The organism is Streptomyces sp. CRCS-T-1, from assembly GCF_024442335.1.
Classification (GTDB): Bacteria; Actinomycetota; Actinomycetes; order Streptomycetales; family Streptomycetaceae; genus Streptomyces; species Streptomyces koelreuteriae.
This window is the reverse complement of the sequence record NZ_CP101651.1, coordinates 7,096,459-7,211,801: the sequence shown is the minus strand read 5'-3', so window position 1 is coordinate 7,211,801 and position 115,343 is coordinate 7,096,459. Positions and strand designations below refer to the sequence as shown.

General features: G+C 70.7%; 91 protein-coding genes, 3 rRNA genes and 2 riboswitches (2 of these 96 only partly in view). Of the genes, 39 read left to right on the top strand and 55 right to left on the bottom strand.

The genetic code is table 11. The features are described 5' to 3' along the window. Together NNW99_RS32670 and NNW99_RS32665 are read right to left on the bottom strand one after the other, a co-directional pair. A protein-coding gene (locus tag NNW99_RS32670) for a carbohydrate ABC transporter permease (RefSeq protein ID WP_215122738.1) crosses the window boundary here: on the bottom strand, positions 1–863 show its 5' portion. The gene continues 136 nt to the left of window position 1, outside the view; the window shows 863 of its 999 coding nt (coding positions 1–863); it begins with the start codon at positions 861–863; its stop codon lies beyond the left edge, outside the window. Positions 864–869: 6 nt separating this feature from the next. Continuing rightward, positions 870–2,162 carry an extracellular solute-binding protein gene (locus tag NNW99_RS32665; protein ID WP_215124535.1) on the bottom strand — a complete coding sequence of 431 codons (1,293 nt, stop codon included), beginning with the start codon at positions 2,160–2,162 and terminating at the stop codon, positions 870–872. A gap of 446 nt (positions 2,163–2,608) precedes the next feature. Here NNW99_RS32665 and NNW99_RS32660 point away from each other — a divergent pair, with 446 nt between their 5' ends. Together NNW99_RS32660 and NNW99_RS32655 are read left to right on the top strand one after the other, a co-directional pair. Further along, positions 2,609–4,588, top strand: a complete 1,980-nt coding sequence (locus tag NNW99_RS32660) for an amino acid transporter (protein WP_215122737.1) — start codon at positions 2,609–2,611, stop codon at positions 4,586–4,588. Positions 4,589–4,699: 111 nt separating this feature from the next. Continuing rightward, positions 4,700–5,119 carry a molybdopterin-binding protein gene (locus NNW99_RS32655; RefSeq protein WP_215122736.1) on the top strand — a complete coding sequence of 140 codons (420 nt, stop codon included), beginning with the start codon at positions 4,700–4,702 and terminating at the stop codon, positions 5,117–5,119. A 67-nt stretch (positions 5,120–5,186) separates the two neighbouring features. Here the strand turns inward: NNW99_RS32655 and gcvP are convergent, their stop codons facing one another. Then, on the bottom strand, positions 5,187–8,072 hold the full coding sequence (gcvP, locus tag NNW99_RS32650) for an aminomethyl-transferring glycine dehydrogenase (protein ID WP_215122735.1): 2,886 nt from the start codon (positions 8,070–8,072) through the stop codon (positions 5,187–5,189). A gap of 176 nt (positions 8,073–8,248) precedes the next feature. Beyond that, a riboswitch (glycine riboswitch) is annotated at positions 8,249–8,344 on the bottom strand. A gap of 113 nt (positions 8,345–8,457) precedes the next feature. Here gcvP and NNW99_RS32645 point away from each other — a divergent pair. Then, positions 8,458–8,832: a PRC-barrel domain-containing protein gene (locus NNW99_RS32645; RefSeq protein WP_215122734.1), complete on the top strand. Its 375-nt coding sequence runs from the start codon at positions 8,458–8,460 to the stop codon at positions 8,830–8,832. Between the two features lie 16 nt (positions 8,833–8,848). Here the strand turns inward: NNW99_RS32645 and NNW99_RS32640 are convergent, their stop codons facing one another. The 13 genes from NNW99_RS32640 to NNW99_RS32580 all read right to left on the bottom strand — a co-directional run bounded on the left by NNW99_RS32640 (position 8,849) and on the right by NNW99_RS32580 (position 24,567). Further along, complete coding sequence (locus NNW99_RS32640) at positions 8,849–10,258, bottom strand: DNA polymerase IV (RefSeq protein WP_215122733.1); 1,410 nt, start codon at positions 10,256–10,258, stop codon at positions 8,849–8,851. Between the two features lie 138 nt (positions 10,259–10,396). Beyond that, positions 10,397–11,080: a MerR family transcriptional regulator gene (locus NNW99_RS32635; protein ID WP_370869175.1), complete on the bottom strand. Its 684-nt coding sequence runs from the start codon at positions 11,078–11,080 to the stop codon at positions 10,397–10,399. Between the two features lie 314 nt (positions 11,081–11,394). Then, entirely contained in the window at positions 11,395–11,868 is a 474-nt protein-coding gene (locus tag NNW99_RS32630; RefSeq protein ID WP_003988851.1) for a bifunctional nuclease family protein, read from the bottom strand. Between the two features lie 85 nt (positions 11,869–11,953). Beyond that, on the bottom strand, positions 11,954–12,694 hold the full coding sequence (locus NNW99_RS32625) for a MerR family transcriptional regulator (protein ID WP_215122732.1): 741 nt from the start codon (positions 12,692–12,694) through the stop codon (positions 11,954–11,956). Positions 12,695–12,748: 54 nt separating this feature from the next. Then, entirely contained in the window at positions 12,749–13,696 is a 948-nt protein-coding gene (locus NNW99_RS32620) for an FHA domain-containing protein (RefSeq protein ID WP_215122731.1), read from the bottom strand. 61 nt (positions 13,697–13,757) lie between these two features. Continuing rightward, the gene (locus NNW99_RS32615) at positions 13,758–14,726 is read right to left on the bottom strand and encodes a DUF881 domain-containing protein (protein WP_215122730.1); all 969 of its coding nucleotides are present in this window, start codon (positions 14,724–14,726) and stop codon (positions 13,758–13,760) included. 5 nt (positions 14,727–14,731) lie between these two features. Next, positions 14,732–15,064, bottom strand: coding sequence for a small basic family protein (locus NNW99_RS32610; protein WP_003988855.1), 333 nt, complete (start codon positions 15,062–15,064; stop codon positions 14,732–14,734). Next, positions 15,061–15,972 (bottom strand): DUF881 domain-containing protein, encoded by a 912-nt coding sequence (locus tag NNW99_RS32605; protein ID WP_215122729.1) that lies wholly within the window; start codon positions 15,970–15,972, stop codon positions 15,061–15,063. The genes NNW99_RS32610 and NNW99_RS32605 overlap by 4 nt, the downstream gene beginning before the upstream one ends. A gap of 98 nt (positions 15,973–16,070) precedes the next feature. Further along, positions 16,071–18,566 carry a mannose-1-phosphate guanyltransferase gene (locus tag NNW99_RS32600; protein WP_215122728.1) on the bottom strand — a complete coding sequence of 832 codons (2,496 nt, stop codon included), beginning with the start codon at positions 18,564–18,566 and terminating at the stop codon, positions 16,071–16,073. 115 nt (positions 18,567–18,681) lie between these two features. Next, positions 18,682–19,290 (bottom strand): CDP-alcohol phosphatidyltransferase family protein, encoded by a 609-nt coding sequence (locus tag NNW99_RS32595; RefSeq protein ID WP_184599460.1) that lies wholly within the window; start codon positions 19,288–19,290, stop codon positions 18,682–18,684. 109 nt (positions 19,291–19,399) lie between these two features. Next, positions 19,400–19,516 (bottom strand): 5S ribosomal RNA (gene rrf / locus NNW99_RS32590). Between the two features lie 92 nt (positions 19,517–19,608). Then, positions 19,609–22,729 (bottom strand): 23S ribosomal RNA (locus NNW99_RS32585). 313 nt (positions 22,730–23,042) lie between these two features. Next, a 16S ribosomal RNA gene (locus tag NNW99_RS32580) occupies positions 23,043–24,567 on the bottom strand. The 16S, 23S and 5S rRNA genes sit together here, the layout of an rRNA operon. 552 nt (positions 24,568–25,119) lie before the next feature. Here NNW99_RS32580 and NNW99_RS32575 point away from each other — a divergent pair. Together NNW99_RS32575 and ptsP are read left to right on the top strand one after the other, a co-directional pair. Further along, complete coding sequence (locus NNW99_RS32575; RefSeq protein ID WP_215122727.1) at positions 25,120–25,569, top strand: PTS glucose transporter subunit IIA; 450 nt, start codon at positions 25,120–25,122, stop codon at positions 25,567–25,569. A 78-nt stretch (positions 25,570–25,647) separates the two neighbouring features. Then, positions 25,648–27,318: a phosphoenolpyruvate--protein phosphotransferase gene (gene ptsP / locus NNW99_RS32570; protein WP_215122726.1), complete on the top strand. Its 1,671-nt coding sequence runs from the start codon at positions 25,648–25,650 to the stop codon at positions 27,316–27,318. 70 nt (positions 27,319–27,388) lie between these two features. Here the strand turns inward: ptsP and NNW99_RS32565 are convergent, their stop codons facing one another. Together NNW99_RS32565 and NNW99_RS32560 are read right to left on the bottom strand one after the other, a co-directional pair. Continuing rightward, positions 27,389–28,279: a hypothetical protein gene (locus tag NNW99_RS32565; RefSeq protein ID WP_215122725.1), complete on the bottom strand. Its 891-nt coding sequence runs from the start codon at positions 28,277–28,279 to the stop codon at positions 27,389–27,391. A gap of 180 nt (positions 28,280–28,459) precedes the next feature. Beyond that, positions 28,460–30,427: an acetoacetate--CoA ligase gene (locus NNW99_RS32560; RefSeq protein WP_215122724.1), complete on the bottom strand. Its 1,968-nt coding sequence runs from the start codon at positions 30,425–30,427 to the stop codon at positions 28,460–28,462. A gap of 211 nt (positions 30,428–30,638) precedes the next feature. On the opposite strand from NNW99_RS32560, the gene NNW99_RS32555 reads away from it, so the two are divergent. Further along, positions 30,639–33,005 (top strand): TIM-barrel domain-containing protein, encoded by a 2,367-nt coding sequence (locus NNW99_RS32555; protein ID WP_215122723.1) that lies wholly within the window; start codon positions 30,639–30,641, stop codon positions 33,003–33,005. Positions 33,006–33,007: 2 nt separating this feature from the next. Here NNW99_RS32555 and NNW99_RS32550 read toward each other — a convergent pair whose 3' ends face one another. Both NNW99_RS32550 and NNW99_RS32545 read right to left on the bottom strand, forming a co-directional pair. Then, positions 33,008–33,544 carry an NUDIX domain-containing protein gene (locus NNW99_RS32550; RefSeq protein WP_215122722.1) on the bottom strand — a complete coding sequence of 179 codons (537 nt, stop codon included), beginning with the start codon at positions 33,542–33,544 and terminating at the stop codon, positions 33,008–33,010. 47 nt (positions 33,545–33,591) lie between these two features. Continuing rightward, positions 33,592–34,401: a M15 family metallopeptidase gene (locus tag NNW99_RS32545; RefSeq protein WP_215122721.1), complete on the bottom strand. Its 810-nt coding sequence runs from the start codon at positions 34,399–34,401 to the stop codon at positions 33,592–33,594. A gap of 129 nt (positions 34,402–34,530) precedes the next feature. On the opposite strand from NNW99_RS32545, the gene NNW99_RS32540 reads away from it, so the two are divergent. The 5 genes from NNW99_RS32540 to glpK all read left to right on the top strand — a co-directional run bounded on the left by NNW99_RS32540 (position 34,531) and on the right by glpK (position 40,930). After that, a complete protein-coding gene (locus NNW99_RS32540) occupies positions 34,531–34,956 on the top strand; it encodes a Zn-ribbon domain-containing OB-fold protein (RefSeq protein WP_215124534.1) in 426 nt (141 codons plus the stop codon). After that, entirely contained in the window at positions 34,953–36,143 is a 1,191-nt protein-coding gene (locus NNW99_RS32535; protein ID WP_215122720.1) for a lipid-transfer protein, read from the top strand. The genes NNW99_RS32540 and NNW99_RS32535 overlap by 4 nt, the downstream gene beginning before the upstream one ends. A 180-nt stretch (positions 36,144–36,323) precedes the next feature. Continuing rightward, positions 36,324–37,994, top strand: a complete 1,671-nt coding sequence (locus NNW99_RS32530) for a bifunctional diguanylate cyclase/phosphodiesterase (protein WP_215122719.1) — start codon at positions 36,324–36,326, stop codon at positions 37,992–37,994. A 601-nt stretch (positions 37,995–38,595) separates the two neighbouring features. Then, the gene (locus tag NNW99_RS32525) at positions 38,596–39,390 is read left to right on the top strand and encodes an MIP/aquaporin family protein (protein ID WP_215122718.1); all 795 of its coding nucleotides are present in this window, start codon (positions 38,596–38,598) and stop codon (positions 39,388–39,390) included. Between the two features lie 19 nt (positions 39,391–39,409). Further along, complete coding sequence (gene glpK, locus NNW99_RS32520) at positions 39,410–40,930, top strand: glycerol kinase GlpK (protein WP_215122717.1); 1,521 nt, start codon at positions 39,410–39,412, stop codon at positions 40,928–40,930. Between the two features lie 87 nt (positions 40,931–41,017). On the opposite strand, the gene NNW99_RS32515 is transcribed toward glpK, so the two are convergent. The 5 genes from NNW99_RS32515 to NNW99_RS32495 are packed head-to-tail and all read right to left on the bottom strand — an operon-like array spanning position 41,018 to position 49,189. Further along, positions 41,018–41,623 carry an ATP/GTP-binding protein gene (locus tag NNW99_RS32515; RefSeq protein WP_215122716.1) on the bottom strand — a complete coding sequence of 202 codons (606 nt, stop codon included), beginning with the start codon at positions 41,621–41,623 and terminating at the stop codon, positions 41,018–41,020. After that, entirely contained in the window at positions 41,604–45,254 is a 3,651-nt protein-coding gene (locus NNW99_RS32510; protein WP_215122715.1) for a hydantoinase B/oxoprolinase family protein, read from the bottom strand. The genes NNW99_RS32515 and NNW99_RS32510 overlap by 20 nt, the downstream gene beginning before the upstream one ends. A 24-nt stretch (positions 45,255–45,278) precedes the next feature. Next, the gene (locus NNW99_RS32505) at positions 45,279–45,674 is read right to left on the bottom strand and encodes a DUF742 domain-containing protein (protein ID WP_215122714.1); all 396 of its coding nucleotides are present in this window, start codon (positions 45,672–45,674) and stop codon (positions 45,279–45,281) included. A 9-nt stretch (positions 45,675–45,683) separates the two neighbouring features. Then, positions 45,684–46,118, bottom strand: coding sequence for a roadblock/LC7 domain-containing protein (locus NNW99_RS32500; RefSeq protein WP_030247150.1), 435 nt, complete (start codon positions 46,116–46,118; stop codon positions 45,684–45,686). Next, positions 46,115–49,189, bottom strand: a complete 3,075-nt coding sequence (locus tag NNW99_RS32495) for a nitrate- and nitrite sensing domain-containing protein (protein WP_215122713.1) — start codon at positions 49,187–49,189, stop codon at positions 46,115–46,117. The genes NNW99_RS32500 and NNW99_RS32495 overlap by 4 nt, the downstream gene beginning before the upstream one ends. Positions 49,190–49,609: 420 nt before the next feature. On the opposite strand from NNW99_RS32495, the gene NNW99_RS32490 reads away from it, so the two are divergent. Beyond that, on the top strand, positions 49,610–50,173 hold the full coding sequence (locus tag NNW99_RS32490; RefSeq protein WP_251057988.1) for a hypothetical protein: 564 nt from the start codon (positions 49,610–49,612) through the stop codon (positions 50,171–50,173). A 103-nt stretch (positions 50,174–50,276) separates the two neighbouring features. Here NNW99_RS32490 and NNW99_RS32485 read toward each other — a convergent pair whose 3' ends face one another. Together NNW99_RS32485 and NNW99_RS32480 are read right to left on the bottom strand one after the other, a co-directional pair. After that, complete coding sequence (locus NNW99_RS32485) at positions 50,277–51,467, bottom strand: NAD(P)/FAD-dependent oxidoreductase (RefSeq protein WP_215122711.1); 1,191 nt, start codon at positions 51,465–51,467, stop codon at positions 50,277–50,279. A 199-nt stretch (positions 51,468–51,666) separates the two neighbouring features. After that, on the bottom strand, positions 51,667–51,990 hold the full coding sequence (locus NNW99_RS32480) for a bifunctional 3-phenylpropionate/cinnamic acid dioxygenase ferredoxin subunit (RefSeq protein ID WP_215122710.1): 324 nt from the start codon (positions 51,988–51,990) through the stop codon (positions 51,667–51,669). A 316-nt stretch (positions 51,991–52,306) separates the two neighbouring features. On the opposite strand from NNW99_RS32480, the gene NNW99_RS32475 reads away from it, so the two are divergent. From NNW99_RS32475 to NNW99_RS32445, 7 genes are all read left to right on the top strand, one after another. Beyond that, a complete protein-coding gene (locus NNW99_RS32475; RefSeq protein WP_215122709.1) occupies positions 52,307–53,161 on the top strand; it encodes an IclR family transcriptional regulator in 855 nt (284 codons plus the stop codon). A 216-nt stretch (positions 53,162–53,377) separates the two neighbouring features. After that, positions 53,378–54,463 (top strand): S-(hydroxymethyl)mycothiol dehydrogenase, encoded by a 1,086-nt coding sequence (locus NNW99_RS32470; protein WP_215122708.1) that lies wholly within the window; start codon positions 53,378–53,380, stop codon positions 54,461–54,463. A gap of 99 nt (positions 54,464–54,562) precedes the next feature. Further along, on the top strand, positions 54,563–57,013 hold the full coding sequence (locus tag NNW99_RS32465; RefSeq protein ID WP_215122707.1) for an FAD-dependent oxidoreductase: 2,451 nt from the start codon (positions 54,563–54,565) through the stop codon (positions 57,011–57,013). A gap of 34 nt (positions 57,014–57,047) precedes the next feature. After that, positions 57,048–58,190 (top strand): aromatic ring-hydroxylating dioxygenase subunit alpha, encoded by a 1,143-nt coding sequence (locus NNW99_RS32460; protein ID WP_215122706.1) that lies wholly within the window; start codon positions 57,048–57,050, stop codon positions 58,188–58,190. Further along, positions 58,171–59,637 (top strand): aldehyde dehydrogenase family protein, encoded by a 1,467-nt coding sequence (locus NNW99_RS32455; RefSeq protein WP_215122705.1) that lies wholly within the window; start codon positions 58,171–58,173, stop codon positions 59,635–59,637. Before NNW99_RS32460 ends, NNW99_RS32455 begins: the two co-directional genes overlap by 20 nt. A 39-nt stretch (positions 59,638–59,676) precedes the next feature. Beyond that, the gene (locus tag NNW99_RS32450) at positions 59,677–61,239 is read left to right on the top strand and encodes an APC family permease (protein ID WP_215122704.1); all 1,563 of its coding nucleotides are present in this window, start codon (positions 59,677–59,679) and stop codon (positions 61,237–61,239) included. 10 nt (positions 61,240–61,249) lie between these two features. Continuing rightward, a complete protein-coding gene (locus NNW99_RS32445) occupies positions 61,250–62,800 on the top strand; it encodes a GMC family oxidoreductase (protein ID WP_215122703.1) in 1,551 nt (516 codons plus the stop codon). Positions 62,801–62,871: 71 nt separating this feature from the next. On the opposite strand, the gene NNW99_RS32440 is transcribed toward NNW99_RS32445, so the two are convergent. From NNW99_RS32440 to NNW99_RS32425, 4 genes are all read right to left on the bottom strand, one after another. Then, positions 62,872–67,509 carry a hypothetical protein gene (locus NNW99_RS32440; RefSeq protein ID WP_215122702.1) on the bottom strand — a complete coding sequence of 1,546 codons (4,638 nt, stop codon included), beginning with the start codon at positions 67,507–67,509 and terminating at the stop codon, positions 62,872–62,874. 35 nt (positions 67,510–67,544) lie between these two features. Next, entirely contained in the window at positions 67,545–68,426 is an 882-nt protein-coding gene (locus tag NNW99_RS32435; protein ID WP_215122701.1) for a hypothetical protein, read from the bottom strand. An 82-nt stretch (positions 68,427–68,508) separates the two neighbouring features. Further along, on the bottom strand, positions 68,509–70,035 hold the full coding sequence (locus NNW99_RS32430; protein ID WP_215122700.1) for a hypothetical protein: 1,527 nt from the start codon (positions 70,033–70,035) through the stop codon (positions 68,509–68,511). Between the two features lie 103 nt (positions 70,036–70,138). Next, entirely contained in the window at positions 70,139–70,834 is a 696-nt protein-coding gene (locus tag NNW99_RS32425) for a GntR family transcriptional regulator (protein ID WP_215122699.1), read from the bottom strand. A gap of 124 nt (positions 70,835–70,958) precedes the next feature. Between NNW99_RS32425 and NNW99_RS32420 the strand changes: the two genes are divergently transcribed. From NNW99_RS32420 to NNW99_RS32400, 5 genes are read left to right on the top strand one after another with little or no spacing between them, the layout of a single operon-like run. After that, complete coding sequence (locus NNW99_RS32420) at positions 70,959–72,260, top strand: MFS transporter (protein ID WP_215122698.1); 1,302 nt, start codon at positions 70,959–70,961, stop codon at positions 72,258–72,260. Positions 72,261–72,271: 11 nt separating this feature from the next. Beyond that, positions 72,272–73,093 carry a putative hydro-lyase gene (locus NNW99_RS32415; RefSeq protein ID WP_215124533.1) on the top strand — a complete coding sequence of 274 codons (822 nt, stop codon included), beginning with the start codon at positions 72,272–72,274 and terminating at the stop codon, positions 73,091–73,093. A gap of 15 nt (positions 73,094–73,108) precedes the next feature. Next, the gene (locus NNW99_RS32410) at positions 73,109–73,867 is read left to right on the top strand and encodes a LamB/YcsF family protein (protein WP_215122697.1); all 759 of its coding nucleotides are present in this window, start codon (positions 73,109–73,111) and stop codon (positions 73,865–73,867) included. Then, a complete protein-coding gene (locus tag NNW99_RS32405; RefSeq protein ID WP_215122696.1) occupies positions 73,864–74,481 on the top strand; it encodes an allophanate hydrolase subunit 1 in 618 nt (205 codons plus the stop codon). Before NNW99_RS32410 ends, NNW99_RS32405 begins: the two co-directional genes overlap by 4 nt. After that, positions 74,478–75,347 carry a biotin-dependent carboxyltransferase family protein gene (locus NNW99_RS32400; RefSeq protein WP_215122695.1) on the top strand — a complete coding sequence of 290 codons (870 nt, stop codon included), beginning with the start codon at positions 74,478–74,480 and terminating at the stop codon, positions 75,345–75,347. The genes NNW99_RS32405 and NNW99_RS32400 overlap by 4 nt, the downstream gene beginning before the upstream one ends. A 28-nt stretch (positions 75,348–75,375) precedes the next feature. On the opposite strand, the gene NNW99_RS32395 is transcribed toward NNW99_RS32400, so the two are convergent. The 5 genes from NNW99_RS32395 to NNW99_RS32375 form a co-directional block, all read right to left on the bottom strand. Then, the gene (locus NNW99_RS32395) at positions 75,376–76,242 is read right to left on the bottom strand and encodes an SGNH/GDSL hydrolase family protein (protein WP_215122694.1); all 867 of its coding nucleotides are present in this window, start codon (positions 76,240–76,242) and stop codon (positions 75,376–75,378) included. Beyond that, on the bottom strand, positions 76,239–77,414 hold the full coding sequence (locus NNW99_RS32390) for a glycosyltransferase (RefSeq protein WP_215122693.1): 1,176 nt from the start codon (positions 77,412–77,414) through the stop codon (positions 76,239–76,241). Before NNW99_RS32390 ends, NNW99_RS32395 begins: the two co-directional genes overlap by 4 nt. Continuing rightward, a complete protein-coding gene (locus NNW99_RS32385; RefSeq protein WP_215122692.1) occupies positions 77,411–78,538 on the bottom strand; it encodes a glycosyltransferase family 1 protein in 1,128 nt (375 codons plus the stop codon). The genes NNW99_RS32390 and NNW99_RS32385 overlap by 4 nt, the downstream gene beginning before the upstream one ends. A gap of 186 nt (positions 78,539–78,724) precedes the next feature. Next, entirely contained in the window at positions 78,725–80,143 is a 1,419-nt protein-coding gene (locus NNW99_RS32380) for a HEAT repeat domain-containing protein (RefSeq protein WP_215122691.1), read from the bottom strand. Between the two features lie 301 nt (positions 80,144–80,444). After that, the gene (locus tag NNW99_RS32375; RefSeq protein WP_215122690.1) at positions 80,445–80,837 is read right to left on the bottom strand and encodes an ankyrin repeat domain-containing protein; all 393 of its coding nucleotides are present in this window, start codon (positions 80,835–80,837) and stop codon (positions 80,445–80,447) included. Between the two features lie 297 nt (positions 80,838–81,134). On the opposite strand from NNW99_RS32375, the gene NNW99_RS32370 reads away from it, so the two are divergent. Both NNW99_RS32370 and NNW99_RS32365 read left to right on the top strand, forming a co-directional pair. After that, on the top strand, positions 81,135–81,329 hold the full coding sequence (locus NNW99_RS32370; RefSeq protein WP_030843336.1) for a hypothetical protein: 195 nt from the start codon (positions 81,135–81,137) through the stop codon (positions 81,327–81,329). A 52-nt stretch (positions 81,330–81,381) separates the two neighbouring features. Further along, positions 81,382–83,070, top strand: coding sequence for a hypothetical protein (locus NNW99_RS32365; protein ID WP_215122689.1), 1,689 nt, complete (start codon positions 81,382–81,384; stop codon positions 83,068–83,070). Between the two features lie 85 nt (positions 83,071–83,155). Here NNW99_RS32365 and NNW99_RS32360 read toward each other — a convergent pair whose 3' ends face one another. Next, complete coding sequence (locus NNW99_RS32360) at positions 83,156–84,655, bottom strand: PLP-dependent aminotransferase family protein (RefSeq protein ID WP_215122688.1); 1,500 nt, start codon at positions 84,653–84,655, stop codon at positions 83,156–83,158. Between the two features lie 64 nt (positions 84,656–84,719). Between NNW99_RS32360 and NNW99_RS32355 the strand changes: the two genes are divergently transcribed. The 4 genes from NNW99_RS32355 (at position 84,720) to NNW99_RS32340 (ending at position 88,225) form a co-directional block, all read left to right on the top strand. Beyond that, on the top strand, positions 84,720–85,409 hold the full coding sequence (locus tag NNW99_RS32355) for a YitT family protein (RefSeq protein ID WP_370869174.1): 690 nt from the start codon (positions 84,720–84,722) through the stop codon (positions 85,407–85,409). Beyond that, positions 85,406–86,173 (top strand): glycerophosphodiester phosphodiesterase, encoded by a 768-nt coding sequence (locus NNW99_RS32350; RefSeq protein ID WP_215122686.1) that lies wholly within the window; start codon positions 85,406–85,408, stop codon positions 86,171–86,173. Before NNW99_RS32355 ends, NNW99_RS32350 begins: the two co-directional genes overlap by 4 nt. A 49-nt stretch (positions 86,174–86,222) precedes the next feature. Next, positions 86,223–87,569, top strand: a complete 1,347-nt coding sequence (locus NNW99_RS32345; RefSeq protein WP_215122685.1) for an MFS transporter — start codon at positions 86,223–86,225, stop codon at positions 87,567–87,569. Positions 87,570–87,847: 278 nt separating this feature from the next. After that, a complete protein-coding gene (locus NNW99_RS32340; protein WP_184597099.1) occupies positions 87,848–88,225 on the top strand; it encodes an RNA polymerase-binding protein RbpA in 378 nt (125 codons plus the stop codon). A gap of 165 nt (positions 88,226–88,390) precedes the next feature. Here NNW99_RS32340 and fxsA read toward each other — a convergent pair whose 3' ends face one another. The 4 genes from fxsA to NNW99_RS32320 all read right to left on the bottom strand — a co-directional run bounded on the left by fxsA (position 88,391) and on the right by NNW99_RS32320 (position 92,487). Beyond that, positions 88,391–88,966, bottom strand: a complete 576-nt coding sequence (fxsA, locus tag NNW99_RS32335; RefSeq protein ID WP_215122684.1) for an FxsA family membrane protein — start codon at positions 88,964–88,966, stop codon at positions 88,391–88,393. Positions 88,967–89,042: 76 nt separating this feature from the next. After that, positions 89,043–89,846 carry a polyprenol monophosphomannose synthase gene (locus tag NNW99_RS32330; RefSeq protein WP_215122683.1) on the bottom strand — a complete coding sequence of 268 codons (804 nt, stop codon included), beginning with the start codon at positions 89,844–89,846 and terminating at the stop codon, positions 89,043–89,045. A gap of 532 nt (positions 89,847–90,378) precedes the next feature. Then, a complete protein-coding gene (locus NNW99_RS32325) occupies positions 90,379–91,980 on the bottom strand; it encodes an amidohydrolase (protein WP_215122682.1) in 1,602 nt (533 codons plus the stop codon). Positions 91,981–92,046: 66 nt separating this feature from the next. After that, positions 92,047–92,487, bottom strand: a complete 441-nt coding sequence (locus NNW99_RS32320; protein WP_125508282.1) for an Lrp/AsnC family transcriptional regulator — start codon at positions 92,485–92,487, stop codon at positions 92,047–92,049. Between the two features lie 268 nt (positions 92,488–92,755). Here NNW99_RS32320 and NNW99_RS32315 point away from each other — a divergent pair, with 268 nt between their 5' ends. Together NNW99_RS32315 and NNW99_RS39220 are read left to right on the top strand one after the other, a co-directional pair. Continuing rightward, positions 92,756–93,190 (top strand): hypothetical protein, encoded by a 435-nt coding sequence (locus tag NNW99_RS32315; RefSeq protein ID WP_215122681.1) that lies wholly within the window; start codon positions 92,756–92,758, stop codon positions 93,188–93,190. A 206-nt stretch (positions 93,191–93,396) separates the two neighbouring features. Then, positions 93,397–93,645, top strand: a complete 249-nt coding sequence (locus tag NNW99_RS39220; RefSeq protein WP_370869173.1) for a hypothetical protein — start codon at positions 93,397–93,399, stop codon at positions 93,643–93,645. Here the strand turns inward: NNW99_RS39220 and NNW99_RS32310 are convergent. Further along, on the bottom strand, positions 93,608–94,780 hold the full coding sequence (locus tag NNW99_RS32310; RefSeq protein ID WP_215122680.1) for an acyl-CoA dehydrogenase family protein: 1,173 nt from the start codon (positions 94,778–94,780) through the stop codon (positions 93,608–93,610). The two genes, NNW99_RS39220 and NNW99_RS32310, sit on opposite strands and share 38 nt — an antisense overlap. Positions 94,781–95,111: 331 nt before the next feature. On the opposite strand from NNW99_RS32310, the gene NNW99_RS32305 reads away from it, so the two are divergent. Further along, a complete protein-coding gene (locus tag NNW99_RS32305) occupies positions 95,112–96,365 on the top strand; it encodes a glycoside hydrolase family 18 protein (RefSeq protein WP_215122679.1) in 1,254 nt (417 codons plus the stop codon). A 52-nt stretch (positions 96,366–96,417) separates the two neighbouring features. On the opposite strand, the gene NNW99_RS32300 is transcribed toward NNW99_RS32305, so the two are convergent. The 3 genes from NNW99_RS32300 to NNW99_RS32290 all read right to left on the bottom strand — a co-directional run bounded on the left by NNW99_RS32300 (position 96,418) and on the right by NNW99_RS32290 (position 98,798). After that, positions 96,418–97,077, bottom strand: coding sequence for a TetR/AcrR family transcriptional regulator (locus tag NNW99_RS32300; RefSeq protein WP_215122678.1), 660 nt, complete (start codon positions 97,075–97,077; stop codon positions 96,418–96,420). Between the two features lie 97 nt (positions 97,078–97,174). Beyond that, positions 97,175–97,327 carry an SCO1431 family membrane protein gene (locus NNW99_RS32295; protein WP_215122677.1) on the bottom strand — a complete coding sequence of 51 codons (153 nt, stop codon included), beginning with the start codon at positions 97,325–97,327 and terminating at the stop codon, positions 97,175–97,177. Positions 97,328–97,418: 91 nt separating this feature from the next. Continuing rightward, positions 97,419–98,798 carry a peptidase C39 family protein gene (locus NNW99_RS32290; protein ID WP_215122676.1) on the bottom strand — a complete coding sequence of 460 codons (1,380 nt, stop codon included), beginning with the start codon at positions 98,796–98,798 and terminating at the stop codon, positions 97,419–97,421. A 196-nt stretch (positions 98,799–98,994) separates the two neighbouring features. Here NNW99_RS32290 and NNW99_RS32285 point away from each other — a divergent pair, with 196 nt between their 5' ends. Then, the gene (locus tag NNW99_RS32285) at positions 98,995–99,651 is read left to right on the top strand and encodes a uridine kinase (protein ID WP_215124532.1); all 657 of its coding nucleotides are present in this window, start codon (positions 98,995–98,997) and stop codon (positions 99,649–99,651) included. A gap of 433 nt (positions 99,652–100,084) precedes the next feature. Beyond that, positions 100,085–101,947 carry an AAA family ATPase gene (locus tag NNW99_RS32280; protein WP_215124531.1) on the top strand — a complete coding sequence of 621 codons (1,863 nt, stop codon included), beginning with the start codon at positions 100,085–100,087 and terminating at the stop codon, positions 101,945–101,947. A 22-nt stretch (positions 101,948–101,969) separates the two neighbouring features. Here NNW99_RS32280 and NNW99_RS32275 read toward each other — a convergent pair whose 3' ends face one another. From NNW99_RS32275 to NNW99_RS32235, 9 genes are all read right to left on the bottom strand, one after another. Further along, entirely contained in the window at positions 101,970–103,046 is a 1,077-nt protein-coding gene (locus tag NNW99_RS32275; RefSeq protein WP_215122675.1) for a hemolysin family protein, read from the bottom strand. After that, positions 103,043–104,377, bottom strand: a complete 1,335-nt coding sequence (locus NNW99_RS32270) for a hemolysin family protein (protein ID WP_215122674.1) — start codon at positions 104,375–104,377, stop codon at positions 103,043–103,045. The genes NNW99_RS32275 and NNW99_RS32270 overlap by 4 nt, the downstream gene beginning before the upstream one ends. Before the next feature lie 246 nt (positions 104,378–104,623). Beyond that, positions 104,624–105,076, bottom strand: coding sequence for a PH domain-containing protein (locus NNW99_RS32265; protein WP_215122673.1), 453 nt, complete (start codon positions 105,074–105,076; stop codon positions 104,624–104,626). A 13-nt stretch (positions 105,077–105,089) separates the two neighbouring features. Then, positions 105,090–105,938: an ATP phosphoribosyltransferase gene (gene hisG / locus NNW99_RS32260; RefSeq protein ID WP_215122672.1), complete on the bottom strand. Its 849-nt coding sequence runs from the start codon at positions 105,936–105,938 to the stop codon at positions 105,090–105,092. Positions 105,939–105,994: 56 nt separating this feature from the next. Further along, on the bottom strand, positions 105,995–106,267 hold the full coding sequence (locus NNW99_RS32255; RefSeq protein ID WP_003988914.1) for a phosphoribosyl-ATP diphosphatase: 273 nt from the start codon (positions 106,265–106,267) through the stop codon (positions 105,995–105,997). Positions 106,268–106,301: 34 nt separating this feature from the next. Continuing rightward, entirely contained in the window at positions 106,302–106,787 is a 486-nt protein-coding gene (gene ribH, locus NNW99_RS32250; protein ID WP_215122671.1) for a 6,7-dimethyl-8-ribityllumazine synthase, read from the bottom strand. 32 nt (positions 106,788–106,819) lie between these two features. Beyond that, complete coding sequence (locus NNW99_RS32245) at positions 106,820–108,109, bottom strand: bifunctional 3,4-dihydroxy-2-butanone-4-phosphate synthase/GTP cyclohydrolase II (RefSeq protein WP_215122670.1); 1,290 nt, start codon at positions 108,107–108,109, stop codon at positions 106,820–106,822. After that, positions 108,106–108,747, bottom strand: coding sequence for a nicotinamide mononucleotide transporter family protein (locus tag NNW99_RS32240; RefSeq protein ID WP_215122669.1), 642 nt, complete (start codon positions 108,745–108,747; stop codon positions 108,106–108,108). The genes NNW99_RS32245 and NNW99_RS32240 overlap by 4 nt, the downstream gene beginning before the upstream one ends. Beyond that, positions 108,744–109,361 (bottom strand): riboflavin synthase, encoded by a 618-nt coding sequence (locus NNW99_RS32235; RefSeq protein ID WP_215122668.1) that lies wholly within the window; start codon positions 109,359–109,361, stop codon positions 108,744–108,746. The genes NNW99_RS32240 and NNW99_RS32235 overlap by 4 nt, the downstream gene beginning before the upstream one ends. A gap of 147 nt (positions 109,362–109,508) precedes the next feature. After that, positions 109,509–109,639: riboswitch (FMN riboswitch) on the bottom strand. A 256-nt stretch (positions 109,640–109,895) separates the two neighbouring features. On the opposite strand from NNW99_RS32235, the gene NNW99_RS32230 reads away from it, so the two are divergent. Next, on the top strand, positions 109,896–110,783 hold the full coding sequence (locus NNW99_RS32230) for an RNA polymerase sigma-70 factor (protein ID WP_215122667.1): 888 nt from the start codon (positions 109,896–109,898) through the stop codon (positions 110,781–110,783). Positions 110,784–110,905: 122 nt separating this feature from the next. Beyond that, positions 110,906–111,682 (top strand): SDR family oxidoreductase, encoded by a 777-nt coding sequence (locus tag NNW99_RS32225; RefSeq protein ID WP_215122666.1) that lies wholly within the window; start codon positions 110,906–110,908, stop codon positions 111,680–111,682. 70 nt (positions 111,683–111,752) lie between these two features. Here NNW99_RS32225 and NNW99_RS32220 read toward each other — a convergent pair whose 3' ends face one another. Further along, positions 111,753–113,021, bottom strand: a complete 1,269-nt coding sequence (locus NNW99_RS32220; protein ID WP_215122665.1) for an ROK family transcriptional regulator — start codon at positions 113,019–113,021, stop codon at positions 111,753–111,755. 157 nt (positions 113,022–113,178) lie between these two features. Between NNW99_RS32220 and NNW99_RS32215 the strand changes: the two genes are divergently transcribed. Beyond that, positions 113,179–114,387, top strand: coding sequence for an MFS transporter (locus tag NNW99_RS32215; protein WP_215122664.1), 1,209 nt, complete (start codon positions 113,179–113,181; stop codon positions 114,385–114,387). Positions 114,388–114,506: 119 nt separating this feature from the next. Beyond that, a protein-coding gene (locus NNW99_RS32210) for a uracil-xanthine permease family protein (protein WP_215122663.1) crosses the window boundary here: on the top strand, positions 114,507–115,343 show its 5' portion. Its footprint extends 543 nt past the window's final position; 837 of the gene's 1,380 nt are visible here — the first part of the coding sequence; the start codon lies at positions 114,507–114,509; the stop codon falls past the right edge of the window.

Below are 115,343 nucleotides of genomic sequence, written 5' to 3'. Positions count from 1 at the left end.
TAGCGCTTGAAGCCGTACTGGAACATGGTCACGGCCATGGTCTCGGAGTGGTGGTCGGGACCGCCCGCGGTGGTCACCCACACCAGGTCGAAGAGCTGGATGGACCCGATGACCGACAGGAAGACACTGATGCGCAGGGTGGGCGCGAGCAGCGGCAGCGTCACATTGCGGAAGCGCTGCCAGGGACCGGCCCCGTCGATGAGCGCCGCCTCGGTCAGCTCTCTCGGGACGGCCTGGAGCCCGGCCAGGTACAGCATCATGTGGAAGCCGAAGTACTTCCAGGTCATGACCAGGAACAGGGTCGCCATGACCGTGGACGGGTCGGCGAACCACTCCCCTCCGAGCCCTTCCAGCCCGATTCTGCCGAGGAGTTGGTCGGCGAAGCCGTCGTCCGGGGCGAAGATCATGCCGAACAGGATTCCGGTGATCGCCTCGGACAGGACGTACGGCGCGAAGAACAGCATCCGGTACACCGCCCGCCCGCGCATGCGCTGGTTGAGCAGGACGGCCATGGCGAGCGCGAACGGCAGTTGCAGCACGAGCGACAGCACCACGAGGACCAGACAGCGCCACAGGTCGCCCAGGAAGACCTCGTCCTGGAAGAGCCGGGTGAAGTTCTCGCCGCCGATGTACTCGGAGGGCATGCCGAAGCCGCCCCAGCGGAAGAACGCGGCGTACAGGGCGAACAGCATCGGCAGCAGCACGAGCCCCATGAACAGCACCAGGGCGGGCAGCTGGAAGCCGGTCGCGGTCAGCCAGTTCAGCGCGCGTCGCCGGGCCCGGCTCCGGGCCGGGTCCGCGGCCGGGGGCGGCAGGCCGGCGTCGGGGCCGGTCCGTTTGTCCGGCAGGAACGTGGAGGTCATCGCCGGCTACTGCTCTTCCTTCGCGGTCCTGGTGATCGACTGGGCGACCTGCCCGGGGGACTTGGAACCGGCGATGAGCGCGGCGACGCTGTCGTTGACCTCCTGGCCGACGGCGGGCGCGTAGGCCTGGTCGAGGTAGAGCTGGAAGCCGGTGGCCTTCTTCAGCTGCTCCTGCACGGCCTTGATGTTGGGGTCGGCGATGGCGCTCTCGGCCGCCGGGACCACGGGGAGGACTCCGGTCTTCTTGACCAGTTCCAGGTCGGTGGCCTCGGACGCGAAGAACTTCAGGAAGTCGACGGCCGCCTGCGGGGCGCCCTTGCGCAGAGCGTGCCCGCCGCCTCCGCCGAACACCTCGGTGAGGGCGCCCTTGCCGCCCTCGACCGCGGGGAACGGGAAGAAGCCGAGGTCCTTGCCGAGTCCCTTGCCCGCGTCGGCCTGCACCACGGGGGCCCACTGCCCCATGAGTTCCATGGCGGCCTTGCCGTTGCCGACGGTGGCGGCCTGGCCGGTGGGCGAGGAGTAGGCGGCGCCGAGGTAGCCCTTCTGGAACGGCTGGAGTCCGACGAGTTCGTCGAGGTGCTCGCCCGCCTCGACGAAGGGGGCGCCGGTGAAGTCCTTGGCCTCGTAGGCCTTCTGCAGCGCTTCGGCACCGGCGGTGCGCATCGCGAGGTAGGCCCAGTAGTACATCCCGGGCCACTTCTCCTTGCCGGCCAGGGCGAGCGGCGTGACCTCGGCGGCCTTCAGCTTCCGTACGGCGTCGAGGAAGCCGGTCCATGTGGTCGGGGGCGCGCTGATGCCGGCCTTCTCGAAGAGCGCCTTGTTGTACCAGAAGCCGATCATGCCGATGTCGAACGGGACGCCGTAGACCCGGTCGTCGAGCAGGTACGGCTCCCTCGCGACCGGGAGCAGGGCGTCGCCCCACGGCTTGGTGCTGTCCGTGAGGTCCTCGACGAGTCCGGCGTCGACCTGCTGCTTCAGGACTCCGCCGCCCCAGGTATGGAAGATGTCGGGCAGCTTCCCGGAGGAGGTCAGGGCCGTCATCTTCGACTTGTAGGCGTCGTTCTCCAGCTGGACGATCTTGATCTTGACCTTGGGGTTCTGCGCCTCGAACTTGCGGGCGAGCGCGGCCCAGACACCCTTGGCCGGCTCGGTGGTGGAGATGTTCCACCACTCGATCGTGGTCGTCCCCGACGACCCTCCGTCCGAGTCCCCGCCGCATGCGGTCAGTGCCGTCATCCCCAGACCGGCCGCGGCGGAGGCCGCCAGGAAGCCGCGGCGGGACAGTGCCGGGTCGCCCATCATGCTCCTCGAAAGTTTCGGATGAACTCCAGAAAGCTGCGTCGTTGCCGCACCCTAGAGACAGGCGCCAAAGGGTGACAACCCCTCGTGCACGGTCAATCGCTCAGCGAGGCAAGAGTGCGAGTGCGGGACGAAACATTCGAGCTGCTCAACGAACCTTACGGAGCTTGCTCGACCCACGATCACGCACGGTGTTCAGCCACGGATCGACCGCAGAAGCCTCACTGATGCCCGGGCGGACCGCCCGACGGCCGGCTCACCCGCCCTCAGCTCGCCTTTCACGCTCCCGGCGCCCCGGCCGAAGCCGCCCGGGGCCGAGTCTTAACGGAAGCTTGACGCGCTCCGCCCTCTCATCCACGGGCCACGACATCACGCTCCGCATACGCTGAGCGGGCCGTCCAGTGATGGCCGGAAATACCCTGCGCCGCCTCTCGGGAGCACCTTCGATGGCCACCACTGAGCACCTGCCACCGAGCCGTACGGAGCCCACCCCGCCCAGTCGCCTGCGGGCCTGGATGCTGGAGGGCCTGTCCGACATGGGCAAGGGCGGCGGCCACACCGGACCCCACGCCGAACCGGAGCCCCCGCACAAGGGCCAGCCCTGGTGGCGGGTGATGTGCCTGACCGGCGTCGACTACTTCTCCACGCTCGGCTACCAGCCGGGCATCGCGGCCCTGGCCGCCGGACTGCTCTCCCCGATCGCGACGATCGTGCTGGTCATCGTCACGCTGGCGGGCGCTCTGCCGGTCTACCGCCGGGTGGCCGAGGAGAGCCCGCACGGCGAGGGCTCGATCGCGATGCTGGAGCGGCTGCTCTCCTTCTGGCAGGGCAAGCTGTTCGTCCTCACCCTGCTCGGCTTCGCCGCCACCGACTTCCTGATCACCATCACCCTGTCGGCCGCGGACGCCTCCACCCACCTCGTGGAGAACCCGCATCTGAACAGCGCCCTGCACGACAAGCAGTTGCTGATCACTCTGATCCTGGTCGCGCTGCTCGGCGCGGTGTTCCTCAAGGGCTTCCTGGAGGCCATCGGCGTCGCGGTCGCCCTGGTGGGCGCCTATCTCGCGCTGAACGCGGTCGTGGTGGTCGTCGGCCTCTACCACGTGGTCACCGCCGGTCATGTGGTCACCGACTGGTCCAGCGCCCTCACCACGCAGCACAGCAACATCTTCGTCATGATCGGCGTCGCCCTGCTGGTCTTCCCGAAGCTGGCCCTCGGCCTGTCCGGATTCGAGACCGGCGTCGCCGTGATGCCGCACGTCAAGGGCGACGAGGGCGACACGGAGGAGAACCCGAAGGGCCGTATCCGGGACACGAAGAAGCTGCTCACCACGGCCGCTCTCATCATGAGCGTCTTCCTGATCACCACCAGCTTCATCACCACGCTCCTCATACCCGAGAAGGAGTTCGAGCCGGGCGGCCAGGCCAACGGACGAGCCCTGGCCTTTCTGGCCCACGACTACCTGGGCAACGCCTTCGGCACCGTCTACGACGTCTCGACGATCGCCATCCTGTGGTTCGCCGGCGCCTCCGCGATGGCCGGGCTGCTCAATCTGATGCCGCGCTACCTCCCCCGCTACGGCATGGCCCCGCACTGGGCCCGCGCCGTACGGCCCATGGTCATCGTCTTCACCCTGATCGCCTTCCTGGTCACCTGGATCTTCGACGCCGACGTCGACGCGCAGGGCGGCGCCTACGCCACCGGCGTGCTGGTCCTCATCAGCTCCGCCGCGATCGCGGTGACCATCGCCGCCCGCAAGGCCCGGCAGCGGAACTGGACCATCGGCTTCGCGGTCATCTCCGCGGTGTTCCTCTACACGACCGTGCTCAACGTCATCGAGCGCCCGGACGGCGTGAAGATCGGCGCCTGCTTCATCGCCGGGATCATCGTGGTCTCCCTGCTGTCGCGGCTGGCCCGGGCGTTCGAGCTGCGCGTGACCAGCGTGTCGCTGGACGGCATGGCGGAGCGCTTCGTCCGGGACATGGCCAGCCGCAGGATGCGGTTCATCGCCAACGAGCCCGACCGGCGCGACATCGCGGAGTACCGGGAGAAGATCGAGCAGATCCGGCAGGACAACGACGTGCCCGGGCAGGAGGACTTCGTCTTCGTCGAGGTGACGGTCACCGACCCGTCGGAGTTCGAGGCGAGCCTGACCGTACGCGGCGAGGTGCTCCACGGCCGCTACCGCGTGCTGACCCTGGAGTCCTCCTCCGTCCCCAACGCGCTGGCCGCCCTGCTGCTGCACGCCCGCGACCTGACCGGCTGCACCCCGCACATCTACTTCGAGTGGACCGAGGGCGGGCCCTTCACCAACCTGCTGCGCTTCTTCCTGTTCGGCCAGGGCGAGGTCGCCCCGGTGACCCGCGAGGTCCTGCGCGAGGCCGAACGCGACCGGAAGCGCCGGCCGAGGGTGCACGTCGGCTGACCGGCGACCCGCGGCACCTCCACGCCCCGGGCCGCCGGTCCGGGCGGCGGCCGATGCGACGCATACAAACGCATACCCGATATAAGGGCCTCACCGGGCTACCGTGCACCCATGAGCCTGAGCATCCGCAACCAGCTCCCCGGCACCGTCACCGCCGTCATGCCCGGCGAGGCCATGGCGACGGTCAGGGTCCGCCTCGCCGGCGGCCAGGACCTCACCGCCGCGATCACCCGCGAGGCCGCCGAGGATCTCGGTCTCACCCCGGGCACCGTCGTACGCGCCTTGGTGAAGTCGACGGAGGTCGCGCTGGCCACGGCCCCCGTCGAGGGCCTGTCCATCCGCAACCGCCTCCCCGGCACGATCACGGGCATCACGGCCGGTGACGCGATGGCCTCCGTCCGGATCACCGTCGAGGGCGGCGAACTGACGGCGGCGATCACCAAGGACGCCGCGGACGACCTCCGCCTGTCGCCCGGAACCCCGGTCGTCGCCCTGATCAAGTCGACCGAGGTGTCACTCGCCGTCGCATGACGCAAGAGCCCTGCACGGCGGAGGGGCCCCGCATCAGCGGAGCCCCTCCCTCTGACCGGTCGGTCGATCAGTCCTCGTACGCGTCCAGCGGCGGGCAGGAGCAGACCAGGTTCCGGTCACCGAAGGCCTGGTCGATGCGCCGCACCGGCGGCCAGTACTTGTCGGAGGCCGCGACTCCGGCCGGGAAGACGGCCTCCTCACGGCTGTAGGCGTGCTCCCACTCCCCGGCGAGCGCGCCGGCGGTGTGCGGGGCGCCCCGCAGCGGGTTGTCGTCCGCGGGCCACGCACCGGAGCCGACCTTCTCGATCTCCGCGCGGATGGCGATCATCGCCTCGCAGAACCGGTCCAGCTCGGCCAGGTCCTCCGACTCGGTCGGCTCGATCATCAGCGTCCCGGCCACCGGGAACGACATCGTCGGCGCGTGGAAGCCGTAGTCGATCAGCCGCTTGGCGACGTCGTCGACGCTCACGCCGGTCGCCTTGGTCAGCGGTCGCAGGTCGATGATGCACTCGTGCGCGACGAGCCCGCCGGGGCCGGTGTAGAGCACCGGGTAGTGCGGCTCCAGCCGCTTGGCGATGTAGTTGGCGCTGAGCACGGCCACCTGCGTGGCCCGCTTCAGTCCCTCGCCGCCCATCAGCCGGACGTACGCCCACGAGATCGGCAGGATGCCGGCCGAGCCCCACGGCGCCGCGGAGATGGGGCCGACCCCGGTCTCCGGGCCCGCCTCGGGCTGCAGCGGATGGTTCGGCAGATACGGCGCGAGGTGCTCACGCACCGCCACCGGACCGACGCCGGGCCCGCCGCCGCCGTGCGGGATGCAGAAGGTCTTGTGCAGGTTCAGGTGCGAGACGTCCCCGCCGAAGTGCCCCGGCTTGGCGAGCCCCACGAGCGCGTTGAGGTTGGCCCCGTCGACGTAGACCTGCCCACCCGCCTCGTGCACCTGCGCGCAGATCTCGGAGACATGCTCCTCGAACACGCCGTGCGTGGACGGGTAGGTGATCATCAGCACGGCCAGCTCGTCACGGTGCTGCTCGATCTTCGCCCGCAGATCCTCGACGTCGATCTCGCCGTCCTCGGCGGTCTTGACGACGACGACCTTCATGCCCGCCATCACCGCGCTCGCGGCGTTGGTGCCGTGCGCGGACGACGGGATCAGGCACACGGTGCGCTGCTCGTCCCCGTTGGCCCGGTGGTACCCGCGTACGGCGAGCAGACCGGCCAGCTCGCCCTGCGACCCGGCGTTCGGCTGGAGGGACACCTTGTCGTAGCCGGTGACCTCGGCGAGACGGTCCTCCAGCTCGTGGATGAGCGTGAGGTAGCCCTCGGCCTGCTCGGCGGGCGCGAAGGGGTGCAGCTGCCCGAACTCGGGCCAGGTGACCGGCTCCATCTCCGTGGTCGCGTTGAGCTTCATGGTGCAGGAGCCCAGCGGGATCATGCCGCGGTCGAGCGCGTAGTCACGGTCGGCCAGCCGGCGCAGGTAACGCAGCATGGCGGTCTCGGAACGGTACTGGTGGAAGACGGGGTGGGTCATGTACTCGTCGGACCGCAGCAGGGCGCCGGGCAGCCCGTCCTCGGTGGCGGCGTCCAGCGCCTCGACGACACCCTCGACCCCGAACGCGGCCCATACGGCACGCAGCTGGGCCCGCGTCGTGGTCTCGTCACAGGAGATCGAGACCTGGTCGGCGTCGACGAGACGCAGGTTGACCCCGTTCCGCGCCGCGGCGGCCACGACCTCGGCGGCCCGGCCCTCGACGCGCGCGGTCAGGGTGTCGAAGTAGGCCCCGTGCACGACCTCGACCCCGCCGTGTCCGAGCCCGGCGGCGAGGACCGTGGCGTAGCGGTGGGTGCGCCGCGCGATGCTCTTCAGGCCCTCCGGCCCGTGGTAGACGGCGTACATGCCGGCCATCACGGCGAGCAGCACCTGCGCCGTGCAGATGTTGCTGGTGGCCTTCTCACGGCGGATGTGCTGCTCACGCGTCTGCAGCGCCAGCCGGTAGGCCTTGTTCCCGTCGGCGTCCACGGACACGCCGACGAGCCGCCCGGGCAGGCTGCGCGCCATCTTCTCGCCGACGGCCATGTAACCGGCGTGCGGTCCGCCGAAGCCCATCGGCACGCCGAAGCGCTGCGTCGTCCCGACCGCGATGTCCGCGCCCAGCTCACCGGGCGACTTCAGCAGGGTCAGCGCGAGCAGATCGGCGGCGACGGTGACGAGCGCCCCGAGCCCGTGCGCCTGGTCGATGACCGGCTTGATGTCCCGTACGGCTCCGGAGGCGCCCGGGTACTGGATCAGCACGCCGTTGATCTCGCGCTCGGCGATCCCGGCGGGGATGCCGTCACTGAGATCGGCGACGACGACCTCGACACCGGTCGGCTCGGCCCGGGTCTCGATCACGGCGATGGTCTGCGGCAGCGTGTCCGCGTCGACCAGGAACAGGCCCTTCTTGTTCTTGCCCAGCCGCCGCGACAGCGCCATGGCCTCGGCCGCCGCGGTGCCCTCGTCGAGCAGGGAGGCGCCGGAGGTCGGCAGTCCGGTCAGGTCGGCGACCATGGTCTGGAAGTTGAGCAGCGCCTCGAGCCGGCCCTGCGAGATCTCCGGCTGGTACGGCGTGTAGGCCGTGTACCAGGACGGGTTCTCCATGACGTTGCGCATGATCACCGGCGGCGTGAACGTTCCGTAGTAGCCGAGCCCGATCATGGAGCCGAGGACCTGGTTGCGGTCGGCGAGGGAGCGCAGCTCGGCGATCACCTCGGCCTCGCTGCGGGCGCCCGGCAGGTCCAGCGCCTCGGCGCTCTTGATCACGGCCGGGACGGCGGCGGCCGTCAGCTCGTCCAGCGAGCCGTATCCGACGTGCGCGAGCATCTTGGCGCACGCCTCGTGGTCGGGGCCGATGTGGCGCTGCTCGAAGGGAACTGCCTCTTCGAGCTCGGAGAGCGGAATGCGATGGGCGGTCATATGCGGAGGCCTCCTGGTCTGACACGACCTTCGAGGGGCACCACGGCACGGGTACCCGGACGGCCTCCCCCTCTGTCATGTCAACCTGAGAGCTTCACCGGATCGCCCGAAGGCCTCCGGCTTTCACCGTCGGTGAGGGCGGAAGCCGTGACATCCGCCCTGCTTTCCAGAGTGACCTCGTCCGTGCGGTACGTGGGCCTGAGAGATTCCGGGGAGGATTTGCTCCTTCGGCGCCTCCGATGGTGTCTGGAGGACTCTCCCGCACGGGGTCAGCAGCCGTTGTCAGCCTACCAGCGCGGTCAACGCACGAACCTTCGAGTGGCCGCCTCCTCGATTGTGCCGTTTTGTAGTGTTTACGGATGAGTTGCGACCATGTGGAGGGCCCGTGCGAACCGATATCGATCCGCGCAACTTGATCGGCCGCAAGGCGTTCGACCGCAACGGGACCAGGATCGGCACGATCGACGAGGTCTACCTCGACGACGCCACCGGCGTCCCGGAGTGGGCGGCCATACGGACCGGCCTGTTCAGCAGGGACGCCTTCGTCCCCCTCGAGCCCAGCGAGCTGATCGAGGGCGCCCTCCACGTGCCCTTCGACCGCGCCCTGATCAAGGACGCCCCGGACTTCGGCGTGGGCCGCCACCTCTCCCCCGAGCAGGAACTCCAGCTCTACCACCACTACGGCCTGGACGTCGCCGCCCCTCCCCCGCTCCAGGACCACGAGTTCGGCAAACTGGCGGGGAAGGACGAGCCGGCCTGAACCCCGGGCGAGCCGCCTAAGGGGCGACGGACCGCAGCCCCACACCCCCGGAGTCGTCGTCACCCTCCGGCCCATGGCCCCCTTCAGGGTCTCGTAACACCAGCGGCAACGGATCCGCCGGCTCCAGCTCCGGATCGTCGACCCGGAAGGTCCGCACACGCCCGGGCTCCGAGTCGGGCGTCTCGAACCGCACGGTGACCCGCCCCAGGCCGCTGCCCTGCACCCACCCGTGCCCGAACCCGGTGTGCCGCACATCGTGCCCGGCGGGCCACCGCCGCTCGGCCGGCTCGGGCTGCTCCTCGACCGGAGCCGGGGCGTGCTCCTCCACCGGGCCCTCCGTGACCGCCCGCTCCCCGGCCGCCTGGGCGAACAGGTCCTCCTGCGTGTAGTCGGCGAGCCCGCTGACACCCACTCCGAGCAGCCGCACACCGCCCGTGGTGTCGACCGAGTCCAGCAGTCTGGCCGCCGCCTCACGGATCACCCCGGGATCGTCCGTCGGCCCGCGCAGCGTCTCGGACCGGGTGCGTGTCGAGAAGTCGTACCGCCGCACCTTCAGCACGATGGTCCGCCCGGACAGCCCGGCCCCGCGCAGCCGCCGTACGCAGCGGTCGGCGAGCCGCTGCACCTCCAGCCCGACCCGCAGCCGGTCGTGGATGTCCACGTCGTAGGTGTCCTCGACCGACACCGACTTCGCTTCCCGCTCCGCCACCACGGGCCGGTCGTCCCGTGCCAGCGCCATGGCGTAGAGCCCGTGCCCGTGCGCCTTCCCCAGCAGCCGGACCAGCTCGTCCTCACCCGCCTCGGCGATCTCCTCGACCGTGGTGATCCCGGCCCGCCGCAGATGGTCGCCCGTCGCCGGCCCGACTCCCGGCAGGGTCCGCACCGACATCGGCCCCAGCATGGCCCGCTCCGTCCCCGGCTCGATCATCACCAGCCCGTCGGGCTTGGCCTGCTCCGAGGCGATCTTGGCGAGCATCTTGGACGCGGCCAGCCCCACCGACCCCGTGAGGCCCGTGACGGCCCGGATGTCCGCACGCAGCTTCACCCCGGCCAGCCGCGCCGAACGCTCGTCCCAGGCCGTTCCCCCGGCCTCCAGGTCCACGAACGCCTCGTCCAGGCTCAGCGGCTCCACCAGCGGCGACAGCGCCCGCAGCAGCTCCATCACACGCTCGCTGATCGCCCGGTAGAACCCGAAACGCGGCACGAGATACGCGGCGTTGGGCGCGAGCCGCCGGGCCTGCGCCATGGGCAACGCCGAGTGCACCCCGAAGACCCGCGCCTCGTACGACGCGGTCGCGACCACACCCCGCGGCCCGAGCCCGCCCACGACCACGGCCTTCCCGCGCAGGCTCGGCTTGGACGCCTGCTCCACCGAGGCGAAGAAGGCATCCATGTCGAGATGCAGGATCGTGGGCGCGGTTCTCACAACTCCGATGCTGCCCTACGCCACTGACAACGCCGTGCCGAACCGTCCCGGCCACCCCGGAACACCGCTCGCGGTCCGGCGCGGAAACGTCCCGCCCCCTGCGGCCGCACCCGCACCCGCACCGCGCCGTCCGGCGGGTCAGACGGCCCTGTTCCGCCGCCGCGCCAGCTCGTCCGCCGGATTGGGCCCGACCAGGGTCTCCCCGGTGTCGATCCGCTCCCCGTGCAGCTGCGACAGCGCGCTCTCTACGTCCCGCCACACCACACCCACGGCGATCCCGAAGACTCCCTGCCCCCCTTGGAGCAGGGCATGGACCTCGTCCGGCGAGGTGCACTCGTAGACCGTCGCACCGTCACTCATCAGCGTCATCCGCTCCAGGTCGCGGAAACCGCGTTCTCTGAGGTGCTGGACCGCCGTGCGGATGTTCTGCAGCGAGACCCCGGTGTCGAGGAACCTCTTGACGATCTTCAGGACGACGACGTCCCGAAAGCTGTACAACCGCTGCGTCCCGGACCCGTAGGCGGGGCGCACACTCGGCTCGACGAGACCCGTGCGGGCCCAGTAGTCCAGCTGCCGGTAGGTGATACCGGCGGCCGCGCAGGCCGTGGGGCCGCGATAGCCGATCTGCTCGGACGCCATGGACGTCGTCCCTCCGCTGCTCGGCACCGCCGACGGTCGCTGCGGAGCGAGGTCGGCCGCACCATCGGGCTGGGAACAGCCTCCGCCCGAAAGGAGCCGAGAGCCGGGGGGAGCGTACGGACCGCTCGCCCTGAGACTGCGCTCGGGGCCGCCCCCAGCCGTACCGTCGCCGCTGCTTCTCACGCCGACCTCCGTCCTTGACCTGCCTTCTCGACGGTAGGCAGTCACCCGGGGTGCGTCAACGATCGCCACACTCGCCACGCCGAGTGATAATCACCCTAAGAGTGGTTTCCCGTGCCCCACCGCGGGGAAAGGCTAGCCGAATGCCCTCGGCGCGGGCCGTGTGACGCTCTCATTCGCCACCGGCACATGCGGGCAATTCACCCGTCACACATACGGCGGCGGCCCTGCGACGGACTCATCGTCCGCCGGGCCGCCCACGCGTCTCACGACCGCTTCCACTCCCTGCCGGGCCGGCGTCCACCGGCCTGCGGAGCTCACTGGCTGCTGCTGCCGAAGTCCTCCGGGGAGATCTGATCGAGGAACTCGCGGAACTTCTCCACTTCGTCCTCCTGCTCGTCCGGGATCGCGATACCCGCGTCGTCGAGCACCGTGTCACTGCCGTAGATCGGCGTCCCGGTGCGCAGGGCCAGCGCTATGGCGTCGGACGGGCGAGCGCTCACCTCGACGCCGCTGGCGAAGACCAGCTCCGCGTAGAAGACGCCCTCACGCAGGTCCGTGATACGCACTTCCGTGAGCTCCTGACCGACGGCTTCCAGCACGTCCTTGAACAGGTCGTGGGTCAGCGGCCGCGCGGGAGCCATGCCCTGCTGGGCGAAGGCGATCGCCGTCGCCTCACCCGGCCCGATCCAGATGGGGAGGTAGCGGTCGCCTCCCACTTCACGCAGCAGCACGATCGGTTGGTTGGAGGGCATTTCGACCCGGACACCTACGACATCGAGCTCGTTCACACAGCAACCCTAGGCCGTGCTCGGGACGTTTGGGTAGTCGGGCCGGGATCAGGCGCCTGATCCGGCCCCCACGCGTTCGCCCTCCTCACGGCAGCCGCACCCCGAGCGCCGTCTGCACCAGCGCGGCGTGCAGCTTCACCGTGAGCCCCGCCAGCTCCTTGGTGCGGTCCTCCGCATGAGCCCTGGTCTGCGGGTTCCGATGCCGCTTCAGCGGTGCCACCACCTGGTCCACGAGCCCGGCCTCGCGGTCGGCGGCGGCCTTCATCACCCGCAGATGCCGCGGCTCGATCCCGAACCGCCCCAGCTCGGCGATGAGCGCGGCCACGGTGACCGCCTCCGCCTCGTACGCCCCGTCCTCCAGTGGAGTGACCAGCCCGTACGACTCCCACTCCTTGAGCTCCTCCTCGTCCACCCCGGCGGCGGCGAGCAGCTCCTCACGCCCGACCCTGGCAGCCGGGGGCGGCCCGTCGAAGGGCTCGGGCGCGGAATCGCCGTCCCGCTGACGGCCCACGGTCGGCAGCGGCACGGCCTCTCCGCGCTCCATGGCCTCCAGGTGCTCACGGATCACCTTCAGAGGCAGATAGTGGTCCCGCTGCATCCTCAGGACATGCCCGAGGCGCTCGACGTCACGGGCGCTGAACTTGCGATACCCCGAGGGAGTCCGCTGCGGCTCGATGAGCCCCTCCGACTCCAGGAATCGGATCTTGGAGATGGTGACTTCGGGAAACTCGTCGCGCAGCACGTTCAGCACGGTGCCGATGCTCATCAGCCCACTGTCCGTGGCGGCGGCGCCGTGCCCGGCACCGCCGCTCGGTGTATGAAGCATGGACCTTCCCTGACGGACGGACCTTCGCTGGGGTGTCCCGGAATCAGGTCCGGGTCAGTAGCCCCGCTGGCTGGCGTAGAAGACCAGCCGGTACTTGCCGATCTGCACCTCGTCACCGTTGCTCACGGCGACCTGGTCGATCCGCTCCCGGTTCACATACGTGCCGTTCAGGCTGCCCACGTCGGCCACCGTGAACGAGCCGTCCTGGCCACGACGGAACTCCACATGCCGCCGGGAGACCGTCACGTCGTCCAGGAAGATGTCGCTCTGCGGATGACGGCCGGCCGTGGTCAGATCGCCGTCCAGCAGGAAGCGGCTGCCCGAGTTCGGCCCGCGGCGCACGACCAGGAGCGCGGAACCCAGCGGCAGCGCGTCCACGGCCGCCTGCGCCTCGGGTGACAGCGTCGGCGTGGGCGTCTGGCCGGTGGCCTCGGCGTCGTAGGCCTCGAGACCGGAGATGGAGATCGTGGAGGTCGTCTCGGACGGACGCTCCGGCGTCGCGCCCGGCCGCAGCGGCGCGCCGCAGTTGGAGCAGAAGCGGCTGTTCTCCGCGTTGCGGTTGCCGCACCTCGTACACACCAGGGCCGACATCGGATCCTCCTGCCGCGGCTGCCCACCGGGAGCATTGGACGCATACGGGTCGGAAAACCCTCCACCCGCACTTGAGGGTTGCCCGAAACCTATGCCGCCGGACTGCGCAGGGTCAACCGACGGCGCGCCCTGACCTCCGGAAACGTCGCCGCCCGGACCGCCGACCTGGTCCCGGAACAGCGGCCGCTGGCCCTCCGCGTCAGGCTGTGCGCGATGACGGGCGGTCGCATTGTCGCTGCCCTCTCGCGGGCTCTTGCCGAACAACTTCGCAAACAACTTCACGGGCGATTCCCCTTGACCGAAACAGACCCGCCCGTGGGGCAGGACGAACCCTGACTGAACACTCTGGCCGACCCGGACATCCTGACAACGTCCGTCTGCACCAGACAGTTTCCACCACGCACCACCCATTCGGTGCGCCGACCCCCCGCAACCTCATGCCCTCGCCGGACGCCGCCCATGCCCCGCCGGTTCACTGGGAGGACGACCGAGCGTAGTCAGGCCGCTTCGCTGCTCGCAAGGCGTCCACGACGATCTTGGTCGACCGCTCCACGGTGACGATGGCCTGTTCCTTCTCGAGAGTCTGCACCACACCTCCGGGGATGTTGAGCGCCGGCTCGAGGTCCTGAGACTTGCCGATGACCTTGAAACGATAGGGCGCGTTGATCTTGTTCCCGTCGACGCTCACGCCCTTGCCGGAATCCGTGAGATACGTACCGGCGACGACCCGTACGCCGTTCACCTGGATCGCCTCGGCACCCGCCGCACGCAGTTCCTGGACCGCGTCGAGCAGCATGTCCGACTCGACCGTCCCCTTCGTGTCCTCGATGGTCATGGTGATGCCGGGCCCCTGCGCGGCCACCGTGCCCGCCAGGATGCCGAGTTGCCGCTCCTTCTCCACCGTCTGCTTCCGGGCCTCCTCGGCCTGGTCCGAGCTGTTCTCCAGCTCGTCGCGCTGCTTCTCGAGACCCTGCTTCTCGTCCTCAAGACGCTGAGTACGGTCATCCAGTTCATCGAGGATGCGGACAAGATCTTCCTGGCGCGCGCCGCGCAGGGCGCTGTCACTGTCGCTGTTCGACGCCACCTGCACGGCCAGCCCGAAGCCCAGACCGAACAGCAGCAGCGCGACGATCAGTTGGGCCCTGCTGACCCGAGGCGGCCACAACCCCTGCACCAGCCGCTGCCGACCGGTCAGCCGCGGCTCGGGCGCCGCCTCCGGCTCCGGCGCCGCCTCCGGATCGGGCTCCGGCTCGGGGGCGGGGGCGGGGGCGGGGGCGGGGGCGGGGGCGGGCTCCGGGGTGTTCTGTGCGACGGGCTTCGCCGCGGCCACCTCCTGGGGCAGCTCCTTGCGCAGCCGGTTCGCGGACTCGCCGCTCCCGTCGCGCCGCTTCGCGCCCGTGTCGTCGTTCTCCTCGGCGCGCTTGTCGTCGTGCTCGCTCATCGGCCTCACGCCCGGAAGACGTGCCGGCGGATCGCCGCGGCGTTGGAGAAGATCCGGATACCGAGGACGACCACCACACCGGTGGACAGCTGGGCACCCACGCCCAACTTGTCACCCAGGAACACGATCAACGCGGCCACGACCACGTTCGACAGGAACGACACCACGAAGACCTTGTCGTCGAAGATGCCGTCGAGCATGGCGCGCAGACCGCCGAAGACGGCGTCCAGCGCCGCGACGACAGCGATCGGCAGATAAGGCTCGACCACCGCCGGAACCTCAGGCCGGACCAACAGGCCGGCCACGACTCCCACGACGAGGCCCAGTACGGCGATCACGATGTGCCCTTCTCGCTCTTCTCAGTGCTCGGCTGTGCTGTACGTACGATCACACTCGGTGCGGCAGGCAGCCGGAGGTCGTCCTCCGCGGATATGGCCGTCCTGACGCCGTAGCTCTCCTGGAGCGCGTTCAGATACAACCCGTCCGCGCTGTCCTGGAACCGCGTGCTCAGCTCTTGCCCGTCCCCCACCGCCAGCACCGTGTACGGCGGCACCAGCGGTTTGTTGTCGACCAGTATCGCGTCCCCCGCGGCCCTGATCGCGGACAGCGCCGTCAGCCGCTGCCCATTGATGGAGACGGCCTCGGCACCCGACTCCCACAGCCCGTTGACCACGCGCTGCATGTCCCGGTCACGCACCCGACCGGTGTCCGCGAACCCGGAGGCCTCTCGCGGGTCACCGTCACCACCCGCACCGGTGTCCTTGGCGTCGTTCACCACCAGCTTCACGCCGGGACCGTGCACCGCGGCGGCGCCGGACAGGATGCCCACGAGATCGGACCCGGCGCTGCCACTGTGCTTCAGCGCCTCGCGCTGCCGGGCGCTCACGTCCGCGCGCAGCTCGTCGACGGAGTCCTCCAGCTTGTCCGCCGCCTCGCTCTCCCGGTCGATGCGGTCGACCAGCTCTTCCCGCTCCTTGGCGACGACGGGTGCGGCGACCCGGGCCTGTGCCGCTCCGACGGTCACGATCAGGGCCGCGAGCACCAGGCCCGCCGCGAGCCCCAGCTTCGCCCTGAGGGTCTTCGGCAGGCCGGCGTCGCCCGCGGCCTTCTTCCGCTCGGCGGCCTCGGCGTATCCGTCGTCGAGACTGTGGTCCATGACGTTGGTGAGCAACGACATGGACGCATCAGGGCGCCGGGGCCGCGTCGGTGTGCTCCGAATGGGGGGTTGCTGCGGCATGCCGCACATCGTCGCACGTCGCGGCCACTACCTCCGAACGGCCCCACCGGCGTGCCGGACAGGCCCCGTTGAGGACACTTGTCCGGCACGCACGCGTGCAGCTCGTTCTACCGGCCGGCGCTGTCCACGACCGCCGACCACTCGTCCAGCAGGGCCTGCGCGGACGCGTCGTCCGGCCCCTCGGCCCACAGGTGGGTGACGGCCTCCGCCGGGTCGGGCAGCACCATCACCCAGCGTCCGTCGGTCTCCACCACCCGCACGCCGTCCGTGGTGTCCACGAAGCGATCTCCGGCCTCCTCGACGACCCGCCGCATCACAAGACCCTTGACAGCCCACGGGGTCGCCAGATCCCGCTTCAGGACGTGCGCCCGCGGGATCCGGGCGTCGATCTGGCTGAGCGTGAGCTGCGTCCGCGCCACCAGCCCGATGAGCCGTACGAAGGCCGCCGTGGCGTCGTACACGCTGGAGAACTCGGGAACGATGAACCCGCCCTTGCCGTCACCCCCGAAGATCGTCCCTTCCTCACCCCCGACGCGCGTCAGGTCGTCGGGAGAGGTCGTCGTCCACTCGACCTGGGTCCCGTGGTAGGCCGCCACCTGCTCGGCGATCCGGGTCGTGGTCACCGGAAGCGCGACCCTGCCGCTACGCCGCTCGGCGGCGACGAGGTCCAGCATCACGAGCAGCGCCCGGTCGTCCTCGATGATGCGCCCCTTCTCGTCGACGAGGGACAGCCGCTCACCGACCGGGTCGAACCGCACGCCGAAGGCGGCACCGGAGGACGCCACGATCTCCCCGAGACGCACCATCCCCGACCGCCGCATGTCGGCCGTCTCCGTCGGCCTGGACTCGTCCAGACCCGGGTTGATGGTCAGCGAGTCGACCCCGAGCTTCCCGAGCAGACTCGGCAGCACGAGCCCCGCGCTGCCGTTGGACGCGTCCACGACGACCTTCAGCCCGGACTCGGAGATGCCCGTCGTGTCGACGTTCCTCAGCAACGACCCGGTGTACGAGTCGAAGACACTGGCCGGGAAGTGCAGATCCCCGATCTCACCGGGGAACGCCCGACGGTACTCCTGCCGCGCGAACACCCGGTCCAGCTTCCGCTGGCTGCCCTGCGACAGGTCGGCGCCGTTGCCGTCGAAGAACATGATGTCCACGGAGTCCGGCACACCCGGCGTCGTACGGATCATGATCCCGCCCGCACTGCCCCGCGCGGTCTGCTGCCGCGCCACGGGCAGCGGAACGTTCTCCAGGTCCCGTACGTCGATGGCGCTGGCCTGCAACGCGGAGATCACCGCCCGCTTCAGCGCACGGGCACCACGCGAGTGGTCCCGGGCCGTGGTGACGGTCGAGCCCTTCTTCAGGGTGGTCGCATAGGCACCGGCCAGCCGCACGGCCAGCTCCGGCGTGATCTCGACGTTCAGGATGCCCGACACACCGCGGGCTCCGAAGAGGTGCGCCTGTCCCCTGGACTCCCAGATGACCGACGTGTTGACGAAGGCACCGGCCTCGATGGTCTTGAAGGGATAGACCCGCACATTGCCCTGAACGATCGATTCTTCACCGATCAGGCACTCATCACCGATGACCGCCCCGTCCTCGATCCGCGCCGCGCGCATGATGTCGGTGTTCTTCCCGACCACGCACCCGCGCAGATTGCTGTGCGGCCCCACGTAGACGTTGTCGTGGACGACGGACTTGTGCAGAAAAGCACCGCTCTTGACGACCACGTTGGACCCCACGACGGAGTGCTCACGGAGCTCGGCGCCGGCCTCGACCTTGGCGTAGTCCCCGATGTAAAGGGGCCCGCGGAGCACGGCGTCGGGGTGCACCTCCGCACCCTCGGCAACCCAGACGCCTGCGGAGATCTCGAAGCCGTCGATGTCGACGTCGACCTTGCCCTCCAGGACGTCGGCCTGCGCCTTCACATAGCTCTCGTGGGTGCCGACGTCCTCCCAGTACCCCTCGGCGATATAGCCGTAGACGGGCTTGCCTTCCTTCATCAACTGCGGGAAGACATCGCCGGACCAGTCGACGGGCACATCGGCCTCGACATAGTCGAAGACCTCGGGCTCCATCACATAGATGCCGGTGTTCACGGTATCGGAGAAGACCTGGCCCCAGGTGGGCTTCTCGAGGAAGCGCTCCACCTTGCCTTCCTCGTCGACAATGGTGATGCCGAATTCCAGCGGATTGGGAACACGCGTCAGGCAGACCGTGACCAGCGCACCCTTTTCCTTGTGGAAATTGATGAGCTCGGTGAGGTCGAAATCCGTCAGTGCATCGCCGGAGATGACGAGGAAGGCATCGTCCTTCAATGCCTCTTCGGCGTTCTTGACGCTTCCGGCGGTACCGAGTGGCTTCTCCTCATTCGCATAGGTCAGCTCCATGCCGAGCTCTTCGCCGTCACCGAAGTAGTTCTTGACGAGTGAGGCCAGGAACTGGACAGTAACAACTGTTTCATTGAGCCCATGCCTTTTGAGCAGCCGCAGAACGTGCTCCATGATCGGGCGGTTGGCCACGGGCAGGAGCGGCTTGGGCATGCTTGAGGTCATGGGGCGAAGTCGCGTGCCTTCGCCTCCGGCCATCACTACGGCCTTCATGTCGGAAGCGTCCTCCTCTAAGAGACGACGGTCTAGCCGACTTCCCCCGCCAGGATTGTCCCCCACATTTCGACCACGGGCCATCGGACAGCCACGGTGGGACCAATCCGCAAGTTCAGTCGGCCATGGCGTCCGCACGGACCAGGCGGCGGACTTGTACCACGTAGAGGACTCCTGCCCACCAGTACAGCGTTGTACCCCATCCTGCGAACGCCCATCCGAAAATAGCAGCGAGTGACGAGATCCACCCGCTGCCGTCACTGAGCAGGAGCAGCGGGAAGGCATACATCAGGTTGAAGGTGGCGGCCTTGCCAAGGAAGTTCACCTGGGGCGGCGGATAGCCGTGCCGGCGGAGGATGCCCACCATCACCAGCAGAACCAGCTCTCGCGCCAGAAGTGCAGCGGTCAACCACAGAGGCAGAATCTCACGCCAAGTGAGACCGACCAGAGTCGAGAGAATGTAGAGCCGGTCAGCCGCGGGGTCGAGAAGCCGGCCGAGACTGCTGATCTGGTTCCAGCGCCGTGCGAGCTTGCCGTCCAGGTAGTCACTGATGCCGCTCAGGGCCAGTACCAGCAGGGCCCATCCGTCACTCTTGGGCCCACCGAACTCAGGCCTCAAAATCAGCCACAGGAAGAGGGGTACGCCAACGAGCCGAGCCATGCTGAGGATGTTCGGGATGGTGAGCACACGGTCCGTCTGGACGCGAGTCTCCTGAACCTCCACCCGGGGGCCTCCTGTGGGAAACGTGCCAACGATGCTCACTGACCTTACCTCAACGCAAAAAAGCTCTGGCTCTCGGGCTGTGTGCCCAAGAGCCAGAGCTCTAAAAGGAGTTCGGCGGCGTCCTACTCTCCCACAGGGTCCCCCCTGCAGTACCATCGGCGCTGAAAGGCTTAGCTTCCGGGTTCGAAATGTAACCGGGCGTTTCCCCTACGCTATAACCACCGAAACACTATGAAACTGTAAACTGCCGCACCATACCGTGACCTGGGTATGGGGCTGTTCGTGGTTTCAGAACCAACACAGTGGACGCGAGCAACTGAGGACAAGCCCTCGGCCTATTAGTACCGGTCAACTCCACACGTTACCGTGCTTCCATATCCGGCCTATCAACCCAGTCGTCTACTGGGAGCCTTACCCTCTCAAGGAGGTGGGAATACTCATCTCGAAGCAGGCTTCCCGCTTAGATGCTTTCAGCGGTTATCCCTCCCGAACGTAGCCAACCAGCCATGCCCTTGGCAGAACAACTGGCACACCAGAGGTTCGTCCGTCCCGGTCCTCTCGTACTAGGGACAGCCCTTCTCAATATTCCTACGCGCACAGCGGATAGGGACCGAACTGTCTCACGACGTTCTAAACCCAGCTCGCGTACCGCTTTAATGGGCGAACAGCCCAACCCTTGGGACCGACTCCAGCCCCAGGATGCGACGAGCCGACATCGAGGTGCCAAACCATCCCGTCGATATGGACTCTTGGGGAAGATCAGCCTGTTATCCCCGGGGTACCTTTTATCCGTTGAGCGACGGCGCTTCCACAAGCCACCGCCGGATCACTAGTCCCGACTTTCGTCCCTGCTCGACCCGTCGGTCTCACAGTCAAGCTCCCTTGTGCACTTACACTCAACACCTGATTGCCAACCAGGCTGAGGGAACCTTTGGGCGCCTCCGTTACTCTTTAGGAGGCAACCGCCCCAGTTAAACTACCCATCAGACACTGTCCCTGATCCGGATCACGGACCCAGGTTAGACATCCAGCACGACCAGACTGGTATTTCAACGACGACTCCACCCACACTGGCGTGCGAGTTTCAAAGTCTCCCAGCTATCCTACACAAGCCGAACCGAACACCAATATCAAACTGTAGTAAAGGTCCCGGGGTCTTTCCGTCCTGCTGCGCGAAACGAGCATCTTTACTCGTAGTGCAATTTCACCGGGCCTATGGTTGAGACAGTCGAGAAGTCGTTACGCCATTCGTGCAGGTCGGAACTTACCCGACAAGGAATTTCGCTACCTTAGGATGGTTATAGTTACCACCGCCGTTTACTGGCGCTTAAGTTCTCAGCTTCGCCACCCCGAAGAGTGACTAACCGGTCCCCTTAACGTTCCAGCACCGGGCAGGCGTCAGTCCGTATACATCGCCTTACGGCTTCGCACGGACCTGTGTTTTTAGTAAACAGTCGCTTCTCGCTGGTCTCTGCGGCCACCCCCAGCTCAGAGCGCAAAGCTCATCACCGGATGTGGCCCCCCTTCTCCCGAAGTTACGGGGGCATTTTGCCGAGTTCCTTAACCATAGTTCACCCGAACGCCTCGGTATTCTCTACCTGACCACCTGAGTCGGTTTAGGGTACGGGCCGCCATGAAACTCGCTAGAGGCTTTTCTCGACAGCATAGGATCATCCACTTCACCACAATCGGCTCGGCATCAGGTCTCAGCCACATGTGCGACGGATTTACCTATCGCACGGCCTACACCCTTACCCCGGGACAACCACCGCCCGGGATGGACTACCTTCCTGCGTCACCCCATCACTCACCTACTACCAACTTGGGTCACCGGCTCCACCACTTTCCTTTCCCCGAAGGGTCCGGAACGGCTTCACGGGCTTAGCATCACTGGATTCGATGTTTGACGCTTCACAGCGGGTACCGGAATATCAACCGGTTATCCATCGACTACGCCTGTCGGCCTCGCCTTAGGTCCCGACTTACCCTGGGCAGATCAGCTTGACCCAGGAACCCTTAGTCAATCGGCGCACACGTTTCTCACGTGTGAATCGCTACTCATGCCTGCATTCTCACTCGTCAACCGTCCACAACTCGCTTACGCGGCTGCTTCACCCGGCAGACGACGCTCCCCTACCCATCACAGCACCCGTTGGGGCTTGTTGCTGCAATGACACGACTTCGGCGGTACGCTTGAGCCCCGCTACATTGTCGGCGCGGAATCACTAGACCAGTGAGCTATTACGCACTCTTTCAAGGGTGGCTGCTTCTAAGCCAACCTCCTGGTTGTCTCTGCGACTCCACATCCTTTCCCACTTAGCGTACGCTTAGGGGCCTTAGTCGATGCTCTGGGCTGTTTCCCTCTCGACCATGGAGCTTATCCCCCACAGTCTCACTGCCGCGCTCTCACTTACCGGCATTCGGAGTTTGGCTAAGGTCAGTAACCCGGTAGGGCCCATCGCCTATCCAGTGCTCTACCTCCGGCAAGAAACACACGACGCTGCACCTAAATGCATTTCGGGGAGAACCAGCTATCACGGAGTTTGATTGGCCTTTCACCCCTAACCACAGGTCATCCCCCAGGTTTTCAACCCTGGTGGGTTCGGTCCTCCACGAAGTCTTACCTCCGCTTCAACCTGCCCATGGCTAGATCACTCCGCTTCGGGTCTTGAGCGTGCTACTGAATCGCCCTGTTCGGACTCGCTTTCGCTACGGCTTCCCCACCCGGGTTAACCTCGCAACACACCGCAAACTCGCAGGCTCATTCTTCAAAAGGCACGCAGTCACGAGATGGAAGCAAGCTTCCATCCGACGCTCCCACGGCTTGTAGGCACACGGTTTCAGGTACTATTTCACTCCGCTCCCGCGGTACTTTTCACCATTCCCTCACGGTACTATCCGCTATCGGTCACCAGGGAATATTTAGGCTTAGCGGGTGGTCCCGCCAGATTCACACGGGATTTCTCGGGCCCCGTGCTACTTGGGTGTCTCTCAAACGAGCCGCTGACGTTTCGACTACGGGGGTCTTACCCTCTACGCCGGACCTTTCGCATGTCCTTCGCCTACATCAACGGTTTCTGACTCGTCCTGTCGCCGGCAGACGACAGAAGAGAGATCCCACAACCCCGTATACGCAACCCCTGCCGGGTCTCACACGCATACGGTTTGGCCTCATCCGGTTTCGCTCGCCACTACTCCCGGAATCACGGTTGTTTTCTCTTCCTGCGGGTACTGAGATGTTTCACTTCCCCGCGTTCCCTCCACTTGCCCTATGTGTTCAGGCAAGGGTGACAGCCCATGACGACTGCCGGGTTTCCCCATTCGGAAACCCCCGGATCAAAGCCTGGTTGACGACTCCCCGGGGACTATCGTGGCCTCCCACGTCCTTCATCGGTTCCTGGTGCCAAGGCATCCACCGTGCGCCCTTAAAAACTTGGCCACAGATGCTCGCGTCCACTGTGCAGTTCTCAAACAACGACCAGCCACCCATCACCCCACCCTTACCAGGTGAGTTCACTGGGGCCGGCGACTGAGGAAATTTCGTTCCCTCAGACACCCAACAGCGTGCCCGGCCAGCTCCCGTCCGAAGATCAGCGTTCCACGCCCCCAAAGGGAGCAGTACTAGCAGCCTCCGACCCAAGAATCCGGCCGAATAGTCAACGTTCCACCCATGAGCAACCAGCATCAGACGTTCGCTGATGTACTGGCCTCTGACCTCACCCCGAAGGGGATCGGTAAGAAGTGCTCCTTAGAAAGGAGGTGATCCAGCCGCACCTTCCGGTACGGCTACCTTGTTACGACTTCGTCCCAATCGCCAGTCCCACCTTCGACAGCTCCCTCCCACAAGGGGTTGGGCCACCGGCTTCGGGTGTTACCGACTTTCGTGACGTGACGGGCGGTGTGTACAAGGCCCGGGAACGTATTCACCGCAGCAATGCTGATCTGCGATTACTAGCGACTCCGACTTCATGGGGTCGAGTTGCAGACCCCAATCCGAACTGAGACCGGCTTTTTGAGATTCGCTCCACCTCGCGGTATCGCAGCTCATTGTACCGGCCATTGTAGCACGTGTGCAGCCCAAGACATAAGGGGCATGATGACTTGACGTCGTCCCCACCTTCCTCCGAGTTGACCCCGGCGGTCTCCCGTGAGTCCCCAGCACCACAAGGGCCTGCTGGCAACACGGGACAAGGGTTGCGCTCGTTGCGGGACTTAACCCAACATCTCACGACACGAGCTGACGACAGCCATGCACCACCTGTACACCGACCACAAGGGGGCGCCTGTCTCCAGACGTTTCCGGTGTATGTCAAGCCTTGGTAAGGTTCTTCGCGTTGCGTCGAATTAAGCCACATGCTCCGCCGCTTGTGCGGGCCCCCGTCAATTCCTTTGAGTTTTAGCCTTGCGGCCGTACTCCCCAGGCGGGGCACTTAATGCGTTAGCTGCGGCACGGACAACGTGGAATGTTGCCCACACCTAGTGCCCACCGTTTACGGCGTGGACTACCAGGGTATCTAATCCTGTTCGCTCCCCACGCTTTCGCTCCTCAGCGTCAGTATCGGCCCAGAGATCCGCCTTCGCCACCGGTGTTCCTCCTGATATCTGCGCATTTCACCGCTACACCAGGAATTCCGATCTCCCCTACCGAACTCTAGCCTGCCCGTATCGACTGCAGACCCGGGGTTAAGCCCCGGGCTTTCACAACCGACGTGACAAGCCGCCTACGAGCTCTTTACGCCCAATAATTCCGGACAACGCTCGCGCCCTACGTATTACCGCGGCTGCTGGCACGTAGTTAGCCGGCGCTTCTTCTGCAGGTACCGTCACTTTCGCTTCTTCCCTGCTGAAAGAGGTTTACAACCCGAAGGCCGTCATCCCTCACGCGGCGTCGCTGCATCAGGCTTTCGCCCATTGTGCAATATTCCCCACTGCTGCCTCCCGTAGGAGTCTGGGCCGTGTCTCAGTCCCAGTGTGGCCGGTCGCCCTCTCAGGCCGGCTACCCGTCGTCGCCTTGGTGAGCCATTACCTCACCAACAAGCTGATAGGCCGCGGGCTCATCCTTCACCGCCGGAGCTTTTAACCTCCACTCAGGAGAGTGGAGGTGTTATCCGGTATTAGACCCCGTTTCCAGGGCTTGTCCCAGAGTGAAGGGCAGATTGCCCACGTGTTACTCACCCGTTCGCCACTAATCCACCCCGAAGGGCTTCATCGTTCGACTTGCATGTGTTAAGCACGCCGCCAGCGTTCGTCCTGAGCCAGGATCAAACTCTCCGTGAATGTGTACCGGTAATCCGGTGCAACACACACGAGAGCGGAACAGTCAGGCGGAATAGGCCCGACCGTTCACAGCGTCCTCGCTGTGTTTTTTCAAAGGAACCTCGTCCCAGCGAATGCTGGAGACGGGGTATCAACATATCTGGCGTTGACTTTTGGCACACTGTTGAGTTCTCAAGGAACGGTCGCTTCCTTTGTACTCACCCTCTCGGGCTTTCCTCCGGGCGCTTCCCTTCGGTGTTCCAAACTCTATCAGTGTTTTTCCGGCCCTCTGACCACCGTCCTGCAGACATGCAGAAGATGACCCCGAGATAGGATCTGACAAGTTTGGGTGCTGCCGGACAAGGACACGATGTTGTGTCGCTCAGCCCCAGGCAGGAGTACGACTGTACACGCGGCCGCGGAGGGCGTGCAAATCCGATTGCGGTATGGTCTAGACCACTCTGGAGTGCCCGCGCGGAACCGGCACTTCAGGTGACATACCCTGCTGAACAGTGTGCCGTCCGGTACCGACAGGGACGGCCCATAACGATCTCCACCCCTGGGAGGCTTCCCATGACCACCGTGACGTCCCCGCTTGCAGGACGCACCATCGGACTGGCAGCCGTGCCGGATCCCGTCTTCTCCGGGGCCATGGTCGGCCCGGGCACAGCGATCGACCCCGTACGTGAGCCCTCCGAGGCCGTCTCCCCCGTGGACGGCGTCATCGTCTCCCTGCACCCGCACGCGTTCGTCGTCGTCGACGAGAGCGGACACGGCGTGCTCACACACCTCGGTATCGACACCGTGCAGCTCAACGGCGAGGGTTTCGAGCTGCTCGTGAACAAGGGTGACACCGTCAGGCGCGGTCAGGGCATCGTGCGCTGGAACCCGGCTGCCGTCGAGGCCGCCGGCAAGTCCGCGATCTGCCCGATCGTCGCGCTGGAGGCCACGGCCGAAGCCCTCTCCGATCTTCGTATCGACGGCGATGTGAAGGCCGGCGACAGTCTCTTCCTCTGGAAGTGACGTCAGTGCCGTCGTAGGACGGCGAGTAGAACAACCAACGCGGCGGCGGGAGTCGCCGCACTATCGGAGACGGGTGAGATGGAGACAACGCTGCGAGGCGTCGGCGTGAGCCACGGTGTGGCGATCGGCGAGGTTCGGCATATGGGAACGGCGGTGCTCGAGCCGCCTGCGAAGCAGATCCCGGCGGACGAGGCGGAGCGTGAACAGGGGCGCGCCCGCAAGGCCGTGGAGGCTGTGGCGGCCGACCTGATGGCGCGCGGCAATCTGGCGGGCGGCGAGGCCCAGGCGGTGCTCGAGGCGCAGGCCATGATGGCCCAGGACCCTGAGCTGATGGCCGACGTGGAACGACGGATCGCCGTCGGCAGCACGGCCGAGCGCGGCGTGTACGACGCGTTCGCCGCGTACCGCGAGCTGCTGGCGGGTGCCGGTGAGTACCTCGCCGGCCGCGTGGCCGACCTCGACGACGTGCGGAATCGTATCGTCGCCCGTCTGCTGGGCGTGCCGATGCCGGGAGTCCCGGACAGCGACGAGCCTTACGTCCTTGTCGCGCGTGACCTCGCGCCTGCCGACACCGCGCTGCTGGACCCGACTCTGGTGCTCGGCTTCGTCACCGAGGAGGGCGGTCCGACCAGCCACAGCGCGATTCTGGCGCGGGCGCTCGGAGTGCCGGCCGTGGTGGCGCTGCCAGGTGCCGGTGAGCTCGCCGAAGGCACGATGATCGCCGTCGACGGCAGTACGGGTGAGATCTTCGTGGACCCGAGTGAGGACAAGAAGGCTGAGCTCGAGGCCGCGGCCGCCGCGCGCCGGGCGGCGCTGGCGGCCTCGACCGGACCCGGTGCCACGGCGGACGGTCACAAGGTGCCGCTGCTGGCGAACATCGGTGGCCCTGCGGATGTGGAGGCCGCCGTCGACGCCGGTGCCGAGGGTGTCGGTCTCTTCCGTACCGAGTTCCTGTTCCTGGACGACAGCAAGCAGGCGCCCTCCGAGGAGAAGCAGGTCGCGGCGTACCGGCAGGTGCTGGAGGCGTTCCCCGAGGGGCGTGTCGTGGTGCGGGTGCTGGACGCGGGTGCGGACAAGCCGCTCGACTTCCTGACTCCGGCCGACGAGCCGAACCCGGCGCTCGGCGTGCGGGGCCTGCGGACGCTGCTCGACCACCCGGACGTGCTGCGCACGCAGCTGACCGCGCTCGCGAAGGCCGCGGAGGGGCTGCCGGTCTATCTCGAGGTCATGGCCCCGATGGTGGCGGACCGTACGGATGCCCGGGCTTTCGCGGACGCGTGTCGTGAGGCCGGGTTGCGGGCGAAGTTCGGCGCGATGGTGGAGATCCCGTCGGCCGCGCTGCGGGCCCGTTCGATCCTGCAGGAGGTCGAGTTCCTGTCGCTGGGGACGAACGACCTGGCGCAGTACACCTTCGCCGCCGACCGTCAGGTGGGTGCGGTCTCCCGTCTGCAGGACCCCTGGCAGCCCGCGCTGCTCGACCTGGTGGCGCTGTCCGCCGAGTCGGCGAAGGCCGAGGGCAAGAGCTGTGGTGTCTGTGGTGAGGCCGCGTCCGACCCGCTGCTCGCTTGTGTGCTGGCTGGTCTGGGCGTCACCTCTCTTTCGATGGGCGCGGCGTCGATTCCCTACGTCCGGGCGACGCTGGCGAAGTACACGCTGGCTCAGTGTGAGCGGGCCGCCGCGGCGGCCCGTGCGTCGGACAGTGCCGAGGACGCGCGCAGCGCGGCGCAGGCGGTGTTGTCGGGCGAGTAGGCCGGGATTGGTCGGCCTCTGGGCTGCCCGGGAGGGGCGCTCCACTTTTGTGGGGCGCCCCTCCCGCGTTTCAGTGGTTGTGTCCCTGTGCGGGCTTCTCCTCTCCGAGGTCGGGCGGCTCGCAGTAGTCGACGTTGGATTCCGGGGAGATGAGGTCGCCGGACTCGACGTCGGTGCAGTAGGCGTCGAAGACCTCTCCCGCGGTGAGCGGGTCGAGTCCGTAGGCGCGCAGGCGCCAGCCGTAGACGCGGTCGGGCATGGCTGGGGCGCTGGCGCGGATGACTAGTCCACCGGGGCTTTCGGTGGCCAGCCCGAGGGCCAGGACGGTGGTGAACTCGAGGGCTTCGGTCTCGTCCAGCTTCAGGGTGTCGCCCGTGTCGGTGGCGTGGAGTGCGGCGATGAGGGTTTCGGGCGGTCCTGTGACGCTGCAGACGAGGTGCCGGTCGCCGGGTGGGGCCGTGTCGAGGATGCGGACGAGGAGGTCCGAGGCCCGGGCGAAGGCGGTGCGTCCGAGGTCCTCGCCGCAGGATGTGCAGGCGCCCAGGCGAGCCAGGAGTGTGGTCGCGTACTCCCAGGTGGCCTGCCGCACGCCCTCGTCGACAAGGGCCGCCAGGAGGTCGGCCAGGGGCTGGCCCTCGTACGGGAGGGTGGGGCCTGTCACCGCGAGTTGGGCCGTGAAGCGGGTGCGGCTCGAGGGGTTGTCGGGGTCCAGGCTCTTCTGTGTGCAGAAGTCGGCGTACTCCTCGGGATCGAAGAGGGCCACCGCGGTGTGGCTGCCCTGCAGGGTCCGTGTCCTGAGGAGCGCCTCCACGTGCTTGAGGTAGGTCGCGTGGTCGTCGAAGGCGAAGCTGCGGTAGCAGCGCATGGCTCGGAAGTCGTGCTCGTCGGTCAGCAGGCCGATGGTGCCGGCGATCTCGCGGCGCAGGACGCGTCGCATGGTCCGGCTGTCGGTGTGCGCCATTGTCTTTCCCCCTGTGCACAGTCGATCAATGCTCACTCACAGTAATCGCAGGCACTGACAATGGGGGCTGACGAGGATGGCCGTTCACTGAATTCGCAGGTCAGCTTGGGTCATGCGCACACTCCCCGCCCACGGCCGTGGTGACGGGGAGTGGCGCGACGCGGCTCTGGACGGCCTCGGTCAGGCGCGTTTGCGGGCGATGTCCTCGTAGAAGGTCAGGAGGTCGAGGTTGTCGATGGAGCCCGGGTTGACCGCTTTCTCCAGGGGCGTGCCTTGGAGGAGGCGTTTGACCGGGACCTCGATGCGCTTGCCGGTGAGAGTGTGCGGGACGCCGGGTACCTCGATGATCTCGTCGGGGACGTGGCGCGGCGAGAGTTGTTCGCGGATGGTCCGCTTGATGCGGTTCAGCAGGTCCTCGTCGAGGGTGGCTCCGGGGGTCAGGTGCACGAAGAGGGGCATCCAGTAGCCGCCGTCGGGCTGCTCGATGCCGATGACGAGGGACTCCTTGATTTCGGGGAGGCGCTCCACGGCTTCGTAGATGTCGGCGGATCCCATGCGGACGCCCTGGCGGTTGAGCGTGGAGTCGGAGCGGCCGTGGATGACGACGGATCCGTGGGAGGTGACGGTGATCCAGTCGCCGTGCCGCCATACGCCGGGGTAGGTGTCGAAGTAGCTGTCGTGGTAGCGGCTGCCGTCGGGGTCGTTCCAGAAGTGGATGGGCATCGACGGCATGGGGTTGGTGACCACGAGTTCGCCGACCTCGGCGACGAGGGGTTTGCCGCTCGGGTCCCAGGCCTGCAGGTCGGTGCCGAGGCAGGGGGCCTGGAGTTCGCCGACATGGACGGGGAGGGTCGGTACGGCTCCGGCAAAGCAGGAGCACACGTCCGTGCCGCCGCTGACAGAGGCGATCCACAGGTCGTCGCGGACCTCGTCGTGGAGCCAGCGGAAGCCGTCGGGCGGCAGGGGCGAGCCGGTCGTGGCGACGCACTGGACCGTGGAGAGGTCGAAGTCGCGGGACGGGTGCACGCCGGCCTTGCGGCAGGCCATGACGTAGGCGGCCGAGGTGCCGTAGAGGGTGGCCCGGGTGCGTTCGGCGATGCGCCACTGGGCGCCGGTGTCCGGGTAGCCGGGGCTGCCGTCGTAGAGGACGATCGTGGTGCCGGTGAGCAGGCCGGAGACGAGGAAGTTCCACATCATCCAGCCGGTGGACGTGTACCAGAAGAAGCGGTCCTCGGGGCCCAGGTCGCAGTGCAGGCCGAGTTGCTTGAGGTGCTCGACCAGGATGCCGCCCTGGGACTGGACGATGGCCTTGGGCAGGCCGGTCGTGCCGGAGGAGTAGAGCACCCACAGGGGGTGGTCGAAGGGCACCTGCTCGAAGACGGGGGTCGTGTCGGCGGAGGTGAGGGCCGACCAGTCGAGGGCCCCGTCGGGTGCCTCGGTGCCGAGGAGGGGGATGTGGACGACGGCGCGCAGGGTGGGCAGTTCGCGGCGCAGTTCGGCGACGGTGTCGCGTCGGTCGTGCTCCTTGCCGCCGTAGCGGTAGCCGTCGACCGTGAACAGCACGACGGGTTCGACCTGCTGGAAGCGGTCGAGGACGCTGCGGGCGCCGAAGTCTGGCGCGCAGGAGGTCCACACGCCGCCCACGGCGGCTGTGGCGAGGAGGGCGACCACGGCTTGGGGGACGTTGGGGAGGTAGCCGCTGACGCGGTCCCCGGGGCGTACGCCGAGGGCGCGCAGTTCGGCGGCCAGGGAGCCGACCTGGCGGCGTAGCTCGGCCCAGCTGACGGGGCGTGGTTCGTGCGTCTCGTCGACGTGCAGGAGGGCCGGTTCGTCCGCGCGGGTGTCGGCCGCGCGCAGGGCGTGTTCGGCGTAGTTGAGGGTCGCGCCGGGGAACCACTGGGCGCCCGGCATCGCCCGGTCCCCGAGCACGCGCGCGTACGGGGTCGAGAAGCGGACGTCGAACCACTCGGTGACGGCTTTCCAGAAGGCGTCCAGGTCGTCGACGGACCAGCGCTGGAGAGCCGCGTAGCCGCCCTCGGCGGGGGCGCCGTGGTGCTCGGCGGCCCAGGTCTGGAACCTGGTGATCCGTGCCCGGTCGATGCGCTCGGCGTCTGGCTGCCAGAGCGGCTGGGGACTAGCGGTCGACATGGTCGGCTCCCGGACTGTGCGCGTCGTGTGCGTCCTCCGCGCACGGGCTGGGGTGTGCGCGTGAGCGGCTGGCACGGACAATGCCATGTGATCGACTTCGGCACCAGGGTGCGTCCCACATAGTCCGCCTCGTGAAGATGTGGTCCTGGCACGGGTGAACGGCAGTTGAACGCCACGCCCGCGTGGCGCGGTCAATGGCAGGGTGAGCAGCATGAACGGTCGTGACCTGGTGCGTTCGGTGAAAGCGGTGGCTTCGGTGGGGGCGGCGCAGGGTGTGCGTACCGTACGAGCAGCGTGGCGCAGGCGGCGGGCCGACGCCACCGGGCTGCCGTCGCGAGGGGCGGAGCGTGCGCGGGTGCCGGGGCCCGTGCGGGAGGTGGAGCCGGGGCCGGGGGGCGGTGTAGTCCGGTTCAGCCGGTCGGAGCTGCGGATTCTCGTCGCCGTGAACGGGGCTGTCTTCTGGGGCTGGGACGGGGCGGAGCCCGAGCCGTCGTACGCGTTGGCCGGCCGCTGTCCGGAACCCGATCCCAGGGCGGTGCTGGAGCCGGACAAGGACGGCGGCTGGCGGGTGGTGGCCGAGCGGGTGACGGTCGTCGTCTCGCGGCACGGCGCGGTGGAGGTGCTGACGCCCGGCGGCGTGGCCCTGCGACGAGATCTGCCGCCACGGTGGTGGGAGCCGGTGGATGGCGGCCCGGCGCGCTGGTCGCAGCGGTCGGAGGTGGCTGCCGACGCGCGCTTCTTCGGCCTGGGTGGACGTGCGGCGGGTCCTCGGCTGCCGGACGGTACGTATCGGCTGTGGAACACCGACCCCGGCCACGCCTTCGCGCCGGGTGACGACCCGCTGTACATCACGATGCCGGTGCAGCTGGTGGTGTCCGACGGCGGTACGCATCTGGTGTTCCACGACAGCTCGTGGGACGGCTCGGTGACGCTGCGGGAGGGCGAGGAAGGTGCGGGTTCCGGGCACGACCGCGGCGGGACGAGCGAGCTGCGGATGGACGGCGGTCCGCTGCGCTGCTGGGTGATGGTGGGGACCCCCGCGCGCGTGCTGCTCGCCTGGGCCTCGCTCACCGGGGCGCCCGCGCTGCCGCCCGCGTGGGCGCTCGGCCACCAGCACGCGCGGTGGGGGTTCGGCAGCGAGCAGGAGGTGCGGCGGATCGTCGCGGGCTATGTGGAGCACGGTCTGCCGCTCGATGCCGTGCACCTGGACATCGACCATCTCGACGGGCATCAGGTGTTCACCGTCGATCAGGACCGCTTCCCGAAGCTGCCCGTGCTGGCCGAGGAACTCCGGCGGGACGGCGTCCGTCTGGTGTCGATCGTCGATCCGGCCGTCAAAGCCCTGCCGGGCAATGCCGTGTACGACCGCGGGACGGACGAGGACGCGTTCGTGCGGGACGCGTCGGGGCAGATCGTGCGGGGAGTCGTGTGGCCCGGGGAGGCGGTGTTTCCCGACTTCACGCACGCGCGCGTGCGTGAGTGGTGGGGCGGTCTCTACGAGGAGCGGCTCGCGCAGGGCTTCTCGGGCTTCTGGCACGACATGAACGAGCCCACGTCGTTCACCGCGTTCGGGGAGTCGACGCTGCCTCGTTCGGCGCGGCACTCCCTGGAAGGGCGGGGCGGTGACCATCGTGAGGCCCACAACGTGTACGCGCTCTGTATGGCCAGGGCGGGCTTCGAAGGGCTGCGGAGACTCGCGCCCCAGGAGCGGCCGTTCCTGTTCTCCCGCTCCGGGTGGGCCGGCATGCAGCGCTACGGCGGGGCGTGGTCGGGGGACGTGGCCACCGGCTGGCCGGGGCTGCGGGCGTCCTTGGCGCTGGTGACGGGGCTCGGGTTGTGCGGCGTGCCGTACTCGGGTCCGGACATCGGAGGCTTCGACGGGGATCCTTCGCCCGAGATGTACCTCCGGTGGTTCCAGCTGGGCGCGTATCTGCCGCTGTTCCGTACACACGCGAGTCTGCGGGCGGGGCGCCGGGAGCCATGGGAGTTCGGTCCCGAGGTGCTGGAGCACGCGCGCGTGGCGCTCGTCGAACGCCGTCGGCTGCTGCCGTACTTCATGACGCTGGCGCATCTGGCGCGGCGTACCGGAGCGCCGTACGTGCGGCCCCTGTGGTGGGCCGCGCCGGAGGATCGGATGCTGCGGGACTGCGAGGACGCCTTCCTGCTGGGCGACAGCCTGCTGGTGGCGCCGGTGCTGGCCCCTGGCGCGGACCGGCGTGCGGTGCAGCTGCCGCGGGGGCGCTGGTACGACACGGCGACGGAGCGGGCGTACGAGGGACCGGCGCAGGTGCTCGTCGACGCTCCCCTGTCGCGCATTCCCGTGTTCGCGCGCGCGGGTGCCGTTCTTCCCGTACGTGGGGAGGACGGCAGGCTCACACTGGAGGTGTGGGCGCCCGCCCGCGGACGGACCGGGGGCGGGCTGGTCGTGCCGGACGGGGGCGAGGGGTGGGACGAGCCGGAGATCGAGCGGTACACCGCCCGGTGGATCGACTCGCGGGTGGTCGTCGAGCGGGAGGGTGAGGACGGCAGGAGCGAGCCGTCCTCACCCGTGCGCGTCCGCGGTGCCGGGGGACGCTGACCTCAGATGTACCGGCCCTCGAACCAGGCTCGTACGGCCACGGTGTGCAGAGGGAAGGCGAGTTCGTCCACCCTGCGGAGGAGATGCCAGCCCTCCGTCTCGTCGGTGGCGGTTGAGGGCGGCAGGCTCTCGACCGGGCGTTCCGGCAGCAGACCGAACAGCAGCAGGTGCCCGTCGGGGGAGCTCATCGCGTCGACGAGGCGTACCTCGCGGGCGGCCGCGTCGATGCCGGTCTCCTCCTTGAGTTCGCGTACGACGGCCTGCCGCCAGTCCTCCCGGTCGTCGATGTAGCCGCCGGGCAGGGCCGTGCCCCCGCGCGCGGGAGCGACGGTTCGGGTGATGACGACCAGGGCGGTGCCCTTGGTGTCGTAGACGGGCTGGAGGGCCACCGCGACCGGGAGCGGATTGCGGTAGGCCACGGCGCCGCACACGGGGCAGGGGCGGGGCCAGCCGGAGACGCCCTCTCCGTAGGGCGCGCCGCAGCTCGAACAGTGGGAGTCCGGCGCGGAGTTGGAACTGGAGTGCTGAGTTTCGGACACGCGGCGGACTGTAGCCGATCGCGGAGAGGGCGTCTCGGGCAGGCTGGTCAGTGGGCGCCGGTGAGCGACTTCCTGGACACGGGGAAGTCGAAGTAGGTGTCCGGGTAGGGCTCAGGCTTGTAGGTGTAGTGCCACCACTCTTCCGGCAGGTTCACGAAGCCGAGACCCTCCAGGGTGTTCTTGAGGAGCAGCCGGTTGGCGCGCTGCTGGCCCTGGACGCGTGGGTCGAGGGTGTGCGAGAGGGTGTCGAAGCAGTCGAAGCCGGTCCCCATGTCGATCGAGTTGTCGGGGAAACGCTCGCCCTTGGGCGCGAAGCACGGCACGAGGGGCTCTTCGGGGTCGTACGGCCGGGTGGGCTTCGCCGGCAGCCTCACCAGCGTGATGTCCAGGGTCGATCCGCGGCTGTGGCCGGACTTCTCGGCGATGTAGCCGTCGGCGAACAGCCGGGTCTTGTCGACGTTCGGGTAGAACTCGCCCTTCATCGCCTCGTCGTCGAGGTCCTCGGCCCAGCGGACGAAGTGGTCCACCGCGCGCTGCGGTCGGTAGCAGTCGTACACCTTGAGTGAGTAGCCCTGTCGTAGGAGCTTCCGCTGGGCCTTGTGGAGGGCTTGTGCGGCGGGGCGGGTGAGGATGCAGGTCGGCTGGAGGTAGCCGTCGACGCGCTCGCCGACGAAGTTGTGCGGGGTGACGTAGCGCATCTCCTGGATGATCGTCGGGTCCACGCTTCTCAGCGCCACGAAATCCTTCGGTGCCTTGGGCTCGGTCTTGGCCTGGGCGGTCGCGGTGGAGGCGGTCGCCGCCAGCAGGGCGGCGAACACCGTGATGAGGCCGCGTGTCACGGCGGTCAGTCGTGTCATGGCCCTTGCATCTATCAGGAGATGGCCCCGCCGGGGAAGGGATGCCCAATTCCGGGCTGCCGTGGCAGACTTCTGACGTTCCGTCAGATTTGGCTGTCGGGAGGGACTGTGTCGCGTACACGAACACCTGTGGTGGCGGGGTGGTTCGCCGGAGACGGTGATGCCTTCCGGCTGCTCGGCACGCGCTGCGCCGCGTGCGCCTCGGTCTTCTTTCCGCGTGAGGACCATCACTGCCGCAACCCTTCCTGCGGGGGCGGGGAGTTGGAAGAGATCGCGCTGTCGCGGCGGGGGCGCGTCTGGTCGTACACGGACAGCCGGTATCGACCGCCGTCACCCTATGTGAGCGATCCGGAACTTCCGTGGGAGCCGTGCGCGTTGATCGCTGTGGAGCTGGAGGCCGAGCGGATCGTGGTGCTGGGACAGGCGGCTCCCGAGGTGACCGTCGCGGATCTGACGGTGGGTATGGAGGCGGAGGTCGTGCCGGGAGTGCTCCACGAGGATGCGGAGACGACCTGGACGACGTGGCACTGGCGGCCGACGGGGGTGACGGCATGACGCAAGAGGTGGCGGTGCTCGGCGTGGGCATGCACCCGTGGGGCAAGTGGGGGCGGAGCTTCGTCGAGTACGGCGTCGCGGCGGCTCAGGCGGCGCTCGCGGACGCCGGGCTGGACTGGCGGGACATCGGCTCGATCATCGGGGCGGACACCGTGCGGGGCGGGTATCCGGGGTATGTCGCCGGGGCCACCTTCGCGAAAGCACTGGGCTGGCAGGGGGCCCGGGTCACGAGCGTGTACGCGGCGTGCGCGTCCGGGGCACAGGCCGTCGACACGGCACGGGCGCAGATACTCTCCGGGCTCGCCGACGCGGTGCTCGTGGTGGGGGCCGATGCCGCTCCCAAGGGGTTCTTCCGCCCGGCGGGCGGGGACCGGCCCGACGATCCCGACTGGCTGCGCTTCCGGATCCTCGGGGCGACCAACCCTGTGTACTTCGGGTTGTACGCCCGACGGCGCATGGCTCTGCACGGTGATACGACGGACGACTTCGCGCAGGTGAAGGTGAAGAACGCGGCGATGGGGGCGCTGAATCCGAAGGCCCGCTACCGCAGCCCGGTCACCGCCGAGGAGGTCGCCGCCTCCGCTGTCGTCGCCGATCCGCTGCGGCTGCTCGACATCTGCGCCACCTCCGACGGCGGTGCCGCGGTGGTGCTCTCGAGCATGGAGTTCGCGCGGCGGCACGGGCATGCGGAACCGGTGCGGATCCGGGCTGTGTCCACGGTGACGCCGCGTTACCCGAACGCCGTGCTGGATCTGCCGGACATCGCCACGGACTCCGCGGTGGCGGTGGATCCGCCCGGCGAGACGTTCCGGAGGTCGATCGCCCGGACGGCCTACGAGGAAGCGGGAGTCGGACCGGAGGATCTGTCGCTGGCCGAGGTCTATGACCTGTCCACGGCTCTTGAGTTGCAGTGGTACGAGGACTTGGGGCTGTGCGGCGAGGGCGAGGGGGTGAAGCTGCTGCGGGACGGGGCGACGGCGCTGGGCGGGCGAATACCGGTGAACGTGAGCGGTGGACTGGCCTCCTTCGGCGAGGCCGTGCCGGCGCAGGCGATTGCCCAGGTGTGCGAGCTGGCCTGGCAGTTGAGGGGCGCTGCGGGTGACCGGCAGGTCGCGGGGGCGCGCGTGGGTATCAGTGCGAACCAAGGGCTGTTCGGGCATGGGTCGGCGGTGATCGCGGTGCGGTGATCACCGGGCCGTGAAACGCGGTGCCGTGGACGCGATGCCGCGAGCGCGGTGCCGTCGTAGGGGAGCTGGTCGTGCGGCCGCGACGGGGCTCGGTCCTACGCTGTGTGACCACGCCGGAATCCTGCGTGAACGTCTCATGAACTGCGCTCGGGCGTGCGCCGGTGGAGTCATCATGCTGCCGTGCACTCCTGGACGGATACTCTCCGCTTCGCCTTCCAGCCGGTGGTCAATCTGACGACCGGCGCGGTCGCGGGGCTGGAGATACTCGCCCGCCCGGAGACCGGCGACATCCTGGCCGAGGCCCGCCGGGATCCCGAGCTCGACTGCCGGCTGGCGGTGGCGGCGGTCCGGGCGGCGGTGCGCAAGGAGACCCTGCTTCCGCTGTTCGTCAACGTGTTCGCCGGTACCCTCGCCGACCTCGGCGGTCTCCCTTCGCTGCACGCCGCCGTGCGCGAGGCGGGACGGCTGCCGTGGGAGGTGACGATCGATGTCTGTCCGCCGTACACGCATGTGCCGCAGCAGGCGCTGCTGGAGGCGGTGACCGCGCTGCGCGGTGAGGGCTTCCGGATCTGCGCGGACGGTGTCGGGGACGGCGACGTGCCGCTGCGGCTGCTCTCGGACCTCGCGCCCGGCCTGGTGAAGCTGGACGCGTCGCTGCTGGCGCGGCCGGCCGTGGTGCGGTCGATGCGGACGCTGTGCGACGAACTGGGGGCGCTTCTGGCGGTTGAGGGCGTGGAGACCGAAGGCCAGTGCGCGGCGGCGCTGGCGGCCGGGGCGCAGCTGGCGCAGGGCGAACTGTTCGCGCCGCCCGCGCGGCTGCCCGCGGCGGACGTCTACGTCCCGCCCCGCTCCCCCGCCGCGGTGGCCGTGCCGCGGTCCGGGCCGTCGGTGCGGGAGTTCGTGCGGCCCGCGGCGCTGCTGCCCGCCACGGCTTCGGCGGGTCAGGTGCGAGCACTGCTGACGGGGTCGCCTGATGTGTCAGGAGTCCTGCTCGTGGACGCCGCGGGGGTGCCGGTCCGGTCGGTGCACCGGTCCCGCTTCCTGCTGTCGATGTCGGCGCGCTACGGCCATGCCCTGTACGCAGACCGGCCCGCGGCGAAGCTCGGCGACCCACCGCGGACGGTGGGCGTCGACGCCACCGCCTGGGAGGTCCTGGACGTGGTGGCGGTCGGAGGGCGGGACCGCACGTCGGACGACGTGGCCGTCGTGGACGAGTACGGGCGGTGCGTGGGAGTCGTACGGCTCGCGGACCTGGTGCGCGCGCTGGCCGAGACACGGGTGGAGGAAGCGGCGGGGCTGAATCCGCTGACGCGTCTGCCCGGCTCGGACGCGATCACCGGTGAGGTGGACCGGCGGATCGCGGCCGGGCGGCCGTTCGCGCTGAGCTGGCTGGATGTCGATCACTTCAAGCAGATCAACGACGGGGCCGGCTTCGCGGCCGGGGACGAGCTGATCCGGGCGGTCGGACGGGCGCTGCAACAGGCCGCGACGGACAGCGCGCGGGTGGGGCACATCGGTGGGGACGATTTCCTGGTGCTCGCCGATCCGGAGGGTCTCGATCCGCTGGCCGCCTCCGTGCTGGACTCCCCCTGGTCGGCGGGAGGCCGGCCGGTCACGCTGTCGCTCGCCACGGTGCTGTGCGCGCCGGGCACTGTGACGGACCACCGGCAGGCGGCGGCCTGCCTGGCACCGTTGAAGAAGGCGGCGAAGTCGTTGCGCGGGGCGAGTTGGGTGCTGGGCCGTGCGGGCCTGCCCGGACACGAGACCCGCCGGGGCGCCGAGCCGGCAGCGGCGTCCGCGGGGTGCGGGACGGCGGAGACCGGCGGCAGCTCAGGGGCGTACACCAGGTAAGGGAAGGACCGAGACAGGTACTGGGCTCCGAGGGTCCGTACGGCCCCTCCTGGGGGCTCCGGTCGTGCGGTTGAGAAACCGCCAGGTCAGGTGGATGCTGGTGGCTAGCAAGCGAGGAGTCAGGTGCGGCTGGGCGAGTGCCGACGGCGGAGCTCAGCGGAGGCCGGACACCACCAGCAGAGCCTCGCGCGGCTCCCCAGGCCACGCGTGGCCCCGACCAGATCTGAACAACGACCCGACCGGGCGCCGTCAGGCCGTGCAACCGGCCACCCGGCCCGGCAGGAGCCCGGCCGCCGTCATATGGCCGTCAACCGTTGCGGTCGGCGACCTTGACGCCCCTTGGGTGCCGGTGAACACTTCCGGTGTCAGTCGACATCGCCGTACATACTCGGCGTATTCCGGCACTGCGGCGCGCGGGCGCGCCTGCGCCAAAGCCCTTTCCTTCACGGGCGATTCGGCTGCGACGGCACGCTCGTCACGGATGCCGGGCGGGGCACGGGATCGCGGGATCTCCCTGCCTCCGGCTGAAGTCGCCATGGGAATCGCACCCTGCACGTGAGGACCGGGGCGGAGCGTCCCGGGCCACGGCCTAGGAGCCGCCATGACTAACGGAGACATCTTCGTCGGCGAGATGATCGGCACGGCGATCCTGATCCTGTTCGGCGCCGGCGTGTGTGCCGCCGTCACTCTCAGATTCTCGAAAGCGCGCGCCGCCGGATGGGTGGTGATCGCGTTCGGCTGGGGGTTCGGTGTGCTGGCGGGCGCCTACACCGCCGCTCCCCTCTCCGGAGGGCAGCTCAACCCGGCCGTCACCTTCGGACTCGCCGTCGACACGGGCGTGTGGGACAAGGTCTGGATCTACCTGCTGGGTCAGTTGACCGGCGCCATGATCGGGGCCGTGCTGTGCTACCTCGTGTACTTCGCCCAGTTCCAGGCCAATGTGCGAAAGACGGGGACCACGGAGGGCACGGCGGACGAACCGCTTCCGACGCTGGGCATCTTCTCGACGATCCCCGAGATCCGGAACCCGGTGGCCAACCTGGTCACCGAGATCCTCGCGACCATCGCCCTGGTGCTGCCCCTCCTCGCCATGGTGGGCAACAACAGAAAGGTCGAGGGCATCGGCATCGGACTGATCCCCGGCGGCCAGGGCATCTACGGGTCCGGCATCGTGATCCTTCTGGTCTCCCTCCTGGTCGTCGGCATCGGCCTGTCCCTGGGTGGTCCCACGGGCTATGCCATCAACCCGGCACGTGACCTCGGCCCGCGCATCATCCACTCCGTCCTGCCGATCCCGAACAAGGGAACGTCCGACTGGGGGTACTCGTGGATCCCCGTCGTCGGCCCACTGATCGGCGGACTGCTGGGTGGCGTCATCTACAACGCAGCCTTCTGAACCAGCCCAAGGGGTAGCCATGACGGACAACGCCGAGAAGTACGTCGCAGCGATCGACCAGGGCACCACGTCGAGCCGCTGCATCGTCTTCAACCAGGACGGTGCGATCGTCGCCGTCGACCAGCGCGAGCACCGCCAGATCTTTCCCAAACCCGGCTGGGTGGAGCACGACGCCACCGAGATCTGGTCCAAGGTGCAGGCAGTGGTGGCCGGGGCGATCGCCAAGGCCGGGCTGCGCGCCGACCAGCTGAGCGCGCTCGGGATCACCAACCAGCGCGAGACGACCCTCCTGTGGGACCGGGCGACCGGAAAGCCGGTGCACAACGCCATCGTGTGGCAGGACACGCGGACGGCGGCGCTGTGCAACCAGCTGGGCGGCTCGGACGGGCAGGACCGGTTCCGCGAGCAGACGGGGCTGCCGCTGGCCACCTACTTCTCCGGACCCAAGGCCGCCTGGCTGCTCGACAACGTGCCCGACCTGCGGGGGCGTGCCGAGCGCGGTGAGATCGCCTTCGGCACGATGGACTCCTGGCTGATCTGGAACCTCACGGGCGGCACCGACGGCGGGAAGCACGTCACCGACGTGACCAACGCGGGCCGCACCATGCTGATGAACCTGGAGACCCTCCAGTGGGACTCCTCGATCCTCTCCGCGATGAACATCCCCGAAGCGATGCTGCCCGAGATCCGCTCCTCCGCCGAGACGTACGGCACCGCTGTCGGCCAGCTCGCCGGAGTGCCCGTGGCCTCGGCGCTGGGCGACCAGCAGGCTGCCGTGTTCGGCCAGGCCTGCTACGACGTCGGCACGGCGAAGAACACATACGGCACGGGCAGCTTCCTGCTGCTCAACACCGGCAACCGCCCGGTGCCGTCGAAGAGCGGTCTGCTGACCACGATGGGCTACAAGATCGGCAGTGAGGCGCCGGTCTACTGTCTGGAGGGGTCGATAGCCATAACGGGCGCGCTGGTCCAGTGGTTCCGCGATCAGCTCGGCATCATCCGGACCGCCGACGAGATCGAGCCCTTGGCGGCGAGCGTGGAGGACAACGGCGGCGCGTACATCGTGCCGGCGTTCTCGGGCCTGTTCGCGCCGTACTGGCGCTCCGACGCGCGTGGCGTGGTCACCGGGCTGACCCGGTACGTCACCAAGGCACACCTCGCGCGTGCGGTGCTGGAGGCGACGAGCTGGCAGACGCGCGAGGTCGTGGACGCCATGTACCAGGACTCGGGGGTGCAGATCACCACCCTGAAGGTCGACGGCGGTATGACGAAGAACAATCTGCTCATGCAGCACCAGGCGGACGTGCTCGATGTTCCGGTGGTGCGGCCCAAGGTCTCCGAGACGACCTGTCTGGGCGCCGCGTACGCGGCCGGTCTGGCCACCGGGGTGTGGAACGACCTGGACGAGCTCAAGGCTCACTGGCAGAAGGACGTCGAGTGGACGCCGTCGATGGAGGCGTCGGTGCGGGACCGCGAGTACCACAACTGGCGCAAGGCCGTGGAGAAGAGCTTCGGCTGGGAGGAGGACGGCGAGAGCTGACCACGCGCGCGTGGGGCCTCGTCTCCGGTCCGCGGCCCGTACCCCTGTCGGCGGGGGTGCGGGCCGCGGACATCGGCTGGGTCCGCCTCAGGTGGTCACCGTGTGGCGCTGGCCGGCCGCGTAGGCCATGGCGTGCTGGACGACTCCGATCAGCGCCTCCTTGACCGACTCACGGTCGCGGGCGTCGCACATCAGGAGGGGTACGCCGTCGTCGAGGTCGAGGGCCGCGCGGACGTCCTCGATCGGGTAACGCGGTGCGCCCTCGAAGCAGTTGACGCCGACGAGGAAGGGGATCGAGCGCCGTTCGAAGTAGTCGACGGCGGCGAAGCAGTCCTCCAGGCGGCGGGTGTCGGCGAGCACGACGGCTCCGAGCGCGCCTTCGGAGAGTTCGTCCCACATGAACCAGAACCGCTCCTGACCGGGTGTGCCGAAGAGGTACAGCACCAGGTCTTCGCGGAGTGTGATGCGGCCGAAGTCCATGGCCACGGTCGTGGTGTTCTTGCCTTCCACGCCGCTGGTGTCGTCGACCGGACGGCCTGCCTCGGTGAGCAGTTCCTCGGTGCGCAGCGGCCTGATCTCGCTGACCGCGCCGACGAGCGTGGTCTTGCCCACGCCGAAGCCGCCGGCCACCAGGATCTTGAGCGTGACGGGCTCGACCGGAGGCTTGCCACGCTCAGAACGCCCGAAGATCATCGATCTCTTCTCCTGCTTGATGGGGGTCGGGCGACGGCGAGCCGTAGCCTCCGCCGCCAGGGGTTTCGATGACGAGTACGTCGCCGGTGACGACGTCCGCGGAGTCACTGCCGCCGAGTTCGGTCACGGTGCCGTCGGCGTGTTCGATCCGGTTGGTGCCGAGAGCGCCCGGCCGGCCGCCCGCCATGCCGTACGGCGGGACGCGGCGGTGCTGGGACAGCGTGGAGACGGTCATGGGTTCCAGGAAGCGGAGGCGGCGCACGGCGCCGTCCCCGCCGCGCCACCGGCCGGCTCCGCCGCTGCCGCGCCGGACCGCGAACTCCTCGAGGCGCACGGGCAGCCGCCACTCCAGGACCTCGGGGTCGGTGAGGCGTGAGTTGGTCATGTGGGTCTGGACGACGGGTGCGCCGGGGAAGCCGTCCCCCGCGCCGGAGCCCGAGGCGACGGTCTCGTAGTACTGGTGGCGTTCGTTCCCGAAGGTGACGTTGTTCATGGTCCCGGAGCCCTCCGCCTGGACACCGAGCGCGGCGTAGAGGGCGCCGGTGACGGCCTGGGAGGTCTCCACGTTGCCGGCGACGACGGCGGCCGGCGGCTCGGGGGCGAGCAGGGAGCCGGGCGGTACGACGATGCTCAGGGGGCGCAGGCAGCCGTCGTTCAGGGGGATCTCGTCGGCCACGAGGGTGCGGAAGACGTACAGGACGGCCGCGTTGACGACCGAGAACGGCGCGTTGAAGTTGGTGGGCAGTTGCGCCGACGTACCGGTGAAGTCGATGGTGGCCGCCCTGTTCTCGCGGTCCACGCGCACGCGTACGCGGATGACGGCGCCCGAGTCGGTCTCGTAGGCGTAGTCGCCGTCGTCGAGGGCGTCGATGACGCGGCGTACGGCCCCTTCCGCGTTGTCCTGGACGTGTCTCATGTAGGCCCGGACCACGTCGAGGCCGAAGTCGTCGATCATGCGGCGGACCTCGTCGACGCCCTTCTGGTTGGCGGCGATCTGGGCCCGCAGGTCGGCGAGGTTGGTCTTCGGGTTGCGGGAGGGGTACGTCGCCCCGGTGAGGTGGCGGAGGGTCTCGTTCTCGCGGAAGCGGCCGTCCTCGGCGAGCAGCCAGTTGTCGAAGAGGACGCCCTCCTCCTCGATGGTGCGGCTGCCTGCGGGCATCGAGCCGGGGGCGATGCCGCCGATCTCGGCGTGGTGGCCGCGCGAAGCGATGTAGAAGAGGATCTCCGGGTCACTCTCCGTGACGTCCGACGGTGCGGTGTCGAAGACCGGGGTGATCACGGTGACGTCGGGCAGATGGGTGCCGCCGTGGTACGGGTCGTTGACGGCGTAGGTGTCGCCCGGGCGCATGCGGGAGCCGCGCCGACGGATGACCTCTTTGACGCTCGTGCCCATCGAGCCCAGGTGGACGGGGATGTGCGGGGCGTTGGCCACCAGGTTTCCGTCGGGGTCGAACAGGGCGCAGGAGAAATCCAGGCGCTCCTTGATGTTGACGGACTGGGCGGTGGACTCGAGGCGGGCGCCCATCTGTTCGGCGATGGACATGAAGAGGTTGTTGAAGACCTCCAGCAGAACCGGGTCGACTTTCGTGTCGAGATCGGAACTCTCCGTAATCGCGGCGCGTTCCATGACCAGATGCCCGTCGTCGGTCGCCGCGGCCCGCCAGCCGTCGTCGACGACGGTCGTCGCGCCGGCTTCGGTGATGATCGCCGGGCCGGTGACGGTATTGCCGGGGGGAAGGTCCTCGCGGCGGTGGAGGGGTACGTCGTGCCAGGCGCCGCCCGTGTGGAGGCGGACGGTGCGCGGCGGTGCGGGGCTGCCGTCGGTGGTGGCCTCGTAGGGGGCGAGAGCGGAGAGATCGGGGGGTGCTGTGATGCCGGTGGCTTCGACGGAGAGGGCTTCGACGACGATCGGTCGGTCGAGCGTGAAGGAGTATGTGGCGCGATGACGTTCTTCGAAGGCGTGCCGCATCGTGTCGGGCTCGGTCAGCTCGACGGTGAGGGTGGTGTCCGTGCCGTCGTAGCGGAGCTGCGCGCGGCGGGTGATCTCGATGTGTTCCTCGGGGACGTCCTCGGCGCGGAGTTCGGCGCGTGCCGCGGCTTCCAGGTCTTCGGCGGTCTTGCGGACGCCGGGCATGGAGGCCGGTTCCAGGTGTGCCTCGACGGACTGTTCGCGCATGGCGGTGGTGTCGGCGAGGCCGATGCCGAGTGCGGAGAGGACACCGGCCATGGGCGGCACGAGTACGGTCCGGATGCCGAGGGAGTCGGCGACCATGCAGGCGTGCTGGCCGCCGGCGCCGCCGAACGTGGTGAGCGCGTAGCGGGTGACGTCGTGGCCCTTCTGGACGGAGATCCGCTTCACGGCCGAGGCGATGTTCGCGACGGCGATCCGCAGGTACCCCTCGGCGACCTGTTCGGGGGTGCGGTCGTCGCCGGTCTGCTCGCGGATCTCGCGTGCGAGGGCCGTGAAGCGGTCCCGGACGAGGGCTTCGTCGAGGGGCTCGTCGCCGTTCGCGCCGAACACCTTCGGGAAGTGGGCGGGCTGGATGCGGCCGAGGACGACATTGGCGTCGGTGACGGCGAGCGGGCCGCCGCCCCGGTAGCAGGCGGGCCCCGGGTCCGCGCCCGCCGAGTCCGGCCCTACGCGGTAGCGGGAGCCGTCGAAGTGCAGGACCGAGCCGCCGCCGGCCGCCACGGTGTGGATGTCGAGCATGGGGGCGCGGAGCCGGACGCCGGCGATCTGGCTGGTGAAGACGCGTTCGTACTCGCCCGCGAAGTGGGAGACGTCGGTGGAGGTGCCGCCCATGTCGAAGCCGATGACGCGGTCGAAGCCGGCGAGCTGGGACATGCGGGCCATGCCGACGATGCCACCGGCAGGCCCGGACAGGATGGCGTCCTTGCCGCGGAACTGCCCGGCCTCGGTGAGACCGCCGTTGGACTGCATGAACATCAGCCGTACGCCCTCGAGTTCGTCGGCGACGTGCCGGACGTAGCGGCGCAGTACGGGCGAGAGGTAGGCGTCCACGACGGCGGTGTCCCCGCGGGGGACGAGTTTCATCAGGGGGCTGGCCTCGCTGGAGAGCGAGATCTGCGGGAAGCCGATGCGGGCGGCGAGTTCTCCGACGGCCTGTTCGTGGGCAGGGTGGAGGTGGCTGTGCATGCAGACCACGGCCACGGCCCGGATCCCGTCGTCGTACGCCTCCTGGAGGGGCCCGGCGAGGGCGTCGAGGGCGGGCGCGAGGAGGACGGTGCCGTCGGCGGCGATGCGCTCGTCGACCTCGACGACCCGTTCGTACAGCAGCTCGGGCAGTTCGATGCGGCGGGCGAAGATGCTCGGGCGGTTCTGGTAGGCGATGCGCAGGGCGTCGCGGAAGCCGCGGGTGATGACCAGCAGGGTGCGCTCGCCCTTGCGCTCCAGGAGGGCGTTGGTGGCGACGGTGGTCCCCATGCGCACGGTCTCGACGGGATCGCCCGAGCCGGCCAGCAGGGTGCGGACGGCCTCGACCGCCGCGTCGGCGTAGCGGGCCGGGTTGTCCGACAGGAGCTTGTGCGTGAGCAGCCGGCCGTCCGGGCGTCGCGCGACGACATCGGTGAAGGTGCCGCCTCGGTCGACCCAGAACTGCCAGCCAGTCACGTCAGTACCCCGCTTCCGCGCTGCTCACAGCGCCCGGAGGCCGTTGATCACGTCGCGCAGAATACTCTCGTCCGGCAGTTCGGCCGGGGGTACGGGCCGGTTCACATGGACGAATTCCGAGTCCACGAGATCTCCGACAAGGACCCGTACCACCCCGATCGGCAGGTCGAGTTCCGCTGCGAGTTCGGCGACCGACTGCGGGACGTCACGGCACAGCTCGACGATGTCCACATGCTCCGGGGAGAGCATGTGGTCGCCTTCCGGGTCGTCCGCGTGCGGTTCCGTGACCACGACCGCGATCAGGTCCAGGCGGTGCTGGCCCTGACTGCTGGTGCGGCCGCGTGTCATGGCGTACGGACGGACGACCGGTCCGGCTTCGTCGTCGAACCAGTGGCTTCTTCCCTGACCGTCAGCGCTCATGTCATCCCACTACCCGCCTGCGGGCAGATCGGTGCGCGGAGCGGCACCCAGATGTACACCGACCCGCTTCACGAGGAGCGTCATCTCGTAGGCGACCTGACCGACGTCCGAGTCGGCGTCCGAGAGGACGGCGAGGCAGCTGCCGTCACCGGCGGCGGTCACGAACAGAAAGGCGTCGTCGAGCTCGACGACCGTCTGGCGGACGTTGCCGGCCTCGAAATGGCGTCCCACACCCTTGGCGAGGCTGTGGAACCCGGAGGCGACGGCAGCCAAGTGCTCGCTGTCCTCCCTGGTCAGGTCCCTGGACACGCCCGTCGGCAAACCGTCGCCGGAGAGCACGAGGGCCTTGCGGATGCTCGCGACGCGGTCCACCAGGTCGTCGAGGAGCCAGTTCAGCTCCCCCTTGATGGTCGCGGTGTGGCCGGTCGCCTTCGGTGCGGTCATCGACCGTCCCCCTCTGTCGTTCCTTGTCGTGCTGCGCCGCTGTGGGCGGCATCGCCCGCGGCGTTCTCGTCACGGCCGCGCTGCCAGCCGCGCTGGAGCGAGGCCATGCGGCTGCGTACTTCCTCGGCGTCGCGTTCGACGGGCTCGGCCTTGTCCTCGGTACGCGGCTCGGTCCCCCGCTTCAGCTGCGGAGCCAGGTTGGCCTGTCGAACGCGCCGGGGCAGCGGCGTGGTGCCGGAGCCGGCCCCCCGCAGCGGGGAACCGGGTGCCGTGCCGGTGTCCTGTGGCGCGGCGCCGGAGCCGGCCTGGCCGCGCGTGGGCCGGCCACTGCTCTCCCGCGTGGGCCCCGGGCGGTGGTCGGGTGTGTCCGGGCCACTGGACGCGATCTCCGCTCGGCGGGTGCGTTTGGGCAGAGCGGGCGGTTCCGGCCCCTCGCCGACGGCGCTGCCGGGCGTGGCCGGGGGTTCGGCGTGGTCGGCGCCGCGGCCGACCGCGCCGATGGCCGGGCGAGCGGATTCCGACCCCCGGCGACGGGCCGGCAGGGGCGGCGGTGCGTCGGTCCGTGCCTCGTCCCGCCCGGTGCCGGTCGAGGAGTTCTCGGTGCGGCGCCGGACCGGAAGTGTGTGCTCCGGCCCGGAGCGGCCCGTGGACCGGCCGCTCGCGGACTCCTCGCCCCGGCGACGCGAGGGCAGCGAGGACATGGCCCCCGAGTCCGCTCGGCCGGTGGACGTGGTGGGCTCCTCGTCGGGCTTGCCTCGACGGGGGCGCTGCTCGGTGACCGGGCGCCCGTGCGAGCTGACCAGCTTGGGGGTGTGGCGGCGGGGCGGTACGGCCGGAGCGCCGAGTTCGTCGTCGGTGTCGGTCCGGTCCCGTCCGCCGCGGGCGTCGCTCTGCTGCTGCGGATCGGGGCGGCCGGCTGTCTCGTCCTGGGCGCGGGTGAGGGAGGGGCGGGAGCGGAAGAGGGTGCCGTTCTCGTCGTCGAGGGAGCCGGAGAACCCGCTGATGGCGTCCAGGTCCACCGGGGCCTCCAGCTCGACCGGGCCGTCCAGGAGGGAGGCGGGCAGACCGGGACGCTGTGCGGGCGCCTGGGACAGGGCGGCACGGCGGCTGTCCTGCGGCTCGCTCTCGCCGGCCAGCTGGGGGCGGTCGAGGCGGAATCCGATGCCGTTCGTGTCCGGGATGTCGTCCGTCAGCAGCGCGTCCGGGATGAAGACGACGGCGGTCGTGCCTCCGTACGGGGAGGGCTGCAGGGAGACCCGGACGTTCTGCCGCTGGGCGAGCCGGCTGACCACGAACAGACCGAGCCGGTCGGTGTCGGACAGCTCGAACTCCGGCGTCTCGGCGAGCCGGAGGTTGGCGTCCAGGAGCGCTTCGGCGGCCATGCCGAGGCCGCGGTCGTGGATCTCCAGGGTGAAGCCATTGGCGACGCGCTCGCCCAGGACCTGGACGGCGGTGTGCGGCGGCGAGAAGACGGTGGCGTTCTCCAGGAGTTCGGCCACGAGATGGGTGAGGTCGGCGACGGCCGGGCCGGTGACGGCGATACGGGGGAGGCGACGGACCTCGATGCGCTCGTAGTCCTCGACCTCGGCGACGGCGGCGCGTACGACGTCCATGAGCTGGACGGGCTTGCGCCACTGACGGGAGGGTGCGGCGCCGGAGAGGATCACGAGGCCCTCGGCGTGCCGGCGCATGCGGGTGGTCAGGTGGTCGATGCGGAAGAGGTCGGCGAGTTCCTCGGTGTCCTCGGTCCTGCGTTCCATGGCGTCGAGCAGGGTGAGCTGCCGGTGGAGCAGGACCTGGCTGCGGCGCGCGAGGTTCACGAAGACCTCGGAGACGCCGGCGCGCAGCTCGGCCTGTTTGACGGCGGCTTCGACGGCGGCGCGCTGCAGGGTGTTGAGGGCCTGGCCGACCTCGCCCATCTCGTTCTTGTCGTACTCGAGGTGCGGGACCTCGGTCTCGACGTCGACCTGTTCGCCCGCGGAGAGGCGGCGCATCACGCTGGGCAGCCGGACCCCGGACGCCTCGTGGGCCTCCAGGCGGAGCTGCCGCAGATCGCGGATGAGGGTGCGGCCGACGCGCACGGACAGGAAGAGGGAGACCAGGAGCGCGAGCAGGCCGAGCGCGCCGGCGATGACCGCCTTGGCGATGACGCCCATGGCCACCGGGTCGACGCGGTCCTGGTAGCGGTCGTTGGCCTGGTCGTTGAGGGTGCCGAGTTCGTCGAGCACGTTGCCGGCGGCGCTGTCCCAGCTCTTCGCGGAGACCCCGCGGGGGGCTCCGGACCCGGAGGAGACGGCCGCTTCCTCGGCCACGCGCAGAGGGGCGGAGGAGGCGTTCTTCCAGAAGCTCTCGTAGCGGTCGCGCTCCGCGACGGGCAGCAGCGGCAGGTTGGCGTCGTACATCAGGGTGCGCTGGGCCACGAGGTCGGAGATGTCGCGCTCTTCGGAGTGGGTGATCCTGCCGACGATCAGGGCGGAGCCGAGGAGGGCGTCCTCCCGGGAGAGGAGTTCGCGGGCGCGGGCGAGATTGACCAGTGCGCGGTACTGCTTGTCCAGTTCGACGTTGTCGACCACATGCAGGTTGGCCAACAGGACGTAGCAGGGGTCGACGAGCCGGTTGTAGAGGTCGAGGGCCTGGGAACGGTTGACGGTGCCGTCCTCGACACTGCTGCGAAGTGACTCGATGCCTTCGAAGGCGTCCAGGACCGCGGTCAGCCGCTCGTCGGTGTCCTCGCCCATCGCGTCGCGCACGTCCGGATTCCGGGCGTTCTCACGGATACCGGCGACGGCCTCGTCGGTGGCGGTCCGGCTGCGCCTGAGCGCTGCGAGCCCGTCGGAGGCGCGGGGGTCGGCGAGGTGGACGAGGGTCTGGCGGCGTTCCTCCTGGAGGACGCGGACGGTGTCCTCGATGGGGTAGCCGATCTTCTCCACCACGGACGACACATTGAACAGGTCGGCCGCCTCACGCCCCGTGAGCACCGTGGCGAAGGCCCAGATCGCACTCAGGGACACCAGCGGCACGAGAAGCAGCGCCACGATCTTCCGGCGGATGGACTTCCCGCGAAAGCGCATGGCCTCCCCCAGCTCGGGCCCCCGGCCTACCGGGGGTACACATGTGCGTCAACAAACGGCGCGAGCCTACTACCGACCCACAGGGAACTCGAAGACCGGTCCGGAAGGTGAACTTCCGCGCCAGCCACGAGGCATGGGGAGTTGTCCGGGCATTGCGGGAGTTGTCTCCCCGAATCCGGGGGCGGCCGTGGGGGCCGATCGGCGTGACGCGCCAAGGCGGTTGGCTGAAATTTTTCGCTTCTTGGGAATCTTCGTGGTGGGTTGTTCGTCCTTCTCTACGGGAGATGGGGGCGGAATCGGCCACAGGAGCCGCATCCCGCACCTGGGCGGCGTAATACAGCGCAAGCCGGGCAGCCACTGGGGAGCACGGGTCTTCGGATACGGGCGAGCGGTCTGCTGGCGGTGGGGAGTGACACGTTGATGGGCACGGCGGAGCGGCGCGGGACGTCCAGGGCTGGTGGGGCGCCCGTGCCGGGGCATCGGAGTCGCGAGGCGGTTGATCGCGGCATTCCGGCCGAGGAGACGAGGACCAGAGCTCATGAGAGAGAGGCCCTGACCCACGAGGGGGGCCGCGGCGTACGCGAGCAGCAGTACAACCGGCCCCTGTGGGTCGAGGAACCGGCGCGGCGACGGCGGTTGCCGGACCCGGTGCGGACGGCGGCCGTGCGGGCGGTGCTCCTCATCGCCTTGACGCTGATCCAGGCGATGGTGGCCTTCCTGTGCACGATGGCCGGCTCCTGGCTGGCGTTCCCCATGGTGATCAGCAGCGTGGTCAGCACGATCGCGGCCACCTGGGGAGCCCTCGACGTATGGGTGACGCGTCAGGTCTGGAACCAGCGCCACGGCGTGGTGTCCATGCCGAGCAGCACGGCACGGGCCCTGCGCCGTGAGCGGCGCCGGGCCCGACGGCAGGCACGCGCGGCCGTGCGGGCCCAGGAGCGGATACGCAGGCGGGGCGGGGCCGGGCAGCTGTCCCACTCGTGAGGAGTGGCGGCACGGGGCTTGTGGCGCTGCGTCCGGGCCTCGGAGCAGACCTGCGTCCGAGCCTTGGAGCGGACGCCCGGCCGAGGCCCCATGCCGGTCCTCCTCACCTGGCGGCGGACCGCACCTGCTCCTCCCCCGCGCCCCGGGCGAGTTCGCGTCGCGCCCGCATGAACGGGCGCGGGCGGTCCACGGCGAGCACCGCGGTCGTCCGGCCGTCCCGTTCGTACCGGGCGAGGAAGCCGCCCTCGGCCGGTGCGCCGTCGGAGAGTTCGCCCTCGGTGATGCGGACGGTGTCGCCGTCCGCACGCCGGCCGGTGAACTGGATGCGGGCGCCGTACTGGTCGGACCAGAAATAGGGCACGGCGGTCGCGGTCTCGACGGTTCGCCCGGCGAGCAGGTTGGCCACGGCGGCTCTGGGCTGCTGAGTGGCCGATGTCCAGTGCTCGGCGCGGGTGCCGCCGACGCAGGCGACGTCGCCGACGGCGACCACCTGGGGCAAGGCCGTCGCACAGCCGTCGTCGCACAGGACGCCGTCGTGCAGGGCCAGGGACGAACCGGCCAGCCAGGCGGTGTTGGGGGTGGCGCCGATTCCGACGATGACGATGTCGGCGGGGAGGGTGCGGCCGTCGGTGAGATCCACCCCGGTGACCGCGCTGGTGCCCCGCAGTCCGCTCACGCCGGTGCCGGTGACCAGGTCCACCCCGCCGCGACGGTGCAGTGCGGCGCACACGGCGGCCATCTCGGCGCCGAGTTGGGGCACCAGAGGGAGCGGAGCGGCCTCGACGACGGTGACGCGGTGGCCGAGGGAGGAGCAGGAGGACGCGGTCTCGGCGCCGATGAAGCCGCCGCCGATGACGACGACGCGGCACGGGCCCCGGGTGAGTTCCTCGCGCAGAGCACGGGCGTCGTCCAGGGTGCGCAGCGTGTGTACGCCGGCGAGGGTGTCGCCGGGGAGACGGCGGGCCGAGGCGCCGGTGGCGATGACGACGCCGTCGGTGGACACGGTGCGGCCGTCGTCGAGGAGCACGGTGCGGCCGCGGGCGTCGAGGGCTCGGGCGCGGACGCCGAGGATCCACTCGGCGTCGAGTTCGGTGGTCTCCTCGGTGTCGGTGAGGGCGAGTCGGGTCTCGTCGGCTCGGCCGGTGAGGAAGTCCTTGGAGAGGGGAGGCCGGTCGTAGGGGTGGTGGGGTTCGTCGCCGACGATCACCAGACGCCCGTCGTAGCCCTGGGCGCGCAGTTCCCGGGCCGCGTAGAGGCCGGAGAGGGACGCGCCGACGATGGTCACGGTTCGCATGCGGCATGCCTCCTCGCGGCGTCCCACGCACTGGCTCCACCCGTCACGGCACTGCTCATGACGGCATCAGCCTTGCCGGCTCCGCCCGTTGCGGGCCCACTGCCGGTGTCCGGGGCGCCGGCTCCGCCGGAGGTGGTGTGCGCGCTCCCGGCAACCATGGGGCCAGTCGTGCCGCTCGGGCCGCCCTCGCGTTGCGTGTTCACGCGGCCGTCCCCTCCTCCGCTGCGAGGTGGACGTGGATGAGGCCGTCCACGACGGTGACGCTGTGGGTCCGGACGGCGCGGCGGGCCGGGAGGCAGGTCGGGCGGCCCGTGCGCAGGTCGAACGAGGCGGCGTGCAGCGGGCATTCGACCAGACAGCCCTCCAGCCAGCCCTCGGAGAGGGAGGCGTCCTGGTGGGTGCAGGTGTCGTCGATGGCGTAGAGGTCACCGTCGTCGGTGTGGAACACGGCGACGGGCGGTGTCGTCTCGATACGGACGGATTCGCCCTTGGGGAGGTCTTCGAGGCGGCAGACGGGAATCACGGGCCCCCCTTTCGGTCCGGGACGTGGCCGGACCGTTCGGCCAGACTGTAGGCAGTTCGTGGGAGTGCGACGGACCGGGGCGGGTCCGGGCACGGAGAGGTTTTTGTGGCGCCGGCGTCCGGTCGAGCCGTCGGGACCGAGTCCCCCTGCCGGGAGCTCGTCCCCTTCCGAGATCCGGACGCTTCGGTAACATGATGTTTCACATGGCGCATTGGCAAGCGCTATACGCAACAGAATCCGGGCGGGGCGACCGTCGCGTCAAGGGTTTCCCGAAGATGCGGCCCAAACAGGGCCGACAGGTGGTGAGAGTTCAGCCATGACCCGCACGCAGAAGCAGTCCGACCGCGACGAGAACCCGACCCAGAACGCCGCGGAGAGTACGGGAGACGGCACGGCCAAGCCGGGTGGCAGAGGCGCGGCGAGTGCGGTCCAGTCGGTGGATCGCGCCGTGAGCGTCCTGGAGATCCTCGCCCGGCACGGCGAGGCGGGCGTCACCGAGATCGCCGACGAGCTGGACGTGCACAAGTCCACGGCGTTCCGGCTCCTCGGCGTGCTGGAGAACCGCGGCCTGGTGGCCCAGGCGAAGGACCGCGGCAAGTACTACCTGGGCGCCGGCGTACTGCGCCTCGCGGGGGCGGCGGCAGTGCGGCTGGATGTCTCGCAGGAGGGCGTCCCGGTGTGCCGGGAACTCGCCGACGAGCTGGGCGAGACGGTCAACATCGCGGTCCTGGACGACGACGCGGCGGTCAACATCATGCAGGCCCGGGGCACCGCCTCCGTCACCGCGCAGAACTGGCTCGGCCGCCGTACCCCGCTGCACGCCACGTCCAGCGGCAAGGTGCTGTTCGCCCACATGCCGCCGACCCTGCGCGAAGGCCTGCTGGCGCGCCCGCTGCACCGGTTCACGGAGCGCACGGTCACGGTCGCGTCCATGCTGCGCGGCGAGCTGGACACCGTCGTGCAGCAGGGCTACGCGATCACGGTCGAGGAGCTGGAGATCGGTCTCGCGGCGGCGGCGTCGCCGATCCGCTCGCACGACGGCAAGGTCATCGCGTCGCTCAGTGTCTCGGGGCCGGTGTACCGGCTGAGCCAGGAGCGGCTGCCGGAGCTGGCGAAGCGTACGGAGGCGGCGGCGGCCGAGCTGTCCCGCCGTATGGGATACGGCTTCTGATGTAGCCCGGGCGGATCGGCCGGAGCGCAGGAGACGCAGCGCGGGACCAGGTGAGATCCCTGGTCCCGCGCTGTTGTGTGTCCGGTGTGTTTCGCCCGTCCCGTTCCGTTTTCCAAGGCTTGACACGTACCTCTTGACGGCTCGTTGATGCGATTCCCACTATGTTCCTCATCGCGCAACCCATCGTGCATTGCGCAACAGCAGAGGAGCGTGGTCGTGCCACACGAGGTCCGTGCCGCAGTCGCTGTCAAGAAGGGCGCACCCGTCGAGGTGCAGACGATCCTGGTTCCCGATCCCGGCCCCGGGGAGGTCCTGGTCACCGTGCAGGCGTGCGGGGTGTGCCACACGGATCTGCACTACCGGGAGGGCGCGATCGCGGACGATTTCCCGTTCCTGCTGGGCCATGAGGCGGCCGGCACGATCGAGGCGGTCGGCGAGGGCGTCACCGACCTCAAACCCGGCGACTACGTGGTGCTGGCCTGGCGTGCTCCCTGCGGCCGTTGTCGTTCCTGTCGCCGTGGCCGCCCCTGGTACTGCTTCGACTCCCGCAACGCCGCCCAGCCGATGACCCTGCTGGACGGCACGCCGCTCACCAACGCCCTCGGGATCGGCGCCTTCGCCGAGAAGACGCTGGTCGCGGCGGGTCAGGCGGTGAAGATCGACCCGGCCGCGCGCCCGGAGGCCGCGGGGCTCATCGGCTGCGGGGTGATGGCGGGCTACGGCGCCGCGGTCAACACCGGCCAGGTCGGCCGGGGCGACTCGGTCGCCGTGATCGGCTGCGGCGGCGTCGGCAACGCGGCGATCGCGGGCGCCTGTCTCAACGGCGCCATGAAGGTCATCGCCGTGGACATCGACGACAGGAAGCTCGACCGGGCGGAGAAGTTCGGCGCCACGCACACCGTCAACTCCCGGGGCACCGACCCTGTCGAGGCGGTGCGGGAACTCACGGACGGCTTCGGTGTCGACATCGCGATCGACGCGGTGGGCCGCCCCGAGACCTTCAAGCAGGCCTTCTACATGCGCGACCACGCGGGCCTGCTGGTCCAGGTCGGTGTGCCCTCCCCCGAGATGAAGGTCGAACTGCCGCTGATCGACGTGTTCTCGCGGGGCGGCGCGATCAAGTCGTCCTGGTACGGGGACTGTCTGCCGAGCCGGGACTTCCCGTTCCTCGTCGACCAGTACCTGTACGGGCTGCTGGACCTCAACGCCTTCGTCAGCGAGACCATCGCGCTCGATCAGGTGGAGGAGGCGTTCGCGAGGATGCACCGGGGTGAGGTGCTGCGCTCGGTCGTGGTCCTCTGAGCGCCGCGTAGACCCGACACCCCGCTCCCCCCCACTCCCCCCACTCCCCCAGCGTGTTCATCCACCCCGGCAAGGACAAGGCCAAGGAACAGGAGGGGCATGTCCCGCACACCCGAAATCCCCCGCGTGGTCGTCATCGGCGCCGGCATCGTCGGCTGCTCCCTCGCCGACGAGCTGACGGCCCGCGGCTGGACCGACGTCACCGTCCTCGAACAGGGGCCCCTGCCCGCCCCGGGCGGTTCCACCTCGCACGCGCCCGGCCTCGTCTTCCAGACCAGCCCCTCGAAGACGCTCACCGCCCTCGCCCGGTACACGGTCGAGAAGTTCACCTCGCTCGACGTCGACGGCGTCTCCTGCTTCAACTCGGTCGGCGGCCTGGAACTGGCCACCACTCCCGAGCGTCTCGCCGAGCTGCACCGCAGGGCCGGTTACGCCGCCGCCTGGGGCGTGCGCGGCGAGCTCGTCGGCGCCGCGCGCTGCAAGGAACTGTGGCCGCTGATCGACGAGTCGGTGGTCCTCGGCGGCCTCCACACCCCGGACGACGGCCTGGCGCGCGCCCTGCTCGCCGCCCGCGCCCAGATGACACGGGCCGCCGAGCGGGGCGCCCGCTTCCTGGACCGGCACACGGTCACCGGCATCGAGCGGCGGGACGGCCAGGTCACCGGAGTCGTCACCGACCGGGGCACCTTCCCGGCCGACCACGTCGTCTCGGCGGCCGGCTTCTGGGGCCCGGTCATCGGCCGCATGGCCGGGGTCGACGTCCCGCTGCAGCCGCTGGCCCACCAGTACGCGAGGACCAGGCCGCTCCCCGAGCTGAACGGTGCCACCGCGGAGGCCTCGAAGCCGATCCTCCGCTTCCAGGACCGCGACCTCTACTTCCGTGAGCACACCGACCGCATCGGCATCGGCTCCTACGCCCACCGGCCCCTGCCCGTCGACCCCTTCGCCGTCCTGCCGTACGACGAGGCCCGCGCCCGGCACATGGACATGCCGTCCTCCTATCCCTTCACGGAGGAGGACTGGGCGCCCAGCTGGGCCGACTGCCGCCGCCTGATGCCCGCCCTGCGTGACACCGAGATCGAGTCGGGCTTCAACGGCGTGTTCTCCTTCACCCCGGACGGCATGCCGGTCCTCGGCGAGTCCCGGGCGCTGCGCGGCTTCTGGCTGGCCGAGGCCGTCTGGGTCACGCACTCGGCCGGTGTCGCCAAGGCCGTCGCCGAGTGGATGGTGGACGGGCGGCCGTCGATCGACCTGCACGAGTGTGACCTCACGCGCTTCGAGGAGGCGCAGCGTTCCCCGTCGTACGTCCGTGACCGGGGTTCACAGCAGTTCGTCGAGGTGTACGACGTCATCCATCCGCTCCAGCCGTTGGAGCGGCCCCGGCCCCTGCGGGTCAGCCCCTTCCACGCCCGGCAACAGCAGCTCGGCGCGTACTTCCTGGAGGGCGGCGGCTGGGAGCGGCCGCACTGGTACGAGGCGAACGCCCCGCTGGTTGATGCCCTCGGTCCGCTGCCCGAGCGCGATGTCTGGTCGGCCCGCCACTGGTCGCCCATCGCGGCGGCCGAGGCCAGGGCGACGCGCGAGGGGGTCGCCCTCTACGACATGACGCCCCTGCGCCGCCTCGAGGTCACCGGCCCCGGAGCCCTCGGCTTCCTGGACCGTATGACCAGCAACAACCTCCGCAAGAAGCCCGGCGCGGTCACCTACACCCTCCTCCTCGACGAGACGGGCGGGATCCGCTCCGACCTGACCGTGGCGCGCCTCGCCCCCGACCGCTTCCAGGTCGGCGCCAACTCCCCCGCCGACCTCGACCTGCTGCTGCGCCACGCGCCCGCGGACGTCCACATCCGGGACATCACCTCCGGCACCTGCTGCGTCGGTGTGTGGGGCCCGCTCGCCCGTGACCTCGTCCAGCCGCTCACCGCCGACGACTTCTCGCACGAGGCCTTCGGCTACTTCCGCGCGAAGGAGACGTACATCGGGCATGTCCCGGTGACCGCGATGCGGCTGAGCTACGTCGGCGAGCTCGGCTGGGAGCTGTACACCACCGCCGACCTGGGGCTCCGGCTCTGGGACACGCTGTGGGAGGCCGGCCGGGACCTCGGTGTGGTCGCGGCGGGCCGCTCGGCCTTCAACTCCCTGCGCCTGGAGAAGGGCTATCGGGCCTGGGGCGTCGACATGACCGACGAGCACGATCCGTTCGAGGCGGGTGTCGGCTTCGCGGTCCGGATGGACAAGGAGGACTTCGTCGGCAAGGCGGCGCTTGCCGAGGCCGGCGAGCCCGGCCGCCGTCTCACCCCGCTCCTCCTCGACGACCCCGCCGCCGTCGTCCTCGGCAAGGAGCCCGTGTACGTCGACGGCACCCCCGCCGGCTACGTCACCAGCGCGTCGTACGGCTACACGCTCGGCCGTTGCGTCGCGTACGCCTGGCTGCCCGCCCGTCTCAGCGCGGGCACGGGCGTGCACATCGAGTACTTCGGCGAGAAGGTCCCCGCCACCGTCGCCGACGAGCCGCTGTTCGACCCGAAGATGACGCGCATCCGCCGCTAGCAGGCATGCCTTGGCCTCTCCGAGGAGCACGCACGTGACGACCACCCCGATCACCCCGAGCCTGATCGCCACCCTCCCCGGGCGCTACTACACCGACCCGGACGTCTTCCGGCAGGAGCAGGAGCACATCTTCGAGTCGATGTGGTTCTGTGCCGTCCGCAGCTCCGACCTGGACCGGCCCGGTGCCTTCCGCACCGTCCAGGTCGGTCGCGAGAACGTCATCATCACCCGGACCCGCAAGGGCGAACTGCGGGCCTTCCTCAACGTCTGCCGCCATCGCGGGGCGCGCCTGTGCACGGAGGAGTCGGGCGAGAACCGCCGCACCCTCCAGTGCCCGTACCACGCCTGGACGTACGACCTCGACGGCAAGTTGATCGCCGCACCCAACTTGATCAAGATGCCGGACGTCGACCGCGTCGCGTACGGGTTGATCAATGTCGCTCTGCGTGAGTGGCTCGGCTACGCCTGGGTGTGCCTGGCGGACGCACCGCCCTCCTTCGAGGAGACGGTCGTACAGGCCGCCGTCGAGCGGCTCGGCGACGTCGCGGCCATCGACCACTACGGCACGGAGAACCTCGCGCTCGGAAAACGCATCACCTATGACGTGAAGGCGAACTGGAAGCTGATCGTCGAGAACTTCATGGAGTGCTACCACTGCGCGACGATCCACCCCGAACTGACCGAGGTGCTCCCGGAGTTCGCCGAGGGGTACGCCGCCCAGTACTACGTGGGCCATGGCGCCGAGTTCGGCGACGAGGTCAAGGGCTTCACCGTCGACGGCGGCGAGGGCTTCGGCAGGCTTCCGGCCGTGGGCGCCGACCAGGACCGCCGCTACTACGCCATCACGATCAAGCCGGCGGTCTTCGTGAACCTCGTCCCGGACCACGTCATCCTGCACCGGATGTTCCCGCTCGCGGAGGACCGCACGGTCGTCGAGTGTGACTGGCTGTACGCGCCGGAGGTGGTGGAGTCAGGGGCGGATGTGTCGAGGTCGGTGGAGCTCTTTCATCGGGTGAACCTCCAAGATTTCGAGGCCTGTGAACGAACGCAGCCTGCGATGGCTTCCCGGGCGTACCGAAAAGGGGGTGTACTCGTGCCCAACGAGCACCACATCGGGATCTTCCACGAGTGGCTCGTCGAACGGCTGGGAGGCGCGCATGCCGGACCTGTTCATTGACGGTGAGTGGCGGGGCGCCCTCGACGAGCGCACCCGTGAGATCCGCTGCCCGGCCGACGGTTCCCTGGTCGGGGTCGTGGACGAGGCGGGCGGCAAGGACACGGTGGAGGCGATCGCCGCGGCCCGCCGGGCCTTCGACGAAGGGCCCTGGCCGCGGACGCCCGCGCAGGAACGCGGCGATATGCTGCTGCGCGTCGCGGACCTGCTCGTCCGGGACAAGGCGGCCCTCGCCCGCGCGGAGTCCCTGGACACGGGCAAGCGGCTCGTGGAGAGCGAGTACGACATCGACGACATCGCGAACTGCTTCCGCTACTTCGGGCGGCTGGTGGGGAGCGAGTCCGGCCGGGTCGTCGACACGGGCCGGGCGGACGTCGACAGCCGGGTGGTGCACGAGCCGGTCGGCGTGTGCGGGCTGATCACGCCCTGGAACTATCCGCTTCTGCAGACGGCGTGGAAGGTCGCCCCGGCTCTCGCGGCCGGGAACACCTTCGTGCTCAAGCCGAGCGAGCTGACCCCGCACACCGCGATCCACCTGCTGCGGCTGCTGGCGGAGGCCGGGCTTCCGCCGGGCGTCGGCAATCTGGTCCTCGGGGCGGGCCCGGAGGCGGGTGCCCCGCTCGGCGACCATCCGGACGTGGACCTCGTCTCCTTCACCGGCGGCCTGGAGACCGGCCGCCGGCTGATGGCCGCCGCCGCTCCGACGGTGAAGAAGGTGGCCCTCGAACTCGGTGGCAAGAACCCCAACATCGTCTTCGCCGACGCCGGCTTCGAGGCGGCCGTCGACATGGCGCTGACGGCCGTGTTCCTGCACTCGGGGCAGGTGTGCTCGGCCGGGACGCGGCTGCTCGTCGAGGACTGTCTGCACGACCGCTTCGTCGACGAGGTCGTACGACGGGCGCGGGAGATCCGGCTGGGCGGGCCGTTCGACGAACGGGCCCGGACCGGTCCGCTGATCTCGGCGGCGCATCGTGCCAAGGTCGAGGCCTATGTGGCGAAGGGCCTGGCGGAGGGCGCGGTGCTGCGCTGCGGCGGCTCGCGCCCGGACCGCCACGACCTGGCCGGCGGCTTCTACTACCCGCCCACCGTGCTGGACGAGTGCGCCGCGGGCATGTCCGTGGTCCAGGAGGAGTCCTTCGGGCCGGTCCTGACCGTCGAACGGTTCACGGGCGAGGAGGAGGCCGTACGTCTCGCCAACGACACGATCTACGGTCTCGCGGGCGCCGTGTGGACGAGCGACGAGGCCCGGGCCGCGCGGGTCGCGGACCGGCTGCGCCTCGGAACGGTCTGGATCAACGACTTCCACCCCTACGTTCCGCAGGCGGAATGGGGCGGTTTCAAGCAGTCAGGCTTCGGACGCGAACTCGGGCCCGCGGGGCTCGCCGAGTATCGCGAGACGAAGCACATATGGCGCAACACCCGTCCCACCCCCCAGGGTTGGTTCGACTGATCGAATCCGCCCCGAGGAACACCCATTGAGGAACCGCCCATGAGACCGACCACGCAGTCCAAAGACGCCCCCGGCCAGGACGACGCCGAACTCACCGAGTTCGGCTACAGACCCGAGCTCAAGCGCACTCTCGGCAACTTCCACACCTTCGCCGCCGGGATCAGCTACATATCGATCCTGACCGGAACCTTTCAGCTGTTCTACTTCGGCTACGGCAGCGGCGGACCCGCCTACTGGTGGTCGTGGCCGATGGTCTTCATCGGCCAGTTCATGGTCGCGCTCTGCTTCGCGGAGCTCGCCGCCCGCTATCCCGTCGCGGGCTCCGTCTACAACTGGTCGAAGAAGATAGGCAATCCGCATCTGGGCTGGCTCGCCGGCTGGATGATGCTGATCGCCTCGATCGTGTCCATCGCGGCCGTGGCGCTGGCCTATCAGCTGACGCTGCCGCAGATCTCGTCGTTCTTCCAGTTCGTGGGGGACGGCACCGGTACGTACGACGTGGCGACCAACGCGGTCATCCTGGCCGCGGTGTTGATCCTGTTCACCACCCTGGTGAACGCCTTCGGCGTCAAGTTGATGGCGAGGATCAACACGGCGGGCGTGTTCATCGAGTTGATCGCCACTGTCGTATTGATCGTCATGTTTGCCGTCCACATCACGCGCGGTCCGCAGGTCGTCATGGAGACGCAGGGCACCGGCGCGGGGTACGGAAACGGCTACCTGGGCGCCTTCCTGGTGGCCTCGCTGGCCTCCGCGTACGTCATGTACGGCTTCGACACGGCCGCCTCGCTCGGCGAGGAGTCCCTGGACCCGACCCGGAACGCCCCGCGCGCGATCATCCGGGCGATCGTGGCGTCCTTCGTGCTCGGCGGTCTGATCCTGCTGCTCGCGCTGATGAGCGTGTCCAGCCTCAAGGGCGAGCAGCTCTCCACGGACGGTCTGCAGTACATCGTCCTGAACGTGCTCGGCCCGACGGCCGGCAAGGCGATGCTGTGGTGTGTGCTGATCGCGGTGACGGTGTGCGCCCTGGCGGTCCACACGGCGGCCGTCCGGCTGGCGTTCGCGATGGCCCGCGACAACAACCTGCCCGCGTCCTCGAAGCTGGCCAAGTGCCATCCGCGCTTCCAGACGCCGGTCCTGCCGACCGTGATCATCGGGATCCTGGCGCTGGCGATCCTGGTGGTCAACATCCGCCAGCCGCAGATCTTCACCGTCGTCACCAGCATCGGCATCATCATGATCTACCTCGCCTACCTCGGTGTCACGGTGCCGCTGCTGGTCGCCCGGCTGCGCGGGAAGTGGCAGCCCGCGAGCGAGGGCCGCTTCTCCCTGGGCCGCTGGGGCCTGCCGGTCAACATCCTGGCCGTGCTGTGGGGCGGGGCCATGACGCTCAACCTCATCTGGCCGCGGGCCGCGGTCTACAACGCGGCGGCGCCCTACCACTGGTACCTGCGCTGGGGCGCGGTGCTGTTCGTGGCCGTCATCGCGGGCGGCGGCTTCGCCTACTACTGGTTCGTCCAGCGGCACCGGACCGGCGTGCTCGCCGAGCACCGCTCGGAGACCACGGCCTCGTCTCCCCTCTCCGCCCCGGCGGCCGACTGAAGGAGGACCCATGAGTACGCATGAGTTCGACTACGTCGTGGTCGGCGGCGGCACCGCGGGCAACGTGGTGGCGGCCCGGCTGTCCGAGGACCCCTCCATCACGGTGTGTGTGCTGGAGGCCGGCCCGAGCGACGTCGGAGACGACGACGTCCTGCGCCTCGAGCGCTGGATGGGGCTGCTGGAGTCCGGCTACGACTGGGACTATCCGGTCGAACCGCAGGCCAGCGGGAACAGTTTCATGCGGCACGCCCGGGCGAAGGTGCTCGGCGGCTGCTCCTCCCACAATTCCTGCATCGCCTTCTGGGCACCCGCCGAGGACCTCGACGACTGGGCGGCCGCGGGCTGTACGGGCTGGAGCGCGGCGGACCTGTTCCCGCTGTACCGGCGACTGGAGAACAACGACGCGCCAGGCGACCACCACGGCCGCACCGGCCCGGTGAAGCTGCGCACGCTGAAGAGCGACGACCCGTGCGGCACGGCCCTGCTGGAGGCGTGCGCGCAGGCGGGCATCCCCACGGTCGCTTTCAACACGGGCCGGACGGTCGTCCGGGGCGCGAGCTGGTTCCAGATCAACTCCGACGAGAACAACATCCGCCAGTCGTCCTCGGTCGCCTATCTGCACCCGATCCTCGGCAAGCGGCCCAATCTGGAGGTACGCACCGGGGTACGGGCCAAGAAGCTGGTGCTGGACGGGCGGCGCTGCGTGGGCGCCGAGTACCTCGACCCGGATCTGATCCACACCCGGACCGTACGGGCCCGGCGCGAGGTGATCGTGTCGTGCGGGGCGATCGACTCGCCGAAGCTGCTGATGCTGTCGGGCATCGGACCGGCCGGACACCTGCGCGACACCGGAGTGGAGGTCGTCGTGGACGCCCCCGGCGTCGGCGAGAACCTCCAGGACCACCCCGAGGGGGTGATCATGTGGGAGGCCCGGCAGCCGATGACCACCACGTCCAGCCAGTGGTGGGAGGCGGGCATCTTCTACGACACCGAGCCGGGGCTCGACCGGCCGGATCTGATGTTCCACTACGGGTCCGTGCCGTTCGACATGAACACCGCCCGGCACGGCTACCCCACCTCCGAGAACGCCTTCTGCCTCACACCCAACGTGACGCGCGCGAAGTCGCGAGGCACGGTGCGGCTGCGGACACGGGACTACCGGGACAAACCGAGGGTGGATCCGCGGTACTTCACGCACGAGCACGACGCGCGCGTGATGACCTACGGGCTGCGGCTGGCCCGGCGGATCGCCGAGCAGCCCGCGCTGAGCGGCTGGGCGGGGGCGGAGCTGGCGCCCGGGCCGGACCTGCGGACGGACGAGGAACTGCTCGGGTACATCCAGCGGACGCACAACACCGTCTATCACCCGTCCTGCACGGTGAAGATGGGTGCGGACGACGATCCTTCGGCCCCCTTGGACGCGCGGCTGCTGGTCAAGGGGGTTCAGGGGCTGCGGGTCGCGGACGGGTCGGTGATGCCCGATCTGGTCACCGTCAACCCGTGCATCACGACCATGATGATCGGCGAGAAGTGCGCGGATCTCCTGCGGGCAGACGCCTGACCGTGGGGGGAGCCGCCTGACCGCGGGCGACTGCGCGACCGTTGTGGCCGGTCGCGCAGTTCGCCGCGCCGCTAGGGCGTCGAGGACGCCGGGCGTTTGAACATCCTCGTCGCCGTGATCTCACTGTGTACCGCCTCGCCCGCCTGGGGCTGCTGCGGCAGGCCCGGGCGGAGGTGTTCCTCGACGCTGATGTACTTCAGGCCGGCCCTGAGGTCGGCGTCGTTGCGCATGCGGATGACCAGGGGGAACTCGGCCAGCGCGGTGGTGTCGAACAGGCCTGTGGTGTAGAGGAGTTGGACACCGAGGGCGTCCGACACCGCCCGCTGCAGTTCCAGCAGGTACGTGGCGTTGGCGCGGCCGATGGGGTTGTCGAGGAACAGGGTGCCGGCGTGCCGGTGCTTGTCGCGGCCCCGGTCGTTCGACCGCAGCGCGGCCATCGTGCAGTACAGGGCGATGGCGGCGGTGAGGAGCTGGCCGCCGGAGAAGACGTCGCCCATCTGCCCGACGGGGACGCGCTCGGCGCGCAGCACCGCGTCGGGCTTGAGGATCTCGACGGCGACGCCCTTGGGCTGCAGGGCCGCGGCGACGCCCCGCAGCAGCAGGGACATGCCGTCACGCCGCAGGTCGGAGTTCTTCTTGACGGCCGCGCGGGTCGCCTCGTCGATGACCTCGCCCAGCCGCTCGGTGAGCGTGGCCTGGTCGGGCTCCTCGAAGCGGATGCGCAGGAACTCCTGTCCCGACCATTCGCCGAGGCCCTCGGGAAGACGGGAGAGGCGCTGGGCGGAGCGCAGGGTGGCCAGGGCCGACTCGACCAGGCCGCGCAGCCGGTCCACGATCGAGTCGCGGTTGCGCTCCAGCTGCTCCAGTTCGTCGGTCAGGACCCGGAGCCGGGGCGCGAAGGCGTCCGCCCACTTCTGGGCGTGCTCGGGCAGCGCGGAAGCGGGCAGTTCGCGGATCTGCTGCCGTGCGGGGGTGCGGACCTGCTCGTAGCGCGTGGAGTTGGCGTGCCGGACGAGGATGTCGCTGGCCTCGCGGACGGCGGCCTCGGCGGCGGACAGGTCGGCGGCGCAGCCGCGCAGGGAGCGGCGGGCCTCGGCGGCCGACTGCCGGGCCTCCTCCGGGCTGCCGGGGTAGGGCTCGGGCTCTTCGTGTTCCTCGTCCGTGGCGTGCTCGCGCAGCAGGTCGCGGAGCATGGCGGCGATCTCGTCGAAGCCGCCCGCGGCGTCCTCGGCGGCGCGGTGGGCGTCGAGGAGTTCGGCGTGCGCCTCCCGTGCCTGGGTGAGCGCCTCGGTGTGGGAGGCGAGTTCGGCCGTGGCGGTGCGCAGCAGGGTCTGGGCGTGCTCGGCGTCGCGGGGCTGCGAGTCCTCAGGGAGCTCGGTGTGGGCATCGCCGTCCTCGGGCGCGTGCCGTTCGGCCTCGCCGCGCAGCCGCCCGAGCTGCTCGCTCGCGTTCGACATACGGGTCTCCAGGAGCTGCACCAGCTCCTCGGCCCGGGCGGCGGCGGCCTGGCGGCTGGGTCCGTCGGAGCCGTCGGGGGATTCGAGGAGCTGCTCCGCGCGCGTACGGACCTTGTTGCTGAGCCGGTCCAGTTCCGCGCGGGCCGCGCTCTCGTCGCTCTCCGCGCGGGCCTGTTCGGCCCGCAGGTCGGCGCCCACGCCGACCTTCTCGTACACCTGGGACGCGGCCCGGTAGGCCTCGCGCAGGGCGGGCAGGGAGGCCTTCGGGGTCTGGGTCTCGTCCTCGGGCACGTCGTCGGGGGCGCCCGCGATCTCGGAGCGCTCGGCCCGCAGGGCGCGGGCGGTGCGGCGCGCGTCGTCGGCGGCGCGCTGGGCGCCGCGCCGGTCCTCGTCGGCGGCGCGGGCGCGCTCCAGACAGGTCTGGGCGCCCGCCTCGGCCTCGGTCGCCTCGTCGGCCAGTTCGCGCAGCCTGACCTGCCAGCCGGCCCGTTCGCGCAGCCGGAAGGCGAGCCCGGCGAGGGCGTCGGCGGAGCGGCGTGCCTTCTGGGCGGCTTCCTGCCGCTCGTCCCGGACCCGGGCGGCCTCGGTCGCGGTCTCGTCGGCCTCGGCCCGGACCGTGCGCGCTTCGGCCAGTTCCGCCTCCGACTCCTCTGCGAACTCGCGGGTGTCGTGGGCGACCCGGGCCAGTTCGGCGAGGCGGCCGTCGGGGCAGCCGGTGCGCCAGGAGGCGAGCCGGGCGGCCAGCTCGCGGTCCTTGCCGAGGCGGGCGGCGAGCGCGCGGATCTCCTCGTCGCGTTCGGTCGCCCGGGCGCGCAGCGTCTGCCGCTCCTCGTCGGCGGCGTGCTCGTCGTGCATGGCCGGGTTCGGCGGGACGAGGAAGACGTCGCCGGTGTCGGCGTCCGGGGCGGGGGTCGGGGCGAGCAGGGCGGCCGCCGTGCCCACGGCCACGGCGGAACGGGGCAGCAGTGCCGCGTCGCCGAGCGCCTGACGGGCGCGTGCGTGGGAGTCGGGGTCGGTGATGATCACGCCGTCGACGAGTTCGGGCCGGGCGGCCAGCACGCGTGCGTGGTCGGCCGGGTCGACGGCCTGGGCGAGGTAGCGCCAGCCGGGCAGCGCGGGGATGCCGTGCTCGCCGAGGTACTCGACCGTGGCCAGCACGTCCGGGCCGGGCGGCAGCAGCCCGCCGTCACCGAGCGCGCCGAGGATCCGGGAGTCGTCGGCGGCGGCCGTACGCAGGTCGAAGAGCTGGCGTTCGGCGGAGCCGACGGCGTCGTCGAGCAGGTCGCGCAGGTCGTCGGCGAAGCGGTCGAGTTCCTCGGGGGTGAGGCCCTGTTCGCCGGACGTGGGCGGGAGGGCCGGTTCGCCGTCCGAGCCGTGGCGGGGCTGTGGGATGCCCGGCCGGGCCTCGGAGGTGAGGCTCAGCATCTCGGCGAGCCGCTCCTCCCCCGCCAGGGCCTCGGCGGTGCGGCGCTCGGCCTCGTACGACCGCTCGGCCGCCGTGGCCGCGTCCGCCGCGCGGGCCGCGGTGAGTTCCGCGCGGGACTCGGTGGCCGCGGTCTCGCGCGCGTGCTCGGTGGCCCGGCGGGATGCCTCGCGGGCCGCGTCCCAGGCCGCGACGGCGGTCTTCTCGGCGTCGCTGGCGGCGAGGGCCGCGCGGGCCGGGTCGGCGTCGGGCGCGCTGTCGTCGAGCCAGCCGGCCCGGACCGCCTCGGCGGTCTCCTGCTCGACCTCGGCGAGGCGCTGCTTGAGGTGCCCGACCTCGCTGCGGGCGCGCTGTGCCTCGGTGGCGGCGGCGGTGGAGTCGCGGTAGGCCGAGTCGCTGACCTCCTGGAGGGCTGCGGAGCGCTCCTCCTCATCGTTGGCGAGGTTCTCGGCGTTGCCCGCGGCGGCGTGCAGGGCCCGGACGAGGTCGACGGCGGCCCTGGAGCGAGCGGCCAGCGCGGGGGCGGCGTCGCGCTCCGCCTCCTGGATCGCGGCGGACACGCGGGCGACACGGTCGGCGGCGGCGCGGTGGCGCAGTGCGGCCTCGGCGGCCTGCCACGCGGAGTACAGCGTGCGGGCGTCGGCGAGCTCACGCTTCTGCGCGGCGGCGGACTTCTCGGCCGCGGCGAGGGCCAGCGAGGCGTGCCGGTAGGCGAGTTCGGCGGAGATCAGCGCGCTGCTCTCGCGGGCCGCCTCGGCGTGCGTGACCGCGGACGCGGCGGTGGTGACGCGCTGCGCCAGGTCGGCGGCCCGGGTCCGCTCCCGCACACCGCGCGCGGACAGCTTGCGGGCCAGGTTCCGCGTGCGCCGCTCGGCTCCGGCGTGGATGTCCCGCGCGCGGGTGCGGGCCTCGGCGGCCTCGACGATCCGCCCGAGGAGGTCGACGGACCCGGCGGTGAAGTCGCGTTCGGCGATCAGCTCGGCGCGCCGGCCGAGCTTGTTGCCGAAGCCGCCGACCAGGTCGGCGAGTCCGTCGGTGTCACGGGTGTCGGTGACGGCGCGCAGCAGCAGATCGGTGAAGTCGGCGTCTTTCTTGACCGCGAAGAGACCGGCGGCCTCGCCCTCGTCGGCGTTCATCTCCCGCTGATAGCGGAAGAGTTCCGGGTCGAGGCCGAGATCGCCCAGGTGCTCGATCCAGCGGTCGTGGATCTCCTCCCAGTGCACCTCCAGGTGCGGGTAGGTCTTGCCCGCCTCCGTGAGCGCGTCGCGGAAGCCCTTCATGGTGCGACGCCGGCCGCGCGCGCCCGACTGGCCCTCGACGGGGGCCCGTACGGCGGTGGACTCGGCGACGGGGAGGTTGTCGAGGCTCAGTCCGGGCCCGGGGCGGAAGGAGTACCAGGCCTCGGCGAACTTCCGCGGGTCGTTGGAGACCTGCCGTCCGCGCCACTCGCTGACCTTGCCGACGACGACGCACTCACCGGTCAGCACGTGCTGCCACTCCAGCGCGACATGTCCGCAGTCGTCGGCGAGCAGGAACTTGCGCAGCACACCGGAGCTGGCGCCGCCGAGCGTGTTGCGGTGGCCCGGCAGCATCACCGAGAAGATCAGCTTGAGCAGCACCGACTTGCCGCCGCCGTTCTCCAGGAAGAGCACACCCGCGGGCGCGGGCCGGCGCGGCGGGCCGACGGGCTCCTCCTCGAAGAACTCCGCCTGCGTGGGCGCGGGGTCGGGCACGGTCTCGCCCACACCGCGCAGGTCAAGCACGGTGTCGGCGTAGCGCGCACCTGCGGGCCCGATGGAGTAGAGGCGGACCCGGGACAGCTCGTACATGGCGGACTCTCGTAAGCCTTCGTGAAGTGGGGGGGTCAGGAGGAGTGGAACGGCAGCCCGGCGTCGGCCACCAGCTCCAGGTCGTCGCTCTCCTCGGCGGGCAGCAGCGTCGCGGTGCCGTCCGTGACCGGGACGACGCCCAGCTCCAGCAGCTCGGCCATCGCGGCGCCGCCGGCCATGTCGCGCACCTGGAGCTGGTAGCGGGCGGTGGTGCGGTACGTGCCGCCGTTGTCGTCGCCGGTGCGCTGGAGGAAGCCGGATTCGGTGAGGAAGGCGACGGCCTTGGCGACGATGCCGGTGGTCGAACCGGCGAGCCGGCGCGCGTCCTTGGTGGCACCGGTCGCGCTGCGCCGTACCCAGATCCGCCAGGCGGCCTCCAGGCCGGGCGTGTCGGTGGCCGGGTCGGTGTTCTCGCCCTGCTCGGCGGCGCGCTCCTCCAGGCGGCGGCAGGCCTGGCGCACGAAGGCGTCGACGCCGTTGACCGTGACCCGGCCGATGTAGCCGTCGTCGGCGAGGTCCTCGGGGCGCGGGAAGGCCAGGGCGGCGACGGCGAGATGGGCGAGTCCGTGCAGGAACCGGTCGCCGCCGTCGGCGGACGTACGGCGCGCGTAGTCGCCCATGCGCACGGCGAACACGGAGTCCTCGGCGGCGGTGACGGCCATGCCCGCGCGCGGGGACACCTCCAGCACGATGAGTCCCAGACCGGTGGCCACGGCGTCGGCGAGCCGCGCGAACGGCGGGTCCTCGCGGTAGCGCCGCAGCAGGTCCGTGTACTCCTGGTCGCGGGCCGGCTGCAGCTTGGGCTGCAGGCCGAAGGACACGAGCCGCGCCGCGTCGGCGGCGTCGGCGGGGGTGACGGCGGCGGTGGCCGTCGGGGCCGGTCCCTCCGGCTCACTCCACTCGACGTGCTCGCTCACGGTCGGGGCTCCTCGTTCTTCTTGTTCCCGCGGTACTCACTCATGGTCCCGTGGTACTCACTCATGTTCCCGTGGCACTCGCTCATGCCGCTTCGGTCCGATCCGCCGCCATCCCCGCCGCGTCCAGCAGTGCCGTCCCGACGATCAGATCCGCGCCGCCGAACTCCTGATCGTCGAGCTCGGTCCCGTCGTCCACGGCGAACAGCAGCTTCTGCTCTCCCTGGCGGTAGGCCGTACCGACCGGCGGACTGGCCGCGTGCACCGCCAGCAGGGCCACCAGATACGGCAGTTCGGGATCCTGCCGGCGCGCCTCGGCCAGCAGGCCGGACAGCCGGCGCGGCGCGTCGGCCGGCAGGTCGAGCAGCTCCTGCGCGGCCGCCATCTGCTCCTCGCTGAACCGGCTGTCGTCGGGTGTGGCGATGACGTCCGGCTCGGGCATCTCCGCGCCCAGATGCTCCCGCTCCACCGGCGGCGTCAGCAGTATGTCGACGAGGTCCCCGACCCTGACGGACACAGGCGTGCGCAGCCCGGTGCCGCGGGCGAAGAAGGCGTCCGTGACACGGACGGCCTGCTCGATCGACAGCGGCAGGACGGGGGCGACGAGATGGCCGTAGAGGTCGATGCCCGAGGTGGTCATCGGGGTGGCGAAGGCCTGCCGGTCCTGCTCGGCGCGGAACAGCGGTCCGGCCTCGAGCAGCCGGGACTGCAACTGCGTGTGCCGGCGGATGCAGTCCTTGACGATGTCGACGAGCTCGGCGGCCCGGCGCTTCTGCTCGGGATCCTCGGACTCGTCGCGGGCCTTGCGGATGTTGGTGAGGATCGCGTTCTCGTGGCGGTAGCGGTCGGCGACGTGCTCCAGGGCCTCGGCGATCATGTCGGGCACGGTGGTCAGCCAGTCCACCGCGCGCACATTGCGCCGGGTCGCGTCGAGGGCCCTGCGCAGGGTCTCCGAGTACTGCACGGTGCGGTAGCGGGCCTGTTCGGCCGCGAGCTGGGCGTCGGCGAGCCGGCCGCGGCTGATCAGCACCTCCAGCTTGACCTCGGCGGCGATCTGCGCGCTGGTGACATCGGTGTCGAGGGCGCCGACGAGGACGTTGACCGCCTCGTCCGTCGTACGGAGATAGACCGTGCCGCCGGGGCCCGGGACCTCCTCGATCAGCTTGAAGTCGTAGTCACGGCGCACATAGGTGCCGTCCGCCCCGAAGGTGCCGTACACCGCGCGGAAGCCGCGGTCGACGCTGCCGACGTTGATCAGGTTCTCCAGGACCCAGCGGGCCACCCGCTCGTGCTCGGCGGCGGGACGCCGGGAGGCCTGCGCGGCGATGCGCGGGACGAGGCGGGCGACGATCTGGTCGTGGTCCGCGCCCGTGTCGAAGTCCATGTTCAGGGTGACCAGGTCGATGGCCGAGAGCGCGACCTCCGCCATGCCGTACACCGAGTACTCACCCGCGAGGTTGGCCTTGCGCGCGTCCAGGTCGTGCAGCGGCGCGGTGCAGGCGAGCGCGCGCAGGCGGCGCGCCAGGCCCTCGTCGGCGGCCGGCCCCGGCGCGGGGCGCGGCCCCGCGCTGAGCTGGGGCGGAACGCTGTCCGTCGATGCAGGCGAAGTCACGGTGCACAGACTAGGTCCTGGGTCTGACAACCACCCAAACGACGCGGGTACGCCCCCTCAGCGGACCTGCAACGGACCTTTCATCGAACCTTCGGCGGCCCCCTCAGCCCTCCTCGCCGACCCGCCGCCGGTACACCTCGACAACCCGCTCCAGCGAATCGTCGAGGTAGCCGGCGAGCAGGCTCTCGGCCTTCTCACGGTCCCCGCCCTGAAGAGCCTCAAGAATCGCGACATTTCGTGCGATGTACGGCTCGTGCAGCCGCTGCGGCTCGTCCACCACATGGAACGCGAGACGCAGTTCGGCGAAGACGCTCCGCATCAACTCGTCGGTGCGCTCGCTCACCGCGAGGGCCACCAGTTCCCGGTGGAAGTGGATGTTGGCCGTACCCACCGCCTTCCAGTCACCTTCCCGGGCCGCCCGCCGCCCCTCCGCGACGGCACCGGCGAGCCCGTCGAGGCCGTAGGGCGGCTCGCCGAGGCCGCGGACGACGGCGCACTCGACGAGCATGCGGGTGCGGTAGATGTCCTCGACGTCCTCCACGGTCAGGACCCGGACGAAGACGCCCCGGTTCAGCTCGTGGACGAGCAGGCGTTCATGGGTGAGCAGGCGGAACGCCTCGCGGAGCGTGTTGCGGGAGACGCCGAGCGCCCCGCCGATGCTGTCCTCGGAGAGCCGTGTCCCGGGCGGGAAGTAGCCCTCGGCGATCCGGCTTCTGAGGATGTCCGAGACGCGCTCGGCGGTGCTGGTGCGCCCCAGGAGAGCCCGGTCGTCGGCGAGGTCCTTCAGCTGCTCTGCCATGCGGGAATTCAATCGCAGATCAGAAGAAGAACCAACATGGGTATTGAGGGATCGTTGAACAATCCCCTACGGTGCTACGCACGGCTCGGCCCGAAGCACTCTCTCCCCCCTCTGCGAGGTGCCCATGAGCACGCCCCCTCCACCGCAAGCCCTGACCGACGACACACGCCCCGTGGCGGCCGGACGCACCGACGACGACGGGGCGTTCGGCTGGCTGCGCGCCCTCGGCCCGCGGGGCCGCCGCGCCTTCACCGGTGCCTTCGGCGGCTATGCCCTCGACTCGTACGACTACTTCACGCTGCCGCTGAGCATGGTCGCGCTGTCCGCCTACTTCGGCCTGAACAGCGGCCAGACCGGTCTCTTCACCACGGTCACGCTGGTGGTCTCCGCGATCGGCGGCGCCCTCGCGGGCGTCCTCGCGGACCGCATCGGCCGGGTGAAGGCCCTGATGATCACGGTGATCACCTACGCGGTCTTCACCGTCGCCTGCGGTTTCGCGCCCAACTACGAGACGCTGCTGGTCTTCCGCGCCCTCCAGGGACTCGGTTTCGGCGGCGAGTGGGCGGTCGGCGCGATCCTGGTCGCCGAGTACGCGAGCGCCAAGAACCGAGGCCGCACGCTCGGCGCGATCCAGAGCTCCTGGGCCGTGGGCTGGGGCCTCGCCGTGATCGCCTACACGCTGGTCTTCTCGGTGGCCGGAGACGATCTGGCCTGGCGCATCATGTTCTGGACCGGGGCGCTGCCGGCGCTGCTCGTCATCTGGCTGCGGCGCAGTGTGCAGGACGCTCCCGAGGCCGCCGCCGCTCGTGAGCAGAGCGCGGAGAAGGGTTCCTTCAAGGCGATCTTCAAGCCGGGTCTGCTGCGGGTCACGCTCTTCTCCGTGCTGCTCTCGACCGGTGTCCAGGGCGGCTACTACACGCTGGCCACCTGGGTGCCGACGTATCTGAAGTCCGAGCGCGAGCTGTCCGTCGTCGGCACCGGCGGCTATCTGACGTTCCTGATATCGGGCGCCTTCATCGGCTACCTCACCGGCGGCTACCTCACCGACAAGCTGGGCCGCAAGCGCAACATCTGGCTCTTCGCCCTGCTGTCGGCGATCTGCATCCTGGCGTACGCGAACATCCCGAGCGGGGCCAACACCCTGCTCCTGGTGCTCGGTTTCCCCCTCGGTTTCTGTATGTCGGCGATCTTCAGCGGATTCGGCTCCTACCTGAGCGAGCTGTACCCGACGGCGGTACGCGGCACCGGGCAGGGCTTCACGTACAACACCGGGCGCGCGGTGGGCGCCGTGTTCCCGACGATGGTCGGATTCCTGGCCGACAGCTGGGGCGTCGGCGGCGCGCTGGTCTTCGGGGCGATCGGCTACGGCCTCGCCGCGCTGGCGCTGCTCGGGCTGCCGGAGACGCGTGGGAAGGAACTCACGTGAACGCCACGCCGATCACCGGGACCGAGGACCGCCCCGTCGTCCTCGCCGACGAGCACGCGCACGCGTGGAGCCCGAAAACGGCCCGCACCCGCTTCCGGGAGGGCCTGACGGGCCCCACAGCGGGGGTCGCGGCCGGTCACACCCAGGTCAACCTCATCTCGGTGCCGGCCGACTGGGCCTACGACATGCTGCTGTTCTGCCAGCGCAACCCCAAGCCCTGCCCCGTCCTCGACGTCACGGACGCCGGATCCTGGACGACCGTGCTCGCCGACGGCGCGGATCTGCGCACCGATCTGCCGCGCTACCGGGTGTGGCGGGACGGCGAGTTGGTGGACGAGCCGACGGACGTGCGCGCCCACTGGCGGGACGACCTGGTGTCGTTCCTGATCGGCTGCAGCTTCACCTTCGAGTGGGCGCTGAGCGAGGCGGGCGTCCCGATCCGTCATGTCGAGCAGGGCCGCAACGTCCCGATGTACGTGACGAGTCGGCAGTGCCGTCCGGCGGGGCGGCTGCACGGGCCGCTGGTGGTGTCCATGCGGCCGGTGCCGCCCCCGCACCTGGCCGCGGCGATCCGGGAGAGCAGTCTGCTGCCGGCGGTGCACGGCAGCCCCGTGCACTGCGGCGATCCGGCGGGGCTCGGCATCGACGACCTCGGCCGTCCCGACTTCGGCGACCCGGTGGACACCGAACCGGACGACATCCCGGTGTTCTGGGCGTGCGGAGTGACCCCGCAGGCGGCCGTGATGGCCTCGCGTCCGCCGTTCGCCCTCACACACGCCCCGGGGCAGATGTTCCTCACCGACGCCCGCGACGAGCAGTACCGCGTGGCCTGACAGGAGATGCGACACGTGACCTCGATCGATCTGAACGCCGACCTCGGCGAGGGCTTCGGCCGCTGGCGGCTCACCGACGACGAACGGCTGCTGTCCGTGGTCACCAGCGCCAATGTGGCGTGCGGCTTCCACGCCGGGGACGCGGCCACCATGCGCCGGGTGTGCGAGCTGGCGGCCGAGCGCGGGGTACGGATCGGCGCCCAGGTGTCCTACCGGGACCTGGCCGGGTTCGGGCGGCGCGCGATGGACGTGCCGTCCGCCGAACTGGCGGCCGAAGTGGCCTACCAGATCGGCGCCCTGGAGGTCTTCGCCCGGGCCGCGGGCTCCCGCGTGTCCTACGTCAAACCGCACGGCGCGCTCTACAACCGGGTCGTGCACGACGAGGAGCAGGCCGCCGCGGTCGTCGACGGGGTGCTCCTCGCGGATGCCGCGCTGCCCGTGCTGGGCCTGCCCGGCTCGCGGCTGCTCGACCTCGCCGGGAAGTCCGGACTGCCGGTCGTCACGGAGGCGTTCGCGGACCGGGCGTACACCGACGCGGGCACGCTGGTGCCGCGCACGCGGGAGGGCGCCGTGGTCACCGACCCGGAGGCCGTCGTGGAGCGTTCGCTGAGCCTGGCCCGCTCGGGCGAGGTCTCCTCCCTCTCGGGGACCCGGATCGAGGTACGCGCGCGTTCCCTGTGCCTGCACGGCGACACGCCCGGCGCGGTGGACTTGGCGCGCCGGGTGCGGGGCCGTCTGGAGACGTCGGGCATCCGGGTGGAGGCCTTCGCATGAAGGTCCGGCCCGTCGGCGAGGACGCGCTGCTCGTCGAGGTCGCCTCGGGCGACGAGGCCCAAGCGCTGCACGCGGAGCTGCTGCGACGCCGCGCGGAGGGCTCGCTGTCGGCCCGTGAGATCGTCCCCGCGGCCCGCACGGTCCTCCTCGACGGCCTCGACTCCCCCGCCCGGCTGGCCGCCGAACTGACCGCGGCCGACCTGCCGCCCGCTCCCCCACGCACGCGTGAGGTGGTCGAGATCCCCCTGAGGTATGACGGCCCGGACCTGGCGGATGTCGCCGCGTACTGGGGCGTGCCGGAGCGGGAGGTCGCCCGCATCCACGCGGAGACGGAGTTCCGGGTCGCGTTCTGCGGCTTCGCGCCCGGCTTCGGCTATCTCACCGGGCTGCCGTCGCGCTACGACGTCCCGCGCCGGGCCACCCCGCGCACGGCCGTCCCCGCCGGGTCGGTGGCGCTGGCCGGCCCGTACACGGGCGTGTACCCGCGCTCGTCGCCGGGCGGCTGGCAGCTCATCGGCACGACGGACATCGTCCTGTGGGACCACGCGCGGGTGCCCGCCGCGCTGCTGTCGCCGGGCACACGCGTGCGGTTCGTCCCCGAGGCGGGGTCATGACGGATCGCGCCCTCGCCGTCGTACGGGCCGGTGCCCTGACCACCGTGCAGGACCTCGGCCGCCCCGGGCACGCCCATCTCGGTGTCCCCCGCTCCGGTGCCCTGGACGGGCCGGCCGCGGACCTCGTCAACCGGCTGGTCGGCAATCCGCGCGGGACGGCCGTGCTGGAGACGACGCTCAACGGCTGTGCCGTACGACCCCGTTCGACAGTCGTGATCGCGGTGGCGGGCGCGCACTGCCGGGTCACGGTGGACGGCCGGCCCGTCCCGTGGGGCGCGCCGGTGCGCGTGCCCGCCGGGGCGCTGCTGGACGTCGGTCCGGCGCTGTCGGGCGTCCGCGCGTACGTGGGTCTCTCCGGGGGCATCGCCGTCGAGCCCGTGCTCGGCAGCCGTTCGACGGACCTGCTGTCGGGGCTCGGCCCGGCCCCGCTCACGGACGGCACGGTGCTGCCGCTGGGTCGGCCGACCGGTGCGCACGCGCGCGTGGACGTCGCCCCGCAGCCGGCGCCGCCGTCAGAGCTGGTCCTGCGGGTGACGCTCGGCCCGCGCGACGACTGGTTCACGCCGGAGGCCATACGCGCTTTCCTCTCCCGCCCCTATCGGGTGTCCGCCTCCGGCAACCGCATCGGGCTGCGCACGGAAGGCCCCGCCCTGGAGCGGGCCCGGCACGGTGAACTCCCCAGCGAGGGCATGGTGCTGGGCGCGGTCCAGGTCCCGCCCGACGGGAGGCCGGTGGTGTTCCTGGCCGACCATCCGACCACCGGGGGTTATCCGGTGATCGCGGTGGTCCGGGCCGCCGACCTTCCGGCCGCCGCCCAGGCGGTTCCGGGTACGCCGGTGCGTTTCGTGGCCGTACGGCGTCGCTGAACCCGGTAGGAGCAGGCCGCCGAACGGGTCAGGCGGCGTCCGCCTGCTCCGCCACCGACAGCGCGGCCAGTGCTGCCGACACCGCCGCGGAGGCCCGCAGGTCGAGCCGGGCGCTGGTGCCCCGGGCGCGGTGCCGCAGCTCGTCGGCGGCCAGGGTCAGGAGCTGGGGCAGCAGGTCGGTGCAGCGGCGGGCCACCCAGCCGGTACCGGCCGTGGCCAGCCACCACAGGCTCGCGGATTTCGTCGGGACGGGGAAGTCGGGCTCGGGCGAGGGCGCGGGCCCCGTCGCGAGGCCGTGCTCGGCGAGCAGCGCGTGGAAGCGCAGGGCCAGTTGCCGGTGTCCCCGTTCGCCGGGGTGCAGCCGGTCCGCGCTCCACATGGCGCGGTCCGTGGTCCAGTCGCCCTCGCACGCGTGCAGGTGCAGGGCGTCGTACCGGTCGGACAGGGCGTGGACGACCGCGTTCACGGCCCGTTGCCGCCGGGCCAGCGGGTGGGCCAGGGCCCCCGGGAGTCCGAGCATCGTGCCCGGGTCGGGCAGGCACGCGGTGAGCAGGACCGCGCCCTGCTCGGTGCAGGCCTGGTACACCCGGTCGAGCCGGGCCGCCACGGCCTGGATGTCGAAGGTGCAGCGCAGGGTGTCGTTGACGCCGACGACGACGGACACCAGCTCGGGCCGCAGCTCCAGCGCGGCGGGCAGCTGCCGCTCCAGCACGTCCCGGGTCTGCGCCCCGCTCACCGCGAGGTTGGTGAACCGGGCGGGCCCCTCGGCGAGCCCGTCGGCGAGCAGCGCGGCCCAGCCGCGCCACCCGGTGCCGACGGGGTCGCCCACGCCCTCGCTCAGCGAGTCGCCGAGGGCCACGAAACGCGGGGCTCCCACGAACCGCGGGGGTCTCATGCCACGCCTCCGGGCACGTACGGGCGCACGGGGACGGCCGCGTCGTGCGCGGCGAGGAAGGCGTCGACCGCCGCGTTCCACCCGAAGCACTCCGCACGCGCGCGTGCTGCCTCGCGCCGGTCCGCCTCCAGGCCTTCCAGCAGCAGGTCCACGGCGTCCGCGAAGGCCTCCCCGTGGTCCGCGGCGACGGCCCCGGCGGAGCCGATCACCTCGGACAGCGCGGACGACGCGCTGGCCACCACGGGCGTGCCGCACGCCATGGCCTCCAGCGCGGCGAGCCCGAACGTCTCGGCGGGCCCGGGCGCCAGGGCGACATCGGCGGAGGCCTGGAGCGCGCCGAGCAGCCCGCGGTCGGAGACATGCCCGAGGAAGGTGACCGGCAAGGCGCTCTCGCGTGCCCGCTGTTCGAGCCGCGCGCGCAGCGGACCGTCGCCCGCGACCACCAGCCGCGCCCGTCGCCCGCGCCGCCGCAGCGTCTCCAGGGCGTCCAGTGCCGTACCGGGCCGCTTCTCCACGGACAGCCGGGAGCACATCACGAGCAGCGTCTCGTCCTCGCGCGCGTGCCGCGCCCGCAACTCCGGATCGCGCAGCGCCGGGTGCCGCTGTACCAGGTCGACGCCGAGCGGGGCCCGGACGACGTTGCGTGCCCCGATCCGCACGAACTCCCGCTCGGCGAACTCGGTGGTGCACACCACGCGCGCGTAGGTGTGGGCCGTACGGACGTTGAGGGCGTCGGCGGCACGCCGGGCGGCCCCCTCGGGCAGGCCCCAGGTGCGCAGCACGCCGTCGGCGGTCTCGTGGGAGACCATCACGGCCGGAATCCGGGCGCGCCGCGCCCACTTGCCGGTCCACCTGAGGGTCGTACGGTCGGACACCTCAAGCCGGTCCGGCGCGAGTTCCTCCAGCAGCCGGGCCACCCGCCGCCGGTCGGCGAGGACGCGATAGCCGCCGGTGCCGGGCAGCAGCGGTCCGGGGAGGGTGATCACCCTCCCCTGCTCGGTCTCGCGGTCGCTCGCCCGCTCGCCGGGGACGACGAGGACGGGCTCGTGCCCGGCCGCCTTGAAGCCCTTGCCGAGTTCGCGCAGGGCGGTGCGCAGACCGCCGGACGCGGGCGCGACGAAGTTGGCGAGGCGGACGATCCGCAGCGACTGGCCGGTCCCGAGCGCGCTCATGCCGCCACCACCGTCCTGCGCCCGGCGAGGACGTTCGCGTAGTGCCCGATGAGCTGGTCGCCGACGGCCGCCCAGGTGCGGCCCTCGACCGTGGCCCGCCCGGCGGCGCCGAAGGCGGCCCGCAGCCCCGGATCGGCGGCCAGGGCCCGCACGGCATCCCGTACGGCGGTCGCGTCGCGCGGCGGCACCAGCAGCCCGGTGTGCCCTTGGGCGACCAGGTCCAGCGGCCCGCCCGCGGCGGGCGCCACGACCGGCAGACCACTGGCCATGGCCTCCTGCACGGTCTGGCAGAAGGTCTCGAAGGGGCCCGTGTGCGCGAAGACGTCGAACGAGGCGAAGACCCGGGCGAGATCGTCACCGGTGCGGCGGCCGAGGAAGACCGCGCCGGGCAGCGCCTGCTCCAGGCCGGGCCGGCTGGGGCCGTCGCCGACGATCACGACCTTGACGCCCTCCAAGCCGCAGACACCGGCGAGGAGTTCGACCTGCTTCTCGGGGGCGAGTCGGCCGACGTAGCCGACGATCAGCTCGCCGCCCGGGGCCAGCTCGCGGCGCAGGGCCTCGTCGCGGCGGTCCGGCCGGAACCGTTCGGTGTCGACTCCGCGCGGCCACAGCTTGACCCGGGGCACCCCGTGCGTCTCCAGGTCGTTCAGGGCGGCGCTGGACGGGGCGAGGGTGAGGTCGGCGGCGCCGTGGACGGAGCGGATGCGCCGCCAGGCGGCGGCCTCTCCGGCGCCCATGTACGTACGGGCGTATCCGGCCAGGTCGGTCTGGTAGACGGCGACGGCGGGGACGCCGAGGCGGGCGGCGGCGGCCATGCCGCGCACGCCGAGGACGAAGGGGCTGGCGAGGTGGACGACATCGGCACGGTGCTCGATGAGGGTGGCGGCCAGGCGGCGGCTGGGGAGGGCGACGCGGACCTGGGGGTAGCCGGGGAGCGGGAGGGAGGGGACGTGGACGACGCGGCACGGCGCGGAGGCGTCGGGCTTGTTGCCGGGCGCCGGGGCCGGGGCGATGACGACGGGGGTGTGACCGCGATCGACGAGGTGCCGGGCGGTCTGGAGCGCGCAGTGGGCCACGCCGTTCACATCGGGGGGAAAGGATTCGGTCACGATGACGACACGCATACCGGTGTTGTCGCCGGGCCGGACGTGGCCGCGTCAACGTGGATCTTTCCGGACGAGGAACGTCCTATGAGCGTTCTGAGGTGCACCCGCGCAGGTCAGGCCGCGTCCATACGCTCCTGACCCGCGAGTCACCCCTCGTTCACCCGGGCGGCCTGAATCCGCCCCGGCGTCCTGGCGAAGAGGGGGTCACACAGCGGTCTCCTCGGGACCGATCCGGCTGCGTACGGCCGTCTGGACCTCGGCCTCCTCGGCGGGGTCGGCGGCGAGCCGGCGCAGTCGCTCCACGACCCGGGTGTCGCCGGTCTCGGCGTGCCGGGCGGCGAGTTCGCGGGTGGTCTCCTCGCAGTCCCAGAGGCATTCGACGGCGAAGCCGGTGGCGAAGGAGGGGTCGGTGGCGGCGAGGGCCCGGGCGGCCCGGCCGCGCAGATGGGAGGAGGCGGTCTCGCGGTAGACATGGCGGAGCACGGGTGCCGCGCAGGCGATGCCGAGCCGTCCGGTGCCGTCGACCAGGGTCCACAGGGTCGGGGCGTCGGGGCCTTCGCCGCGCACCGCCTCGCGTAGCGCCGCGAGGACCAGGTCCCGGTCGTGCACCCCGCCCAGGCAGGCGAGGACGCGTCCGGCGGCGGCACCCAGCTCGTCGGGCCGGTGGGCCCAGCCGCGCGCCCGGTCCACGGCCGTGAGACTGCGCATCCGTTCGAAGGAGTCGACGGCGGCCTCCACGACGACCGTCGAGCCGGTGGCCACGGCGGCCTCGATCAGGTCGAGTGCCTCGGGGTCGTTGCCCTCGGCGAGGTAGCGCAGGGCGGTGCACCGGGCTCCGTCGCCACCGTCCTTCGCGGCCCGGACGATCGCGGCCCGGTCCTCGGGACCGGCCACGGCGGTGAGGCAGCGGGCGGCCGGGACATGGAGTGCGGCACCCCGGTCGAGGCCCTGCTGGGCCCAATCGAAGACGGCTTGCACGCTCCAGCCCGGGCGCGGCCCCGTCGGCCGCATCTGCCGCTGCCAGCGGTCGAAACTGCCGGTCTCATGGGCGGCACGCACGCGGGTGGCGATGGATTCGCGCGGATCCTCGGCCCACAGCCGCCACGGCCGGGGCTCGAAGGCGTCGCGGACGGTCGCGGCCAGCTCGGCCTCGCCCTCCGGATCGGCCGGGAACCGGGCGAGGACGGGCGCGGCGAGGGCCCGCAGGCCGGCGTCATCGTCCCTGAGGGCGAGTTCGTCGAGGGCCCAGGCCCAGTTCGAGCCGTGGGCGGCGTACCTGCGCAGCAGTTCGAGCGCGTCCCGCCGGCCGTAGGAGGCGAGGTGCCCGAGGACGGCGAGGGCGAGGCCGGTGCGTGACTCCTCGGCGTCGAGGACGTCCTCGGCGTCGAAGAGATGGGCCTCGATCGCGTCCAGCTCGCCGTTCAGGTCGAGGTAGAGGCGGGCGTAGTAGAGGGAGCGGTTCTCCACCTGCCAGTCGTGGCGGGGATCGCGCAGCACACAGTGGTTCAGCGCCGCGAGCGCCTCGGGGCGCGGGGCGGTGAGCGCGTGCAGCGTGCCGTCGCCGCGGCCCCGTTGGAGCAGGCCGAGCAGCGTACCGCTGGGCGCTATGACCGGATCGAACATGGGAAACAGCCTCACATCAAGCGTCGACGCAACCGGGGACGTGTACTACCTGGCCGCGCGACAACACGTCGGAGTGCCCGCCGTTTCCTGCTTGCTGTAGACCATCTTCCTCTGCCTCTCGTCGGTGGCCCCTTGCGGACCGCGTCACGGCCCGCGCGGTGCGGCAACACCTGCCCAACCATCACGTCCGTGAACCACGTCGTCATGATGACTCGGCTCTTCCGTCTGCCGCGACCGAAATTTCGGCGGCCCTGTACCGCCTCCCCCGTTTTCTGTGTCGTTCCAGGTCAGACTGGTCGGCTCAGCGCTCGCCGAACAGTTCGAGCAGTTCCGTCCGGCCGAACATCCGAGCCGTGTCGACGGCCGACGGCGTGCCGGCGGACGGGTCGGCGCCGCCCTCCAGGAGGGCCTTGATGACGTCCGTCTCGCCCTTGAAGGCCGCTCCCGCGAGCGGGGTCTGGCCTCGGTCGTTCACCCGGTCGGCCTCGGCCCCGCGGGCGAGCAGCGCGCGCACCGCCTCGGAATGGCCGTGATAGGCGGCGAGCATCACGAGCGAGTCGCCGCGGTCATTGGTGAGGTTGGCCGGAACACCCGCGTCGACATACGCCACGAGCGCCTCGGTCCGTCCCCGCCGGGCCAGATCGAAGATCTTGGTCGCCAGCTCCACGACCTCGGGGTCGGGGACTTCGGTCATCGGCCGGACCGCCTCTCCACTGCTCATCACGTCGGGTGCGCACGCCTGCGAATGGTGCAGCCGTACGAGTGAATCGCCAGGGTACTGGCTCGCGCGGCACATGACCCGATGTGCCCGAGGTAAAGATCACCACAGACCCGGGCGAGCACAACACCCCAGCTCGACCGGTTCCGGACCACGCCGCAGCCTGGGAGAAACCACCCGATTTCCACCCAGTTGCACCTTTTATCGTATGGATACATCCTGTGAGCCTGGAAGTACTCATGGTGACTGTCCCCGCGAACCAGGAGAACCCAAATGATCCTCTCCATCTCAGGCGTGGTCCTGCTCGGCATCGTCGTCTTCATCTTCTTCCGCAAGGACGGCCTCAAGGCGTCGCACGCCGTGGTCGCGATGCTCTTCGGCTTCTACCTGGCCAGCACGGCCATCGCCCCGAGCATCAAGGCAGGCGGCGAGAGCCTGGCGAGCCTCCTGGGCGGAATCAAGTTCTGACGGCCCCGCACGCCGTGCGCATCCCGCCCGTACGCACTCATCGGAGGCAGCAGTGGCCCGGCGTCCCCTCCCCCGCATCCTGAGCAACGGCAGCGCGCAGCTCGTCCGGAGCCGGGAGCTGGCCCGAACGGCCGCCGACAGCGCCACGGACGTCCTCCATCCGCTGATCACGATCACGCGCGGACTGCGCCGGCTGGCAGCGGCCGGACGGCGCAGATGGAGCGAGACCCCCAAGGAGAAACGGGGAGCGCTGCTGTTCCTGGTGGCCTCCGTGATCCTCGTCGTGGCCCTGATGCCGTACGGACCGCTGCTCGCCGCCATCACCCTGATGGCGGCGGCCGCATGGCAGGGCCGGGAACGCGCCGCGGCGGCGTCCGACGGGCCCGACGAGTCGCAGACCCAGCGCCTGCAGTCCCTGTACGAAGCGCTCGTGCCGTACTTCTCCACCGCCGAGGACCCCGAGCCGCTCTACTCCCACGGCGGCTCCTGGGAGAAGGCCTTCCCCACCTACGCCTTCGACGGCGGCGGCCGGATCTCGCATCTGGTGATCCACTACCCGGCGTACTTCGCCGACGGCGAGGCCGAGTCACGCGCCCGGATCGAGGGCCTGCTCGCGGCCAAGTCGGGCCGGGGGCGCGAATACCACTTCTCGTGGGAAGAGGAGGGCAACCAGTTGACGGTCAGCGTGCTCATGCCGCTCGCCGTCGACATCGCCGCCCAGCGCTTCGTCACCGCTCCGGGCGAGACGGTCCTCGGCTTCACCGACCCGACCCTGGTCCAGCGCACCCTCCCGCTCGTCCACGGCGAGCAGCAGCGGGACGTGCCCCCGGTGCTGTGGCGCACGGGCCTGCGCTCCACCGAGCCCCATCTGCTCGCCCTCGGCCAGCCGGGCACCGGCACCTCGACGCTGCTGCGGTCCATCGCCCTGCAGGCCCTCCAGCACGGCGACGTGGTGATCGTCGACGGCGGCGGCACCGGCGAATACGCCTGCCTGACCGGCCGGGACGGCGTACTGGCCGTCGAATGCGGCCTGCCCGGGGTGGTGGCGAGCCTGGAGTGGGCCGCGACCGAGACGGAACGTCGGCTGATCGCCGCCAACCGGGCCCACCAGGAGGGCGAGCCGCCGCCGGACGACACCAAGCGTCCGCTGTGGATCCTCCTGGACCGTCCGACGGCGTTCACCCATCTGGCCGCCGCGCAGGACCGCAAGGACCCGCAGTCCCTCCTCCAGGTCCCGCTCCGGCACGGCCGCCCGGCGAATGTGACGGTGGTCGTGGCCGAGCAGCTCGACACCATGGACGCCCTCGGCGAGCCGGTACGGCAGCACACCCGCGCACGCGTGGTCCTCGGCCCGGCGACGGCCGAGCAGCTCGAGTCCGTCCTCGGCGCGCCCCCGCACACCACCCCCGTCGAGGAGGTCCCGCCCGGCCGCGGCTACGCCCGCCTGGGCCTCGGCCCGGTCCACCGCCTCCAGGTCCCGGCCACGCCGAACCCCTACGACGACACCACGTCCGACGCCCACCGCCAGGCGGTCCTGGATCTCCTCCCGCCCCGCACGACACCGGCGGACGGCGAGACGGTCCCCGACCCGGAGGGCACGGAGGCGAAGCCGCTCACGACGGACCCCAAGCCGGAACCCGCTCCTGACCCGGTACCGGTCCTGACCAAGCCGAAGGACACGATCCCGAACCCGGTACCGGTCCTGACCAAGCCGACAAAGACGAAGGCAAAGGCGACCTAGCCACGCCGGACGCCCCGGCCACGCCGGCCGGGCGCCGGGACCGGCCCGGCGGCGGCTGCGCCTTGCGCGGCTGAGCCGCGGAGCCCTACGCCACGAACGTCCGCGGCGCCTCACCGCCCCCCGCGCCGCCCTCCTCCACGATCCGCGCCGCCGCGGCCAGCCGCACAGCCGCCTCCTCGGCCACCGCGCCCCCCACGGTGAACGGCAGCCGCACATACCCCTCGAACGCGCCGTCCACGCCGAACCGAGGCCCGGACGGCACTCGCACGCCGACCCGCTCCCCCGCCTCGGCGAGCCGCGACCCGGAGAGCCCGCCGGTCCGCACCCACAGCGTCAGACCGCCCTGTGGCACCTCGAACTCCCACCCGGGCAGCTCTCGCCGCACCGCCGCCACGAGTTCGTCGCGGTTCTCCCGGGCCTGCTCGCGCCGCACCTCCACGGCCTGTTCCCAGCCCCCTGTCCCGAACAGCCAGTTGACGGCCAGCTGCTCCAGCACGGGCGTGCCGAGGTCGGCGTAGGCCCGGGCGGCGACCAGGCTGCGGATCACGTCCGGCGCGGCCCGCACCCATCCGATGCGCATGCCGGCCCAGAACGCCTTGCTCGCCGACCCCACCGTGATCACCGTGGACCCGGCCCGGTCGAAGGAGCACACCGGCTTCGGCATCCGCACGTCCGGGTCGAGCCACAGCTCGCTCATCGTCTCGTCGGCGATCAGCACGGTCCCCGCGGAGCGCGCCGCGTCGACCAGTTGCCGCCGCTGGTCCTCGTCCGCGAGCGCGCCGGTCGGGTTGTGGAAGTCGGCGACGACGTACGCGATCCGGGGCGCGGCGTCCCGCAGGACCTGCCGCCAGCGGTCCATGTCCCAGCCGGTGAGCCCCTCGGCCATCGCGACGGGCACCAGCCGGGCCCCGGCCTCCCGCATCAGCTGGAGGATGTTGGCGTACGAGGGCGACTCGACGGCGATGCGCTCGCCCCGCCCGGCGAACAGATGGCAGATCGCGTCGATCGCGCCCATCGCCCCGGTCGTCACCATGATCTGCTCGGGCATGGTCGGGATCCCGCGCGCGGTGTACCGCTCGGCGATCATCGACCGCAGCGCCGGCAGCCCGGCGGGATAGTCGCCGTGCGTGTGCGCGTACGGCGGCAGCTCCTCCAGGGCGCCCTGCACGGCCCGGGTCAGCCAGGGCTCGGGAGCGGGCAGCGCCGCACAGCCCAGGTCGATCATCGAGCCGAGGGTCTCGGGCGGCAGCGGTTCCAGTCCGCGCGCGGGCAGCGGGTTCCCGGCCGGTACGGCGGTCCAGCTCCCCGCGCCGCGCCGGGACTCCAGGAAGCCCTCGCCCCGCAGCGCCTCGTACGCCGCGGCGACCGTCGTGCGGCTGACGGACAGGGAGAGGGCGAGTTCCCGCTCGGCGGGCAGCCGGGCGGCAACCGGCACCCGTCCTTCGAGCACCAGCAGGCGGATGCCGTCGGCGAGCGCGCGATAGGCGGGCGGGCGGCGGGTGCCGGGCCCTGCCGGGCGCTCCTGCTGGGAGTTGAGCAGTCGGGCGAGCTGTGCCGCACCCACGGCCGAAGTCCACTGCGCCATCGGAATCAGTCCACCTTCCCCGGATTGGCCATGGATGACCTCTCCATCCAAGCCACAGGGTGTCATGCATCAGTCCACTCGCACCACTGGAGGGCACATCATGGCCACGCGGCGCCATCTCACCCGGCGGCTGACCCAGCTCTACGCCGGTCTCGCGCTGTACGGCGCGAGTTCGGCGCTGCTCGTCCGGTCCGGGCTCGGACTGGAGCCGTGGAACGTGCTGCACCAGGGCCTCGCCGAACGGACGGGGCTGTCGATCGGCGTGGTGCTGACGATCGTGGGCGCGGCGGTGCTGCTCACCTGGATCCCGCTGCGCCAGCGGCCGGGCCTGGGCACGGTCTCCAACGTGCTGGTCATCGGCATGGCCATGGACGCGACACTGGCCCTGGTGCCCGACGCGCACGGGATGGTGGCGCGCGTGACGCTGTTGGTGGCGGGGATCGTCCTGAACGGCGCGGCGACCGGCCTGTACATCGCGGCGCGCTTCGGCCCGGGTCCGCGCGACGGCCTGATGACGGGCCTGCACCAGCGCACGGGGGTCTCGATCCGCGTGGTGCGCACGGCCATCGAGTTCACGGTCGTGGCGACGGGCTTCGTCCTGGGCGGCACCGTCGGCATCGGCACCGTGCTCTACGCGGTCTCGATCGGCCCGCTCGCCCAGCTGTTCCTGCGCGTGTTCGCCGTCCCCGCGGCATCCGGCGGCAGCACGGTCGTTGCCACCGGTCAACCCCGAGGAGCGATACTGCGTCCGTGACCCCGCGGATACGCCATCCCTATCTCGACCACCCCGGCCCCATCGCCTTCGCCCACCGGGGCGGGGCCGCGGACGGCCTGGAGAACACCGTGCGGCAGTTCCGGTGCGCCGTCGAGGCGGGCTACCGGTACATCGAGACCGACGTCCACACCACCCGGGACGGCAAGCTCGTCGCCTTCCACGACGCGACCCTGGACCGGGTGACGGACGGCGCCGGCCGGATCGCCGACCTGCCGTGGGACGAGATACGGCACGCGCGCGTGGCGGGCCAGGAGCCGCTGCCCCTCTTCGAGGAGCTCCTGGAGACCTTCCCCGAGGTGCGCTGGAACGTGGACGTCAAGGCGGAGGCCGCCCTGCTGCCCTTCCTGGACCTGGTCGGGCGCACGGACGCCTGGGACCGGATCTGCCTCGGCTCGTTCTCCGAGGCCCGCGTGGTGCGCGCCCAGCGGCTGGCCGGCCCGCGTCTGGCCACGTCGTACGGCACCCGGGGCGTGCTCAACCTGCGGCTGCGCTCCTGGGGGCTGCCCGCCGCGGTGCGCCGCTCGGCGGTCGCTGCCCAGGTCCCCGAGATCCAGTCCGGCATCCAGGTCGTGGACCGCCGCTTCCTGCACGCCGCCCACGCCCGCGGGCTCCAGGTGCATGTGTGGACCGTCAACGACCCCGAGGGCATGCACCGGCTCCTGGACCTGGGTGTGGATGGCATCATGACCGATCACATCGACACGTTGCGCAAGGTCATGGAGGACCGCGGCGTCTGGGTCTGACACCCCGCCCCGCCGCCCTCCGCGCGTTCACGGGGAAGCGAGGGCACGGGTGGGCACCGACACCGTGCGGACACCGCAGGACGACGGGGCGGCTGATCTCAAACGCGAGCAGCGCGGCTGGTACTTCTACGACTGGGCGTGCTCCGTCTACTCGACGAGCGTGCTCACCGTCTTCCTGGGCCCCTATCTGACCTCGGTCGCCGAGTCGGCCGCCGACGCCGAGGGGTACGTCCACCCCCTCGGGATCCCGGTGCGCGCCGGGGCCTTCTTCGCGTACTCGGTGTCCCTGTCGGTGATCGTGGCCGTGCTGGTGATGCCCTTGGTGGGCGCCGCCGCCGACCGCACCGGCCGCAAGAAGCCGCTGCTCGCGATCGCCGCCTACACGGGCGCCACGGCCACGGCGGCCATGTTCTTCCTGGACGGCGACCGCTATCTGCTGGGCGGGGCCCTCCTGGTCGTCGCGAACGCGGCCCAGTCCGTGGCGATGATGCTCTACAACTCCTATCTGCCGCAGATCGCCCCGCCCGAGCAACGGGACGCGGTCTCCTCCCGCGGCTGGGCCTTCGGCTACGCCTCGGGATCGCTGGTCCTCGTCGCCAACCTCGTCCTCTATACGGGGCACGAGAGCTTCGGCATCTCCGAGAGCACGGCGGTCCGCATCTGCCTGGCGTCGGCCGGTCTGTGGTGGGGCGCGTTCGCCCTCATCCCGCTCCGGCGGCTGCGCGACCGCAGGGCCGCCGCGCGCGAGGGAGCACTCCCCGGCTTCCGGCAGCTCGCGGCGACCGTCCGCGACATGCGCCGCCACCCACTGACCCTGGCCTTCCTGCTCGCATACCTCGTCTACAACGACGGCATCCAGACGGTGATCTCCCAGGCCTCGGTCTACGGCTCGAAGGAACTGGGCCTCGGGCAGTCCACCCTGATCGGCGCCATCCTGCTGGTGCAGGTGCTGGCGGTGGCGGGCGCGCTGACGATGGGCCGGCTGGCCCGGACCTACGGGGCCAAGCGCACCATCCTCGGCTCGCTGGTCGCGTGGACGGTGACGCTGGCGGCCGGATTCTTCCTGCCGGCCGGGGCGCCGGTGTGGTTCTTCGTCCTGGCCGCCGGGATCGGCCTGGTCCTCGGCGGCAGCCAGGCGCTGTCCCGCTCCCTGTTCTCCCACCTCGTCCCGCCGGGGAAGGAGGCCGAGTACTTCGCGGCGTACGAGATGAGCGACCGCGGCATGAGCTGGCTCGGGCCCCTGCTGTTCGGGCTCACCTACCAGCTCACCGGGAGCTACCGGGACGCGATCATCTCGCTGGTCGGCTTCTTCGTCATCGGATTCGTCCTGCTCCTGCGGGTACCCGTGGGGCGTGCGATCCGTGAAGCGGGGAATCCGGTTCCTGACAAGATTTAGCACTCGGCGCGAAAGGGCTGTAGTGTACGCGTTTGGCCTGCCAGGCGTACCGTTACTGCGCGTCAAAGATGCCGAAACGCTGGGTTACATCTGCTAGCAGATGTGACAAACCGGGCGCTGGTGGGTACTGCAAGGGTTGACAAGGCTGCGGCTACGACGGCGACGCATGACCCGGAACGGGACTCGGAACGGGAATCTTTACCGCCGACCGGACGTTGACCGGATGACGACGACAGCGACACCTGTCCTGTGGGCGACAAGCCCGGGAGGCACGATTCATGAGTGAGCGAGCTCTTCGCGGCACGCGCCTCGTGGTGACCAGCTACGAGACGGACCGCGGCATCGACTTGGCTCCGCGCCAGGCCGTGGAGTACGCATGCGAGAAGGGGCACCGGTTCGAGATGCCCTTCTCGGTCGAGGCGGAGATCCCGCCGGAGTGGGAGTGCAAGGTCTGCGGGGCCCAGGCACTCCTCGTGGACGGCGATGTCCCGGAAGAGAAGAAGGGCAAGCCCGCGCGTACGCATTGGGACATGCTGATGGAGCGGCGCACCCGTGAGGAGCTCGAAGAGGTCCTCGAGGAGCGTCTGGCGGTGCTGCGCTCCGGTGCGATGAACATCGCGATTCATCCCCGGGACAGCAGCCGCAAGTCGGCCTGACCCTCTTCGGCCCTGGCCGAACAGCGCATCAGAACCGCGGGCGCCGTACGTCATGTACGGCGCCCGCGGTTTTTTCCTGCTCGCGTGCTCACATGCTCATGTGTGCCCGACCTGGCCGGACCGGGTGCCCTGCCATCGGGTCCGGGCGCCCGGGCGCCCGGACAGTCAGTGCGTCAGCGGCGGGCGCTGCTCCCTGGGTGCGTCGCCCGGCTCGTCCCTGATGACCTCGCCCGGGACGACCTTGCCGTCCGGGCGGTGCATACGGGCCTGCTGGAACGCCCCGCCCAAGGTGCCGGGGTCGGCCTCGCGGAGCTTGCGCTCGAAGGTGCTCTCGGCGAAGCGGCTCACGGCCTTCTGGACCGGCGGCAGCAGCAGGAGCAGACCCACCGCGTCCGACACCAGGCCGGGGATGATCAGCAGCAGCCCGCCCAGCATCATCAGGCCGTTGCCCTCGCTGTTCGGCCGGGCCGCCGCGGGCATCGCACCGCTCTGCTGCTGTTGCAGCGCCTCGGAGAGGTTCCGGAAGGCACGCCGCCCGGCCCGCTTGATCACGACCGAGCCGAGGACGAGGCCCGCGAGCAGGACGAGGAGGACCACCAGCCCGCTGGACGCCCCCGCGACCACCGTGAGCAGCCAGATCTCCAGCACGAGCCATGCCGCGAGCCCCAGCGGCAGGAAGGTGCGCAGCCGGGAGCGCCGGGGCCGGGCAGGGGTACTGGGGGTCTGAGCGCCAGTCGTCATGCCTCCAGTGTGCCTGGACCCGGCTCAGTCCGGGATAAGGGCAGATCAGCCACTCCTGAGCGCCCCCGGACGTCCGCTAGGACCGGTCCTGCTTGCCGCCGCGCCCCGTGACCTTGCCGACCCGCTCCCCCACGCCCCACGCCGTGACCCGCCACAGTGCCTCGACGAGGATGTCGCGGCTCATCTTGGAGTCGCCGTGCTCGCGCTCGACGAAGGTGATCGGCACCTCGACGACGTGGTAGCCGGCCTTGACCGAGCGACGCGCCAGGTCGACCTGAAAGCAGTAGCCCTGGGAAGCGACCTCGTCGAGCCCGAGGCCCTCCAGGGTCTCGCGGCGGAACGCCCGGTAGCCGCCGGTGATGTCGCGCAGCGGCAGGTCGAGCGCGAGACGGGAGTAGAGGCTGCCGCCCCGGGAGATCGCCTCACGGGACTTCGGCCAGTTCACCACCCGGCCGCCGGGAACCCAGCGCGAGCCGAGTACCAGGTCGGCGCTCTTGAGGGCGGTGAGCAGCCGGGGCAGTTCCTCGGGCTGGTGGGAGCCGTCGGCGTCCATCTCGATCAGCACGCCGTAGTCGCGCTCCAGGCCCCAGCGGAAGCCCGCCAGGTAGGCGGCGCCCAGGCCCTCCTTGCCCTTGCGGTGCAGCACATGGACGTGGTCGTCGTCCACCGTCAGCTCGTCGGCCAGCTTGCCCGTGCCGTCCGGGCTGTTGTCGTCGGCCACGAGTACGTGCGCCTCGGGGACGGCCTCGCGCACCCGGCCGACGATGCTCTTGATGTTCTCCGCCTCGTTGTAGGTCGGGATGATCACCAAGGCGGTGCCGAGCGGGCCGAACTTCCTCCCCTGGGCTCCTGCCGCGAGGGTTCCGTCGCCGTCGTTCACTGATGCCCCTTCAAGTCCGTACGCAGGGATCCACCTTAATGGGCCCGGCCTGCGATGACGCGACAGGACGTTCGAACAGGGGTGTCGAATCCGCGAGGCGCGGGTAAGAATGCGCTTTCGCGGACGAGCGTACGGCGGATGGGGGCCCGGCGCCCTTCGGGCCGACCTGGGACCCGCTGGCTGCGGATCGACCGAAAGCCGTTGTCTACTGAGCGTCCGGGCCCCTCCCGGGTCACACCTCCCCGACCGGCCGGAACGTTCCCTCGGCGCTGTGCCGGCCTGAGCCTGGCTCCCAGTGGCGGTGCCCGCTGCGGCACACCGTCCCTGACCCGGCGGCGCTGCGGCGAGTGCGCGGACGTTCCCGGTCGGGCGTCCGGTGGTGGACTCCGCCGAACCTACCGGCCACCTGCGGCTGCCTGTCAACAGCCGTTTGACCTGCGCATTGTCCGGCAAAGGCCTGGTCAGTGCGGAGGATGCGCAGGTCGCGCGCCGGGGGCGTGGCACACGATCTCATGCGCGCCACCCCCGTAGATCACTCGCCCGGCCGTACGAAGACCGTGCGTCCGCCCACCACGGTGCGCAGACAGACGGGCAGGTCGCGGCCCGGTGTGAGGTCGGGCAGGCCCGGGGTGCCGGAGCGGGGGTCCGTGGACCAGCGGGCGACCCGGTCGTCCGGGGCCTGCACCACGAGCTCGCCGGTGTGCCACACCGCGTAGTCGGCGGGGGCGCCCGGCACCAGGACGCCCGCGTCGTCCCGCCCCACGGCCCGCCAGCCGCCGCGCGTGTGCGCCGTGAACGCGGCGCGCACGGAGACGCGGTGCTCCGGCGTGCGGTGGAAGGCGGCGGCCCGGACCGTGCCCCAGGGGTCGAGCGGGGTGACCGGGCTGTCGGAGCCGAAGGCGAGCGGGACACCGGCGCGCAGCAGGGCCGCGAACGGGTTCAGCGCACGCGCCCGCCCGGCGCCCAGCCGCTGTGCGTACATGCCGTCCTCGCCGCCCCACAGGGCGTCGAAGGCGGGCTGCACGGAGGCGGTGAGGCCGAGTTCGGCGAAGGCCGTGATCGCGTCCGGGGTGAGCATCTCGGCGTGCTCGACGCGGTGGCGGGCGGCGCGGACGCGGGCGAGGCCCAGCTTCTCGGCGGCGGTGCGCACGCCCTCGACCACGGCGTCCACCGCCGCGTCGCCGATGGCGTGGAAGCCGGCCTGGAGACCCGCCTCGGTGCAGGCGATGACATGGGCGCCCACGGCGTCGGCGTCCAGGTAGGCGTTGCCCGTGTGGCCGGCGTCGGCGTACGGCTGGTGCAGACAGGCCGTGTGCGAGCCGAGGGCGCCGTCGACGAACAGGTCGCCCGCGGCGCCGACCGCGCCCAGCTCCCGGGCCTTGGCGACGTCCCGCTCGGCCCAGTAGCCGACGACGCGCGGCCCTGCTTCCCCGCCGGCCAGGCGCAGCAGGCCGGTGAAGTCGTCCTCGGAGGAGATCTCCGGGCCGGCGCACTCATGGACCGTGCCGATGCCGAGGGAGACGGCGTGCGCGAGAGCGGCGCGCTGCGCGTCGACGCGCTGCTGAGGCGTCACGCCCGCGAACGCCGCGGCCCGTACGGCATGGTGGGCGTCGGCGGTGAGGGGTCCGTCGGCGCGGGCGACGCCGGGAACCAGGTCGAGCAGGGCCGTGGTGACGACCGCCGAGTGGACGTCGATCCGGCTGAGGTAGAGGGGCCGGTGTCCGGCGGCCTCGTCCAGCTCCGCACGGGTCGGGGGGCGGCCGCCGGGCCAGCGGGCGGCGTCCCAGCCGTGTCCGAGCAGGACACGGTCGTCCGGCCGGGAGGCGGCGAAGTCCCGTACGAGGGCCAGGGCGGCCTCGAGCGAGGGAGCGGCCGACAGATCGAGGCCGGTGAGCGCGAGGCCGGTGGCCGTGGTGTGCACATGCGCATCGGTGAACGCCGGAGTGACCAACCCGCCGTCCAGGTCGATCACCTCGTCGACGCCGTCCACGAAGGCGTCGGCGGCCCCCTCCGACCCCACCCAGGCGATCTGCCCGCGTTCCACGACCATCGCCGTGGCGAACGGATCGGCGGGGCTGTGCACCTCTCCACGACGGAGCAGGACGGTCTTCGACGGGGCGCTGGACTCACTCATGGACAACAGTCTCGCGCCTGACCCGGGTCGCTCCGAACAAGGGTGGCCTTCCAGGCCGGGCGGCGCTCAGATCCGCGGCGGCCGCGCCTCATAGGGCGTGGACAGGACCACCGTCGTCCGCGTCGAGACCCCTGCCAACGACCGCACCCGGGCGAGCAGTTCCTCCAGCTCGTGCGGGGTCGAGACCCGCACCTTGAGGATGTAGTTCTCGTCGCCCGCGACACTGTGGCAGGCCTCGATCTCCGGCACGCCCGCGAGCCGCTCCGCGATGTCGTCGGGCGCGCTGGGGTCGAACGGTTTGACCGAGATGAACGCGGTCATGGGCAGCCCGACCGCCTCCGGGTCGACGACCGCGGCATAGCCGCGGATGACGCCGCGCTGCTCCAGCCGGCGCACCCGCTGGTGCACGGCCGACGTGGACAGGCCCGTGGCCTTGCCCAGGTCGGTGTAGCTCATCCGCCCGTCCTTGACGAGCAGCTGCACGATCTGTCGGTCCAGCTCCTCCATGGCGCAAGAACCTACAGTGCCGTTGATCTCCTCCGATACCTGAGCAGCGCAGGTCATGCCCGGTTCGTGATGTGGCCGGAAGCCGGGGGTCAGCCGTCCGGGGGACAAACCCACCGCAGTGGGCACCTGCGCGCGGCATGTGACGAACGCCACAGTGCTCGAACAGTCTCCGTGATGTTCTCGTGATTACCGCCGAGAGGGGACGGGAAGTGCTTGCTGTGGCCGAGGCCTCAGCGCCGATACGGCCCAGTCCGAGGGGGAGAACCCAATGCAGAGTCTTAAGCGCCCTGGTCGCACCGCGCCCAAGCGGCCTCAGCTCGTCGTCGAGCCCGAGCCGGAGGGCGTCGAACCCGACGCCTTCGACGACGAGCTCGACTTCTACGACACCTTCGAGATGTTCCGGGTCGTCTGCCCGGACTGCGCTCAGCCCATCGCGCTGCTGGCGGACGAAGAGGTTCTGCCGGAGCACGCGCTGTGCGCCTCGCCGTGGAACCCGTTCGGACTCACGGTCTGTGCCGGCACCGGCCGCAAGGCCACGGACGCCCGCCCCGCGGACGAGTCCGCGGATCCGCAGGAGCAGGACACCGCCCTGCTGTTGACGCTCCCTCAGGGGCTCGACTGGCGGACCCAGCCCTTCTCGCACGTCGGCGGCCCGGGCTCGCGCCCGATCAGGGTCCCCGTCATGCGCCGCCAGGCGGCCTGAGCGCGGGTCTTCCCGGCCTGCTCGCTCCACACCCGTGACTGAACCGCATCACGACCCGCAGTGCGCCGTGGTGCGGTTCAGTGCGTCCGGAACGTGAGGCGGCACGCCGTACCCGCCCCGGAGGGGACACGGGGCCGGACGCCCGTGAACGCACGCCCGATTCCGCTACCCGGTGACCTGTCCGGCGTCCGCCGCGTTGCCCTGGTATGACCCCCATCTCCTCAGCGACCGGGCGTCAGCGCCTCCTCTTCGTCCCGGCACCCGCAGAATCGGTTCGGCCGACCGCGCCGCGCTACCAGGACCCGCCCATCTACCGTGACCTGATGCGGACCTGGGCCGAGGGCGGCCGCACCCTGCCGGGCCGCCACGACCCGGAGTGGATGCGGCTCGCGGCGCCCTGGCGGGGCCTCGACCAGTTCAGCGTTCCTCTGGACCCACGAGATGGCGGGCGATGACCATCCGCTGGATCTGGTTGGTGCCCTCGACGATCTGCAGCACCTTGGCCTCGCGCATATAGCGCTCGACCGCGAAGTCCGCGGTGTAGCCGTAGCCGCCGAGGATCTGCACGGCGTCGGTGGTGACCCGCATCGCGGTGTCGGTGCAGTGCAGCTTGGCCATGGCCGCCTGCCGGGCGAACGGCCGGCCCGCGTCACGCAGCCGCGCCGCCGCGAGGTAGAGCGCGCGGCCCGCCTCGATCTGCGTCGCCATGTCGGCGAGCATGAAGCGCAGCCCCTGGAAGTCGGCGATCGCCTTCCCGAACTGGCGCCTTTCGGCGGCGTACGTCAGCGCCTCGTCGAGCGCCGCCTGCGCCACGCCGATCGCGCACGCCGCGATGCCGAGCCGCCCCGAGTCGAGCGCGGACAGGGCGATCGCGAAGCCCTGCCCCTCCTCGCCGATGCGCCGGTCGTCGGAGATCCGTACGCCGTCGAAGTGGACCTGGGCGGTGGGCGAGCCCTTCATGCCCATCTTCTTCTCGGGCGCCGCCGCGCTCACGCCCGGCGCGTCGCCGGGGACCAGGAACGCGGTGATCCCGCGCGGGCCGTCCTCGCCGGTGCGCGCCATGACCGTGTAGAAGTCGGCGATCCCGCCGTGGGTGATCCAGGCCTTGGTGCCGGTGATCACCCAGCCGTCGCCGTCCCGCACGGCCTTGGTGCGCAGGGCCGCCGCGTCCGATCCGGACTGCGGCTCGGAGAGGCAGTAGGCGCCGAGCAGGCCGCCGGCGAGCATCCCGGGCAGGTGCTCGACCTGCTGCTCCTTGGTGCCGTAGGCGGCGAGCGCGTAGGAGGACAGGGAGTGCACGCTGACCCCGAGACCGACCGTGAGGCGGGCCGCCGCGAGCTCTTCGAGGGCCTGGAGATAGACCTCGTACGGCTGGTCGCCGCCGCCGTACTCGGACGCGTACGGCAGGCCGAGCAGGCCGGAGTGCGAGAGCAGGGTGAACAGCTCACGCGGGAAGCGGCTGGCGTCCTCCTCCTCGGACGCCTTCGGGGTGATCTCCTGCCGCGCGATGTCACGGACGAGCGAGATCAGTTCCCGGGCCTCCTCCGTGGGCAGTTGTCGGTCCACCGGCTGCGGGGCGCGGTCGGGCATGGCGACGCTCTCCTCCCTGTCGGGCACTGGCGGTCGGGCCCATGGGTGGGGGCGGCGCCGCCGGGTCGATCTGGTGCCTGGCCGATGCTTGCAGTCCCGGGTCTCGGAAGCTGCTGACCAGCGGCTGTGCGCAGTGAGTATGCCCGATCGGAGGCATGCAGTCACCAGTTAACGACCGCTTACTTCAGGTAATACCCGAGCACGTCCGCCGGATCCAAATTGGTCCGCACCATTGACCGAACTGGTCTAGTCCTCCTACCGTTTCGCTTCACCGATTCATCGCGTTCATGCCAATCGGCGCGCGTTCCCTCTCCCCACGAGGAGACACCGGATGCACACCCCCCACCGCTCCCGCTTCCGGGCCGTCGTGTCCGCGGCCTGTTGCGCCGTCCTCGGCGCCGGTCTGCTGGCCGGCGCGGGCACCTCGACCGCCACCGCGGCGACCTCGGCTCAGGAGGCCGCCGCGGCATCGAAGGCCGCACCCGGCTCCAAGGTCATCGGGTACTTCACCGAATGGGGCACCTACGACCGCAAGTACCACGTCAAGAACATCGAGACGTCCGGCTCGGCGGCGAAGCTCACCCACATCAACTACGCCTTCGGCAACGTCACCGGCGGAAAGTGCGCGATGGGCGACGCCAACGCGGCCACCGACCGGGCCTACACCGCCGCCGACTCCGTCGACGGCAAGGCCGACACCTGGGACCAGCCGCTGCGCGGCAACTTCAACCAGCTGCGCAAGCTGAAGCAGAAGCACCCGGACCTCAAGGTCCTGTGGTCCTTCGGCGGCTGGACCTGGTCGGGCGGCTTCGGCGAGGCCGCGAGGAACCCGGCCGCCTTCGCCCAGTCCTGCTACGACCTGGTCGAGAACTCCAAGTGGGCCGATGTCTTCGACGGCATCGACATCGACTGGGAGTACCCGAACGCCTGCGGCGCCACCTGCGACACCAGCGGCAAGGCGGCCTTCCCGAATCTGATGCAGGCCCTGCGCGCCAAGTTCGGCTCGGGCAACCTCGTCACCGCGGCGATCACCGCCGACGCCACCCCCGGCGGCAAGATCGACGCGGCGGACTACGCGGGCGCCGCCCGGTACGTCGACTGGTACAACCCCATGACGTACGACTTCTTCGGCGCCTGGGACGCCGCCGGCCCGACGGCCCCGCACTCTCCGCTGACCTCGTACTCCGGCATCCCGAAGGCGGGCTTCCACAGCTCGGCGACCATCGCCAAGCTCAAGGGCCTCGGCATCCCCGCCTCGAAGCTGCTGCTCGGCATCGGCTTCTACGGGCGCGGCTGGACCGGCGTCACCCAGTCGGCCCCCGGCGGCACCGCGACCGGCCCGGCGGCGGGCACGTACGAGCAGGGCATCGACGACTACAAGGTCCTCAAGTCCAAGTGCCCGGCGACGGGGACGGTGGCCGGCACGGCGTACGCCAAGTGCGGGAACAACTGGTGGAGTTACGACACCCCGGCGACCATCGGGACCAAGATGACGTACAAGAACCAGCAGGGTCTGGGCGGCACGTTCTTCTGGGAGCTCAGCGGCGACACGGCGAACGGTGAGCTGATCAAGGCCATCAGGTAAGGCGGGGTGAGCAGGGGGCGGAGGGACCGTGACGGACCCTGCCGCCCCCGGCTCACGCGTCCTGGCGGGCGGCCTCCTGCGGGGCCGGATAGGCGGGGTCCAGGTCCTCGATCGCGCGCAGGGCGCCGCCGAGCCCCTTCACCAGCAGCTCGCACATGGTCTCGCGGGGCAGTTCGGGGCGGTCGATCCATTCGAGGGTGGCGCCCTCGACACCGCACACCCAGGCCAGCAGGCCCATCCGCGCCAGCGGGGTGATGTCCAGGCGGCCGTACGCGCCCTCGGCGATGGTGGCAACGATGGCCTCGCGCACACCGTCCCGGATGGCGTGCACCTCGGTGTCGAAGCCGACCCCGCCGCTGACGATCGTGCGGTAGGCGGCCTGGTGGCTCTCGGCGTAGCGCAGATAGCTGTCGATCGTGCGCTGGACACGGTCGACCGGGGGCAGTTCGAGTCCGCTCGCCGCCAGGGTGACCAGGTCGGTGACCGAGTCCTGGATGATGGCCAGGTAGTAGCCCCGCTTGGACTGGAAGTAGTAGTAGATGAGCCCCTTGGCTACGTGCGCCTGCCGGGCGATGTCGTCCATCGAGAGGGCGTCGTAGGACGTGTCGGCGAACAACCTCCGGCCGATGGCGATGAGTTCGGCACGGCGCGCCAGCGAGCGCTCGGTGCCGCGGGCTCTGGGGCGCGCGGCAGGCTGTTGACTGATATTCACTTTCGACCCTGGTTCCAGGCGGGCGAGGCGGGACATGCGCAGTATGGCAGGTCGCAGGGCCGGGTCGTGGGTCAGGTCACAGCGGTCCGGGCCGGGGTCAGAGCAGCCCGAGCCGGGTCACGAGCATCGCGACGACCACGACGAGCGTCCAGCCCATGACATGCTCGGCGATCTTCGGGCCGTCGCCCTTCGGGCCGCCCGTGCGGACGCGCGTGGCGGCGTCGGCGGCGGTGGCTGAGTGTGCGGTCATGGCTTCTCGCTGATCCGGTGGGGCGGGCGGACTTCCCCCGAAGTTCCGCCCACCTTGCCACCTTCAGCGGCTTTTGTGGCCGAGACCTCGGTCACACGCGGACGCCCACGGCTGTCAGCGCCTTGCGCTGGGCCGCGGTCGGGCGCGCCGGGAAGTACAGGTAGCAGACGCCGCCGGTGCCGGAGACGACCTTGCCGGAGGCGTTGTACCGCTTGGTCCGCAGCCAGATGTTCTCCCACTCGCGCCGCCGGTAGACGCGCCGCACGGCGTCGTTGCTCGCCGAGGCGGGGTCGTTCGCGATGACATCGCCGCCGGCCGTGAAGCCGATGACGGTCATCAGGTGCCCGGCGGTGCCGTATCCGGCGCCGGTCAGCTCCTCCTTCAGGAAGGACTGGGACGTTATGGCCGGGATGCCCGCCGCGATCAGCGTCTCCAGGTCGGTGAGCGAGCCGAGCCGGGTGACCACGCCCTGGAGGTCCTTGAAGGTGGCCGCGTAGGCGGCGTTGAAGGGCCAGTTGCCGCAGCCTCCGTACTGGTGGTCGTAGGTGTAGCGGGCCGCGTGGCACACCTGCGGGTCGGTGAACGAGGGGTCCACCCAGGCGAGCTGCTTCGGGGTGAGCCGGCCGCCCCAGTACTCGATGATCATCTGGGAGGAGGTCGGGCTGCACCAGGCCTCGCCGCCGTTGTCGTACTCGGGGTAGCGCCCCTTGTGGATCTCCTGCGAATACCGCGGGACGGACAGTTCCTTCGCGAGGCCGGGCGCGGACGCCGGGACGGTGAACCGGTCGGGGACGTCGGAACCCATCACGCCGAGCCGCCACACGGTGGGCGTGGCCTTGCCGCCGGGCTTGCGGTACAGGGTCAGCCGCAGGCGGCAGGAGGCCAGGCGCAGGCCGGTCGCCGGGTCGTCGACGGCCAGCGTGTCCGTCCAGACGGTGCTCTTGCCGTCGCTCTGGTCGTCGACCGAGGTGCGTTTGATGTCCTGGTCGCCGGACGCCCAGCGGCCCATCACGTACCAGGGGCTGCTGGTGCCGTCGGTGTAGGTGGCCTTGAGCTCGGCCTGGATCCAGGTGCCGGCCGGGGTGCGCGCGTTCCAGGAGACGATCGCCTCCGTCGCGGGGACGGCGAGGCGGTGGACGGAGGACGTCCAGGTGCCGTACTCCCAGGAGGCGGTGGTGCCGGTGTGCGGATCCTTGTAGTCGGCGGTTCCGGCGGGCTTCGCGATCGCCAGGCCTGGGCGGTTGCCCGCGACGGCACGGGTACCCCGGGCGGTGCCGCCGCCCCAGTCGCCGTAGGAGACCCAGGCACGGTTGTCCACGGTGCGGGCCGGGACCGCCCGGGCGGGGCTTGGGCTGTCGGTCGTCATGGAGATCTCGGTGTCGGCGGCCGCCGGACCCGTGCTCGCGGTGACGGCGGCGGCGACCGCGGCGGCCAGGACGGTTCTGCGGGACAGCTGTTCGGCTCTGCTCATGGCGGGGACCCCCGGATGTCGGAGTCGGGCAGGGGCGGGGCAGGTCCGTTGCAACACTCGGTCGCACATGCGTGTGCGCCACATATGAGCACAGCCCGCCAGGTCCTGCCAGCACTTCGACCCGCGCCACGCCCACCAATATTGGCGTCGACCAGTGGCAGGAGCCGATCGCACCCTCGTTAGAGTGCTGCGCGAGATGAATCCGTCCTTCCGCCCCGCACCGGGACCCGCCGTCCGCGACCTGGCCTCCCGGATCCGCCGCCTCTCCCCCTCCTGCGGCCCGGTCCGTCTCGTCGGCGTCGACGGCCACGCCGGATCCGGGAAGAGCACGTTCGCCGAGCAGTTGGCCGGGGCGCTCGACGGCGCGCCGGTGCTGCGCCTCGACGACATCGCCAGCCACGACGAACTGTTCGACTGGACCGGACGGCTGCTGGACCAGGTGATCGAACCGCTGACCGACGGCCGGACCGCGCACTACGCCCCCTACGACTGGCGGGCCCGCCGCTTCGGCCCACCGCTCCCCCTGCCGCCCGCACCGGTGATCCTCGTCGAGGGCGTCGGCGCGGGACGCCGGGCGCTGCGGCCGCATCTGGCCCTGCTGCTGTGGATGGAACTGCCGCGCGAGGAGGCCTGGGCCCGGGGGCGGTCGCGGGACGGGGAGGAACAGCGGGAGTTCTGGGACGGATGGGTCCCGGCGGAGCGCCGCCATTTCGCCGACGATCCCTCGCGGCCCTTCGCCGATCTCCTGGTACGGCAGGGAGAGAAGGGGTACGAGGTGTTCCAGGGGCCCGCTGGGACCACTGGACCGGACCAGTTCCTCACGCACGGTGACGGGCCGCCAGCAGTGTGCTGAACTTGTGAAGGCGCTTGCGGTGCAACTTGCCGGAGTGCTTCAACTCGGCTTGACCGGTGGGCCGTACAGGACTTACGTTCTCAATGTGCGGCCATTCGGAGCCGCCCACAGACGCGAAGCCCCCGGTTGTTCCCCCGTGATCGGGGGCTTCGTTCTGTCTTCTTCCGTTTTTCCGGCCCTCGCGAGGCGCCGAACGCTCACACTCGGTCACCGTGCGTGGGTGGGCCACGTCCGCTCCCACCTCGGCGAACGGCCCGTGCGGCACTCTTCGAGGGCGCCGTCCCCGAAGGTACGATGCCCTCGTCGCGACCTACGGACGGTGGCTCCGCGCACCGCGCAACTCCGGTCCGTGGCACAGCGGTTCGAGCAGGGCAGCCGGCTGGGGGGACGGCTCGTTGGCATACCGACGGGGGCACGGTTCGTGGGGGACGTGATGGACTTCGGCACGCAGGGCCCGCAGGCCCCGGCCGACCTCGCCTGGCTGCGAGGCGTCGATGCCTACACCATGGGCGCCTATCCGCAGGCGGAGGAGGAGTTCCGCGCCGCCGTGGCGATGGACCCCGGAATGGCCGACGGCTGGCTCGGGCTGCACGCGCTGCGCGTCGACACGACGACCGCGCTGCTCAGGATGTTCCGGCACCGGGACCGCTTCGGGGAGCAGCGCTCCCGCTATCGCCGCACCCTCAACTCCTGGTACTGGTTGGGCTGGTGGGTGCAGCCCGTGCTGGAGAGCCCCCGCGACCTGCTGCTCGCGCACGCCTCGCACTGGCTGGACGGCCGCCATGTCCCCGAGCTGGACCGGGCCCTCGCCGGGCTGCCGCCGGTGGACACCGACGCCCAGGTCCGCTTTCTGCACGCCTGCCGCGCCTATCTGGTCAAGGACTGGGAGCAGCTGGTCCGCCACACCGACCCGCTCGTCGACGACCCGATGCTCGGCATCGAGGCGGGGCTCTTCGGCGGCATGGCCCGGGTCCGTCTGGAGATGTACGGCCAGGCCGAACCGCTGCTGTCCGCCGCGCTGATGCGCTGCCGCAGCGAGCAGCCCCAGCGCAAGGAGCTGCGCTACTGGCTGGCCCGGGCGCACGAGGGCACCGGCCGCAGCGCCGCGGCCCTCCCCCTCTACCGGGCCGTGCACCGCGTCGACCCGGCCTTCATGGACACCTCGGCCCGGCTCGCCGCGATCGCCGAGGGCGACGGGTACGACGACTCCACCGACCTCGCGGCGATCACGCTGCCGGGCCTCGGCCAGGACGCCGTGGACGGGCCGGACGGATTCGACCCGCTCTTCGGCACCGAGGGCCGTGACCTCAGGCTGCCCGACCTGGAGCCGCCTGCCTCCGCTCCCCTGCCGCCGGTGTCGGACCCGGCCGTGCGCGAGAAGTTCTCCCCGGCACCGTCCCTTCCGGCCGGGCCCACCGATCCGGCCTTACTGGAGGAGGCCCTCGCCGAGCTGGAGCGCATGGTGGGTCTGGAGCCGGTGAAGCGCCAGGTCAAGGCCCTGTCGGCGCAGCTGAACATGGCCCGGCTGCGGGCCGGTCAGGGTCTGCCGGTCCAGCCGCCGAAGCGGCATTTCGTCTTCTCCGGCCCCTCCGGCACCGGCAAGACCACGGTCGCCCGGATCCTCGGCCGCGTCTTCTACGCCCTCGGGCTGCTCGGCGGCGACCATCTCGTGGAGGCCCAGCGGGCCGACCTGGTCGGCGAGTACCTCGGGCAGACGGCGGTGAAGGCCAACGAGCTGATCGACTCGGCCCTCGGCGGCGTCCTCTTCGTCGACGAGGCGTACTCGCTGTCCAACTCGGGCTACGGCAAGGGCGACGCGTACGGCGACGAGGCGCTCCAGGTGCTGCTGAAGCGAGCCGAGGACAACCGCGACCATCTCGTGGTGATCCTGGCCGGCTACCCGGAGGGCATGGACCGCCTGCTCGCCGCGAACCCCGGGCTGTCCTCCCGCTTCACCTCCCGCGTCGACTTCCCCTCCTACCGTCCCCTCGAACTCACCGAGATCGGCAAGGTGCTCGCCGCGGAGAACGGCGACCTGTGGGACGAGGAGGCCCTCGACGAGCTGCGGTCCATCGCCGGGCATGTGGTCGACCAGGGGTGGATCGACGAACTGGGCAACGGGCGGTTCCTGCGGACGCTGTACGAGAAGAGCTGCGCGTACCGGGATCTGCGGTTGTCCGTGTATCCCGGGGTGCTGGGCAGGGAGGATCTGGCGACGTTGCGGCTGCCGGATCTGATGCAGGCGTACGGAGAGGTGCTGTCCGGGCGGGGCCCGCAGGCTCCGCCCGGACTGTGAGAAGCGGCGTGGGACGGCCTGCCTACGTCGCCAGCACTTCCTCGCCGGACCTCGGCTCGGTCAGCCGTACCTCGCGCACCTGGCGATGCGCGGGATCCCGCACCTCCCCCACCAGCAGCTCCAGTACGTCCTCCAGGGCAACAAGCCCCAGGACCTTCCCCGACCCGTCGGCCACCTGCGCCAGGTGCGTCGCGGCCCGACGCATCACCGTCAGCGCGTCGTCCAGCGGCAGCTCGGACCGCAGGGTCGTCATGGGCCGCCACAACTGCTGCGGCACGGCCCGGTCGGAGTGCTCCAGGTCCAGGACGTCCTTCACATGGAGATAGCCCATGAACGCGCCGGTCTCCGCAGCGACCGGGAACCGTGAGTACCCGGTCCGGGCCGTGAGCTCGACGATGCGCCCGGGGGTGACGGACGGACTGACCGTCACCAGGGACTCGCGCTTCAGCAGGACGTCCGTCACCGGGCGCGAGCCCAGCTCCAGGGCGTCCTCCAGGCGTTCGGCCTCCTCGGGGTCGAGCAGGCCCGCCTGGCCGGCGTCCTCCACCAGCCGGTTGAGCTGCTCACTGGTGAAGACGGCCTCGACCTCGTCCTTGGGCTCGACGTGGAAGAGCCGCAGGATGCCCTGCGAGACCGCGCCGAGAGCGGCGGTGATCGGCTTGCAGAAGCGGGCGAACCAGACCAGGCCGGGGCTGAGCCACAGCGCGGCCTTCTCGGGGGCCGCCATCGCCAGGTTCTTCGGGACCATCTCGCCGATGACGAGGTGGAAGAAGACCACCGCGGCGAGGGCGATGACGTAGGTCAGCGGGTGGATCATGCCGTGCGGCAGGTGCACCCACTCGAAGACCGGCTCCAGCAGATGCGCGACGGTCGGCTCGGCGACCGCGCCCAGGGTGAGGGAGCAGATCGTGATGCCGAACTGGGCCGCCGCCATCATCTGGGGCAGCCGCTCCAGGCCGTAGAGGACCTGCCGGGCACGTGCGGTGCCGAGCGGTTCGATCTGGCTGCGGCGTACGGAGACCAGCGCGAACTCGGCACCGACGAAGAAGCCGTTGGCGAGCACGAGCAGCGCGGCGAAGAGAAGTTGGAGCACGCTCATCGGACGGCCTCCACCAGGGCTGCCACCGGGGCCGTCCGCACGAGCCGGACCCGCTCCGCGCGGTAGTGGCCGACCTGGCGCACCGACAGCCGCCAGCCGGGCAGTTCCGCGCTGTCGCCGACGGCCGGGATACGGCCCAGCAGATCGGCGATCAGGCCCGCGACCGTCTCGTACGGGCCTTCCGGCACGTCGAGGCCTATGCGCCGCAGGATGTCGACCCGGCAGCTGCCGTCGGCGTCCCAGGCGGGCCTGCCGTCCTCCGGCGGTGCGGAGGCCAGTTCGGGCAGGTCGTGTCCGTCGTGCTCGTCGCGGACCTCGCCGACGATCTCCTCGACGATGTCCTCCAGCGTGACGACGCCGGCCGTGCCGCCGTACTCGTCGACGACGACCGCGATGGGCTGCTCGCTGCGCAGGCGGGCCAGCAGCGGCCGTACGGGCAGGGTCTCGGGGACGAGCAGCGCCGGGCGGGCGATGCGGCCCACGGGGGTGCGCAGCCGGTCCCGCACGGACACGGCCAGGGCGTCCTTGAGGTGGACCATGCCCACCACCTCGTCGATCTTCTCCCGGTAGACGGGGAAGCGGGACAGGCCCGTGGCGCGGGTCAGATTGACCACGTCCTCGGCGGTCGCCGAGGACTGCAGGGCGCTGACCTTCACGCGCGGCGTCATCACGTGCTGCGCGGTCAGCTCGCCCAGCGACAGGGTTCTGACGAAGAGGTCGGCCGTGTCCTGTTCCAGGGCGCCGGCCCGCGCCGAGTGCCGGGCCAGGGAGACGAGTTCGCCGGGGGTGCGGGCGGAGGCCAGCTCCTCGGTGGGCTCGATGCCCAGGGCGCGGACGAGCCGGTTCGCGACGGCGTTGAGGCCGGCGATGACCGGGCGGAAGAGCCGGGCGAAGACATGCTGCGGGCCGGCGACGAAGCGCGCGACCTGAAGCGGCCTGGACACGGCCCAGTTCTTGGGCAGGAGTTCGCCGATCACCATCTGCACGGCGGAGGCCAGCAGCATGCCGACGACGACCGTGACACCGGAGACGGCTCCCTCGGGGATGCCGATCGAGGTGAACGGGCCGTGCAGCAGCTCCGCGAGCGCCGGTTCGGCGAGCATGCCGACGACGAGGGAGGTGATGGTGATGCCGAGCTGGGTGCCGGAGAGCTGGAAGGACAGTTCCTTGAGCGATTCCACGACGCGGTGGGCGCGCCGGTCGCCCTCGGCGGCGGCCTTCTCGGCCTCGGGCCGCTCGACCGTCACGAGTCCGAACTCGGCCGCCACGAAGAATCCGTTGGCGAGAATCAGCAGGAACGCGGCTGCCAGGAGCAGCAAGGGGGTGGTCATGATGCCGCCGCCTCCGCAAAGTCGCGTACCTCGTAAGCGAGGTCCGCGCTATGTCGGCAGGGGGCGGCGCAGGTACTACAGGACGATCCGTCCATCGCCGGAGAGGGTCACTCCTCGGTTAGCAGGAGCCTCGGTGCACCGGGCGGGGCAGCAGAGGCGGAGGCGCATCCGTTCACGCCTCCGCCAACAGATTAATCAAGACACGGCCCGGTGCGGCAGTGGCGGCCGCCCAGTGGATTGCCCGATTCAGCTCTGATGCCGCTCTTCCGCCACGGAACGGGCCTCGGCGAGCGCCCTCAGGGCCCGGGCGTCGGCGATGGCCCGCTGCTTGGCGATACCGGGCTGAATGCCGAGGACAGGCAGGCTGGTGCCGTCGCTGAGGTTGAGGAACACCCAGGGGTCGCCGGGCCGGAGAGTGACCTGGAGGATCTCGGCCCACTCCAGCCGGCGCTTGTTCGTGAGGTTCACCACGGTGACCCCGGATTCGTCGGCGACGACCTTGGGCCGGGCCAGCAGGAGCAGCACCGCGTCCAGCAGCAGCGCCGTGACGACGAAGCTGAGGCGCTCGGCGGGGCTGAGCTGCTTCAGCAGCATCGCGACGGCCGTGATGACGACCAGGATCGCGACGGCGGCGGTGAGCAGCACCGCTCGGGTGCTGCCCGGCCGGAAAGTGACGGGCAGGGTGGGCAGGTCGGACATCGGTGTACGCCCCTCAGAGACGGCAGGCGTGGATGGCCGTGGTCAGGATGGCCCGGGCGCCGATCTCGTAGAGGTCGTCCATGATGCGCTGCGCCTCCTTGGCCGGGACCATCGCGCGGACGGCGACCCAGCCCTCGTTGTGCAGCGGGGAGACGGTCGGCGACTCCAGACCGGGGGTGAGGGCGACGGCCTTCTCCAGCTGCTCCACGCGGCAGTCGTAGTCCATCATCACGTAGGTCCGGGCGACCAGGACGCCCTGGAGGCGGCGCAGGAACTGCTGCACCTTGGGGTCGTCGGCGTCCGCGCCGGTGCGGCGGATCACGACGGCCTCGGACTTCATGATGGGCTCGGCGACGACCTCGAGGCCGGCGTTGCGCAGGGAGGTGCCGGTCTCGACGACGTCGGCGATGACCTGGGCGACGCCGAGCTGGATGGCGGTCTCGACGGCGCCGTCGAGGTGGACGACGGAGGCGTCGATGCCGTGTTCGGCGAGGTGCGCCGCGACGATGCCCTCGTAGGAGGTGGCGACGGTCTTGCCGGCGAGGTCCGCGAGGCCCTCGACGGTGCCGGGCTTGCAGGCGTAGCGGAAGGTGGAGCGGGCGAAGCCGAGCGGGAGGATCTCCTCGGCTTCGGCGCCCGAGTCGATGAGCAGGTCGCGGCCGGTGAGGCCGATGTCCAGCTGGCCGGAGGCGACGTAGATGGCGATGTCGCGGGGGCGGAGGTAGAAGAACTCGACCTCGTTGACCGGGTCGACGATCCGCAGCTCCTTGGACTCCCGGCGCTGCTGGTAGCCGGCCTCATGCAGCATCTCCGCCGCAGGGCCGGACAGGGAACCCTTGTTGGGGACGGCGATGCGCAGCATGAGGTCGGCTTCCTTTGCGTGGTGTCTTGACGGGAACGGGTGCGGCTGGCCGCGGCTTACAGGTGGGCGTAGACGTCGTCGAGGGAGATGCCGCGGGCGACCATCATCACCTGGACGTGGTACAGCAGCTGCGAGATCTCCTCGGCCGCCGCCTCCTTGCCCTCGTACTCGGCGGCCATCCAGACCTCGGCGGCCTCTTCTACGACCTTCTTGCCGATGGCATGGACGCCCTTCTCGACCAGCTCTGCGGTGCGGGAAGTGGCGGGATCGCCCTGGGCGGCCTTGTGCTGGAGCTCGGTGAAGAGCTCCTCGAACGTCTTCTTGGACATGGTGACGCCTAGCCTACGCGGTGTAGGGGGCGCCTCAGCGCCAGGGTTCGGATACCGAGCGGAGGGTGGCCGCGGTCGCGACCGCGGCCGTCACCGCCTCGTGTCCCTTGTCCTCGTTGGAGCCGGGCAGGCCCGCGCGGTCCAGGGCCTGCTCGTCGGTGTCGCAGGTCAGCACGCCGAAGCCGATCGGGACGCCGGTCTCGACCGACACCTGGGTCAGGCCCTGGGTCACGCCCTGGCACACGTACTCGAAGTGGGGCGTGCCGCCGCGGATGACGACGCCCAGGGCCACGATCGCGTCGTAGCCGCGGCCCGCGAGGACCTTGGCGACCACCGGGAGTTCCCAGCTGCCGGGGACCCTGAGCAGGGTCGGCTCGTCGATGCCCAGGTCGTGCAGGGCGCGCAGGGCGCCGTCGACCAGACCGTCCATCACCTTCTCGTGCCACTGTGCCGCGATGACGGCGACCCTGAGGTCACCCACATTACGTACGGACAGTTCCGGTGCACCCTTGCCGCTCACGTCTCTCCTCAGAGCCTTGTCGCTGTGCTGTCTTACTGGTTGCTGCAGGCCGGCACGGTGGTCGTGTCGAGCCAGGGCAGGTCGTGGCCCATCCGGTCCCGCTTGGTGCGCAGGTAGCGGAGGTTGTGCTCGCCGGCGCTCACGGGCATCGGCACGCGTGCGGTGACGGCGATGCCGTGGCGGACGAGCGCGTCGGACTTGTCGGGGTTGTTGGTCAGCAGCCGCACACCGTGCACACCGAGGTCGGCCAGGATCTGGGCGCCGGCCGCGTAGTCGCGGGCGTCGGCGGGCAGGCCGAGTTCGAGGTTGGCGTCGAGGGTGTCGCGGCCGCGCTCCTGGAGTTCGTAGGCGCGCAGCTTGGACATCAGGCCGATGCCGCGGCCCTCGTGTCCGCGCAGATAGACCACCACTCCCCTGCCCTCGGCCTGGATACGGGCCAGGGAGGCGTCGAGCTGGGGGCCGCAGTCGCAGCGGGCGGAGCCGAAGACGTCGCCGGTGAGGCATTCGGAGTGGACGCGGACGAGGACGTCCTGGCCGTCGCCGATCTCGCCGTGCACGAGGGCGACGTGCTCGACGCCGTCGACGGTGGAGCGGTAGCCGTAGGCCGTGAAGGTGCCGTGGGCGGTGGGCAGTCGGGTCTTGGCCTCGCGGCGGACGGTCGGCTCGCTGCCGCGCCGGTAGGCGATCAGGTCCTCGATGGAGATGATCGTCAGGCCGTGCTTGCGGGCGAAGGGGATCAGCTCGGGCAGGCGCAGCATGGTGCCGTCCTCGCCGGCGATCTCGACGATCGCTCCGGCCGGGCGCAGGCCCGCGAGGCGGGCGAGGTCGACGGCGGCCTCGGTGTGGCCGTTGCGGGTCAGGACCCCGCCGGGCCGGGCGCGCAGCGGGAAGATGTGGCCGGGGCGGACGAAGTCGTCGGGTCCCGTGACACCGTCGGCGAGCAGCTGGAGCGTGGTGGCGCGGTCGGAGGCCGAGATGCCGGTGCTCACGCCGTGGGCGGCGGAGGCGTCGACGGAGACCGTGAACGCGGTCTGCATGGACTCGGTGTTGTCCTCGACCATCTGCGGCAGGCGCAGCCGGTCGAGTTCGTCGCCCTCCATGGGGGCGCAGATCAGCCCGCGGCACTCGCTCATCATGAAGGCGACGATCTCGGGGGTCGCCTTCTCGGCGGCGATGACGAGGTCGCCCTCGTTCTCCCGGTCCTCGTCGTCGACGACCACGACGGGGCGGCCGGCCGCGATGTCGGCGATGGCCTGCTCGACGGGGTCGAGTGCGAAGTCCTCGATGTCGTCGGTGCGGTACAGGGTCGGTGCCGTGGTCATGCCGGCGCTCCTTCCAGAACGGGCCGCGCGTCCTTGCGGGAGCGCAGCCACCAGTCGCGCATGCCCCACAGGACGAGTGCGCCGTAGATGACGTAGACGAAGCCTGAGAAGGCGTAGCCGTTGGCGAAGTTCAGGGGCACGCCGACCAGGTCGACGAGCAGCCAGGCGAACCAGAACTCGACCATGCCGCGCGCCTGCGCGTACATGGCGACGATGGTGCCGACGAAGATGTAGGCGTCGGGCCAGGGGTCCCAGGACAGGGTCGGGTACGCCTTGAACAGCAGCGCCACCGCGACGGTGCCGGCGGCGGCCGCGGCGGCCATCGCCCCGCGCTCGCGCCAGGTGGCGAACCGTACGGCGATGTGACCGTCCTCGCCCTGCCCCTTGCCGCGCTGCCACTGCCACCAGCCGAACAGGGCGACGAGCATGACGACGGCCTGCTTGCCGGCACTGCCGGTGAGGTGGCCGTAGAAGGCGCCGAAGAGGATCAGGCCGGCCAGGAACTGCACGGGCCAGGTCCAGATGGAGCGCCGCCAGCCGAGGGCGAGGGCGGCCAGGCCGAAGAGATTGCCGACCATGTCCGACCAGAGGATGTGCTGGCCGAAGAGGGTGAAGGCCTCGGAGTTCAGCGAGTTCACTTGGCCGTCGCCCCTTCGGAGGAGCCCCGGTCACCCAGCATCCGCTCGACGTACTTGGCGATGACGTCCACCTCGAGGTTGACCGGGTCGCCGGGGCCCTTGTGGCCGAGCGTGGTCAGGGCGAGCGTCGTGGGGATGAGGCTGACGGTGAAGTAGTCGGGTCCGGCGTCGACGACGGTGAGGCTGATGCCGTCGACGGTGATGGAGCCCTTCTCGACCACGTAGCGGGTGAGGTCCGCGGGGAGGGAGATCTTCACGATCTCCCAGTTCTCGGACGGCTTGCGCTCCAGGACCTCGCCGGTGCCGTCGACATGGCCCTGCACGATGTGCCCGCCGAGGCGTTCGCCGACGGCCATGGGGCGTTCGAGGTTGACGCGGCTGCCGACCGCGAGGGCGCCCAGGCTGGAGCGGTTCAGGGTCTCGGCCATCACGTCGGCGGTGAACTCGTCGCCCTCGTGGTCGACGACCGTGAGGCAGACGCCGTTGACCGCGATGGAGTCGCCGTGCTTGGCGCCTTGGGTGACGACGGGACCGCGCAGGCGGAAGCGACAGGCGTCGTCGAGGGTCTCGACGGCCGTGATCTGGCCCAGCTCTTCGACGATTCCGGTGAACACTTCCCGGGTCCTCCTGCCACATCGGGGCACGGACTCCGGGGCTGTCGATGACGACAGATGTACGAGCAGAGACACCGGGGGCGACGCCGGACGGAGCCCGCCCCGAGGGGACGGACCTCTTCGGCGGCACGCACGTATGACTGCCCGCCGCGCACTGCCTCCCATCCGGACTTTAACCGTCGGTCCAGGAATTTCACCTGGTCAACCGATCGCTGGAGGCGACCGGGTCGCGGACTGTAACCGCCGGTTCGGACTTTCACCGACCCCGGAGTGCGCTGCTACTGGTACACGGCCAGTGTGCCACGCCTGATCGACGTTCAAAGAGGCGATCGGTGTGGGCTGCCTCACAGACCGTGGCGCCGTGCTCACCGGGATTGGTACGCACCTATTGACCGTGTGATCTAGTCCTTTCTAGGGTCGGGCTCCAGGGTTGGCATGCCCCCCCGTGACCGGCCCGGCGACGGTGACGACGGCCCTTGCCCGTCGCCGGGCCTTCCCACGCCGTGCGGACGGGGCTCTGCCAGGGTGAGCCCCATGACCACCACGATCGCCGACGAGTTCGAGGTCCACCGGCCCCGGTTGTTCTCGCTCGCCTACCGGCTGCTGGGCTCCGCCGAGGAGGCCGAGGACGCGGTCCAGGACGCGTATCTGCGCTACAGCGGCGCCGACCGTACGGGGATCGAACACCTGGCGGCCTGGCTCGCCAAGGTCGTCACGAACCTCTGCCTGAACCGGCTGACGTCCGCGCGCGCCCGGCGCGAGCGGTACGTCGGGACCTGGCTGCCGGAGCCGGTGGTCACCGGGGACGGCGCGCTCGGTCCGCTGGAGTCGGCCGAGCAGCGCGACGCCGTGTCGATGGCGATGCTGGTGCTGCTGGAGCGGCTCACCCCGACGGAACGCGCGGTGTACGTGCTGCGCGAAGCGTTCGGATACGGGCATCGGGAGATCGCCGGGGTCCTGGACCTGGGCGAGGCGAACTGCCGTCAGCTCTACCGGCGGGCGGTGCGGCGGGTGGGCGAGCCGCAGGCCCGTTTCGAGCCCGCGTCCGAGCAGCAGGAGGAGCTGGTCGCGTCGTTCATCACGGCGGCCCGCGAGGGCGACCTGGCCGGGCTGGAGAAGCTGCTCGCGGCGGACGCCACCTGGTGGAGCGACGGTGGCGGCAAGGTCACCGCGGCCCGGTGGCCGATCGAGGGCGGCCCCCGGATCGCCCACTTCCTGGCGGGCGGCGGCCCGAAGTTCACGGTGGGTCTGGACTTCGTGCCGGTCGAGGTCAACGGCGCGACGGGGCTGGCGACCTGGGCGGGCGACACGCTCGTCGGGCTGGCGGCGTTCGAGGTGCGCGACGGGCTGGTCATCGGGGTGCGGGCCGTGGTCAATCCGGAGAAGCTGGCGTTCGCACGGCGTCAGCTCGTCCGCTCGTAGGACCGTCGGGCCCGGTCGCGGGACGGCCGGGCGTGTCTGTCACATCCGGCGGGGGTGTTCGGTCTCAGTTGGCGAGAGGTGCTCCGGCCGGAGCGCCCGGGCCTTCGAAGGGACTGAACGGCATGACCACGATCCTGGTGACCGGTGGCACCGGAACACTCGGCCGGCTCGTCACCGAGCGGCTGCGCGAGGACGGGCACGAGGTGCGGGTGCTCAGCCGGCGCACCCAGCCGTACGCGGTCGACCTGAGGGAGGGCGGGGCCGCGCTGGACGCGGCCGTCTCCGGTGTGGACACCGTCGTGCACTGCGCGTCGGCGCAGAAGGGCGATGAGCAGGGGGCGGCGCATCTGATCAGGGCGGCGCGCGCGGCCGGGGTGCGGCATCTCGTCTACATCTCGATCGTCGGCGTCGACCGGGTGCCGTTCGGCTACTACAAGAGCAAGCTCGCCGTGGAGCGGATGGTCGAGCAGTCGGGGATCGGCTGGACCGCGCTGCGGGCGACGCAGTTCCACGACCTGCTGGTCATGATGCTGCAGGGGCTGTCGAAGCTGCCGGTCCTGTTCCTGCCGGCCGGTGTCCGGGACCAGCCGGTCGAGGTGGCCGAGGTCGCTGACCGGCTGGTGGAGCTGGCGGCGGGTGAACCGGCGGGGCGGGTCGAGGACATGGGCGGGCCGGAGGTCCGGACGTTCGAGTCACTGGCTCGCGCCTATCTGAAAGCGTCCGGCCGGCGTCGGGCGGTGGTGAACGTACCGCTGTGGGGAGCGGCGTACCGGGCGTTCAGGAGCGGGGGGCATCTGGCGCCGCAGCGGGCGGTCGGCACGGGGACGTTCGAGGCCTATCTGGAGGGGCGGTTCGGGGGCGGGCAGGTGCGGACGGGGAGCGGGAGGTCCCGGGCGTAGCGGGGATGCGGAAGCTCCCGGGCGCAGCGGGGATGCGGAAGGTCCGGGGCGTAGCGGGTACGCGGGCGCCCTACCGGCGCCGGATCGGCCGTTCCTGGGCGGTGAAGAGGTCGTCCTGGGCTCGGTCGCGGGCCGTGAGGAGGGCGCCGCGCAGGACGGCGTCGCCGCCCAGGGTGGTCGTCCGTACCTCCGTGGGCAGGGGCGATATCCGGGCGATACGGTCCTGGACCCGGCCGGCGAGTTCCTCGCCACCGGCCTGCCCGACCTCACCTCCGAGCACCACGCACCCGGGGTCCAGAATCGCCACGACCGAGGCGACTCCGACGGCGAGCCGATCGGCCAGGGCGTCGAGGAAACGGTGTTCGGGCCCGGGCGTCCCGTCCGGGCTCTCGGGCCGAGACCTCTCGCCCTCCGCCGCCCGCACCTGACCCACCGCACCCCGCACCACACCCACCGCCGCCCGTGCGACCCCCACCACCGACGGCTCCTGCCCCGGCTCCGCCGGAACCCCGTGCTCCGCCGCCAGCTCGACGACCGCGGACGACGCGGCCAGGCCGTGGAAGCCGCCCTCGCAGTCCGTCGCGGACGGCAGCGTGGTCGCGCCCGGGACCGGGAGGAAGCCGATCTCGCCGGTGCCGCCGGAGGCACCGCGGCGCAGCGCGCCGTCCAGGACCACGGCCGCTCCCGTGCCGTGACCCAGCCACAGCAGGACGAAGGTGTCCCGGTCCCGGGCGGCGCCGTCGCGCTGCTCGGCCAGCGCCGCGAGGTTGGTCTCGTTCTCGACGCTCACCCGCGCCTCGGGCAGCCGCTCCTGAAGGGCGGCGACCAGACGCCGGTGCCACTCCGGCAGCCCGGAGGAGTCACGGAGTTCTCCGCTGGCCGGGTCGATCAGGCCGGGCGCCCCGATGCCGACCGTGTGCAGCCGGTCGGCGCCGGCCTCCTTGACCACCCGCTCGACCAGCGCGACCGCCTGTTCCACGGCGGAACCCGTGGCCATGTCACCGCCGATGGGCACCGAGGCCTCGGCCAGGACCCGGCCCACCAGGTCGGCGACGGCCACGGAGACACCCTCGGTGCGTACGTCCAGCGCGGCGAGGTGCGCCCGGTCGGCGACGATGCCGTACACCTTCGCGTTGGGCCCGCGCCGCTGCTCCCCCGCCTCCCCGACGACCTCGATCAGTCCGGCGGCGGTGAGGCGTTCGACGAGGTCGGCGACGGTCGGCCGGGACAGACCGGTGAGCTGCTTCAACCGCCCTGCCGTCAGCGGGCCCTCCTGCTGGAGCAGACGCAGGGCGAGCCGGTCGTTGATGGCCCGGGCGGTGCTCGGGGATGCGGGCATGCCGGGATCCTTCCAGATCGGCGGGTCCGTCGGCCGTGGCCCGCCGGGAAACCCTCTTATTATCAGGCAGGGTTCCTGATAGTTTACGGCCGCACAGTACGGCCGCATGACGTGAGCGCGACAGAGACACGGCAGAGACCCGGAGGGGGACCGCAGAATGGGCAACGTGGTCGACGAACTGCGCGAGGTGAAGCGGTCCCGGTACGCGGTGGCCGCGGTCTTCGCCGTGCACGGCGCCGTGACCGGCTCGTTCGCCACCCGCGTGCCCTGGATCCAGGACCACGCGGGCGTGAGCGCCGGGCAGTTGGGGATCGCGCTCGCCTTCCCCGCGCTCGGCGCGTCCGTCGCGATGCCGCTCGCCGGCAGCGTCAGCCACCGGTTCGGTGCCCGCAACGCGCTGCGCGGGCTGATCGCGCTGTGGACGCTCTCGCTGGTCCTGCCGTCCCTCGCCCCGAACCTGCTCACGCTCTGCCTGGCCCTGTTCACGTACGGCGCGACGGCGGGCATGGCGGACGTGGCGATGAACGCGCTGGGCGTCGAGGTCGAGAACCGCCTCGGCCGGTCGATCATGTCCGGGCTGCACGGCATGTGGAGCGCGGGTGCCCTGATCGGCTCGGCGGCCGGCACCCTCGCCGCGCACCTCGGCTCGGACGCCCGGCTGCATCACCTGCTGGCCGCGGTGGTCCTCACCGTGATCGGCGTGGTGGCCTGCGGGTGGGTGCTCGATCTCCAGCCCGCCGAGGACGAGGAGCCGCCGCCGAGGTTCGCGCTGCCGCCCCGGTCGGCGCTGCTCATCGGCGCGATCGGGTTCTGCGCGGTGTTCGCCGAGGGCGCGAGCCTGGACTGGTCGGCGGTCTATCTCCGCGAGCAACTGGAGACCTCGGCCGGTCTCGCGGCGGCGTGCACGACCGGCTTCACGCTCACCATGGCCATCGCCCGGATCGCCGGCGACCGGGTCGTGGACCGCTTCGGTGCCGTGCGGACCGTACGGGTCAGCGGTGTGCTCGCCGTTCTCGGCGGGCTGCTGATCGTCGTCGCGGACCGTCCGGCGGTGGCCATGAGCGGGTTCGCGCTGATGGGTCTCGGCATCGCGGTCGTCGTCCCGCTGTGCTTCGCGGCGGCGGGCCGCAGCGGCTCGAATCCGAGCCTGGCCATCGCGGGCGTCGCGACCATCACCTACACCTCGGGCCTGATCGCGCCGAGCGCGATCGGCATGCTGGCCCAGGCGACCAGCCTGATGGTGTCGTTCTGCCTGGTGACGGTGTTGTCCGGCGGTCTGGTGGCGTTCGCGCGGGTGCTGCGCCCGGGCGACCGGGCGAAGATCAGCCGGCCGGAGGCGGCGGCGGTTCCCGACCCGCGGCCCTGAGCGGACGCCCGGCCCGGAGGGACACGCGGACGCCCTGATCCGCCCCGGTCACCGGCATCGTCGGCGCACCCGGACAATGGTCCGGATACGCACACGCACGACGAAAGCGAAACCGCACCATGGATCTCGGCGTCCGCTGGAAACTGCACGGCGACGGACGCACCCCGGCGCCCGGCGCGGTGGTCCGCCCCGACGAGCGGCTCTCGTGGCCCCGCACGGCCGGGCTCGGCGCCCAGCATGTGGTGGCCATGTTCGGGGCGTCCTTCGTGGCTCCGGTCCTGATGGGCCTGGACCCCAACCTCGCGATCATGATGTCGGGCGTCGCGACCGTCGTGTTCCTGCTGGCCACACGCGGCCACGTGCCCAGCTACCTGGGCTGCTCGCTGTCCTTCGTCGGGGTGGCGGCGGTCATCCGCGCCCAGGGCGGCAGCAGCGCCACCGTCACCGGCGCGGTCTTCGTCGTCGGCGTCGCGCTGTTCCTGGTGGGGCTCGCCGTGCGGCGGTTCGGGGCGCGGATCATCCACGCCACGATGCCGCCGATCGTGACCGGCGCCGTGGTGATGCTGATCGGCTTCAACCTGGCCCCGGTGACGGCCTCGACGTACTGGCCGCAGGACCAGTGGACGGCCCTGCTGACGATGCTGTTCACCGGTCTGGCGGTCGTCTGTCTGCGCGGTTTCTGGTCCCGGATCGCGATCTTCCTCGGGCTGGTCTTCGGGTACGGCATCTCCTGGTTGTCCGACCTGGTCTTCGGCAAGATCCACTCGGCGGACGCGAGCGGCAAGGTCACCGACCACTGGCGGCTCGACCTCTCCGGCGTGGGCCAGGCCGACTGGATCGGGCTGCCGACGCTGCACGGACCGTCCTTCGAGTGGTCGGCGATCCTGGTCGCCCTGCCGGTCGTCATCGCGCTGGTCGCGGAGAACGCCGGGCATGTGAAGGCGGTCGGCGAGATG

Excerpts from the sequence above, each read along its gene's own strand:
- NNW99_RS32515 (WP_215122716.1), bottom strand. The coding sequence starts at position 41,623 with ATGATCTTCGGGCGTTCTGAGCGTGGCAAGCCTCCGGTCGAGCCCGTC.
- NNW99_RS32535 (WP_215122720.1), top strand. The coding sequence starts at position 34,953 with ATGACGCAAGAGGTGGCGGTGCTCGGCGTGGGCATGCACCCGTGGGGC.
- NNW99_RS32255 (WP_003988914.1), bottom strand. The coding sequence starts at position 106,267 with ATGTCCAAGAAGACGTTCGAGGAGCTCTTCACCGAGCTCCAGCACAAG.
- NNW99_RS32665 (WP_215124535.1), bottom strand. The coding sequence starts at position 2,162 with ATGGGCGACCCGGCACTGTCCCGCCGCGGCTTCCTGGCGGCCTCCGCC.
- NNW99_RS32305 (WP_215122679.1), top strand. The coding sequence starts at position 95,112 with ATGCACACCCCCCACCGCTCCCGCTTCCGGGCCGTCGTGTCCGCGGCC.
- NNW99_RS32245 (WP_215122670.1), bottom strand. The coding sequence starts at position 108,109 with ATGACCACGGCACCGACCCTGTACCGCACCGACGACATCGAGGACTTC.
- NNW99_RS32360 (WP_215122688.1), bottom strand. The coding sequence starts at position 84,655 with ATGGCGCAGTGGACTTCGGCCGTGGGTGCGGCACAGCTCGCCCGACTG.
- NNW99_RS32215 (WP_215122664.1), top strand. The coding sequence starts at position 113,179 with ATGGGCAACGTGGTCGACGAACTGCGCGAGGTGAAGCGGTCCCGGTAC.
- NNW99_RS32395 (WP_215122694.1), bottom strand. The coding sequence starts at position 76,242 with ATGAGACCCCCGCGGTTCGTGGGAGCCCCGCGTTTCGTGGCCCTCGGC.
- NNW99_RS32525 (WP_215122718.1), top strand. The coding sequence starts at position 38,596 with ATGACTAACGGAGACATCTTCGTCGGCGAGATGATCGGCACGGCGATC.
- ptsP (WP_215122726.1), top strand. The coding sequence starts at position 25,648 with ATGGAGACAACGCTGCGAGGCGTCGGCGTGAGCCACGGTGTGGCGATC.
- NNW99_RS32310 (WP_215122680.1), bottom strand. The coding sequence starts at position 94,780 with ATGCCCGACCGCGCCCCGCAGCCGGTGGACCGACAACTGCCCACGGAG.
- NNW99_RS32380 (WP_215122691.1), bottom strand. The coding sequence starts at position 80,143 with ATGTTCGATCCGGTCATAGCGCCCAGCGGTACGCTGCTCGGCCTGCTC.
- NNW99_RS32555 (WP_215122723.1), top strand. The coding sequence starts at position 30,639 with ATGAACGGTCGTGACCTGGTGCGTTCGGTGAAAGCGGTGGCTTCGGTG.
- NNW99_RS32295 (WP_215122677.1), bottom strand. The coding sequence starts at position 97,327 with ATGACCGCACACTCAGCCACCGCCGCCGACGCCGCCACGCGCGTCCGC.
- NNW99_RS32315 (WP_215122681.1), top strand. The coding sequence starts at position 92,756 with ATGCAGAGTCTTAAGCGCCCTGGTCGCACCGCGCCCAAGCGGCCTCAG.
- glpK (WP_215122717.1), top strand. The coding sequence starts at position 39,410 with ATGACGGACAACGCCGAGAAGTACGTCGCAGCGATCGACCAGGGCACC.
- NNW99_RS32275 (WP_215122675.1), bottom strand. The coding sequence starts at position 103,046 with ATGAGCGTGCTCCAACTTCTCTTCGCCGCGCTGCTCGTGCTCGCCAAC.
- NNW99_RS32625 (WP_215122732.1), bottom strand. The coding sequence starts at position 12,694 with ATGCTTCATACACCGAGCGGCGGTGCCGGGCACGGCGCCGCCGCCACG.
- NNW99_RS32265 (WP_215122673.1), bottom strand. The coding sequence starts at position 105,076 with ATGTCCGACCTGCCCACCCTGCCCGTCACTTTCCGGCCGGGCAGCACC.
- NNW99_RS32465 (WP_215122707.1), top strand. The coding sequence starts at position 54,563 with ATGTCCCGCACACCCGAAATCCCCCGCGTGGTCGTCATCGGCGCCGGC.
- NNW99_RS32485 (WP_215122711.1), bottom strand. The coding sequence starts at position 51,467 with ATGCGAACCGTGACCATCGTCGGCGCGTCCCTCTCCGGCCTCTACGCG.
- NNW99_RS32280 (WP_215124531.1), top strand. The coding sequence starts at position 100,085 with ATGGACTTCGGCACGCAGGGCCCGCAGGCCCCGGCCGACCTCGCCTGG.
- NNW99_RS32370 (WP_030843336.1), top strand. The coding sequence starts at position 81,135 with ATGATCCTCTCCATCTCAGGCGTGGTCCTGCTCGGCATCGTCGTCTTC.
- hisG (WP_215122672.1), bottom strand. The coding sequence starts at position 105,938 with ATGCTGCGCATCGCCGTCCCCAACAAGGGTTCCCTGTCCGGCCCTGCG.
- NNW99_RS32325 (WP_215122682.1), bottom strand. The coding sequence starts at position 91,980 with ATGAGTGAGTCCAGCGCCCCGTCGAAGACCGTCCTGCTCCGTCGTGGA.
- NNW99_RS32290 (WP_215122676.1), bottom strand. The coding sequence starts at position 98,798 with ATGAGCAGAGCCGAACAGCTGTCCCGCAGAACCGTCCTGGCCGCCGCG.
- NNW99_RS32220 (WP_215122665.1), bottom strand. The coding sequence starts at position 113,021 with ATGCCCGCATCCCCGAGCACCGCCCGGGCCATCAACGACCGGCTCGCC.
- NNW99_RS32425 (WP_215122699.1), bottom strand. The coding sequence starts at position 70,834 with ATGGCAGAGCAGCTGAAGGACCTCGCCGACGACCGGGCTCTCCTGGGG.
- NNW99_RS32225 (WP_215122666.1), top strand. The coding sequence starts at position 110,906 with ATGACCACGATCCTGGTGACCGGTGGCACCGGAACACTCGGCCGGCTC.
- NNW99_RS32355 (WP_370869174.1), top strand. The coding sequence starts at position 84,720 with ATGCATCAGTCCACTCGCACCACTGGAGGGCACATCATGGCCACGCGG.
- NNW99_RS32575 (WP_215122727.1), top strand. The coding sequence starts at position 25,120 with ATGACCACCGTGACGTCCCCGCTTGCAGGACGCACCATCGGACTGGCA.
- NNW99_RS32230 (WP_215122667.1), top strand. The coding sequence starts at position 109,896 with ATGACCACCACGATCGCCGACGAGTTCGAGGTCCACCGGCCCCGGTTG.
- NNW99_RS32420 (WP_215122698.1), top strand. The coding sequence starts at position 70,959 with ATGAGCACGCCCCCTCCACCGCAAGCCCTGACCGACGACACACGCCCC.
- NNW99_RS32560 (WP_215122724.1), bottom strand. The coding sequence starts at position 30,427 with ATGTCGACCGCTAGTCCCCAGCCGCTCTGGCAGCCAGACGCCGAGCGC.
- NNW99_RS32450 (WP_215122704.1), top strand. The coding sequence starts at position 59,677 with ATGAGACCGACCACGCAGTCCAAAGACGCCCCCGGCCAGGACGACGCC.
- NNW99_RS32285 (WP_215124532.1), top strand. The coding sequence starts at position 98,995 with ATGAATCCGTCCTTCCGCCCCGCACCGGGACCCGCCGTCCGCGACCTG.
- NNW99_RS32500 (WP_030247150.1), bottom strand. The coding sequence starts at position 46,118 with ATGACCGCACCGAAGGCGACCGGCCACACCGCGACCATCAAGGGGGAG.
- NNW99_RS39220 (WP_370869173.1), top strand. The coding sequence starts at position 93,397 with ATGACCCCCATCTCCTCAGCGACCGGGCGTCAGCGCCTCCTCTTCGTC.
- gcvP (WP_215122735.1), bottom strand. The coding sequence starts at position 8,072 with ATGACCGCCCATCGCATTCCGCTCTCCGAGCTCGAAGAGGCAGTTCCC.
- NNW99_RS32655 (WP_215122736.1), top strand. The coding sequence starts at position 4,700 with ATGAGCCTGAGCATCCGCAACCAGCTCCCCGGCACCGTCACCGCCGTC.
- NNW99_RS32660 (WP_215122737.1), top strand. The coding sequence starts at position 2,609 with ATGGCCACCACTGAGCACCTGCCACCGAGCCGTACGGAGCCCACCCCG.
- fxsA (WP_215122684.1), bottom strand. The coding sequence starts at position 88,966 with ATGACGACTGGCGCTCAGACCCCCAGTACCCCTGCCCGGCCCCGGCGC.
- NNW99_RS32400 (WP_215122695.1), top strand. The coding sequence starts at position 74,478 with ATGACGGATCGCGCCCTCGCCGTCGTACGGGCCGGTGCCCTGACCACC.
- NNW99_RS32505 (WP_215122714.1), bottom strand. The coding sequence starts at position 45,674 with ATGAGCGCTGACGGTCAGGGAAGAAGCCACTGGTTCGACGACGAAGCC.
- NNW99_RS32405 (WP_215122696.1), top strand. The coding sequence starts at position 73,864 with ATGAAGGTCCGGCCCGTCGGCGAGGACGCGCTGCTCGTCGAGGTCGCC.
- NNW99_RS32565 (WP_215122725.1), bottom strand. The coding sequence starts at position 28,279 with ATGGCGCACACCGACAGCCGGACCATGCGACGCGTCCTGCGCCGCGAG.
- NNW99_RS32600 (WP_215122728.1), bottom strand. The coding sequence starts at position 18,566 with ATGAAGGCCGTAGTGATGGCCGGAGGCGAAGGCACGCGACTTCGCCCC.
- NNW99_RS32615 (WP_215122730.1), bottom strand. The coding sequence starts at position 14,726 with ATGAGCGAGCACGACGACAAGCGCGCCGAGGAGAACGACGACACGGGC.
- NNW99_RS32270 (WP_215122674.1), bottom strand. The coding sequence starts at position 104,377 with ATGACCACCCCCTTGCTGCTCCTGGCAGCCGCGTTCCTGCTGATTCTC.
- NNW99_RS32545 (WP_215122721.1), bottom strand. The coding sequence starts at position 34,401 with ATGACACGACTGACCGCCGTGACACGCGGCCTCATCACGGTGTTCGCC.
- NNW99_RS32455 (WP_215122705.1), top strand. The coding sequence starts at position 58,171 with ATGCCGGACCTGTTCATTGACGGTGAGTGGCGGGGCGCCCTCGACGAG.
- NNW99_RS32495 (WP_215122713.1), bottom strand. The coding sequence starts at position 49,189 with ATGCGCTTTCGCGGGAAGTCCATCCGCCGGAAGATCGTGGCGCTGCTT.
- NNW99_RS32340 (WP_184597099.1), top strand. The coding sequence starts at position 87,848 with ATGAGTGAGCGAGCTCTTCGCGGCACGCGCCTCGTGGTGACCAGCTAC.
- NNW99_RS32490 (WP_251057988.1), top strand. The coding sequence starts at position 49,610 with ATGGGCACGGCGGAGCGGCGCGGGACGTCCAGGGCTGGTGGGGCGCCC.
- NNW99_RS32385 (WP_215122692.1), bottom strand. The coding sequence starts at position 78,538 with ATGCGTGTCGTCATCGTGACCGAATCCTTTCCCCCCGATGTGAACGGC.
- NNW99_RS32475 (WP_215122709.1), top strand. The coding sequence starts at position 52,307 with ATGACCCGCACGCAGAAGCAGTCCGACCGCGACGAGAACCCGACCCAG.
- NNW99_RS32440 (WP_215122702.1), bottom strand. The coding sequence starts at position 67,509 with ATGTACGAGCTGTCCCGGGTCCGCCTCTACTCCATCGGGCCCGCAGGT.
- NNW99_RS32620 (WP_215122731.1), bottom strand. The coding sequence starts at position 13,696 with ATGGGTGGTGCGTGGTGGAAACTGTCTGGTGCAGACGGACGTTGTCAG.
- NNW99_RS32320 (WP_125508282.1), bottom strand. The coding sequence starts at position 92,487 with ATGGAGGAGCTGGACCGACAGATCGTGCAGCTGCTCGTCAAGGACGGG.
- NNW99_RS32375 (WP_215122690.1), bottom strand. The coding sequence starts at position 80,837 with ATGACCGAAGTCCCCGACCCCGAGGTCGTGGAGCTGGCGACCAAGATC.
- NNW99_RS32605 (WP_215122729.1), bottom strand. The coding sequence starts at position 15,972 with ATGTGCGGCATGCCGCAGCAACCCCCCATTCGGAGCACACCGACGCGG.
- NNW99_RS32445 (WP_215122703.1), top strand. The coding sequence starts at position 61,250 with ATGAGTACGCATGAGTTCGACTACGTCGTGGTCGGCGGCGGCACCGCG.
- NNW99_RS32390 (WP_215122693.1), bottom strand. The coding sequence starts at position 77,414 with ATGAGCGCGCTCGGGACCGGCCAGTCGCTGCGGATCGTCCGCCTCGCC.